Origin of the sequence: Novosphingobium barchaimii LL02 (assembly GCF_001046635.1) — a bacterium.
Classification (GTDB): domain Bacteria; phylum Pseudomonadota; class Alphaproteobacteria; order Sphingomonadales; family Sphingomonadaceae; genus Novosphingobium; species Novosphingobium barchaimii.
Window position 1 is genome coordinate 173,017 of sequence record NZ_KQ130452.1, and the last position, 114,230, is coordinate 287,246.

Sequence of the window (114,230 nt, forward strand, 5' to 3'; positions counted from 1 at the left end):
CGTTTAGGCGCGCGGCCCGTGATCGTCAGCCCGGCTTGGCCGGGTGCGGATCTCCCCCGGAGAAGGCGTCGCCGATCGAGCAGGCCGCCGGACCAAGGATGACCACGAAGAGTGTGGGCAGGATGAACAGGATCAGCGGCACGGTCATGATCGCAGGCAGGCGCGCGGCCTTTTCCTCGGCGCGCATCATGCGTTCGTTACGGAATTCCGCCGAGAGCACGCGCAGCGCCGAGGCGAGCGGGGTGCCGTAGCGTTCGGTCTGCACCATGGTGGTGACGACGCCCTTCACCGCTTCCAGATTGACGCGGTAGGCGAGGTTCTCGAACGCCTGCCTGCGTTCGTGGAGGAACGACAGTTCGATCGAGGTCATCGAGAATTCGTCACCCAGTTCCGGGTAGGCACGGCCCAGTTCGCGCGACACGCGCTCGAAGGCGGCGTCGACGGTGAGGCCGGCTTCGGCGCAGATCACCAGAAGGTCGAGCGCATCGGGCAAACCCTTGCGGATCGCATCGGTACGCTTGGTGATCAGGTTCTTGATGAAGACATCCGGGCCCTTGTAGCCTGCCAGGACCATGGCCGCGAAGGCCATGAACTTCTTGAAGGAACTCCATTCCGGGAAGTAGTCGATCGCGTAGATTACCAGTGCGGCCAGGCCGCCCAGCACGATCGGCGCGACAAGGCGCGCGAAGACGACCGCGACGGCCCACTCCTTGTTGCGGATGCCCGCCTGGGCCAGCTTCTGCTGGATCTCCTTGATCTGGCTGTCCTGGAGCATCTTGGCGCCGCCCAGAAACGCGCCCATCTTGTCGGTGGTGTCGTTGCGGCGCACCAGGCTCTGGCGCTTGCGGGCAGTCGTGGCGAGGCCCAGCTTGAGAGCTTCGCGGCGCTGGTTGAGCGCCTTGACGCGCTTTGCCATCGGATCGCGGATGGTGATCGCCGAATAGATCGCGAGGATCACCGCGGCAGCAGCAACCAGCGATAGCAGGGTGCCGACGAGGGTGACGTCGAAGCCGAGGAGGGTGGGACCAGCGGGTTGGTCGAGCATGGGTGTTGTCCTGCCTTCTCGATCAGATTTCGAAGCTGACCATCTTGGCCATGATGAAGGCGCCGATACCCATCCAGATCGCGCCGCCCATACCGGCGACCATCAGGCGTTCGTCGACCATGAATTCACCGATATACTTGGGGTTCACCCAGTAGATCATGATGGTGACGATGAAGGGCAGCGAGCCGACGATATAGGCCGAGGCCTTGGATTCCGAGCTCATCGCGCGGATCTTGAGCTTCATCTGCGCACGCTTGCGCAGCACGTCGGAAAGATTCGCCAGCGTCTCGGCGAGGTTGCCGCCGGTTTCGCGCTGGATCGCCAGGGTGATGCAGAAGAAGTTGAACTCGGAAATGCCAAGCCGGTCGGCGGTTTCCTGGAGGGCGTCCTCCATGGTCTTGCCCACTTTCATACGGTCGGTGACGAGCTTGAACTCTTCACCCACGGGGCCGGGGACTTCCTGCGAGACGATCGTGAGCGTTTCGGAGACCGGCAGGCCCGAGCGCAGGCCGCGCACGAGCAGGTCAATGGCGTCGGCGAACTTGATGGTGAAGGCGTTGGTGCGCTTCTTGACGAAAAAATTCAGCACCATGTGTGGCAGGCCGGCGCCCACGAAGGCGCCGAATGCCAGGGCGAGGAACAGTGCTCCAGTCTTCAGGAACAGCAGCAGCGCGATGGCGCCACCCAAGCCGACAGAGCCGTAAAGGTACTGTTTGATCGTCCACTTCTTGCCCGAGCGGTCCAGGCGCAGCGCCAGCGCTTCCGTTCGCGAGCCGGAGCCGGCGATGTGGTGCCCCTTGGGCTTGCGAGCGGCCACGGCCCTGCGCATCTGCGCCTCGAGCCGGTCCTTGCCGTCCGCCGAGTGCCGCAAACGCACCGATTTCAGGCGGCGCGTCGATTCCTTGTCCGGCGACGGCCCTGAAAAAGCTGCCCAGAGCAGCAGCAGCACGCCGGAAAGGCCCGCTGCGACCGTGATGAGCTGGAGAAAGTTCATAGCCTTGCCGTGCCTTTACGCCCGAGCCTGCCGGCGGTGCATCACTGCGCCGCGGCCTGCGCCTTCTTCTTCGCCTTGGGCATCATCGACTTAAAGTCGATCTTGCCCAACAGCGATGTCTTGGGAGCCGAAACGATGTGATCGTCGCCGGTATCGGCGATAGTCCGGGCCAGATCACGCATCACCGACCCGGCCTTGCTGGCGCGGTTGGCGTCGGCGAAGGTCTGGCCCAGCTTCGCGGCCATCGAGGCGGCCTTGAGATCGTAGGGGATCAGGAAGTCGATCCTGGTCTCGATCGAAGCCTCGAAATCGGCCTTGCTGATCTCGGCCAGCGCGGTCTGCACCTTGTTGGCGACGATGATGATACGGGTCTGGGGGGCATTGCCCTTGAACCACGACAGCATGCGGATCGTGTCGCGCGCCGAGGCCAGCGTCATCTCGGTCACGAGGACCACCACGTTCAGGTTCGCGACCAATTGCGGGAAGTTGATCAGCATGTTGCGCGGCATGTCGATGACGGTCATCTCGAAGGCGGAACGGAATTCCTCCTCGAGCTGTATGAAAGCCGTGCCGTCGGTCATCAGCGGGGTGTTGATCGGGGCCTCGGCGGAAAGGATCGCGAGGTTGTCGTTCGCGCGGATCATCGCGCGTTCGATGAACAGGCCGTCGATGCGGCTGGGGTTCTCGATCGCATCGGTAAGGCCGCGGCCCGGCTCCAGATCGAGGCACAGCGCGCCCGTGCCGAAGTGGATGTCGAGATCCAGCAGCGCGGTCGGCAGCTTGTGGTCGGCGCTGAACAGCCAGGCGAGCGAGGTCGCCAGGGTGGACGCGCCGACGCCGCCGCGCGTGCCGATAACGGCGGTCGAGATGTGCTGCTTGGAAGCGGCGGCATCATGAACGCGCGGCGCCGCGAATGTGGCCTGAGCATGGGCCAGCGAATCGCGCACATGCGAGGGTTGCAGCGGCTTGAGCAGATAGTCGTGGATGCCGCTGGCGATGAGATCGCGGTAAAGACGCACGTCGTTGACCTGGCCCACCGCGACGACGACCGTCCCCGGCTCGCACACTTCGGCCAAAGCGTTGATGTCGCTCAGCGGATCGCCGCTTTCCGAAAGGTCGACCAGCAGAATGTTGGGACTGGCGGTGATCGACAGCGACTGTACGGCGCTACGCAGACCGCCTTTGTTGCACTTTTCGGAATGCCAGCCGAGGTCGGTGGCAAGGGTGCGCACCACGTCGAGCGAGGCATCGTCGCACAGGAATGCCGCGAACTGATCGCGGCCGCCGGGGCCACCGGATTTCCAGGGTGCGTTCATGGCTCAGTTCCCCTTGGTGCCGGTCTGGGAGATGGCGCTGCCCTGGCCGGTCGTAGGTGCGTTGCGATAGGCGTCGATGGCCTTGTTCGAAGTCGTCACCACCGTGATGCCGGTATCCCGGCTGCCGTGGATCAGGTCCTCGGGGTTGGCGACCATCGCCGCGACGTTGGCGTTGGTCGCACAGCCAAAGTTGGTGGACAGGCCGTTGGTCGGATTGGCGTCGCTGTTCGCGGACCAGTCCGGGCAGCCGGCCACGGTCGCCTTGAAGCGGGTTATGAACACGCGGGCAGTGCCCGGCGCCACGTAGCCGGCGCTTTGCGGCGTCTGATCGCTGAGGAAGATGCCGTAGCGCGAGGCGACGGCTTCGACCGCACCGCGCGTCGCCGGGTTGGCGGCGGGATCGTCGACATAGACACGGTCGCCGTACTTGAGGCCCATGGCTTCGAACCAGCCGGAAAGGCGGCCCTGTTCGCCATAGGCTAGGCCGCTGCCATTGCCGCCGCCCGTGGTCAGGTCGAGCGTGTAGTCGGCCCTCTCGACCACCGGCTGGTGGACCGATTCCATCGAACGGTTGGACGGGATACCGCCGCAGCCTGCAAGGGCCAGAGCCAGCATGGGCGCGAGGATAAGCCCAGCGGAAGAAAATGTGCGGTGTCGCATGGAGTTCACCTTTTTCACTTCAGGCTGAAGCCGGGCTTGGCGGTATCGCCCGATGTGGTGCGTGACGGGGCCTTGCTTTCGGCCGCTCCGACGCTGGGGACGGTGGAAGAGGGGGCCTGCGTCGGGCCGGAACGCTTGGCGCCGCTGACACCGTCGCTACCCATGTTGCCCAGCAGGCGCTGGAGTTCATTGGGCGAATTGAAGCCGTCGGTCGGCAGCGCGATCTGCGAGCCGTCCACCGGGTTGACGAGGTAGGGCGTCACCACGATCACCAGTTCGGTTTCGCCGCGCCGGTAGCCGGTGGAACGGAACAGCGAGCCGAGGATCGGCAGATCGCCGGCGCCAGGCATCTTCTGGATCGAGTTGGCGGTGTTGTTGCTCAGCAGGCCGGCGATCATGAAGCTCTGGCCGGAGCCGAGTTCCACGGTCGTTTCGGTGCGGCGCACGGTCAGAGCCGGGATCGTGTAGCCTCCCAGCGAAACAGCACCTTCGGTCGACAGTTCCGACACTTCCGGGCGCACGCGCATGGAGATGCGACCATTGGCCAGCACGGTGGGGGTGTAGCTGAGGCTGACGCCGTACTTGCGGTATTCCACCGAGGTGGCGCCTAAACCCTGGCTGATGGGGATCGGATATTCGCCGCCGGCGAGGAAGTCGGCGGTTTCCCCCGAAAGCGCGGTGAGGTTGGGCTGCGCCAACGTGCTGACGAGGCCGATGGTCTCACCCGCGTCGAGCGCGCCCAGCAGGTTCAGGCCCAGCAGCTTCCCGGCAAAGCCGAGGGTCGTGCCCGTCGCCGTTGCGCTAACGTCGGAGCCGGGGAGGCTGGCGAGTTCACCGGTGAGCGGGTCGATCCCGACCTGGCTGGTAGCGCCTGTGCCCACGCCGAGGACGCGGCCCGTGTTGAACTGAGTGCCGATCGCGCCGCCCTGGCCCACACCGAACTTGAAGCCACCCGTTGAGTCCAGCGTCGCCAGCTTGACGCTCAGCGACTTCACCAGCGAGCGTCTGACTTCGGCGATGCGCACCTGCAGGTTGACCTGTAGCGGCGTTGCCATGCGCAGGCGGCTGATGACGTTCGCATCCTTGCCGGAAAAGGCTTTGACGAGGCGCTCGGCCTCGGCCGCGTCTTCCGGGTTACGCACGGTTCCGGTCAGCAGAAACGTGCTGGAACCCATTGTGGAAACCGCGATCTTCGCCTCGGGCATCGCCAGGCGCAGCATGGAATCGACGCTGTCGAGGTTGGAGCCGACGCGAACCGTACCGGACCAGACCACGGCGCCCGCAGCATTGCTGGCATAGACGGTGGTGGTGCCGCCGCCCTTCCCGAAGATGTAGAGCTGGCGGGCCGACTTCACCTGCACGTCCGCAACCGACTCGTTGGCGACGAACACGTCGGTCATGGCGCCCGCCACGGTGACGAGTTGGCCGTTGCCGATCGACAGCGTGACGTCCTGCACCGGGCGCACGACCGAAGGGCTTGCCGACTGGGCGCCCGCCGGCGCGGCGATGCCGGCGGCCAGGGGCGTGATCGCGCAGGCGGCGACCAATATGCTCTTGAGAAGAACGGGCTTCATCGTGGTGCCCCCAAAGGCGGTGAAACGGGCGGCAGAAGGCCGCTGCATGTGGCGAATGGTCATCACGGCTTGCCCACGGGCTCCTCGGTGGTTTCCTTGCCGCGCGTGACGCGTACCACCGGTCCGCTTCGCACCGGCTGGCCGCTTGCAGAGACAACCTGAGGAGCGGGGCCGGACACGGGGGCTGGCGCGGAGGCCGTCGGCATGGTCGAGCGCTGGAAGCGCGAGACGTCGCCGCCGGTGACGTAAGTGGTGTTGCCTTCGAGCGGCTTGCCCATCGCCTGCTTCATCAGCGATTCTTCCTGCTCGCGCGTGGCGCCTTCGGGAACCTTGACGTCGCCGTTGGCGAGGATGCGTTCGAATTCGCCCTGGTTGTCGGCGATGGCGCGCAGCGACAGGCTGATCTCGCCGATCTCCTGCGCGACGGCGACCTTTTCGGCGATGCGCGGAGTGACTTCGAGGGTGACGGTGCGAAAGGCGTGAACCACGGTCTTGCCGTCGACGACTTCGCTGTCGGTGGCCTGATCGGTGGCGAGCACGCGCAGGTTGCGCAGGATCGTCTCGGCGGTGCGCAGCGAATCGCCGCTGCCTTCGCCCTTCACGTCCTGGGTGAGCATGAGGTCGACGCGGTCGCCAGGGAACACGAAGCCGCCTACGCCGGTCTTGGCGGAAACGGGGATGGTGATGGCGCGCATGCCGGGGGCGAGGGCAGCGGCGAGGAAGCCGCGGTCACCGGGAGCGACGAGCGAACCTTGGGTGAGCGGCTGGCCAGCCGTGATCGGGAAGCGCACCACGGTGCCGAGCAGCTTGGACATGTCGGCCTCGCCCTCGATGTAGTAGGCGTCCTTCACCAGCTCGTCGGGCCATCCCTGGAAGGACACCGAATCGGCGGTGATGATCGTGCCGACCGGCAGCGCGCGCTGGGCGACAAGGACCTTGGGGCCCTTGGGCTGCGCGGCCACGGCTTCGGCCTGCGGCGCGGCGCCGCCTGCGAACATCGACCTTGCTGCAAATGCGGTGAATGCTGCGATGAGCAGCGCCACTGCGAGCAGCACCACCTTCTTCCTGTCCATGGCTGGATAAGCCCCTTGAAAAACCCCGAATCTCAGCAAGCCTTATCGGGTAAATTGGTTAAGAACGGGTTCACCCCGTTGAGCCGCGCGTCAGGCCGCGAAGCGGGCCGCCGCAAGCGTTTGCGCGCCCATGACCCAGAGCCCGGCGGCGGCGATGGCAATGCCGTAAGGAATTTCGAGCCGCGACTTCTGGCGGCGCATCATGTGGCGCAGGCCCGCCATGAACAGCGTCAGGGCAACGATCACGCCCAGCATCAGCGCCCAGACACCCGGCAGCCGGTCGAACAGGGCCGAGACGGTTTCGCCGCTGACGATCGGACGGCCGGTCGCCACGGCGAACACCACGGCGCAGGCGCCCCATACCCATGCCAGCGCGGCCACTACGGCAAGGGCGTCGCGCACCGATTCGCCGGGCTCGCGCTTCATGTTGAGGGCGGCCATCGCAATCGAACCGCCGCCGCCCAGAAGCGCCATCAGCACCACCAGGTCCCAGAAGCTGGACGGCGTGAACCACAGCGCCAGCGCGCCCAGCAGCTTCACGTCGCCTCCGCCCATCTGTCCGGCGATGAACAGCAGGCAGGCCACCGCGAAAGTCACGGCGGCAAGGGTAAGCTGGAGCGCGATGTCGAGCGGGCCAAGACCCATCGCCAGCCACCACAGCGGCGCGGCCAGGGCGATGGTCGTATTGAGCCAGTTGTTGATCTCGCGCCGGCGCAGGTCGGTCAGCGCTGCGGTTAGCAGCGCCGTTGCCAATGCGGCCAGCAGCAGATACGAAAAAACGGCGCCCGTCATGCGATTGTCCCTTTGGATCGGGATCTCTGTACTCCGGGCACCACTACCAAATAGTAACCAAGATCGCCCTCCGCCCGCGTGACCCCCTTTTCAGCGATATTCCCGAAGTGACATCCGCCATCGAGACCATCCTCCAGTCCGCAGCCCCTTCATCCGCAGCCCGGCGCGCGATCCCGCCCGAGGCGGTCGAATCGCGCTGGTCGCTGCCTGATGGCCACGCGCTGCGCCGGATCGACTGGCCGGTCCTCACTGAGGGACAGCGGCGCGGTTCGATCCTGTTCATGCCGGGCCGGGGCGATGCTTACGAGAAGTGGCTGGAGACGCTGGACGGCTGGCACCGCGAAGGCTGGCAGGTGACCTCGGCGGACTGGCGCGGGCAGGGCGGGTCGGGCCGGCTGGGCCGCGATGCGACGACCGGGCATGTGTCCGACTTCTCGGTCTGGGTGGATGATTATGCCGCGCTTTTCGCGGACTGGGCGGCCAGCACGCCGGGGCCTCATGTGGCCGTGGGGCATTCGATGGGCGGGCATCTCGTTCTGCGCGCGGTCGCACAAGGGGCGGTGAAGCCCGATGCAGTGGTCCTGTCCGCGCCGATGCTGGGCATTCATCCGGCCTGGATTCCCGCCAGCGTCCTGCACCCCGTCGCGCGCGGGATCGTCGCGCTGGGCGATCCGAGCCGTCCTGCATGGAAGGGCGGCGAGAAACCCGGCGCCGGCCCTCGTGCGCGCAGCCTGCTGCTGACCCATGACGACGGTCGCTACGACGACGAGGAGTGGTGGCGCCGCGCGCGACCCGCGATCGCCATGGGTCCGGCAAGCTGGGGCTGGGTGGAGCGCGGCCTTGCCTCGATGCACATGCTGGAACGCCCCGGCGTGCTGGAGGCGGTCACCGTGCCGGTGCTGCTGCTGGGCACCAGTATCGACGCGCTTGTTTCCTGGCCCGCGATTCGCCGTGCCGCCGCGCGTCTGCCGCAAGGCGAACTGGTCTCGTTCGGCAGCGAGTGCCGCCATGAGATCCTGCGCGAAGTCGACCCCGTGAGGGACCGCGCTCTGGACGCCATCAAGCACTTCCTGAACCGGCACGCCCCCGCTAGGGGCTGAGCGCAATGGATGCAGCGTTCGATATCGTCATCGTCGGTGCCGGAATGGCCGGCGCTTCGCTCGCCGCCGCGATCGGTGCGCGGGGCGATGCGCGCATCCTGCTGGTCGAGGCGGAGGAACGCCCCGGCCATCACGCCACCGGCCGCTCCGCAGCATTCTGGACCGAAAGCTACGGCGGCCCCGGCGTACAGCCGCTGACCACGGCCTCGGGGCCGGTCCTGCGGGATCTCGGCGTGCTGACACCGCGCGGGGCGCTGACCATCGGCCGCGCCGGGCAGGAGGATGACGTTGCTGCCTTCGCCGCGCGATACCGCGCCGTTGGCGTCGAAATCGAACTGCTGGACCGCGCCGGCCTTGAAGTCCGCGTGCCGAACCTGCGCGCGGACTGGACCAGCGGCGCGTTTGAGCCCAGCACCTGCGACATCGACGTCGCCGCGCTGCACCAGCACTACCTGGCGCAGGCGCACCGTCAGGGCGCGCAGCTATGGTGCCGCGCCGGGCTGCTGGGGGCCGAGCGCACCGCTTCGGGCTGGATGCTGGCTCTGGCGGACGGGCGCTGTGTTGCTGCGGGCGTGCTGGTGAATGCCGCCGGGGCCTGGGCCGATGCGGTGGCACGGCTGGCAGGGCTGGGCCCGCTGGGCATCGCGGCCTATCGCCGCACCGTGGCCCAGATCGCGGTCGACGGGCCGGTGCCAGGCGATCTGCCACTGGTGCTGGACGTGGCGGGCCGCTTCTACTTCAAGCCGGAGAGCGGCCGCCTCTGGCTCAGCCCACATGACGAGACGCCCAGCGCGCCCTGCGATGCCGCGCCCGAGGAGATCGATGTGGCACTGGCGGTCGACCGTTTCGAGCAGGTGGTCGACTGGCCGGTCCGCCGCGTGGAGCACCGCTGGGCGGGCCTGCGCTCCTTCGCGCCCGACCGGCTGCCGGTATACGGTTTCGCCCCGCAGGACGCGGCGTTCTTCTGGTTTGCGGGGCAGGGCGGCTTCGGCATCCAGACCGCGCCAGCCGCCGCCGATCTCGCCGCGCGGCTGCTGACGCGCGCGGGCCCCGGCGCGGTCGACCCAGCAGCTTATGCGCCCGCTCGGTTCACCTGAAAAACGCTTGAGGAGCCTTTAGCACACTTGCATCGCGGCGCGGTGCTTGCTCATCTCTGGGCCTGGGAACAAACCCTTGGGAGAGTCGTGATGGCCCACCGTTTCGAAATCCGCAAAAACAAGGCCGGCGAGTTCGTCGCCTACTTCTGCCACAACTCCGAAACCATGTTCTGGACCGAAGGCTATTCGAGCAAGGCGGGTGCGAAAAACGCGATCGAATCGATCAAGAAGAATGGCCCGCCCGCAGACGTGGTCGATACCACCACGGATTGACGCTCACTCTGTGTTGCCGGCATCCGGGGTCTGCGCCGGGGCTTTGCGCCCCGGAGCCAGGAAGTGCCACGTCAGCAGCACCGGTTCGAGCACGGCCATGCCCACGAACACGCTGACAAGGCGCTGTATCGCCGGGCCGATCCGCGCGTCGGCGTAGCTGTCGGGCACCAGCACGACCAGCACCGCCAGCGTGAACTGCAGGCCCAGATAGGTCACCCGGGGAAGGCCGTTCTCGATGTGGCGGCCGATGACGATGCCGATGCAGGTCCCCGCGATAAGCACCGGCGCGCTCCCCTGCGCCAGTAGCAGCACGGCAAGGGCCAGCGCGCCGCCGGCCATGCAGCCCAGCGCGCGGTGGAGCAGGCGGCGCGATACCGGAACGAAACCGCTGGCACCGATCCCGGCGACGGGCACGATCATCACCGCCATGATGGTGACCGCGGCCTGCGGCAACTCGGGCAAATCGAACAGTGCATGCAGCAGCGGCAACACGGCAATGGCCAGCCCCGCCTGCGCGGCATGGCGGGCCGCATGGGGCTGCCAGCGCATCCGGGCAGGCGCGGGCTTGCGGTCCGCCCACCAGCGCTTGCCCGCCAGCGCGCCCGCCGTCAGGCTGACGATGGTACAGGCGATGGTGCCTGCGATCACTTCCAGCAGCCGGGTCTGGGCGAAGCCGATAGTGTCGAGGTCGGGGCGGTCGATCTTGTCGAGCAGGATCATCTCGAAGGTCAGGCCGAACAGCAGCCAGGCATAAGCCCGCCGCGCGGTGAGCATGCCGTATAGCCCCACCGCACCCACCAGTGCGGCGGCGATCATCGAGAGCGGCAGCGAACGCGCCGCATATGGCACAACCGCCAGCGCAAGGCCTGAACCCAGAGCGGTGCCGGCGATGCGCATGACGCCGCGCAGCAGTGTTTCGGAAACGTCGCTCTTAAGCAGGACGAAGGCGCTGAACGCGGCCCATGATACCATGCCCGCGCCCATCGCATGGGCCAGCACGATTGCCAGCATCACCGAGGCCACGCAGGCCCATTCGTCCGCCATGCGCGGGCCGGGAGTGACCAGAGCGCTTAGTTCGGTGCGCAGGCTGTCCTTGAGGGGCGCTTGCAAATTCCCTCCACAGGGCGATTCGTCAACGAGGGTAGTCTCTATAAGCCGGTTCTACGCCGCAGCCTTCGCCGCATCGCTCGCGAGTTTGTCGACGCGCTCGTTCTCGACGTGGCCGCTATGGCCGCGTACCCATTGCCATTCGACCTTGTGGCGGCCCGATGCCTCGATCAGGTCGTGCCACAGGTCGGCATTGCGCACCGGCTGCTTGCTGGAATTGATCCAGCCCTTCTTTTTCCAGCCGTGGACCCACTTGGTGATCCCGTCGATTACGTACTTGCTGTCGGTGTGGAGGGTGACCTCGCAGGGCTCTATCAGCGCGCCCAGCGCCTTGATCGCGGCGGTCATTTCCATGCGGTTGTTGGTCGTGTCGGGCTCGCCGCCGGACATTTCCTTTTCGTGCTCACCCATGCGCAGCAATACCCCCCAGCCGCCGGGGCCGGGATTGCCCTTGCAGGCGCCGTCGGTGAAGATATCGACCTTCTTCATGAGCCGGAAATCTCCCCAAAGATGTTGGCGTTCGCCGGATCGGCATAGAATTCGAGACGCCGGGCGAAGGCCATCGGGTCCTTGGGCGTCACCAGCGCATCGGCCGGGGTGTTCAGCCAGTCGTAAGCGCGGGTGGCCAGGAAGCGCATCGCCGCGCCGCGTGCCAGCAGCGGCAGGGCGGCATGTTCGGCCGGGCTCAGCGGGCGCACGGCGCTGTAACCCGCCATCAGCGCATCGGAAAGCGCGGGCAGGAAACGAGTGCCGTCAGGGCTGAAGCACCAGGCTGCGTGAGTCACCGCAACGTCGTAGGCAAACAGATCGGTGCAGGCGAAGTAGAAATCGATGAGCCCTGTAACAGTGTCGCCCAGCATCAGGACATTGTCGGGAAACAGGTCGGCGTGGATGACGCCGCTCGGCAGATCGCGCGGCCAGCGGGCGGCGAGCAGGGCCAGTTCGCGCTCGACGATATGGCCCAGTTCCGGGTGGATCGATTCGAGCCCCTCGCGCCCGCAGTCGCGCAGCAGTTGTTGCCAGTCGGCCAGCGCCAGCGAATTGGTGCGCGAAGCCGGGAAATCGGCTGCGGCCAGATGGATCTGAGCAAGCGCCCCGCCTACCGCGCGGGCCTGCGCCGGAGTGGGTTCGGAAACCGAGACGCCCGGCAGGAACTCGATCAGCGCCAGCGCCTTGGTGCCTTCGGGCGTCTGGTGCAGGCGGTGGCTGGCGCCTTCGCTGTCATGCATGGTGCGCGGCACGGGGCAGTGCTTGGCGGCCAGATGGTCGAGCAGGTCAAGGAAGAACGGCAGTTCCGCCACTTCGGTCCGGCTCTCGTACATCGTCAGGATGAAGCGCCGCGCCGATCCGGCCGCATCCTGCGTCTCGATCAACCAGTTGCTATTGGAGACGCCCTCGGCGATGCCCTTGGCGGAAACCAGCGTGCCGACGTCGAACGCCGAGATGATGACGGCCATCTCCTCCGCGCCGAGCCGTGTGTAGACTGCCATTGTTACGCGTCCTTCAGCCAACCAGCTGGCGGGGCAGCTTGAAGGTCATGTGTTCTTTCGTGGTCACGAATTCCTCGGCCTCCACGGCGCGCAGTTCTTTGATGCGCGTAATGACTTCGTTGACCAGTTCCTCCGGAGCGGAGGCACCGGCGGTGAGGCCAATTGTATCGACCCCGTCCAGCCAGGCCGGATCGATCTCGCTCGCCCGCTGGATCAGCTGCGAGGCTGCGCCTTCGCGCTGGGCGACTTCCACGAGGCGCAGCGAGTTGGAACTGTTGGGCGCGCCGATCACCAGTACCAGCTGGCACTGCGGCGCGATCTGCTTGACGGCGGCCTGACGGTTGGACGTCGCATAGCAGATGTCCTCGGCCTTGGGCGCGATGACCTGAGGGAAGCGATCCTGGATCGCCTGGATGATCGCGGCGGTATCGTCGACCGACAGCGTGGTCTGCGATAGGTAGGAAAGCTCCGTCTCGGCATCAAATTCGAGGCGATCGACATCCTCGACCGTCTCGACGAGGGTCATGTTGCCGTCGGGGACCTGGCCGAAGGTGCCGATCACTTCCGGGTGCCCGGCGTGGCCGATGAACAGGATGTGGCGTCCAGCCTCGATCTGGCGTTCCGCCTGGCGGTGGACCTTGCTGACCAGTGGGCAGGTCGCGTCCAGCCACTCCAGACCGCGCTTGTTTGCGGCGGCGGGCACCGACTTGGGCACGCCGTGCGCGCTGAAGATCACTGGAACGCCATCAGGCACTTCGTCCAGTTCCTCGACGAAGACGGCGCCCTTGGCCTTCAGGCTGTCGACCACGAACTTGTTGTGGACGATTTCGTGGCGCACGTAGACCGGTGCCCCGTAGATCTCGATCGCGCGTTCGACGATCTCGATCGCCCGGTCGACTCCGGCACAGAAGCCGCGCGGGGCGGCAATCAGCAGGCGGATGGGCAACAGGGCCTCGGATGAGCCGATTGCGGGCGACGACGTCGTGGACGGAAAGGGCGCGTTCATAATGGGCCCTCTAGCGCTTTGCCGCTTGCATCGCTAGGGCAAGCGCACGCCATCTCAAGGAAGTGACGATGAATGCACGCCGCCTGACTGCCACTGTCCTGTGCTCCGCAGCTGCGATGTCCGCGCTGAGCGGGTGCAAGACCAAGGGGGAGATCGTGGTCGACCAGGGCGTGGGCATTACCTCGATACGCTCGAAGTGCCCGGCTGTCGGCATCCCCGAGTATACCGGCGACGTTACCCTGTTCCGCAGCGCGGGCGATCGCACCGCGCCGAACATCGACCTTGTCGCGGCGATGACCGACGTGCGCACCCAGTGCGACCAGGACGTCGGCGAAAAGGTGACCGCCAATATCGCCTTCCAGGTGCAGGCCCGCCGCAACGACACGTCCGGCGCCCGCCAGGTGACACTGCCGTACTTCGTGACCGTGCTGCAGGGCGGCAGCGCTGTCATCAGCAAGCGCGTGGGCAGCGTGACCGTGACCTTTGCCGACGGCGAACAGCGCGGACAGGTCAGCGGCAACGTCAACGCCTTCATCGACCGTGCCGCAGCCACCCTGCCGCAGGAAATCCGCGAACGGATCACCCGCAAGCGCAAGGCGGGCGACACCGATGCCGCCGTCGATCCTTTGTCGGATCCCGAAGTTAAGGCCGCCGTCGCGCGTTCCTCGTTCGAGGTGCTGGTCGGCTTCCAACTCGACGATGGCCAGCTGGCTTACAACGCCACGCGGTAAGGCCGCCGTTGCGGCCAGAGGCTATGCTTCTGGCCCGCCTTGCGTCGGTCGACGGGGGCAGGTCGCCCAGTTTTCAACCTTGATCCTCCCGCGCAGCGTCGATTGCCGCGCGGGCGGCGGCTGCCATGCGTTTGCGGTCTGCGCGGTCTTGCGGTCCCAATGGCGGCAGGAAATGCACGGTAAGTTCGACGGGGCGAAGGCGTGCAAGGATGCGAAATGCATTGTCCAGCCCCGGCTCCGAGCCGACCCATGCGATGTCCCGGCTTTCCGGGCCGTAATCCAGCCAGATCGGCTGAACCGGGATGGGAGCGGCCTCGGCATCATCCTCAAGCGCTGAAAGCAGCGAGGATTTGAATGCCAGCGTTTCATCGCCGTACGAGGTAGTGCCTTCCGGGAAGATCGTCAGGGCGCTTGCCTTGCGCAGGGCGCTGCGTACCTGATCTGCCTGGGTAGCGACGCTGCGCCGTTCGTGGCGGGCGATGAAGACGGTGTCGTTCAACCCGCACAGCCAGCGTAACGGGCCGATCTGCGCCAGCCCGTCATGCGCCACAAAAGCGCTGCCGGTAAGTCCCGCCACGGCAGGGATGTCGATCCAGCTGACGTGATTGGCAAGGAAGAAGGTGCGCCGCGCCGGATGGGTTCCGCGTACGCTCAGGCGCACACCGGCAATGGCGGCAATGCTACGCAGGAACCAGCGCGGCACAGGATTGCGCGATGCGAACGGCGCGGCGATGTAATAGAGCGCGGTGCAGGCAACCAGCATCGCGAGCATCGCCGAAAGCCGAACGGCGATCAGCGGCCAGCCCCAGGGCGCGATGCGGCCCGGAGCGGGCAGGGCCGAGGTCACCTGCGCGGCGGGGCGACGATGCTTTCCGGGCGGTCGAGCTTGACGCCGAACAGTTCCATCCGGTGATCGACAAGGCGGAAGCCCAGACGCTCGGCAATTGTGCGCTGCAGCGCTTCGAGTTCAGGGTCGACGAATTCGATCACCTGGCCGGATTCGACGTCGATCATGTGATCGTGATGGGCTTCGGGCGCGGCTTCGTAGCGGGCACGGCCATCGCCGAAATCATGACGGTCGAGAATACCGGCTTCTTCGAACAGGCGCACGGTACGGTAGACCGTGGCGATCGAAATGCCGGGGTCTATCGCGGTGGCACGTTCGTGCAGCTTCTCGACGTCTGGATGGTCGGTGCTTTCCGACAGAACCTTGGCGATCACGCGGCGTTGTTCGGTGATGCGAAGGCCGCGTTCGGCGCAGAGGGCTTCAATGTCGATGGGCTGGTGCACGATAGACCTGTAAATATGAAAGAGGCGCACCGCCGTAGATAGGGCGGTGCGCCAGCAATCACAACCGCAATGGGCGGTCTCTCAGCGAGCTGCTGCAGTGGTAGACACCTTTGTCCCCGAAAAAGCGGTTTTCGGGACGTGAATGCAGATGCCTTCTGCGCCGCGCCGGCCAATCCGCCGCCGGTCAGCGGATCAGGCTACGGCTGCCTTGGGCTTGCGGCCCCGGCGCACGTCGGGCTTGCGACCCAGGCCGATCTTCTTCGCCAGTTCGCGGCGCTTTTCGGCATAGTTGGGGGCAACCATCGGGTAGTCGGCGGGCAGATTCCAGCGCGCGCGGTAGTCATCCGGGGTCATGTTGTAGTGGGTCATGAGATGACGCTTGAGCATCTTCAGCTTCTTGCCGTCTTCGAGGCAGACGATGAAGTCGGGCTTGACCGAGGAACGGATCGAAACCGCAGGCTCGGGCTTTTCTTCGACGACCGGGGCAATGCCACCGAGGCCGGCGAGCGCGCCGTAGACGTTGGTGATCAGCGTCGGGAGATCTTCGACTGAAACGCTGTTGTTGCTTACGTGCGCGGATACGATGTCCGACGCCAGCGTGATCAACGTTTCGTTCATGTCGGGCTGGATATTATCCATTTTTATTGTCCTTTGGTGCGACCAAGTAGTTCGGGGGGTGGCAGGCCAATGAGGCCTTGCTCATCGTGCATTGGACCGTTTCGTTGTGAAGTGCAAGTTCATTTCAAATTTGCACACAATTCACGTATTCAGGCCAAAGACGCTGTCATCTATACTGGTTGTTACAACTTAACCCATGTCACAGGCGAATGTAATCGCATCAAGGCGCTGACCGCCAGGGGTGCGATAGTACTCACGTCTTTCGCCAATGGCGTGAAATCCGACATTTCTGTAAAGTGATTCCGCCGGGTTACCGCGTCTCATTTCAAGAAGCAGGCGTTTGGCTCCGCGACTGCGGGCACCGATGCGCAGCGTTTCAAGCAGGGACCGGGCCAGTCCTTTGCTGCGATAATGCGGGTCAACCGCAATCAGAAGAAGTTCTTCTTCTTCATACCCCGTGCGCGACAAGAAAAACCCGGCTGCCGATTCGCCGTCAACCGGTTCGCGGCCCTGTGCATTGACGAGGCTATAGTGGCAATTACCGAACTTGAGCGCGTCTTCGACTTGGCGTCGGTTCCACGCTTCCCCGTAAATCGGGTCGAAAGCGACCTCCATCACCGCCAGGATCTGGTCGACGTCGTCGGTCATGATGCCCCTAACGGCAGTTTCGCGTCTGGGGCACGGCCGTAGAGTGGTTGAGCGTCGACTGTCAGTACATCCTCCGCCAACAACGAAAAGGCGCGTGCATCGGGCCACAGGGGGAGGGCTCGGCCGGTTCCGCGCGCTGCGACCAGCGCTTCGGCCTGGTTCCCGGCGACGATATGCTCCACGGTTTCGATGGCGGCCGCACCGGGTGCGCGCGAGGTGAGCGGGCGGCAACTGGCGCCGTTGCTGCCGAATCCTTCGATGAACCATTCGCCGTGCCCGCCGGTCATGGCAACGCCCACCGCTTGCCCGCCTTCGGTATTGCGCGCCATTGCCGCGACGAGCGCAAGTGTCGGGTAGCCGACAAGGTCGGAGCCCCAGGCCAGCGCCAGCGCGCGTGCGGCGGCAAGGCCGACGCGCACACCCGTGAAACTACCGGGGCCGAGTGCGACGGCGATGCGGCTGGCCTGTCCGCGCTCCGGCAGTGCTGCGATCATCGGCACCAGTGCCTCGGCATGGCCGCGGCCCAACACACGGTAGTCACCTGCGATAAGGGTATCGCCAGCGAAAAGCGCGACAGAGCAGGCGTCGGTCGCACTGTCGATCACCAGTGTCGTCGCAGCCGGAGCCGGTTGCAAAGGCAGGGGTAAGTCCAGGGTGCCGGCCGTCACGCGTGGTCCTTCACGCAGCATGCCCGAAGCCCGCTCAGGCCGCGCGCACTTCACTTACTTCGGGGACGTAATGTTTGAGCAGGCTCTCGATGCCCTGCTTGAGCGTGGCGCTGGACGACGGGCAGCCCGAGCAGGCACCCTGCATCGACAAGTAAACCACGCCTTCACGGAAGCCGCGATAGACGATGTCACCGCCGTCGTTGGCAACGGCCGGGCGCACGCGGCTTTCGATCAGTTCCTTGATCTGCTCGACGATGTCGGCATCCGCCGGATCGTCGCCGAAATCGTCATCTTCGGCCGGGACGGAGAAGCCGGCCGCGCTGCCGCCCGCAAACAGCGGGGCTTCCGATACGAAATGATCCAGCAGGATCGAAACCACCTGGGGGCGCAGCGAAGGCCACTCGACGCCGGGCGCGGCAGTAACCGAGATGAACTCGGTACCGAAGAACACGCCCGTCACGTCGCCGAGGTCGAACAACGCTTCGGCCAGCGGCGATGCGGCCGCGTCCTCAGGCGATGTGAACTCGCGGGTGCCCGCCGGCATTACCTGCCGTCCGGGCAGGAATTTGAGCGTTGCGGGATTGGGCGTGGTTTCGGTTTCAATAAACATGATCCTTGCGATTTAGGTGAAGTCGCCGAAGGGTCAAGGGCAAGACTTGTCGTAACGTGTTGCATTGTGTGGGGGGCGACGATTTTGTGTAAAATAGTCGACGTTAAGTGGCGTGCGTGCGGGTTCAGGGATGCGCTATTCACTGGCCCTTAAGGAAACCGCCCCCTATACCTTTTGCGATGAAATCCTCTCCGCGCGCCGCACGCTCGCTCGCCTGCCTGCTTCTTCTCGCCCAGGCACCGATTCCGCCATTGCTTGCCAAGGAAGCCGCCGCCCGGGCCACGCCCGCGACGGGAACCATGGTGGCGCCGAGCGTTGGCCAGGCCGACCCCTGGCTCTATCGCGGCAGCGACATTCCCCGGGATCCTGAATGGCACTTCGGCGAACTGGGCAACGGCCTCAAATATGCGGTGCGCAAGAACGGCGTGCCGCCGGGCCAGGTGTCTATCCGCATCCGCGTCGATGCAGGCTCGCTTTACGAAACCGATGCAGAGCGCGGATATGCGCACTTGCTCGAACATATGCTGTTCCGTCAGTCGAAGTACTTGCCCGAGGGCACGGCGATCGCTGCCTTCCAGCGTCTGGGCGCGACATTTGGCAGCGATACCAATGCGGTGACCTCCACCACGCAGACGGTGTTCAAGCTCGACCTGCCCAACGCCACGCCGACCTCGCTCGACGATACGTTCAAGCTGATGAGCGGCATGGTCACCGCGCCCACGCTCTCGGCCTCGAACCTCAAGTCGGACCTGCCGATCGTGCTGGCCGAAATGCGCGAACGCGGCGGCGCTTCCAAGCGCGTGCAGGACGCAATGCAGAAGGTGCTCTACGCCGGGCAGCCGCTCGCCAACCGTGAGCCGATCGGCACCGTCGAATCGCTGACATCAGCCACCCCGGCCAGCGTACGCGCGTTTTATTCGCGCTGGTATCGCCCGGATAACGTGGCGGTGATCGTGGCGGGCGACGTCGATCCGGCGATGCTGGAATCCTACGTCAAGAAGTGGTTCACCGACTGGTCGGCCAAGGGCAAGCGCACGCCTGCACCCAGCTTCGGTGATCCGGCTGCGCCAAAGGGCGCCGACGCGAGCAACCCGGTGGGCGAGACCCGCGTGCTGGTCGAGCCGGACCTGCCGCCCTCGCTGATGTACGCGACCTTGCGCCCGTGGCGTCAGGTCACCGACAACATCGTCTACAACCAGGGCCTGATGACCGACGCTATTGCGCAGGCGATCATCAACCGCCGGCTCGAATCCAAGGCGCGTGCGGGCGGCAGCTTCCTGTCCGCCTCGGTCAACCAGGACGATGTCTCGCGCTCCGCCGATGCGACGTTCGTTTCCGTAACCCCGCTGGGCGACGACTGGCAGGCGGCGCTGCGCGATGTGCGTGCGGTGATCGCCGACGCGCTGACCCGCGCGCCCACCCAGGCCGAGATTGACCGCGAGGCCGCTGAACTCGACGTCGCCTTCCAGGTGCCGGTCGAGCAGCAGCGTATCCTGCCGGGATCGAAGCTGGCCGACGATCTCGTCAACGCGCTCGATATCCGCGAGACGGTGGCCGCGCCCGCCGACGTGCTGCGCATCTTCCGCGAATCGCAGGCGCTATTCACCCCGGATGCCGTGCTCAAGCACACCCGCCAACTGTTCACCGGTACGGTGACGCGCGGGCTGTTCACCGTTCAGGAAGCGGGCAAGGCGACCGACGAGCAGTTGCAGATGGCGCTTGCCGAGCCGGTCAAGGCAGACGCCAGCGTGCGCGCGGTGCTCGCCCCGGTTTCGTTCGAGAAGCTGCCCGCCATCGGCGCGCCGACCAAGGCGATTGCCGATGCGCCAACCGGGTTGCTGGAAATCGAGCAGCTTACGTTTGCCAATGGCGTCAAGGCGCTGCTGTGGCCGGTGGCGGAGGAGCCGGGCCGCGTCATGGTCAAGACCCGCTTCGGCGGCGGCTATCGCTCGGTCGATCCGAAGGATGCGGCCTACATCACTTTGGGCAATTACGCGCTCGTCGGCTCGGGCCTAGCCACGCTGGGTCAGGACGATCTCGACCGGCTCTCGACCGGGCGCAAGATGGGCTTCGACTTCGAGGTGAAGGACGCCGCTTTCGAGCTTTCCGCCGAAACGCGTCCGCAGGACCTTGCCGACCAGCTCTATCTCTTCGCGGCCAAGCTCGATCTGCCTCAGTGGGACGCGAACCCCTTCACGCGCGCCAAGGCGGCAGCGAAGATTCAGTACGCCACGTTCGCAACTTCGCCGCAAGGCGTGCTCAACCGCGACCTGCAGTTCTATCAGCGCGGGCAGGACCCCCGCTTCGCCACCCCCACGCCGGCCGAGATCGAAGCCACCACGGCCGAGGGTTTCAAGCGCGTGTGGAGCAAGCAGCTCAAGGAAGGCCCTGTCGAGGTCCAGATCTTCGGTGATTTCGACAAGACTGCCGCCATCGCCGCGCTGGAGAAGACTTTCGGCGCGCTCAAGACCCGCCAGCCTTACGCTGGCGCCGGCACCCCGGCGAAGATCGACGTGCCCAAGCCTTCCGACAAGCCTATCACTCTGGCCCACCACGGCGACCCGGACCAGGCGGCGGCAGTGATTTCGTGGCCGACCGGCGGCGGCGTCATGGGCATTCGCGAATCGCGCCAGCTTGAAATCCTCACGCAGCTGTTCACCAACCGCCTGATGGATGCCGTGCGCGAGAAGCTGGGCGTGTCCTATGCGCCTTACGTCTATTCCAGCTGGCCGGTGGACCTTGCCGCCGGTGGTTCGATCACGGCGATGGCGCAGCTCGATCCCAAGTCAGTGCCGATCTTCTTCCAGACCGCCGACGAGATCGCGCAGAACCTCATCAACAACCCGCCCACCGCCGACGAACTGGCGCTGGTGGTCGAACCGCTGCGCCAGCAGGTGACGCGCGCGGCGTCCAGCACTTCGTTCTTCATGAGCCAGCTTGAGGGCGCGACCAGCGACCCCTCGCGCATCGGCACCGTGCGGTCGGTGCTGAGCGACTATACGATCACCACCCCGCAGGCGATGCAGGCCCTGGCCGCGCGTTACCTGAGCAAGAACAACTCGTGGCGTCTCGAAGTCATGCCCGAGGGCAAGGAATCGAAGACCGTCGCAGCGAAGTAGGGTGGACGCTCGTCCCGGAGCCGATCCGGGGCGAGCGTCACCGCCAATCGAATTTCAACCCTCGCGCAACCGATCACGCTGATCGGGCAAACCATCTTTGCAAATATTGCCGCAGGGCGCTATGGGCCGCCCCTTGCTTGCGCCGCGCGAAAGACAAAAGGCGGCGTGCAAGGCGGCCCGCGCATGGTGCTGCGGGCATCGGGAGTTAAGAACGTGGCAAGCAACTGGACACCGGAGAGCTGGAAGGCGCACGAAGCGCGCCACCTCCCGGTTTATGGCGACGAGGCGAAGCTGGGCGAGGTCGAGGCCACGCTTGCGAAGTTCCCGCCGCTGGTCTTTGCCGGCGAAGCGCGTGCGCTCAAGGCTGACCTTGCCGAAGTGGCCGCGGGCCGCGGTTTCCTGCTTCAGGGCGGTGACTGCGCCGAGAGCTTCGCCGAGTTCAGCGCCGACAACATCCGCGACACGTTCCGCGTGTTGCTGCAGATGGCGGTCGTGCTGACTTTCGCCAGCAAGCAGCCGGTGGTGAAGCTGGGCCGCATGGCGGGCCAGTTCGCCAAGCCGCGCTCCGCACCGACCGAGACCATCGGCGGCGTGGAAATGCCCAGCTACTTCGGCGACATCATCAACGGCATCGAAGGCAACGCCGAGGCGCGCCGCAACGACCCTGAGCGTATGCTCAAGGCCTATGGCCAGTCGTCCGCGACGCTCAACCTGCTGCGCGCCTTCGCGCATGGCGGCTATGCGAACCTGCGCCAGGTTCACCAGTGGACGATGGAACACATCGGCCGCAGCCCATGGGGTGAGCAGTTCTCGCAGATGGCCGACCGGATCAGCGAAGCGCTCGATTTCATGGCGGCCTGCGGCGTCGATCCGATGACCGTGCCGCAGCTTCAGGGCACCGACTTCTACACCAGCCACGAAGCGCTGCTGCTCCCTTACGAGCAGGCGCTGACCCGCCGCGATTCGCTGACGGGTGACTGGTACGACTGCTCTGCCCATATGCTGTGGATCGGCGACCGTACCCGCTTCGAAGGCTCGGCCCATGTCGAGTACCTGCGCGGCGTGGGCAACCCGATCGGCATGAAGTGCGGCCCCAGCCTTGAGCCGGACGCGCTGCTGCGGATGCTGGACACGCTGAACCCCGGCCGCGAGCCGGGCCGCATGACGCTGATCAGCCGCTACGGCCACGACAAGGTCGAAGCCGGCCTGCCCAAGCTGGTGCGCGCGGTAAAGCGTGAAGGTCATCCGGTGGTGTGGTCGTGCGATCCGATGCATGGCAACGTCATCAAGGCTGACAGCGGCTACAAGACCCGTCCGTTCGAGCGGATCCTGTCCGAAGTGCGCGGCTTCTTCGCGGTTCACCGCGCCGAAGGCACCCACGCGGGCGGCATCCACATCGAGATGACCGGGCAGGACGTGACCGAATGCACCGGCGGCGCCATCGCGGTTACCGATGCCTCGCTGGCTGATCGCTACCACACCCACTGCGACCCGCGCCTCAACGGTGCGCAGTCGATCGAGCTGGCTTTCGAGATGGCGAACCTGCTCAATCTCGAAGCGACCGAACGGCAGAAGCAGGCCGCGTAACAGCGGTTTTACCGGCACGAAAAAGGGCGCGGGAGGCAATGCTTCCCGCGCCCTTTTTCATTTGTGCGTCCACCCCCACGGTGGAGGATGATCGACCTCAATCGGTCGGCGGGGTTTCCACGAATTCGGCCTTCGCCTCCTCACCCATGCCGTGTTTCAGCACCATGGGCAGCTGCGAGAAGGTGAAGAGGAACGACAGCACCGTGAAGCCCCAGAGCTTGGCCTGCATCCAGGTGTCGAAGCTGACGGTATAGACCAGCGCCGTGTTCAAGACCGCCAGCACCAGGAAGAACCACGCCCAGTTGCGCGACAGTTTCATCCAGCCTTCGTCGTTCAGCCCCTCAAAGGCGGACTGGAGGAGGTACTTCAGCATCGGCTTGCCCCTGAACAGGCCGACGAACAGCACCACCGAGAACAGCAGGTAGACCGCCGTAGGCTTGATCTGGACGTAGAACGGATTGCGGAAGATCACGGTCAGCGCGCCGAAGCCGAGGATCAGCACCGTCGTCAGCCACAGCATCGGCGAGATATGGCCAAGCCGCCATTTCGATACCGCGAGCGCCGCCACCGTGGCGACCATGAACGCCACGGTGCCCTTGATGACGGCGGTGACGGTGCCGACCATGTTGTTGTCATCGCTCGGCGCGAAGTGGCGGTAGGCGAGGAAAAAGACGAGCAGCGGCCCGAAATCGACGACGAGGTTCACCCAGCTCGATTTGGGTTTGGGCTTGCCGGGAGCTTTGGAGGTATCAGTCATCAGGCAATTCCCGCGATCACCCGCGCGAGCAGGTCCGGGTTGAAGGGGCGCAGGTCGTCGATCTTCTCGCCTACGCCGATGGCATGGATGGGCAGGCCGTACTGCTCGGCCGCCGCGACGAGGACGCCGCCGCGCGCGGTGCCGTCCAGCTTGGTCATGATCAGGCCCGAGACGCCCGCCACTTCCTTGAAGGTCTCGATCTGTGAAAGCGCGTTCTGGCCGTTGGTGGCATCCAGCACCAGCACCACGTCATGCGGAGCGGCGGGGTTCAGGCGGCCCAGGACGCGGCGGATCTTGGCCAGCTCATCCATCAGTTCGCGCTTGTTCTGGAGGCGTCCGGCAGTGTCGACGATCAGCGTGTCGATGCCCTGTTCGGTCGCCGCCTTCAGCCCGTCGAACACGATGGAGGCCGGGTCGCCGCCTTCGGGGCCGGTGATGATGGGGATGGAAAGCCGGTCCGCCCATACGCGCAGCTGGCCGATGGCGGCGGCGCGGAAGGTGTCTCCGGCGGCCAGCATCACCGAATAGTCCTGTTCCTGGAACAGGTGCGCCAGCTTGGCGATGGTGGTGGTCTTGCCCGATCCGTTGACGCCGATCACCAGGATCACCTGCGGGCGAGGGAAGGCGATGATGTCGAGCGGCTTGGCCACGGGGCGCAGGATCTCCGCGATCTCGCGGGCGACCACTTCCATGATCGCGCGTTCGTCTGCGGCGCGCTCAAAGCGTTCTTCGGCAAGCCGGGCGCGGATGCGGGCCGCCGCACGCGGGCCGAGGTCCGACATGATGAGCGCATCCTCGAGATCGTCGAGCTGCGCTTCGGTAAGCCGCCCGCCGCCGACAATGCCGGAGAGGTTGCCGGTCAGGCGCTCCGAGGTCTTGCGAAAACCTCCGAAGAGGCGCTCGGACCAGTCGCCGCCGGTTTCAGGAGTCCCCGTATCGTTCTGGGGGCCGTCGATACTCATGCTTCCAGTATTCCTTCGACTACCCTTGCGGGCACAACGCTCACCAGCGTTCCGGGCTGCGTATCTGCGGGGACGCGGACGGGGGCGAAATCCGGCGCATGGCCGGTTCCGCCCTTTTCGGCGAGCACCCTTAGCGGTTTGCCCAGATGGGCGGCAAGCCACGTCGCCCGTTCGCCCGCCAGCGCTTCGCGAAGCTGCGCGGCGCGGGCGCGGATCACGGCGTGTTCCACTTGCGGCATCCGCGCTGCAGGGGTGCCGGGACGCTGCGAGTAGGGGAAGACGTGGCCGTGGGCGATGCCAAGTTCGGCGATGATGGAAAGGTTCGCCTCGTGCGCGGCCTCGTCCTCGGTCGGGAAACCGGCGATGAGGTCGGCGCCGATCGCCACATCGGGGCGGCGCGCGCGCAGGCGTTCCACAAGGTCGACCGCATCGGCGCGGCTGTGCCGGCGCTTCATGCGCTTGAGGATGAGATCGTGGCCGTGCTGGAGCGAAAGATGGACGTGCGGCATTACCCGCGCCTCTGCGGCCAGAAGTTCGAACAGCGCCTCGTCCACTTCCGCCCCGTCGATCGAGGAGAGGCGCAGGCGCGGCAGCTGCCCGAACCGCGCGAGGATCGCCTCGCACAAAGCGCCGAGGCGCGGCTCACCGGGAAGGTCGCTGCCCCAGGAGGTGAGATCGACGCCGGTCAGCACGATCTCCTGCACCCCTGCGGCGAGGTGGACGGCGATGTCTTCCAGCACTTCGGCTATGGAGCGCGAGCGGCTGGGCCCGCGTCCCTGCGGGATGACGCAGAAGGTGCAGGCGTGGTCGCAGCCGTTCTGCACTTGCACGAAGCCGCGCGTATAGCCGCGCTTTACAGCGGGGCGGGGAGCGGGCGGCACGTTCCAGGCGCGCGGGTCGAGCTTGGCGGTATTGGCGATGAGGCCGTCGACCTCTGGCATGGCGGCCAGCATGTCGCGCTCCACCTCGGCGGCGCAGCCGGTGACCAGCAGGCGCGCGTCAGGCCGGGCGCGGCGGGCGCGGCGGATCGCCTGGCGGGTCTGGCGCACGGCCTCTGCGGTGACCGCGCAGGAATTGATGACGACGAGGTCCTCTTCGCCGTCCAGCAGCCCGCGCAGGGTTTCGCTTTCGGCGATGTTGAGCCGGCAGCCGAGCGTGTGGACCTCGACGGTCAAGCGATGATCCCGAAGTCCGCCGGATCGAAGCTGCCGCGAAACGCCTCAGTGGCGGGGCCGCTCATGACGATCTCGTCGTCTTCGCGCCATTCGATCACCAGTGGGCCGCCGGGCAGGCTGACGGTGACGCGGCGGTCGACAAGACCGCGCTTCATCGCGCCGATCGCGCTGGCGCAGGCGCCCGTGCCGCAGGCGCGGGTGAGGCCGGCACCGCGTTCCCACACCCGCAGGATCATCGCATCGCGTGCGGTGATGGCGGCGACGTTCACATTGACGCGCTCGGGGAAGATCTGGTCGGTCTCTATCATGGGGCCGATGCGGGCCATGTCGATGGCGTAAGGATCGGACACGAAGAAAATGACGTGCGGGTTACCCACGTTGACGGCGATGGGATTGACCAGTTCCTCCCACGCCACCGGCATCGCATGGGTATCCATCGCATATCCGAGGGGGATCGCGTTCCAGTCGAACCGGGGCTTGCCCATTTCCACGCTGATGCCGGTTTCGGACGGGGTGGAGGTGAGCAGGCCGCCCAGCGTCTCGATCCTGGCGGCACGGCCATGCAGCAGGCCGACCGCGCGCGTGGCGTTGCCGCAGGCTTCCACTTCGCTGCCGTCGGCATTGAAGATGCGCATGCGAAAATCGGCGGCGTCGGAAGGTTCGAGCAGGATCAGCTGGTCGCAGCCGATGCCGGTGTGTCGGTCCGCCACAGCGGCCGCGAAAGCCGCGTCCATCGCGGGCAAGGGACGAAGCCGCGCATCGAGCACGACGAAATCGTTGCCGAGTCCATGCATCTTGGTGAATTCGATCCGCATGGCGCGCGATCTAGGAGTTGCGAGGGCCAAGGTCCAGTGTTGTCGTCATTGCGGACCTGCACGTGAAACCGAATGCCGGACTGCCGGATGGGTCAGCCGAGCCCGGACTTCGGCAGCAGCGGGACCGGCGGCTCCCCGGGCGCTTTGTTTTCGCTGTGCGGCCCGGCGTCCAGCCATTCGCCCAGGTCGCGGGCCGGGCGGGGGCGGCCGTAGAGGTAGCCCTGTCCGGTGATCTCGCCGTACTGGCGCAAGTGGTCGAGAACGTCCTGTGTCTCGATGCCTTCGGCGGTGATCGGCAGGTGCAGCCCCTTGCCCAGCGTGGTGACGGCGCGCACGATGGCGGCGCTGTCCTTGTCATCGACGAGGCTGGACACGAAGCTGCGGTCGATCTTGATGCGGTCGAACGGGAGTTCGCGCAGCTGCCCGATCGAGCTGTAGCCGGTTCCGAAATCGTCGAGGCTGACGCGGATACCCTGGTTTTTCAGGCTGGTTATCAAGGAACGCACCTGGGCCAGGTTCTGGTGCAGGCAGCTTTCGGTGATCTCCACCTCGAGCCGTTGAGGCGGAAAGTTGGCTTCCACCAGCATCCGCAGCAGCTTCTGTGCGAACCACGGGTCGCGAAGCTGGATCGGCGAGATGTTTACCGCCAGTGTCAGGCGCGGGTCCCATGCCCGGGCATCTTCGAGGGCCTGCGCGATCACGCTTTGCGAAAGTTCTGCGATGACGCCGATATCCTCGGCGACGGGGATGAAGATGTCGGGCGCGACGATCCCGAATTGCGGCGAGTCCCAGCGCGCCAGCATCTCGAAACCGATCAGTTCGCCGGTCTGCAGGTCGATCTGCTGTTCGTAGAAGGGCACGAATTGGCCGCGCGGGATGCCCTGGCGGATGCCGTTCTCCAACTCGGAGCGAAAGCGCATCTCGTCGGCCATGTGCGCCTCGAACCACGAGAAGCCGTTCCGGCCCTGCCGTTTGGAGTGGTACATGGCGATATCGGCCATTTCGAACAACGAACTGACCCGCCCGGCCGGCGATTCGCCAGCGAGATCTGAACGCGACAGGCCGATCGAGGCGCTGACCGCAATATTCACGGCGTTGATCCGCGCGGATTCGCCGATCGAGGCGACCAGCACTTTGGCGATATGATCGACGAATTCGGGGCGCTGCCGATCGAAGGGCAGGGCAACGGCGAATTCGTCGCCGCCGATGCGCCCTACAAGAGCGCCGCGCGGCAGCGCCGCGCCAATGCGGCGAGCGCATTCGCACAGCAGCAGGTCGCCGACCGAATGGCCGTTGTGGTCATTGACCTGTTTGAAATTGTCGAGGTCGATCATCATCAGCGCGGTCGCCCGATGCTGATCCTCCCCATGGTTCATGCCGGGGCCGGCACTCTGGGCAATCAGCGCATCGACGCCGGCATTGAAGCTGCGGCGGTTGAGGAAGCCGGTCAGCGGATCGGTTTCAGCCAGTCGGCGCGCGGCGTTTTCGGCCGTCTTGCCGGCCGCGATTTCTTCGCAGAGTTGGCGGTAGCGGCTCCAGCCGAAGATGATGATGGCGATGTTGAGGAGGAAGGCGTCGAGCATGAAGCGGTCCGGTCCCGGACCCTCGCCCCTGAGCGAACGCACGACGGCCGGGCCGATTTCGCTGCCCGTCGCGACGAAGAGGATGATCGCCGCCGTGACGATGCCCAGCGCGACGACGTCGACCTGCCTTCCGGCGGCGGTGTCTTCGCTGTCGTTGCCGGCAATCTGGAATTTCACTGCGCGCACTGACGTGGCCCCCTAGGGTGTCGCCCCTAAGTCTCCTGCCCTAAGTAAACGCTCTGAAGTATTGGTTAAGATCAAGGCCGCCGCCTCGGATCAGGTCCGGTGCGGCGGCATTTGGGTCACATCTTCAGGCCGATCTCGCGCAGGCGCTCCTGGAGATAGTCGTCGGCGGTGATCGTCTCCGGGTAACGGTCAGGGTTCGATTCGCTGACGCATTCGGGCAGGGTGACGAAGGGGAAGTCGCTGCGCAGGTGCAGGAAGAAAGGCATCGAGTAGCGGGCGTGGCCGGCCCGCTCGCCCTCGGGATTGCGCACGCGGTGGGTGGTGGAGGGCAGGACGTGGTTGGTCAGTCGCTGCAGCATGTCGCCGATATTGACCACGATCGCGCCTTCGGGCGGGGCGATGGACAGCCAGCGCCCATCCTTGCCGAGCAGTTCGAGACCCGCTTCCTGCGCGCCGAGCAGCAGGGTGATTAGGTTGATGTCCTCATGCGCGCCGGCGCGGATGGCGCCGCCGGAACCCTCGCCCACGGGGGGATAGTGCAGCAGGCGCATGACCGAGTTGCCGTCGTCGATCGCGGGGTCGAACCAGTGCGCGTCGAGCCCCAGGTCGATGGCGATGGCCGAGAGAACCTTGGCGCCGGCCTCATCGAACTGGGCGTAGAGCTGCGTGAACGTCTCGCGGAAACCGGGGATCTCGGTGGGCCAGACATTGGGCGGCATCGAGGCGGCGAGGGGCGAGTTCGCTGGCACATCGCGGCCGACGTGCCAGAATTCCTTGAGGTCCTTCTCGCTGGCACCCTTGGCCACTTCGGTGCGGAACGGCGTGTAGCCGCGCGCGCCGCCCTGGCCTGGAATGAAGTACTTCTGCTTGGTTTCCACCGGCAGGGCGAAGAATTCCCCGGTCAGCTGCCAGGCGCGCTCGATCAGGGCAGGGTCGATGCCGTGGTCGCGGATCATCGCGAACCCGAAGGTGCGAAAGCTCTCACCGATGCGCGCGGGCAGGTCTGCCCGGTCTGCATCGAGGCTGAGGACGGGAATTTCGGCTAGGTCCATGGTAGTGCAATCCGTGATGAATCGATATGTCGCCCGCTTTAGTGGCTTGCGGGCTGGACATGAAATGGAAAGGTGAGCGATGGGCAAGAGTTACTGGCTGATGAAGTCTGAACCGGACGCATACGGCTGGGACGACCTCGTCGCCGAGGGCGAAGGCACCTGGGACGGCGTGCGCAACCATCGCGCCGCTGGCAACCTGCGCGCCATGCAGGTAGGGGACGAGGTGTTCTTCTATCACTCCAACATCGGCAAGGAAATCATCGGGATTGCCGAGGTCAGCAAGGCCGGAATCGCCGACCCGAGCGATCCGGAAGGCAAGTGGGCCGCAGTGAAGGTGAAACCGGTGCGCAAGCTGAAGCGCACGGTCACTCTCAAGCAGGCGAAGGCCGATCCGAAGCTGGCGGAGATGGAACTGGTGAAGTTCTCGCGCCTGTCGGTAATGGCGGTCACGCCCGAGGAATGGGACCACGTACTGTCGCTGGCAGGCGGCTGATTCATGCCCCGCGATCGGGCCTGATGCGGTGGACCGATGCAACCTTTGGCGATCCCGATGCGTTGATCTCACTGAAGACGGCGGATCGTTCCGCTGCCGCAAAATCAAGGACATAAGGCCATGGGTAAGCTCACGGACACCGCCAAGGGTCTCGCCAACGAAGTCGCAGGTAACGCCAAGCAGGCTCTCGGCGATGCGCGTAACGATCCGGCTCAGAAGGCCGAAGGCGTCGCCCAGGAAAAGAAGGGCGAACTGCAGCAGGCTTCCGGCAAGGTGAAGGGCGCCCTCGGCGACAGCATCTGACCGCACGCACCATCATTTAATCGGACAAGGGCTGCCTTCGGGTGGCCCTTTTTCGTTGGTGTTCCAGCGCTTGATGGAGAAGATTTAAGGGGGGCGTCCCGTTTCGGGAAGCAGCGGCCGGCGCACTTTACGGAATAGTAAACAAATCGTTAAGACGTGCATTATGCGAAGCATGACACGTCGCGCACTAGTCCTCACGCAGGAGTCGGCCGGACACTGGTTCCGTCGCTCGCTGCCGCCCCACGTCTTCAGCGATCCGCTTCCGGCGGACGTGGAGGCAGGGGAAAATCTGGAAGCCGCCCGCCGCTGGCGGCTAAGCGGCGGCGACTGGAAGGGCTTCATGGCCACTTACTGCGCCAGCTTCGTCGCCATCACCGTGTTTATCGCCTGACGCGCCGGTTCTTCCCCCGGCGGGGGGAAGCAACAATCATCAGGCGGCCAGCGCGGCCTTTTCCGCGCGGAAAAGCAGGTGGCCCAGCCAGGCCGACGCACCGCAGCCCAGCGCCACGATCAGCAGCTGCTGCGCGACGGCGACACCCATCAGCGTCATTACGCCGGTGGCCAGTGAGCCCACCACCATCGCGCCCGAGTTGACGATGTTGTTCGCCGCGATCGTCCGCGCCGTTTGCGACTTTTCGACGAAGGTGGTGAGGAAGGCGTAAAGCGGCACGACGAACATGCCGCCGCAAATCGCGATACCCAGCAGCGTCAGCATCAGCGGTGCGGCCAGCGGCTGGATCACGAAAGTCGAGACGTCCATCATCACGTCCGGCCCGGTGTGGGGCGGCCAGATGCGGCACACCTGCTGGAAGGCGATCAGGAACACACCCATGCCGATCACCGAAATCGGAGACCAGCGTGCCGAGACGGTGCCTTTGAGCAGCGCGTTGATGGCCACCGAGCCGATCGCCACGCCGACCGAGAAGATCACCAGGAACAGGCTCGCCACTTCCTTGCTGGCGCGCAGCATGTTCTTGGCGAGCGGCGGGAACTGGATGAACAGCACGGTGCCGATCGCCCAGAAGAAGCTGATCGCGCAGATCGCCAGGAACACCCGGCGGTCCTTCATCGTCGTGCGCACCAGGTTGATGGAGGCGCGCACGAAGTGATAGTCGAGCGGCTCGGGCTCGCACAGCGGCGGGGCGGGGGGAACTTGCCGGCCGGCGAAAAAGCCGATGCAGGCGACCACGATGACCCCGATCGCGGCATGTTCCACATTGATCCAGCCCGCCACGATGGTGCCGGCCAGCACGGCGATGTAGGTTCCTGCCTCTACCAGTCCGGTGCCCGAAAGGACTTCGCCGTCGCGCAGGTGCTGGGGCAGGATCGCATACTTGATCGGGCCGAAGAAGGTCGAATGCACCCCCATCGCGAACAGCGCCACCAGCATCAGCGGCATCGCCACGCTGTCCAGCGAGGCACCTTGCCACGCCAGCGCCAGCCCGGCGCCGCCGATCAGCATGATGACGATCTCGCAGCCCTTGATGATGCGGATCAGCTTCGCCTTATCGCGCATGTCGGCCAGTTGCCCGGCGAGCGCGGAGAGCAGGAAGAAGGGGAGAATGAAGATCGCCGAGGCCATCGCACTGAAGCGGGCCTCCTGCGCTTCGGAGTGATACACCTCGTATACCACGAAGAGAATCATCGCATTCTTGAACAGATTGTCGTTGAACGCGCCGAGCAGCTGGGTGACGAAAAGGGGGAGGAAACGTCGGGCCCGGATGAGTTGGGTCGTCGTGGTCATGATCGAAACGTGCCGCCGGCGTTTGAAACTCTGGAAATTCTGGTCGCCGCGACACTTAATGCGGTGGGGCGGGGGCACAACCCCCGTTGAGCACTTTATTCCCGTCGCCATTGCGGGCTATGGCGGTGTCACCATGCTGACGCTGCCGAACATCCTCACCCTTTCGCGTATCTTCGCGGTGCCGCTGCTGGCGTTCCTGCTGTGGTGGCCCAAGTGGGAGTTCGGCTACGGCCTAGCCTTCGGGCTCTACTGCCTGATGGGCATCACCGATTATTTCGACGGTTATCTTGCCCGTTCGAGCGGGACGGTCTCGAAGCTGGGCGTGTTCCTCGATCCCATTGCCGACAAGATCATGATCGCGGCGGTGATCCTTGTGCTCACCGCGCAAGGCATCCTGCGCGGCCCCTACGTGGGCGATGCGCATGTGATCGCGGGCCTGGTGATCCTGATCCGCGAGATTGCCGTCTCCGGCCTGCGCGAGTTCCTCGGGGGTCTGCAGGTGTCGGTGCCGGTCAGCCGCCTCGCCAAGTGGAAGACGACGTTCCAGTTCATCTCGCTGGGCGCGCTGATCCTGGGCGTGGCGATGCCGTGGTGGAACCTGTGGGTGGGCGGGCTGGAGATCAATGTGCCGCATACCGTCGGCCTCACCACGCTGTGGGCCGCAGCGGTGCTGACGCTGGTGACGGGCTGGGACTATATGCGCGCCGGCCTCAAGTACATGGACTGATGGTGCGCATTCGTGTTGCGCAATTGTAAACAGCCGGTGCGATCCTCGCGCTTGGCTGCTACGGCATCGCCCCTAGATCGCAGGTTCGGCAGGGTAGGGCCTGCGCCAAGGAGCCTGTCATCACCGCCACCACACCTGCCATGACCATGGCGACGCCAGCCGCGCCTGCCAGCCCGTTGGGCAAGCCGGTGATCTTTGCGCTGGCTGCCGCGGCCGGGCTGACTGTCGCCAACATCTACTACAACCAGCCGATGATCGGGCTGATGGAGCGCGAGGTTTCGGGCGCCGCGATCACGTATGTCCCGACCGCGACGCAGCTGGGCTATGCCGTGGGCCTTATCGCTCTGGTGCCGCTGGGCGACCTTGTGGAGCGCAAGCGGCTCATTGTCATGCAGTGCCTGGCGCTGACCGTCGCGCTGGCGCTGGTCGCCATCGCTCCCAGTGCAGGACTGATACTGGCGGCTTCTCTGGGTGTGGGCCTGCTCGCCTCGGTCGCGCAGCAGATCGTTCCGTTCGCCGCCAATCTCGCGCCTGACAAGCGGCGCGGTGCGGTGGTTGGCACGGTCATGGCCGGACTGCTCTGCGGTATCCTGCTGAGCCGGACCCTTGCGGGATTCGTTGCCGGGGTTTTCGGCTGGCGCGAGATGTTCTGGCTGGCGGTCCCGCTGTGCCTGCTTACGGCCGGGCTGATGGCACTGATGCTGCCGCGCAGCCGTCCGCAGGACACCGGCATGACCTATGGCGGGCTGCTGGCTTCGTTATGGGCGCTATGGCGCGAGTTTCCAGCGCTGCGACTGGCAGCGTATACCCAGTGCACGCAGTTTGGCGTGTTCAGCGTATTCTGGACGATCCTGGCGCTGCGGCTGCAGGAACCGCGCTTCGGCATGGGCCCGGAAGCGGCGGGTCTGTTCGGCGTACTGGGAGCAGCGGGCGTTCTGGCCGCGCCCATCGCTGGGCGAATCGCCGACAGGCGCGGACCTGGCCGTGTGATCGTCATGGCCAGCGCGTTGACGCTGGTATCGTGGCTGGTCTTCGGGCTGTGGCAGTCGGTCGCGGGATTGGTGGTGGGCGTGCTGCTGATGGACTTCGCGGTGCAGGCCAGCCAGGTCTCGAACCAAAGCATCATTTATGCTCTGCGCCCCGAAGCCCGATCGCGCATCAACACGGTCTACATGGCGATGATGTTCCTGGCCGGTGCCGCCAGTTCGGGGGCGGCAACGGCAGTCTGGCATGGCTGGGGCTGGAGCGGCGTATCGGTGCTGGGCACCGCCATCGCAGCGGTTGGCCTTGCGTTGCAGGGGCTGCGGCGCAAGGGTTAAAGCCCGCCGGGCGCCTGAACATTTTTCAAGGCGCGATACGTCAGCATCCGGACGCCTCGGCGTCAGTCATCCCGCGCGCAGTTCGTCCGCCAGTAGCCGGAATTCGTCGGAACGCGGCGAATTCTTGCGCCAAACCAACGCGATCTCGCGGTTGGCATTGGGCGAATTGAGCGGCCGGGCGACGACGTTGGTGCCGTTGAGAATGCCAGCATCCAGCGCCATTTCCGGCAGCATCGTCAGCCCCAGCCCATTATCGACCATCTGCACCAGCGTGTGCAGGCTGGTGCCGATCATCGTCGCGCTGGCGCGCAGTTCCGGCCGGTTGCAGGCGGCGAGCGCGTGATCCTTGAGGCAGTGCCCGTCCTCCAGCAACAGCAGGCGGTGCTCGTCGATGATGTCGGCGCTGACTTCGGCGGGGGGCATGCGCGGATCGTCGCCGGGGAAGGCGACGAAGAACGCGTCCAGCTCGATCGTTTCCTTCTCCACCTCGCCGGCGGGATAGGGCAGGGCGAGCAACACGCAGTCGGCTCGGCCGTGGTGAAGCGATTCGACCGCCGCAGCGCTGGGTTCCTCGCGCAGGAACAGCTTGAGGTTTGGGCGCTCGCGCCGCAGGCGCGGCAACATGCGCGGCAGCAGGAACGGGGCGATCGTGGGAATCACGCTCATCCGCAATTCGCCCGAGAGCGGCTTGCCGCTGGACTGGACGAGATCGGAGAGTTCTTCGGTTTCGCGCAGGATGCGATGTGCCTTGGCGACAACCGAATTGCCCAGTGGAGTAAAGCGAACTGCGCGCTTGGTGCGTTCCACCAAGGTCACGCCGAGGAGTGTTTCAAGATCACGCAGGCCAGCCGAAAGCGTCGATTGCGAGACGAAGCAGGCATCGGCGGCGCGGCCGAAATGGCCATGCTCGTGAAGGGAGACGAGGTACTGGAGCTGCTTGAGCGTGGGCTGATAGACGGTCACCCGCAGGCTATCGCATGAACCGCGCAGGGACGCCAACTGTTAGCGCGCCGACATTCCGTTACCGAACCCGAAATCCTGTAAAATCGGGGGGTGGTAGTCGCTCCGTATTGCCATCACTACCTGCGACCGCAGGGCGTGCTAACCCTCGGATATGGTAATTGTTTTTGGCATCCTGCGACGTTTGTTGCGCCCGCTTCGGCAACGGTCCTGCGCTCACGGCGAAGTGGAGTGCCTGCTCCGTTCGCCTTGCGTAAAGTGCTGGAGCGACAGTTACCCCTGAGGGAGGGGGCACCGCCATGGCGAAAGCGCTTTCACGCGGTCGCCATGGCGGGACTTAGTCTTCGCCGACCTGTTCTTCGTCGGCTTGCTCGTCACCGATCTGCTCCAGCGCGGTCTCTGCCTTTTCGGCAGCCGCCGCTTTTGCCGCGTCGTCGACGTGGGTCATCTTGAGCTTGCCGTTCTCCACCGCGAAGGCGAGCTTGCCCTCGACCAGGTCGAGCGCATCGCGGCCGAACACTTCGTAGCGCCAGCCCTCCAGCAGGCTGAGGTTCTTGCGCACGCCGGCGGCCAGCAGTTCCAGCTCATCGCTGCGGGCAAGCAGGCGCGAGGCGGCATCGATTTCCCGCGCGCGAATCTTCAGCAGCAGCTTGAGCAGGTCGGCGACCAGGGTGCCTTCCTTGCCCAGCGGCGCGCCGCGCGGGGCGCGGGCGGGCATTTCGTCGTCGGGCAGGGCTTCCGCCTTGGCGAGGACGTTCATCAGGCGGCGTCCGATATCGTTGTCCTTCCAGCCTTGCGACAGGCCGCGTACCTTGGCGAGGTCGCCCTGAGTCTTGGGCGGATGGCTGGCGATGTCGGCGATCGTTTCGTCGCGGGCGATGCGGCCGCGCGGGATGTTCTTGCCCTGGGCTTCCATCTCGCGCCACTCGGAGATGGCTTTCAGGCGGCCGAGAACCTGCGGGTTGCGGCCCGGCGCCTTGATTCGCTTCCAGGCCTGGGCCGGGTCGTTGCGGTAATGCTCGGGGTCGGCCAGCTTTTCCATTTCCTGGTCCAGCCACTCGCCCCGGCCCGTCTTGATCAGGCGCTTGAGCATCTTGGGGAAGATCTTGGAAAGGTGCGTTACGTCGCCGATGGCATATTCAATCTGGCGATCGGTCAGCGGGCGGCGCGACCAGTCGGTGAAGCGGGCGCCCTTGTCGATCGTCAGGCCCTGCCACGATTCGACGAGGTTGGAGTAGCCGATCTGCTCCGACTGGCTGATCGCCATCATCGCGATCTGGGTGTCGAAGATCGGGTGCGGCGTGCGCCCCGTGAAGTTGAACACGATCTCGACGTCCTGGCCGCCCGCGTGGAAGACCTTGAGGACGTCCTCATTGTCGGTCAGCAGGTCCCACAAGGGCTTCAGATCGAGGTCGGGAGCGAGCGGATCGACCGCCGCCGCTTCCTCGGTATTGGCGATCTGTACGAGGCACAGCTCCGGCCAATAGGTGTTTTCGCGCATAAACTCGGTGTCGACGGCCACGAAATCGGATTTCGCGAGGCGCGCGCACAAATCGGCGAGTTCTTCGGTTTTCGTTATCAGCGGGTGAATTTTCATTGAACAGGGGCGTTACGCCTAACGTGGCATGGGATCAACGCCCTGTGTTGCGGTTTTGTCGTATGTTTATTTCCGGCCCGGCAGAAGCGCGCATATACGCTGCAGCAGCGAGGGCTTTTCGTGGGCCGACAGCGCGGCGATGCTTTCGGCGGTGACGAGGCGGCGGCGCAGCTGCGATCCGGTGGTGTGGATGCCGGGCGGGGGCAGGTGCCAGGCCTCCACCTCGCCGTCGGACGGGGCTTCGGGCTCGGCAAGCCGGCGCAGTTCGAGAACCCCGGCGGAAGGCTGCTGCGGCTCGGCGGGGGCGGAGATGGGGGCATCGGCCCATTGCGGGAACGCGGGCAGCTCTAGGCTTCCGCCCTGAGAGAGGGCGGTTTGCGGGAGAACTTCGTCCAGCTTGTGTGCCAGCATGTCTTGTCCTGCTTGTCTTGTGCGACCCCTTGTCCGGTCAGTTTAGAGGCCAATGGTTTATTTCGTGTTACCGCCGCGCAGATTGCCCACCGCGCGAAAACCTAGTCTGGAAATCGCCCGCTCACTCGACTAGGGCCGCGCTGATCTGATTTCGACCATTTGAAGAGCACGAACCCGCCATGACCCATCCCTATCGCTCTCACACCTGCGGCGCCCTGGGCGCGGCCGAGGTTGGCCAGACCGTCCGCCTTTCGGGCTGGGTACACCGCAAGCGCGACCATGGCGGCGTTCTGTTCGTCGATCTGCGCGACCACTACGGCCTCACCCAGGTCGTCACCGACAGCGACAGCCCCGCGCTGGCCGTGCTCGATTCGCTGCGCGCGGAAAGCGTCGTGACCATCGAGGGTACCGTGAAGGCCCGCAGCGCCGGCACCGTGAACCCCAGCCTCGCCACGGGCGAGATCGAGGTCTATGCCCGCTCCGCCACGGTCATCAGCCGCGCCGAGGAACTGCCGATGCCGGTGGCCGGCGAGCAGGAATATCCTGAGGACATCCGCCTCAAGTACCGCTTCCTCGACCTGCGCCGCGAGACGCTGCACGCCAACATCGTCAAGCGCACCAAGGTCATTTCTGACATGCGCCGCCGTATGGAAGGCATTGGTTTCACAGAATATTCCACGCCGATCCTGACCGCGTCGAGCCCGGAAGGCGCGCGTGACTTCCTGGTTCCCAGCCGCATCCATCCGGGCAAGTTCTATGCGCTGCCGCAGGCGCCGCAGCAGTACAAGCAGCTGCTGATGGTCGCCGGTTTCGACCGCTATTTCCAGATCGCGCCGTGCTTCCGCGACGAAGATCCGCGCGCGGACCGTCTGCCGGGCGAATTCTACCAGCTCGACTTGGAGATGAGCTTCGTCACCCAGGAAGAGATCTGGGAGACCATGGAGCCGGTGCTGCAGGGCATCTTCGCCGGTTTCGCCGAGGGCAAGCCGGTCACCCCCTCGGGTGAATTCCGCCGCATTCCGCACGCGCAGTCGATGCTGGACTACGGTTCGGACAAGCCCGACCTGCGCAACCCGCTGCTGATCAAGGACGTGACCGAGCACTTCGTCGACTCGGGCTTCGGCATCTTCGCCGGCATCGTGGCGGGCGGCGGCGTTATCCGCGCAATCCCGGCTCCGGGCGCAGGCGCTGGCAGCCGCAAGTTCTTCGACGAGATGAACAACTGGGCGCGCAGCGAAGGCTTCTCGGGCCTTGGCTACATCAACATCAAGGACGGCGTCCCGGGCGGCCCGATCGCCAAGAATCACGGCGAGGAAAAGACCGCCGCGCTGATCGAAGCGCTGGGCCTTGGCCCCAACGACGGCGTGTTCTTCGCCGCCGGCAAGGAAGAGCAGGCCGCCAAGCTGGCCGGCCTTGCCCGTACCCGCACCGGCGAGCAGCTCGACCTGATCGACAAGGACCGCTTCGAGCTGTGCTGGATCGTCGATTTCCCGTTCTACGAATGGGACGAGGACAACAAGAAGGTCGATTTCGCGCACAACCCGTTCTCGATGCCGCAAGGCGGCATGGAAGCGCTGGAGAACCAGGACCCGCTCACCATCAAGGCGTTCCAGTACGATCTGGTCTGCAACGGCTTCGAGATCGCTTCGGGTTCGATTCGCAACCAGTCGCCCGAACTGATGGTCAAGGCGTTCGAGATGACCGGCCTCACCAAGGCCGACGTGGAAGAGCGCTTCGGCGGCCTCTACCGCGCGTTCCAGTACGGCGCCCCGCCTCACGGCGGCATGGCGGCGGGCGTGGACCGCATCGTGATGCTGCTGTGCGGCGCGCAGAACCTGCGCGAGATCTCGCTGTTCCCGATGAACCAGCGCGCCGAAGACCTGCTCATGGGCGCGCCGTCGCCCGCCGAGCACAAGCAGCTGCGTGACCTGCACATGCGCGTGGTGGAGCCGGTGAAGCAGGCCGCTCCAGCGGCTGGCAACGTGGTCGCCCCAAGCGCGGGCTGATCCAGCAGGGGCGGTTTCCTCTCCCGGCGGGGGAGGAACCGCGCTGCGCGCCCCGGCGTTGCTTCCCCATGCAGCACATTTCCCTCATCACCCTGGGCGTCACCGACGTGCCCCGCGCCAAGGCCTTCTATCGCGAGGGATTCGGCTGGGAGCCGGTGTTCGAGCAGGACGAGGTCGCCTTTTTCCAGATGAACGGATTCGTTTTCGGCCTGTGGGACAAGGCCCAGCTCGAAGCGGACATGGAACGCCCCTGCGCGCCGGCGGGCAGTTTCGCGCTGGCCCACAACCTTGAAAGCGCAGAAGCGGTCGACGCAAGGCTGGCACGGCTCGTCGGGGCGGGCGCCACGCTGCTGCGGGCTGCGGGTGCCCCGGCGCATGGCGGTTATCGTGGATATGTCGCCGATCCCGATGGCAATGCATGGGAAATCGCTTGGAATCCTGCATGGACCGTGGATAACGCAGGTCATGTGGCCTTCGGGGTTTAACCCAAGCCCCTTGCCAGCGCGCCGCCCAGTGATTAGGGCGGCTGTCGAATTACCAATCCTCCGAATTTTTGAAGGGGTCTATACACATGAGCGATACCGCCGATCGGGTTAAGAAGATCGTCGTCGAGCATCTGGGCGTTGAAGCCGAGAAGGTCACCGAAGACGCAAGCTTCATCGATGATCTGGGCGCAGACTCGCTCGACATCGTCGAGCTGGTCATGGCCTTCGAAGAAGAATTCGGCGTCGAAATCCCCGACGATGCAGCCGAAAAGATCAGCACCGTCTCCGATGCCATCAAGTACATCGAAGAGAACAAGGGCTGATTCAGGCTTCCGCGCTGACCCTTCGGCCGTTCTTTCGGGCGAATGGGGAAGGGCGCACACCCGGATTGAAATCGACAGGCTCGACCTCTAAGGGGGCGGGCCTGTCGCCGTTTCGGGCAACTATTCTGTTTCAGGCAGCCGCAGTCTCGGACATTCGCAAATTTTCGAATGATCGCAGATTTCGGGCAATCGCATGTCGGAGAGCATAATGCGTCGCGTCGTCGTAACCGGACTTGGTCTTGTCACCCCGTTGGGGGCTGATGTCGAAACGACCTGGGCCAACATCCTTGCCGGAAAGTCCGGCGCCGGGCCGATCACGAAGTTCGATGCCTCGGACCAGAAGTGCCGCATCGCCGCAGAGGTGAAGCCGGCCGATCACGAATATGGTTTCGATGCCAACAAGCGCGTCGACCACAAGGTTCAGCGCCAGGTTGATCCCTTCATCGTCTTCGGCATTGATGCCGCGGGCCAGGCGATCGAAGACGCCGGTCTGACCGAGATGGACGAGGAAACCCGCTACATGGCCGGTTGCTCGATCGGTTCGGGTATCGGCGGCCTGCCGGGCATCGAAAGCGAATCGCTGGTTCTCGCCGCCAAGGGCCCGAGCCGCGTTTCGCCGCACTTCGTCCATGGGCGCCTCATCAATCTGATCTCGGGTCAGGTTTCGATCAAGTACGGCCTGATGGGCCCGAACCACGCCGTCGTCACCGCCTGCTCGACCGGCGCCCACTCGATCGGCGACGCTGCGCGCATGATCAAGGACGGCGACGCCGACATCATGCTGGCCGGCGGCGCCGAAAGCACCATCTGCCCTATCGGCATCGCCGGTTTCGCACAGGCACGCGCCCTCTCGACCTCGTTCAACGACGAGCCCGAGAAGGCCAGCCGTCCCTACGACAAGGACCGCGACGGCTTCCTGATGGGCGAGGGCGCAGGCGTCGTCGTGCTTGAGGAATACGAGCACGCCAAGGCGCGCGGTGCGAAGATCTACGCCGAAGTCATCGGCTACGGTCTGTCGGGCGATGCCCACCATGTCACCGCGCCGCACCCGGAAGGTTCGGGCGCGTTCCGCTCGATGGCGATGGCACTGCGCAAGGCGGGCCTTGAGCCCAAGGACATCGACTACATCAACGCTCACGGCACCTCGACCCCGCTGGGTGACGAGCTGGAACTGGGCGCGGTGCGCCGCCTGTTCGGCGACGCCATCGACAATGTCTCGATGAGCTCGACCAAGTCCGCGATCGGCCACCTGCTGGGCGGCGCCGGCGCTGTCGAGGCGATCTTCTGCATCCTGGCGATGCGCGACCAGATCGTCCCCCCGACGCTGAACCTCGACAACCCCAGCGAAAGCTGCGTGGGCGTCGACCTGGTGCCGCATGTCGCCAAGAAGCGTGAAGTGCGCGCCGTGCTCAACAACAGCTTCGGCTTTGGCGGCACCAATGCCAGCCTCGTGCTGCGCCGGGTAGAAGACTGACACCCATGATGTCCCGGCGTGGATGCGTTCTGGCAGGCGTCCTCGCCGTGGCTGTCATCGGGGCCTTGTGGAGCTTCCTTGGCGGCTGGTACGGTTCCGGCCCGCTGGCCAAGGACCAGCACTTTATCGTCCCCAATGGCGCCAGCCTGGGGACGATCGCGGACAGGCTTCAGGAAAAGGGCGTGATCCGCTCGGCGAGCGGGTTCACCCTGCGCGCGCGCGTTTTCGGCGGCGGCGGCGGGATCAAGGCGGGTGAGTTCGCCATTCCCGCCCACGCCAGCGCATCGCGGGTGCTGGCGATCATCTCCAGCGACGATTTCGTGCGCCGCCTCGTTACCGTGCCTGAGGGGATGCCCTCGATCATGGTCTACGAACGGCTCAAAGCGCAGACCGCGCTGACGGGCGATGTCGCCTCGCCTGCCGAAGGTTCGGTCCTGCCCGACAGCTATCCGATCGAAAGTGGTGAAACGCGCGAGGCGGTGCTGCGCCGGATGCAGGCGGCGATGAGCCGCACGGTCAAGGAACTGTGGGACAAGCGCGCGCCGAACCTCGTGGTCAAGACGCCGGAACAGGCGGTGATCCTGGCCTCCATCGTCGAGAAGGAAACCGGAAAGCCCTCGGAACGCCGCATGGTGGCGGGGCTTTATTCCAATCGCCTCAGGACCGGCATGCTGCTTCAGGCGGACCCGACGATCATCTACCCGATCACCAAGGGCAAGCGTCTGGGCCGCCGCATCCTCCAGTCGGAGATTCAGGCGGTAAACGACTACAACACTTATACGATGGTCGGCCTGCCCAAGCACCCCATCACCAACCCGGGCCGCGAATCGATCGCCGCCGTGTTGAACCCGGCCAAGACCGATGCGCTCTACATGGTCGCCGACGGCACCGGCGGCCACGCCTTCGCCGGCACGTTGGCCGAGCACAACAGCAACGTCGCCAAGTGGTTCGCGATACGCCGGCAGCGCGGCGAACTGTAAGGTTTCAGCGCAGCGTCCCGTCCGCAGCCTTGCGGCGGGCGTAGAGCAGTGAGCCCAGGCCGATCGCGAAGATCACCGCCGGGAAGATCGCGGCCGACCAGCCCTTGGCCGCGACCATGCCGAAGCCCAGGAAGCTCCAGCCGAACTGGACCACCACGCCGGCCAGCGAAAGCGCGAAGAATATCCATGCCGCCTTGCGCCGCGTGAGCATCAGTACCGCGCCCAGCGTACCGACCCATACCGCGACGGCATAAGCGCTCCATGCCCATACCGGCATGGAACGGAAGGCGTCGGCAGTGACCGGGTCCGATCTGGCGAGGACATCGAGGTCGGCGCTGGCGTGCATGACATAAGCGGCATCACCAAGCAGGTTCCAGGCCAGGATGGCTAGGGCGATGATCCAGAATGCGCGCATGACGTTCTCCCCGGCCCTGCAACTTCCCGCGATGAACTTTGCGCCGCACAGCGCATTCTGGCAATCGGGATCGATGGCGGAAGCATCATGAGCAACCCTGCACCCGATTGGATCGCGACCGGCCCCCGCAAGGCAGGGGCACCGCTGATCGTCACCGCCGAACTGCCGGACGACGTACTCGCCTGGACAGACGCCCTTCGCCGCGCGCACTACCCACCAGACCGCAATCGTCTGCGCGCCCATGTCACGTTGTTCCATGCCCTGCCGCCATCGGTGGAGGAGGAACTGATCGATGTGCTGCGCGCGCTCGCCAAAGCGCCCGCCCCGCCTGCCCGAATCGCCGGACTGATGAAACTGGGCACCGGCACCGCGCTTGCGGTGGAGAGCGCGGCGATGGTCCAGCTCCACGGCGCCATCGCAGAGCGCATGCACGGTCTGCTGACCCAGCAGGACGCCCAGCCGCTGCGCCTCCACGTGACGATCCAGAACAAGGTGACCACCCAGGCCGCCCGCGCGCTTCAGGCGGAATTGAGCGGGCAATTGCAGCCCGTTTCCTTCCGCTTCCGGGGCTTTGGGCTCTATGCATGGGAGGACGGATTGTGGCGCCCGATCCGTGTTGTCACCTTTCGTGGCTAAAGGTGATTTTTCGGTGTTGACCGATGCCAGTCACTTACCTAAAGGACGCGGCCTGCACCGCAGCAATGGTGCACCAGATCGAGCCATCCTACGGGGCGGCCTTGATGTGGCGGAGTAGCTCAGCTGGTTAGAGCAGCGGAATCATAATCCGCGTGTCGGGGGTTCGAGTCCCTCCTCCGCTACCACTTTTCAAGAACTTAACAGCATCGCCGAAAAGTGGTTGCGCCGAGATCTAGGCGATAGAGGCTTCAGGCCTCATCGACCGAACCTTGGCCTTTCATTCGCCTGCTTTTCGGCTTCCTCGTCCGCGCGGCGTTCCGCTGCGGCGTCCACGAACAGCATCACCAGTTGAAAGCCGTTCGCCTTGCGAAGCGTCTGGAACGCCAGCTTGGGCTGGCGGACGTCGCGGGCGATCGACAGCCACTCGCACGCATTGGCCGGGAGCCAGACAGTTGCTTCGTTCGCACCGGCGCCGCCGACCGCCCCTGGCGCCGGGTCCCCGGAACGGACCGAAAGAGCCGGGAAGGAGCGTGACGGCCTGACAAGCCGTATCGTGCCATCCTTGATGAACAAGAACGCGCATGTCGTCTGGGTGAGGTCGGCGTAGCGGCTGACCGCCGCTTCCAGCGTGACGCCGTAAGCGGCGGCAAGCGCGGGCAAGTGGCTGACGGTCGGCTTTCCGAGATCGGTTACGAACCGGGCGAATAACGGCTTGGGCATGAGTAGTCCGGCGGCAAAGCGGTTGGCTTGCATTTCTTCCTTGCGGTGCGGAGTGTCGCGCCGGTTCTCCGCCAGATCGCGGCCGGTGCATTGCCTGTCCCCGCGCTGCGACTTGATGAGGAAATGGCCGAGTTGATGCGCGATGGCAAAGCGGCGCCGCGGTGCCGACATGCCCGCCGCCACTGAAATGATGCCCTGTGACTTGGCGATATCGGCCATCAGGGTGCTCGTGGCGCCATCGGTTTCGAGATCGCGGAATTCCGCGATGCCCGCACTGCGCGCGATGGCTTCGACGTCTATCGGTGCAGCAAGCTGAGGATAATGCCTCAGGATAGCCGCAAGCATCGTCTCCGGAGACGCGCAATCGGCGAGGTCTTTCAGCAGGGCAGCATTTTTCATTCCCCGGCTCGTACCGCAAACGCGAAGAAAGCGCGACAATCGCGGCGCGCCTGACGCGCTTAGCTGCGCCTGGAATCCTGAAACTCCGGGAAAAGGGCTTCCACCGCTGCCCGCAGGTCTTCGGGGCCGGACAACAGGCCATGGTGGTCGAGTAAACCTTTCACCATCTGCGCCCTGTGCGGGCCGATGCCCGGAAGGGCTTCCAGACCCGGGAAATCCGGGTCGGCGATGCTCTGCGCCAGATCGCCCAGCGTCCGAAAGCCGGCGGCCTTCAAGGTCTGCCGCAGGCCGGACGGCAGGACGGACTGAGCGATCAGGAGATCGCGGTCGGTGGCATCCGGGTCCTTGGCGCGCAGCCTTGTGCGCGATGCCTTGGCCCGCTTCAAAGCGCGGCGGATGCGGCCAAGCTGGTTCCCGGTAAGGGCCAGCTTGCGGGCGATCTCCCGGTATGAAAGGCCGGCGGCGCGCATCTCCCGCGCCTCGTCCAGGTGGAGATTTGCCTGCTGGGCCTGGCTCAACATTGCGGCGTCAGGCGGCGGGCGGCCGCGGGGCTGTGTCCTTGCGGTCGCCGTCATCGATCCCGGCGCGGTCGCTGGAGAGCAGTTCCAGGCGCTGGGCTACCGTGCCGATGTCGATGCCTTCATCGCCGAAACGCCGCAGCAGGACCAGGAATACGTTGCTGCGGGCGCGATAGACATCGCGCGGAGATGCGACGTGGGCGAAGCAGTTGAACAGGATGCGGCCATCCGCGATCGAATCGACGAATGCCGCCGGGCCTGGGTCCTCCAGCACCGCCGGTTCGGCTGCGAAGGTCGCCAGGACAATGCCCAGCACCTTGTCCACTTCGGTTTCGAGAGGCACCGAGAACTGGATCTGGATGCGGCCGAGCGGGCTAGACAGGGTCTTGTTGAGCACGGTCTTGGTGATGAGTTCGGAATTGGGGACGATCAGCGTCGAATGGTCGGCCAGGGTGATCTCGGTGGAGCGCACGCTGATGCGTTTTACATCGCCCTCGTCAGTGCCCACGCGCACCCAGTCGCCGATCTTGATGGGACGCTCGGCCAACAGGATCAGGCCCGACACGAAGTTCTGGGTGATCGCCTGAAGGCCGAAACCAATGCCGACCGACAGCGCCGAGAGCAGCAGCGCGATCCGCTCCACGCCGATCCCCAGCGAGGCCAGTGCCCAGATGATCGCCAGCGCAATGCCGACATAGCGGGCGACCAGCCCGGCCGAGTTGCGCGCCGAACTGTCGAGGTCGGTGGCCGGAAGGTAGCGTTTTTCCAGCCAGCTCATGAAGGCGCGCACAAGCGCGAGGCCGACCGTCAGTACTACGACCGAGCGGATGATCGCACCGGGTGAGATCGCAACACCGCCGATCTCGATCCCTTGTGCGAAAGCGCCAAGCCTTCCGAAGAAGCTGCCGATACCGCCGCCGCCCCCGAACGGTGTCATCAACATGCCCAGAGCGACCAGCACCATGAAGATGCGCAGCGCGCCCGAGATCAGGACGCCGAACTGGTCCACCAGGCTGCCGCGCAGTCCTACGCTTCGGGTGAGGGCGATGCCTAGCGGGCTATGGCGACTGAACAGCGTGGTCGCCGCGTCGTCGGCGGTGCCCAGCAGCAGGTAGAGTGCCGCAGCCAATACCGCGATCCACACGATCAGCCGGGCAATGAACAGGCTGAGGCCAACATAGCCGCCGGCCAGCGCGACCAGGGCGGTAAGCACGAGCGCCCAGGCCACAAGGGTGAGCACGGCCAGCCCCGCGCTGGTGGAGGATCGGTCTGCGGCGTCGTCCTCGGCATTTTCCTGCGCCGCCGCGTCGGCGCGCAGCCGGCCAAGCAGGAGCAGGAAGGAGCCGATCCACAACAGATGTACCAGGGCCTCGGCCATCTGCCAGCCGGCGATCGCGGTCGGGCTGGCACCCACGGCCTGGTTGAAGGCTTCGAGAACTATGCAGGCGAACGCGATGCCCACGAGGATCAGGATCAGCGGATGAACGCGGCGCGCGGTCTCGTCGGCAATCGGGGCGATGCGCCATGAGGGTTGTTTGCGCATCAACACGGCGCCGGCAAGCGATGCGGTGAAGGCAGCAAACCCGCAGGCGTCGACGAAACCGTCGAGCAGGCCGTCCCAGCGCTTCGGGAACAGGCCGCCCCAGCGCAGCCCCTGCACCAGCACGAAGGCCGCCAGCAGCGGGGCCGCCGTACCGATGAACACGCGCCATAGCGCATAAAGCGAGCGGCGGATGCGATGGCCCGGCGCAGTCCCGATCAGGTAGCGCTGGCCGAGCTGCCGTCCGGCGACCCGTACCGGGAACATCAGTGCAAAAGCCAGGGCAGCGCCCAGCAGCGCCTGCCACGGCAGCCCGCCGCGCCATTGCTGGCCGATCTGCTCGACGCCTTGCGATACGAACAGGTTCACGCGGCGCATGTCGCGGGGGGTAGATGCCAGCAGGCCGCTCCAGAAGGCGGGCGAGAGCGGCGAATTTACGCGGGTGGACAGGGTTTCGTTGAGCTGTTCGGCCTGGCCGCGGTCCAGTTCCCCGATCAGCTGCTGTGCCTCGACATCGGCCAGCTTGCCGCGTTTCGCAGCGGCGTCGATTGCCGCCCGCGTTTTGGCCAGGCGCGCACGCTGCTGTTGGATCTCGGGCGCTTCGGCAACGTCTTGCGTGACCGGGCCGAGCTCGGCGACGCGCGCATCGAGGAGCGCGATCTGTTCCTCCAACTGGTCCGCGGCGGTGCGGGCGGCGGCTTGGGCGGCAAGGGATTTGGCGCGCAGGGCCGCCCGTTCATCGGTATCGACGCGGGCGTCGAGGGCGTGGTCTACATCGCGCAGGTCAACTTCCGCCTGCCTGATCTGGCTGGATTGTTCCGCCGTTGGCCCGACCTGAGCATGAGCGGCGGGGCCTCCTGCGAGCAGGAGAATGGCAAGGATGAGGCGGTTCAGGGCGCGCATTCGTGAAATCTCGAACTGGGGGAGTCGGTCCGCAGCGTGAGCCGCTCCGAGCGATTTGTGCAAGTGCGAAACGGCAGGGGTGCCGTGCCTTGCGGTAAATCCGCCGCGCGGCGGCTCATCCTTGCAGGCGGACCCCGTCGGCCAGTGGCTTGCCATCCAGGAAATCGCCGATGCTGCGCAGGGTCGTCGCAGCGATCGCGGTGAGGGCTTCCTCGGTCAGAAAGGCCTGATGCCCGGTCATCAACACGTTGGGAAAAGTGAGGAGGCGTTGCAGGACGTCGTCGTCGATAATCTCGCTCGACAGGTCGTCGAAGAAGATGCCGGCTTCCTGCTCGTATACATCCAGGGCGACGCCGCCGACCCGCTTGCGCTTGAGCGCCTCGATCAGGGCTACCGCATCGATCAGGGCGCCTCGGCTGGTGTTGACGATCACCACGCCGGAACGCGCGGCCGCCAATGCTGCGGCGTCGATAAGGTGGCGGGTGTCGGGGGTGAGCGGGCAGTGCAGCGTGATGATGTCGGCATCGCGCAGGAGCACCTCGCGCGGGACATAGCGTACGCCGATGTCGACCAGCGCCGGATTGATGACGGGATCGCTCGCCAGCACCTCGCAGCCGAAGCCCGCACGCAGCGCGCGGGCGACGAGCGCGCCGATCTGGCCGGTGCCGACGACGCCCACGGTCCGCCCGTGCAGGTTGCGTCCTACCAGTCCATCGAGCGCGAAGTTGTTGTCGCGCACACGCGACCAGGCGCGGTGGATCTTGCGGTCGAGCGAGAGCAGCAGGCCGATGGTGAACTCGGAGACGGCATGGGGTGAATAGGCAGGGACACGCACCACGGTGATGCCTTGTTCGCTCGCCGCCGCCAGGTCGACGTTGTTGTACCCGGCGCAGCGCAGCGCCACGATCCTGATGCCCAGCGCGGCGAGCTGTTCGATGACCGGCCGGTCGACCACATCGTTCACGAAGACACAGACCGCCTCGCAGCCCGCCGCCAGCTGCGCGGTGTCCCGGCCCAGCGGCACTTCGAGAAAGCGCATGTCGAAGCGGTCCTGCCCGGCGGCTGCCAGGAAGTGCCGGTCATAGGTCTTGGTGCCGTAGATCGCGATGTTCATGGGTCGCAGAGTAGATGCGGCCGGGTGCGAAGTCGATCAGGGATGCATCGTGGTTCGGGCCCCGGCAACATCTGCTCTAGCAGTCGGTCGATACCCACAGCGTCGTGCGATAGTGCAGCGCGCTGGACAGCCATTGCCGTTTTTCCGGCATGCTGCCGACGCAGCGCAGCCAGCCTGCGTCTGCGATCACGTCGTCGCATACCGGGTTCACATAGGCGATGCGCAAGGGGCGGGCGGCATTGACCGTGCGGCGATCGTGCCTTGCCTTGTCCAGCACTTCGGCGACGATCTGGTGGCCGAAGCTGTGGAACATGTAGATCAGGGTCGTGCCGCTCAGGTCGTGGTCGAGGACATTGCGCTGGAAGAAGGCGATGTCCTTGTCCTTGAGGCGGCTGGTCGTCCGGTTGGTCTGCGCCTGGCTGGCCAGCGCCGGGATCAGTTCCACCCCCTCTGCCCGCCGTGCGCCGCGATGGCTGGCGGCGAAGACCACGCGGCCCAAGCCGCAGCCGAGGTCGGTGACGATATCGTCCTCCTTCAGGGACGCCAGATCGAGAACGTCGAAAATGTCGCGGTAAGGGGAGGGGATATAGTGCATATACCATTCGCGCTCGCCCGGCCCGCCGGAACCGGGGTGGTGCCCGAATGTGCTGACGCCAAGGCGCCGGTCCCATAATTCGTCAGCGGGCTGGAGCAGCCTTGCGCTGAAGTTGCGGTTACGAAGGCCAGCCAGCATGAAACGCCCTTCCTGCTTTGCGGGAGCCCGAGGCAGCGATCACGCGCGCCCGGCCAGATGCGCCAGGGTTTCGGTCATCCGGCGCGAAATGGTCGCCAGCATGTCGTACCGGCGCCGGTAGAGGCCGCGCTTGCGGGGCGGGATCTGGTCCGGTGCGCGCAAGTTGGGATATAGCGGCAGTTCGAACATCGTCTCGTCGATGCGCACGGCGCCTCGCTCCAGCCAGACGTTGTCGTAGCAGGCCCGCACATCGTCCCGGCTCCGGCCGAAGTAGGGATCGCGGTGCTGCTGATACGCGTCCGATACGAGGAGGATGCGCGATACCGCAAGGCTGGCGCACAAGGCGCGGAACAGTTCGATGAGCAGATCGCGCGGGCGCATCCCGTGGGCTGTCCGGGTCAGTTCACGGTAGCGTTCGAGGATGTCCGGGATGTCTCGGGGGCTGCGCCCCTGTACCGCGCCGACATGGGCCACAAGGCCGCCATCCTCCTCGCGAAGGGCGAAGGCGATCGAGAAGATGCGGTCGGCATCGAGGAACAGACTGATGACCATCGGTCCCTCATCCTTGAACCAGATGGCCTCATCCAGCACCAGCCGAAGTCCGGGATGGACGTCGGCCAGCAGGCACAAGGTGACTTCGCGGTCTTCATGGGGATCGAAAAGCCATCGCAGCTTCACCATGGCTTCGTAGTGGGCAAGCAGCTTGGTCAGCCGGGTGCGCGTGTTCCAGTTGGTGGACTGATAGGGCCGGATGACGGCGTCCAGCATACTGGGCCGGGCCTTCATGCGCCGATGGAAGGGGGCGGCTTTGCGTGCGCCGGCACGGGGGTCGAGCAGGTCCTGATGGCGCCATCCGGCGTAGATGAACTGGATCCGCTGCAGGGTGGTACTGACCAGCCCACCTTTGGCCACGATATTGGATGAACGAAACAGCCACCCGATATAGAGAAGTACCGCCGAAATACTCGACATTGCCGCCAAGGGATAGAGGATGAGATACTGCGTGATCTTGAGAATCCACATGAGAGGGTTCTTGCTTCCCCTGTCAAAGGCCTTGCGGTCCTGATCGTTCCTGACGATCAGAATGTTGAAATTTCCAGACTCCTCCGCTGGAAATGGCGGGCTGACGGGTGCTGTTTGTTCATGCCATTACGGTCGCACATCGACCCCAAGGTCGATATACGGCTAATATACTAGGCAGATTAAACCATCGGTTCGTCGCACTTTTATCGTGGGATGGTTGCTGGCGCGGGAAGCGCTCAGTCGTCGGCTTGCGCCGCGCGGGCATTTAGCTGCGCCCACAGCTTCTCGGTCCCGGCCTCCTGCGCCTTGTTGACGTATTGGGAGGCGACCAGCCACCCCTTGATGTATTGCAGCGGCAGCACGCACCCGATCCCCAGCAGCGGGAACGAAGTCAGCAGGTGGACCCAGAACGGCGGCTCGAATTTCACTTGTAGCCAGACCGCGAAAAACGTCAGCGGAAACGCGACGATGCACAGCGAGAAGAACGCCGGGCCGTCATCCGGCGCAGCGAAACCGTAATCCAGGTCGCAGGCAGGGCACTTTTCGTTCAGCTTCAGCCATTTGCGAAACATGCGTCCCTTGCCGCAGCGCGGGCACAGGCCCTTGAGACCGCAGTGGAATATCCAGCGGCCCTTGCCGGGCGCGGCATCAGCCTCGGCGGGGGCGGTGGGAGCGAGGTGTTCGTCTGTCATGGCGTCAGTCCGTTTGCGGGTAATGCCGGGAATCGACTGTTGCCTCATATGGGTTTTGTATGCATACAAAGTCAATGCAAACATCAACGCAAAAGTGGCTGCCGGATATCGTGGAGGCCGATGGGCCGGTCTATCTTGCGATCTGCGCCGCGATCGGGCGGGATCTGGATAGCGGGCGTCTGAATGCAGGTGACCGATTGCCCCCGCAGCGCGACCTGGCCGAAGCGCTCGGAGTCGATGCGGGCACTGTCTCGCGCGCTTATGCGCAGGCGCGGCGACTGGGCCTGATCGACGCCGAGGGGCGGCGCGGCAGCTTCGTGCGGGCGCGTACCGGGATTGGGGACACAGCCGAAGTCGCACCGTTCGACACCGGCATGAACCTGCCGCCGATCCCGGCAGACAGCACGTTCGCCAGCCTCTTCACGGTAACCCTGCAGGATGTGTTGCAGGGACCGGGGGCAGCGAACCGGATGCAGTATCAGCCGGCTGGCGGCGCGCCGGAAGACAGGCGCGCAGGCGCGGCGTGGCTTGCCGCAGCGGGCGTCGCGGCGGACGAGGACAACGTGCTAGTCACCAGCGGCGCGCAGACGGCGCTTCATGCGGTAGCCAGTGCCGTGCTGGAGCCGGGCGATGCGGTCTGCACCGGGCCGTTCGTCTATCCGGGCTGGACGGCGATCTGCCGTCGGCGCGGCATCGCCATCGTTCCATTGGCCAGCGACGAAGAAGGGATCGACCCCGACGCTTTCGCCCGCGCCTGTGCCGGCTCGCCCATCCGCGCGATCTACCTCGTGCCTTGCAACGACAACCCGACGACGGCGACACTGGGGCCTGAGCGCCGCCGGCGTATCGTCGAGATCGCGCGGCGGCATGACGTGCTGATCATCGAGGACGATCCCTATTCGCGGCTCGGTGGCGGCGAGGTCCTTCCGCTCGCCGCGCTGGCGCCCGAACGGACTTGGCACGTCTCAAGCCTTTCCAAGCTGATCTCGCCGGCGCTGCGCATCGCCTACGTGCGCGCGCCGTTGCTGCGCGATGCGCTGCGGATGGCTACGGACACGCACGAGACCACGGTCATGCCGCCGCCGCTTAACATGGCGGTGTGCACGCAGTGGCTGCGCAGCGGGGCATGGGCGCGACTGGTGGACGAGGTGCGGCTGGAGTGCGAGGCACGTCAGGCCATCGTCGCGGCCAGTCTGCCCGCCGGGTCCTATCGCGCAGGCGCTGCGGGGTACCACTTGTGGGTGCCGCTTGGCGCGGAAACGTCTGCGTTCGAATTGGTGGGCGCTCTAAGCTCGCTGGGCGTTTCGGTCGTATCCGGCGAGCAGTTCCGTGTCGATCCGGCCTGCAGCGAGCGGGCGGTGCGGGTGTCGATCGGGGGCAGTCTCGATCGGCAGCGGCTGGCGCGTGCGCTGGGCGTGCTGGACGCGATGCTGCACCACCGCGCCGGCCGGTCCAGCCCGCTGGTTTGAGCGGCGCAGGAGGGTTCAGTGGGCCGCTGCGGCGCGGCTCTGCTGATCGCGCGAGACGGCAACGGCGATGGCCAGGTCGCCGACCACGTTGACCATGGTGCGGAACATATCGAGCAGCCGGTCTACTCCTACGACCAGGCCGATCCCTTCGGCGGGAAGCCCGTTCAGCGCCAGCACCGCCGCCACGGTCGGCAGCGATCCCGCGGGGACGCCGATGGTTCCCATGCCCGCCAGCGCTGCCACGCCAAGGACGATGCCCTGCCGGTCCAGCGAGAGGTCCATGCCGAAGAACTGGGCGATGAACAGTACGGTTACAGCGGTGTAGATCGCGGTGCCGCCCTGGTTGGCGACCGTGCCGATCCCCAACACCAGCCGCGCGGCGCGGGGCGGCAGGTGAAGGTCGGTCTCGGCGGCTTTCAGCGCAGAGGGCAGGGTGGCATTGGACGAGGATGTACAGAAGGCGATCAGCGCCGGTTCCTGCACTCCGCGCAGGAAGGCCAGTGGCGAAAGACCCCCGCGCATCCAGACGACCGCGAAGAAGGTCAGCACCACTTGCAGCAGCAGCGCGGCGATCACCACGCCCACGTAGGCGCTGAGGTACACCAGCAGGTGCCAGCCGAACACCAGCGTCATGTCGAACATGAAACAGGCCACGGCTACCGGGGCAAAGCGCGTCACCAGGGCCAGCACGCGCATCCCGGCGTCGTAGACCCGCTCGCTGGTTGCCAGCACCCAGCCGGCGCGGCGCGTGCGCAGCAGGGTCAGGGCGATCCCGGCAAGGAATGAGGTGACGATCACCGCCACGATCGGCCGTTCGATCGCGGAATAGGACAACGCCATGTTCAGCCACCCGCGCGGGGGGATCGGGCCGTGCGCGCTCAGCAGTTGCTGGCCGATCTCTGCCGGCACCACGTCTCCGGGGCGGAACAGGTTCGCCATGGCCAGTCCGATCACTGCCGCCGAAGTCGATACCGCGACCATGTAAGCAAGAGTGGAAAGCAGAACCCGGCGCATCCCGGCGGTGTCGCGGATGCGGGCCAGGGCGCTGACGATGGCCGAAACCAGCAGCGGTACGATGAGCACGAACAGGACCAGAAGGAAGGCCTGCTCCACCGGGCGCACCACCCAGCGCATCAGCAGCTCGGTTGCGGTCAGGTCACGGGCGAACAGCCCCGCCAGGGTGCCGCCGCCCATGCCAACGGCAAAGCCGATCAGCAGGCGCACCTGCAGCAGCGGGCGAAGGCGGCGCTGCGCTTGCGGCACGGCCGGCCGCACGGACGAGGGGGGAGATGTCTGGATCATGGAATGGATCGCGAGGGCGGAACTGAAAGCATCGGGTATCCTGTCGGCACACGGCGCGCGGCGCGTGGCCCATGACCCTGTTCCTGCGGCAGAAACCCTGTCAGCAAGCTGTCATGACCGGCAGGTCTTCGACCTCTGTTTCGATTGCGACGAAATCGATGCTGGCAAGCACGCCGCGCCCGCCCGCGCCTTCGGCAAGGCGCACTTGCGCGCCCATGCGCTGTGCCAGCGCGCGCACGATCGAAAGGCCCAGTCCACTGCCGGACGGCGTGTTTTCGCCGCGCGCGCGGTAGAAGCGTTCGAACACCCGCTCGCGGTCTTCGGGGGCGATGCCGGGGCCGTCGTCCTCGATCTCGACGCGCGCCAGCCCCGCGCGGCGCAGCACGCGAACGGTGACGGTGCCGTCCGGGCGGCCGTAGCGCACGGCGTTGTCGAACAGGTTGCCGATCATCTCGCCCGCCAGCATGGCGTGGCCGCGCGCCAGGATGGGCGCGCCGTCCTCGTCCTCGAAACCGATGTCCATGGCGCCAAGGCCCACCACGCGGCTTGCGACCAGCTCCGTCGCCACCGCCGCAAGGTCGAACCCGGCGTCGACGCCGATGCCCTGTTCCTCGGTCCGGGCCAGAGCGATCAGCTGGAGCAGCAGGCGTTCCAGCGAGATCACCGCATTGCCGATGTCCTCCAGCGCTGCCGCACCGCGCCGGGACGATGCGCCGTAACGCTCCAGCACGTCGAGATGGACGCGCACGATCGCCAGAGGCGTGCGCATCTGGTGCGATGCGTTGGCGGTGAACTGGCTCAATGTGTCCACCGCGCGCTCGGTACGGGCCAGAAGGGCGTTGAAGGAGCCTGCCAGCAGCCGGGCCTCACGCGGGGCGCGGTCCTCCAGCGACAGGCGAAAATGCGGCGGCGGTTCGCGCCGCGCGCTCTCGATCTGGCCCGTCAGCGCGGCGAAGGGGCGCAGGCCCCAGGTGATCGCCCAGTAGAACAGCAGTACCGCGATCATCGCGATCAGCACGGCCCCACCCGCCACGCGCAGGAAATAGGCTTGTTGATAGGCATCGCGGTCGTCGATGTAGTCGGCAACCTGGATGACCACGGGATGGCCACTGCGGTGCAGTTTGCGGATTTCCGTCGCCACCCGCACCGGTTTACCGCCCAATACGGCGTCGCGCAGGTAGGCGGGCTGGATGACCCCTTCGGCATCGCGGCGGTCGACATAGCCATCCACCAGCGGAGTATTGCGATACGTTCGCGGAAAACTGGCGGCGGGCACACGGCGCACGGGGGCGCCGGGGCGCGGGTCGAACTGCGGCGGCGGGACAAGTCCCGGCTCTCCGGCCAGCAAATGCGAACCGTCCCAGATGCTGTAATGGGTGACGGGCGCCGAACGCCGCTGCAGGAGGTGGACGGCCAGCGGCAGCAGTTCGGCGCGCACCGTGTCGTTAGCGTCGATCGCGCGGCTCAGCACCCGCACCGAGCCGACCAGAATGCGGTCCGAGGTCAGCACGCTGGAGCGATAGATCATCCAGCAGGTAATGCCCCCGAAGATCACCGCCAGCCCCAGCAGGGGAACCATCACGGCTGCCGTCAGCCGCGAGCGTAGCGATGTCATCCGGCCTCTAGCATGTAGCCCAGCCCGCGAATGGTGCGAATGGTCGGCCCGCCCGGCATCAGCTTGCGGCGCAGGCGGCCGACGTAGACCTCAAGCGCATTGGGGGCGACCGCATCGGCGAAGTTGAAGACCTCCGAATTCAGGCATTGCTTGGTCACGACTTTGCCGGGGCGCCCCATCAGCGTTTCCAGCACCGCCATTTCGCGCCGCCGCAGGTCCAGCGTGCAGCGACCAAGTTCGACCACGCGGGTCGAACGGTCCAGGCTGAGTTCGCCGACCCTCAGCACCGGGTCCGCCGTTCCCTGGCTGCGCCGGATCAGTGCCCGCACACGCGATTCCAGTTCGCGGGGGTGGAAGGGCTTCGAAAGGTAATCGTCCGCGCCCCGGTCCAGCCCGGCGATCCGGTCGCTCACGCCGTCGCGCGCGGTGAGGATCAGGACCGGTGTGGCATTGCCTCCGGCACGCAGCGACTGCAGCACCTCCAGCCCGTCGATATCCGGCAATCCCAAGTCGAGGATCACGGCGTTGTAGATTTCGCTGGCCAGCACATCGAGAGCGTCTTCGCCCGTGGCGACCACGTCCACGGCAAAACCGCTCGCGCTCATCGAGGCGTCCATTCCGCGCGCCAGGCGTTCGTCGTCTTCCACGATCAATATGCGCAACAACCCACTCCCCTAAGCACGAGTTGCAGCCATCCCCATCTTCCCGTCCCGCGCTACCGGGCGCGGCTTTTGTCGTTCGGCAATATCCTGAAATGATTCGGCAGTGTCGTGTGTGAACCTGTCACCGACCTGTCATGCGGGGCAAGATTCTTTTTGCAGCGCAGCAAATCAATGACAGCTTGGTGACAGGTGGGGGCCCTTACCCCTTGTGGTGTCGGGAGAGGGAAACTCGACAATTTCAGCAGATCCAATCCCTTGCGGCGTACGAGATCGCAGGAAACCCGGCGGCATCGCTGCGGGGATCGGATCGGCTTGCAAACAGGGGGCAAGCATGGCCACTCACTTCGGTCGCGTAGCATTCTACCTTTCCGTGTCCGCTTCCGCGCTTGTGCCGGGCCTGGCGCAGGCCCAGGATATGGCGGCGCCGCAGGAATCCGCATCCGAGGGCGTGGGCGATATCGTCGTCACCGCACTGCGGCGCTCCACCCGCGTGCAGGATACGCCGGTCGCCATCACCGCGCTTTCGGAAAAGTCGCTGCAGAACCTGGGCGCGACGGGCATCGCCGACATTGCGCGGCAGGTGCCGGGCCTCAACCTGATCTCGGGCGAATCCGGGCGCACCCGCATCTCCATCCGCGGCATCCAGACCGCCGGTGAAAGCACCGTGGGCCTCTATTACGGCGAAACCCCGCTGACCGGGCCTGCGGGCACCACTTCCGATCCATCGGGCGTGACCCCCAACCTCAACCTCTTCGATGTCGAGCGCGTCGAGGTGCTGCGCGGGCCGCAGGGCACGCTCTACGGTTCGGGGTCGATGGGCGGCACCTTGCGCGTGATCTTCAAGAAGCCCAACCTCACCGAATATGAAGGCGCCACCGAACTGGGCGCCGAGACGGTGAAGCATGGCGGCTTCGGCTATTCGCTCAAGGGCGCGGTCAACGTGCCGCTTATCAGCGACATGCTGGGCGTGCGCGCGGTTCTCTATCGCCAGCAGAACCCCGGCTATGTCGACGATCCGACGATCGGCCGCAAGGATCTCAACCGCTCGGTCCTCGAAGGTGCTCGCGTGCAGGTGGGCTTCCATCCCACCGATACCCTCCAGTTCAACCTGATGGGGATCGTGCAGACGCAGAAGTTCGGAGGTACGTCGCAGTGGGCGCCGTCGGTGGGCGAATTCATCTCGCAGCAGAAGATCGCCTCGCCGGCTTACGACAAGCTGCAGGTCTATGCGCTGGACACCAAGTGGGAGACCGGGATCGGTACCCTGACACTGGCGAATTCGTTCTACCGCTGGGATGTGCGCCAGACCAACGACAACTCGGACAATTACGCCAGCATCGCCGCGTCGAACCGCTATTGCGGCCTGTTCCAGAATACCTTCGCCGGATCGGCGCTACAGCAGGGCAGCGCGGGATCGACGACCAGTTCCAGCACCTGCGCAACAGGTGCGGGCGGCCTGACTTCGGCGCAGCTGCGTGCCGACTACCAGAGCTGGGCGGCCTCGCAGCAGCCCATCGGCAATTACCAGCCGCGCTTCGTGCGCAACTTCGTCAACGAACTGCGCCTCAGCTCCAGCGGCAGCGGGCCTTTGGGTTATACCCTGGGCGTGTTCCGCGAGGATCGTAACGACCGCGTGGATACGGCGGTGTTCGCTGGCGTTCCCGCGACCGGCGAAATGCAGCAGCCTTTCGTCGACCTGGGTTCACGTTACGTCACCGACGAAGTGAAGCAGATGGCCGCTTATGGCGAGTTGAGCTACCGTTTCTTCGAGCCGCTGACGGTCACCGTGGGCCTGCGCTACTACGATTACAAGAAGACCGTGGGCGGCATGAACCTGGGCTATAACTACTTCAACGGCCAGGTGCCTACCGCCTATTCGGAAATCACCGCCAATGCCAACGGGCTCATCAAGAAGTTCAACGCCGAGCTGAAGATCACGCCCGACATCATGGCCTATGCTACCGCATCGCAGGGCTTTCGTCCGGGCGGCGCGAACCTGACGCCGGGCATTCCGGCATCGGCGCAGACTTATGCGGCGGACTCGCTGTGGAACTACGAGATCGGCCTGAAGACCCAGTGGTTCGACCGCAAGCTGACCTTCAACGTGGACGGTTACCGGATCGACTGGAACAACCTGCAAACCTCGGTTCAGGCGACTTACGGCAACTTCTCGTACATCGGTAACGTGGGTTCGGCGCGGATCGAGGGCGTTGAGGCAGAGGCAAGCGCGATCCCCTTGCCTGGCCTGTTCCTGAACGCCAGCTTCCACTACCTCAAGCCTCGCCTGACCGAGGACCAGATCAGCGCCGAGGTGACCGCATCGGGCCGCAAGGGCGATATCCTTCCGCTGATCCCGCGCACCACCGCCAGCGCCGGCGTGGAATACAACTTCCCCGCCTTCGCGGACTTCTCCGGCATGGTGCGCGCAGACTGGACCTACACCGGCAAGATGACCTCGCAGTTGCGCACGACCAACATCAACTATCGCGAATTCGGGAAGTACAGCAGCGTCAACTTGCGTGCCGGCTTCCAGAAGGACAACCTGGGTGTGTTCCTCTACGTGCGCAACGTCTTCGACAAGATCGGCGTGAATACGATCACCAGCGCCACGGGTGTACCCGACTATTACGCCACGACTGCTCCGCGCACCGTGGGCGCCACGATCACATCCAAGTTCTGATGAGGACTCGAAAAAATGCATAGCAAGATCATGCCCGCCCTGCTTGGCGCCGCAGCCCTGACCTCCGCCGCTGCTCATGCCGCGCCCACGCCTGAGGACAAGGCCGCCGCCAGCCTCATTGCCAGCGCCAAGTTCGCCAAGGCCCAGGCCTCGCTCAAGAGCGATTACGACACGATCATCCAGGACATCATCACCCTGACCGAGATCGAGGCTCCGCCGTTCAAGGAAACCGCGCGCGGCAATGCCTATATGGCGATGCTCAAGGCCGAGGGCCTGACCGATGTGGAGATGGACGAAGTCGGCAATGTCATGGGCATGCGCAAGGGAACGGGAGGCGGTCCGCTGATCGTCGTCACCGCGCACCTCGATACGGTGTTTCCCGCCGGAACCAATGTGAAGGTGCGCCGCGAAGGCAATGGCCTTTACGCCCCCGGCATCGGCGACGATACCAGCAGCCTGCCGGTGCAGCTGGCCTTCATTCGCGCCATGAACCGCGCCGGTTTCACCACCAAGGCGGACATCCTGTTCATGGGCAATGTCGGCGAGGAAGGCCCGGGCGACCTGCGCGGCACCCGCCATCTGTTCTCGAAGGGCAAGTACAAGGACAAGATCAAGTACTTCATCTCGTTCGAGCCGGGCCAGCCGGGACGGATCACCAATGCCGGCACCGGATCGCGCCGCTACAAGGTGACCTTCAATGGACCCGGCGGCCATTCGATGGGCGATTTCGGCATAGTCAGCCCGGCCTTCGCGATGGGTAACGCCATGGTCGCCTTCGGCAAGCTCAAGGCCCCGGCGGAACCCAAGACGGTCTACAACATCGGCATCCTCGAAGGCGGCACGTCGGTGAACTCGATCCCGTTCTCCACCGCGATGACGATCGACATGCGTTCCAACGGCAAGCCCGAACTCGACGCCGAGGAGAAGGCCTTTCTTGGCCTGCTGCCCGGCGCCGTTGCGCAGGAGAACGCCGCGCGTTCCACCGCCAAGGGCAAGATCACCTATGACGCCAAGCTGATCGGTGACCGCCCGGTTGGCAGCACGCCGGAAACCGCGCGGATCATCAAGGTGGCGGGCGCCGCCGCCAGGGCCTCGGGCGTGGAGCCCAAATACGGCGCCGGTTCGACCGACAGCAACATCCCGATGAGCCTGGGGGTCGAGGCGGTGACGCTAGGCTCCGGCTTCGAGACCTTCCGCGCCCATTCGCTGGAGGAAGGGATGAAGATGAACCCGCCTGAAGACCTCAAGAACATGGGCGTCGGCCTCGCCACCGTGCTGACCCTCGCACAGGCGCGCTGATGTCCTCGGGGGCGGGCCTTGCATGGCTCGCCCCCGCACTATGCCTGCCCCCCCGGATGAACAGCGCCGGCCGGCCATGAGCCAGGCTGCCGCGTGCCAAGGAGTGATGCCATGTCCTGCCGTTCACCTCGCCGCAGCCTTCTGCTTGCCGCCACGTGTCTTGCGGTCCCGCTGGGGGGAGGGGCGGCCGCCGCGCAGGACGCCCCGCCGACCAGCGCCAGCATAACCGCGCCCGAAACCGTCGTGGGCGGCAAGGTCGGCGCCGACTACTTCCTTGCCAACTACACCAAGATTTCAAGCTGGCTGACGAAAGTCGCCGCTGAAAGCGACCGCATCAAGGTGGTCAGCATCGGCAAGACCGAGGAGGGCCGCGAACAGTACATGGCCATCGTCTCCTCGCCGGATAACATCCGCAATCTGGAAACGTACCGCCGGATCGCGCAGCAACTGGCGCTTGCCAGGGGGCTGGACGACGCCGCCGCGCACAAGCTGGCGGCCCAGGGCAAGGCGATGATCTGGATGGACGCCGGCCTGCACGCCAGCGAGATCGTCAACGCGCAGAGCCATGTGCAGATCATCCACGAGATGCTCACCCGCAACGATCCCGAGACGCTGCGCCTGCTGGGCGACGATATCATGCTGTTCGTCTTCGCCAACCCGGACGGCCTGGAACTGGTCGCCGACTGGTACATGAGCAATCCGCGCAAGCTGAGCACGGATTCGATCCCCGTCCTCTACCAGAAGTACATCGGCCACGATAACAACCGCGACAGCTTCGCCTCCACCCAGGCCGAGACGACCAACATGAACCGGGCGGGTTACCGCGAGTGGTTCCCGCAGATCCTCTACAACCAGCACCAGACCGGGCCGCTGGGGGCGGTGGTGTTCATTCCGCCGTTCCGCGATCCCTATAACTTCAACAACGAACCGCTGGTCATCAACCAGACCGACGTGGTGGGCGAAATGATGCACGCGCGCCTTGTGGCGCAGGGCAAGGGCGGTTCGGTGATGCGGTCCGGCGCGCCCTATTCGACATGGTTCAACGGCGGCATCCGCACCATCGGCTACTTCCACAACCAGATCGGCATTCTGACCGAGATCATCGGCAATCCCACGCCGATGAAGATTCCGCTGGTGCCTGACAACCAGCTGCCCCGTCAGGACGAAGTGCTGCCGATCGCCCCGCAGGACTGGCACTTCCAGCAGTCGCTGGACTACGTGAAGGAGATGGACCGGGCGATCCTCGACTATGCCTCGCGCTATCGCGAGACGATCCAGTACAACCGCTACATCATGGGCCGCAACCAGATCGCCAAGGGCAGCCAGGACAGCTGGATCGTCACCCCCAAGCGGATCGAGGCGGTGAAGGACGAGGCAAGGAAGCTGCCGCCGCCGGGCAAGGATGAACTGGCGGGTGGCTGGGGCAACGAGAAGGTCGTGCCTGCCGCGCTTTACAAGACCGTCCTCAATGCGCCCGAGAAACGCGCGCCGCGCGCCTATATCATCCCGGCCGATACCCAGGCGGACCTGCCCACCACGGTGCGTTTTCTCAATGCCCTCATCAAGACCGGCATCGAAGTGCAGCAGGCCCCGGCCGCCTTCAGCTTCGCGGGAAAGACTTATCCGGCCGGGAGCTATGTGGTGCGCAGCGATCAGGCGTTCCGCCCGCACGTCCTCGACATGTTCGAGCCGCAGGACCACCCGCAGGACTTCGCCTATGAAGGCGGCCCGCCGATCAAGCCCTACGACGTCACCGGCTATACCCTGGCGCTGCAGATGAACGTCGCCTTCGACCGCGTGCTGGATGCGCCGCCGCCGGCATTTCCGCTGATCCCCGACGTGATCGCCGCGCCGCCCGCCGGCAGGATCGTTGGCTCGGGCAAGGCCGGCTATGTCGTCGATCACGCGGTCAATAACAGCTACACGCTTTCCAACCGCCTGCTGAAGGCCGGGCTGCCGGTGTTCTGGCTGAAGGCGGCAACCCCGGTCGATGGCAGGACGCTGGCGCCCGGCGCGCTGTGGGTGCCCGCGTCAGCCAGGGCGGATGCGATCGTCGCGGCGGCGGTTGGCCCGCTGGGCTTCGATGCCCATGCCCTTGCCGCGCGTCCGGTGGGCGAGGCAGTGGCGCTGAAACCGGTGAAGATCGGCCTTGTCGATGTCTACGGCGGGTCGATGGCCTCGGGCTGGACGCGCTGGATCTTCGAGCAGTACGAATTCCCCTACGAACTGGTCTACCCGCAGGCGCTGGACAAGGGCGCCTTGCGTTCCAAGTACGATGTGCTGATATTCCAGAGCGACGTGCTTGGCCGCGAGGATGGCTTCTCCCGCGATCAGCCCGCCGCCGCCGATATACCCGCAGCTTATAGCAAGATGCTGGGCAGGATCACCGAAGCGAAAACGCTGCCGCAGGTCGCCGCGTTCGCCAAGGATGGCGGCACGGTGATCGCGGTGGGCAATGCCAGCCGCATGGGCGAGGCGCTGGGCCTGCCGGTCAGCAATCTGCTGGCGCCCGATGGCCCGGACGGCAAGCCGGTGCGGGTGCCTTCCACCAAATATTACGTCCCCGGATCGGTGCTGAGCGCGAAAGTCGACAGCAGCGATCCCCTGGCCTTCGGCGTCGCACCCACGGTCAACCTGTTCTACAACAACAACCCGGTGTTCAGACTGGACGGGCCGTCCGTCCGCAAGGTCAGCTGGTTCGACAAGGACGATGCGCTCGTGTCCGGCTGGGCCTGGGGGCAGAAGATGCTCAACGGCGGCGCGGGCATCGTCGAGGGCAGCCTGGGCAAGGGCCGCGTATTCCTGATGGGCCCGGAAGTGACCCAGCGCGGCCAGCCTTTCGCCACCTTCAAGTTCCTGTTCAACGGCGTGCTGCTTTCCGGCAGCGACGCCGCGCCGGCCGCTCCGGCGGACTGATAGCTGCGGCATGGTCTTGACCAGCCACCCTCCTGCGGCCCGTCAGGCTCCCGGTAACGGGACACCCGGCGGGCCGCCGTTTTTGCCAGCTCACCGTCGCATCAATGTAAGAATACCGCACTAGGAGCCTCAAAGCGTGGCGGCTGCCCGCCCATGCTGGCTGGTATTACACATGCGGTTCCTGACTTCGAAATCCGAACGGCGCGGACCTGCGCTTGCGGTGCTGGCGCGCGAGGGTCGGCTGTTCGCCTACTCCTCGGGCAACTTCGGCAAGGGCCTGGTCTTTGCCGGGGCCGACCTGACCATCCTGTTCCTGCTGACCGACCTACTGGGCCTGTCCGCCACGGCAGCGGGCACGCTGATGCTGGTGGCGGTGGCGGGAGACCTTGCGTTCGATCTGCTGGCGGCGAGGCTGGTGATCCGCCAACGGCAGGCAGGGAGGGGGTATCGCTGGCTGGTGGTGGCCGGCGCGCTGCCCTGCGCGGCGGCCTTCGCGGTGCTTTATGCCATGCCCGCCGCCGGTGCGCGCGAGGGCTGGATGCTTGCCGCCGCGCTGCTGGTTTTTCGCGGGGCCTATGCGGTGATCGACGTGCCGCACAACGCGCTGATGGCCCAGATCACCACCGACAGCCGCGCGCGGGGCCGCGTCTCGGGCTACCGTTTGCTGTTCAGCACGGCGAGTTCGCTGGCGGTCGCCATGGTCCTTGCTCCGCTGGTGCAAGGGGCGGGGCGGGAAGGCGCTTTTGACCGGTTGGCCAGCGTGGGCATCGTCGCGGGCACGCTGTTCGCGCTGACCATGGTGGTCTGCGTGGTGACATCCGGCCCCGTTGCCGATCGGCCGGAGGCGGCCGCGCAGGATGCGATCTCGGTGCCGCTGCGCAACCGGCTGGTTCTGGGCATGGGGCTGCTGGCGCTGATAACCGGCTTTGCCGTGCCGACTTTCGGACGGATGATCCTTTACATCGCCACCTACGTGGTGGACCGGCCCGACCTTGTCTCCACGCTGCTGCTGGCGTTGACCGCCGGGCAGTTCGCGGGGGTGCTGGCGTGGACATCGCTGACCAGCCGGTTCGACAAGAGCGGGCTGCTGGCGATGGGCCACGGCGTCAGTGCGGTGGGCATGGCGGCGTTCGCGCTGTGCCTGCGATGGCCCGGCGCCCTGCCGGTCTGCGCGGGGCTGATCGGCTTCGGTTTCGCCAGCGTCTACATGCTGCCCTGGGGCCTGCTGGCGGATACCGTGGATTTCGTGACGCTGCGCCACGGGCGGCGGCTGGAGACGGGGCTTTTCGCGTTCTACCTCGTCGCCGTGAAGGCAAGCGGCGCGGCGGCGACCGCGCTGATCGGCTGGTCGCTGGGCTGGCTTGGCTATGTGCCGGGCACGGACCAGACGGCGCTGGTCGACACGGGAATGGTGGCGCTGGGCCTCGGCCTGCCGATTGCCGGGTGCGTGGGCGCTGTATTCCTGCTGCGCCGCTTCGACATCGGCCATGCGCGCCATGCCCGCGTGCTCGCCGCGCTTTCGCGCAGGAGCACGCGAAAGGCGGTTCAGTCCGGCGCGGAACCGGTTTCCGGGTTGAACTTCGGATTGGCGAAATCGATCGGCGAGGGCACGACCTTGGCCGGCGGCGATGCGCTTTCGGCCCAGGCGCGGCAGAGCATGTCGCGCAGCATCGCCGCGCCCGCGCTGGTGCGTTCATAGACCATCTCGCGCACGTCCTTGTCGGTGAACTTCGCGAAACCGTCGCGCTTTTCCAGCTTGTAGACGCTTTCCATCTTGTCGCCCGACCGGTCGAGATAGGCCAGCACGGCGTCGAACATGTCGCCCTCGACATGGCCGGGCGCGGGGATGCGCGGGGCGATGTCCGCCACGGTGAGGCCGATGCCGTCGACGAACTTGCTTTCGAAGCGGCCGTGGACGGTGCGGTCGGTGGTGTAGCCGTGCGGATTGGCGCCGCGCCAGCCGTCGCTGTTGACCGAATCGTGCATCGGATTGGCGCCGTCGCCGATGTAGTGGCCCATGCGGAACACATCGAAGGCGCAGTTCTGCTCGGCCACGGTAGCGTCCGTGCCGGCTGTTTGCGCCGCGCGGACCTGGCGCATGCACACCACGATGCGGTCATAGGCCTCGATCGCGGCATAGGGCAGGGTGCCGGTCCAGCGCACATTAGTGCGCGCGGCGGCGCTTGGGTCGCTGTCCTTGATCTTCTCGTACTGCTTGTAGAGCGCGATCACGAATTCGTAGCGCGAGCGCGGGATCGGCTTCACGAAGGTGAACTGCTCGCGGAACCAGCCGTGGTTGGGGTCTTCCTCGATCTTGGAGAAGTTTTCGGAATCGCCGCGCCATGCGTCGGGCTGGGTGGCCGAGGCGGCGATATAGTCCTCGTACTTGCGCAGGAACACCGGGCCATCGGCGGGGATCGCCTCGATCGCGGCGCGGTCGATCACCGCATGGGCGGTCTGGCCCCAGGCGAACGCGGCGGTGGGGGCAAGCGCGATGGCGCTGACGGCGGCGAGGGCGGTGAGGCGCATGAGAGGCTCCGTTGTGATGGCAGGTCGATCGCGAGGGCCATTTCCCTGCCGCCTGACACGGCGTCACCCTGAACTTGTTTCAGGGTCGATTTCGCGGTTCACACGGCGGGCTGTTCGGCACGATGGACCCTGAAACAAGTTCAGGGTGACGGGTTGAGGGGGGTAAGGGTCAGCGGGATCAGGGGTCCAGCGGGTCGCGCGGGTCGACGCGGGCCGATAGGGGGGAGGGGCTGAATTCCAGCTCCGTGGGGGAAAGGCGCTGGCCGACCTTGCCCGGCTCGTAGCCCAGTTCGGTCAGGTTGCGCTGGACGAACTGGGGGCTTGAGATGGCCGCGCTCTGGCCCGGATTGCACACGATCAGCGTGTTCTTCTCCAGCGGCGCGCCCATCGTCATCAGCAGGCGCGTGGCATTGCGCAGGTTGGTGGTGGTGTGGCGGGCGTAAGGCTCGATCAGGATGGCATCGGCGGGCACGCCGTAGCGTGTCATCAGGGCCTTGCGCATCTCCACCGCCTCGGTGAAGGGCGTGGCGCGCGGGTGGGCGCGGCCGCCGGTGACGATGATGAAGGGCGCGTCCCCGCTTGCGAAACGGTTCGCGGCAAGGCGCAGGTGGTACTTGCCGAAGGGGCTGAGCGCCATGCCCTCCACTTCGGGACCGACCCCGGTGACGATCATCGCGCTGTAGCGCCAGCGCTTCCAGTCGAGCGATTTCGCGCGCTTCATGGCTGGGGCGTTGAGGCCCCCGGTCAGCGGTTCGAAGCCGATCGCGTCAGTGCGGTCGCTGCCGTCGAGCAGGGCGAGGGCGAAGTCCGCGCTGGGGTCGAGGCCTTGCGCGGAATTGCCGCGCGGGGTCTGGGCCAGCCAAACGGCCGCCTGCAGGCGCGACTGGATTTCCTGCGGATCGACCATGCCGGCGCCGTCGATCTGGGCGTAACCGGCAGGCTGGCCAAGACCATACGTACGCACGACCGTGTTGATGCCCTCGATCTCGCGGCGGGCCTGCGCGGCGGCGCCGTCATCCGCCGTCGATGCGGATGCCTGCGCCGCGTCAGCCAAAGTCCTGGCCAGCGCTTCGGTTTCTTGCGCCGTCCAGACCATGGCCTGCGCGGTGCAGACGAGGTTCTGCGCGCAGGCCTCGCGCCGCGCGGCGCGGGCTTGCAGCATCGTCGCCACTTCCGGGCGCGCCTTGAGCGCGTCCAGAGCGGCAGGATCGCGGCCCAGCGTGTCGAGCAGCGGGAACAGTCGCCCTGACAGGCTTTCCGTCACGGTGTCCCTTTCAGCCCCGGCACAAGCCGGGACCGACGTAAGGGAAAGCGCAGCCATAGCGATGATCGACGCCGCGGCGCGCGCTGGGCCGCGTCCCATCACCAGGACTTGCCGATGACGAGGCGGAAGTTGCGGCCGAAGATCGGACGGCCGTAGATCGCCTCGGCGCTGCCCTGGCCGCTCAGCGAGTCGGTGCGGGTATTGCCTTCGGTCAGGCCGTGGGCGTTGAACAGGTTGTCGCCCACCACCTGAAGCTGCCAGGTGCCGCGGCGCAGCGTCAGGCCCGCGCCGACGGTGCCGTAGGAAGGCAGCGCGGTGTTGTTGTAGAGGTCGACGAAGCGCTTGCCCATGTAGGTGTAGCGGCCATAGATCGACACGTCGGTGCCGTTCGTGGTGAAGTCGAAGCTGGGGCGGATGTTGCCGTATACCTTGGGCTGGCGCACGATCTGGTTGCCTTCCACCTGCTCAGGGTCGGCGCCGGTGGAGCTGGCGAAGCTCTTGTACTTGGGATCGCTGACGGTGAGTGCGCCGTTCAGGGTGAACCACGGCGTCACCGACCATGCACCGTCGAATTCCACGCCCTTGACCTTGGCTTCGCCGATGAAGGGGATGTTCACGTCGTTACGGCCTGTGGTGGGGTCGAACGCCAGGAACGAGGCGTTGAGCGGGTCGAAGTTGGTGTAGAAGCCCGTCACGTAAAGGTACGAGCGGCCCGAGGCCAGCTTGAGGCCCACTTCGAACTGGTCGGCCTTGGTGGTGATGATGGTCGGGTTGATGCTCATCACCGTCTGCACGCTGGGCGGCGTTTCAAGGTGCGAGGCGCGGCCGTAGACGCCGATGTGATTGTTGAAATCGTAGTTGGCGCCGACCGTCCAGTTGGTGGCGTGGGTCTTGAGCTTCTGGTTCAGGATCACGCCGGTGAAGGCCCGCGTGCTGTCGTCGGCCAGAGTGGTGGTGTCACCTAGGTTGGCGGCCTCGGTCAGCGCGGCCCAGCCCTTGTAGTTGTAGCGTTCGTGGCGGATGCCGGCATCGATGCGCAGGCCCGGGACGATCTCCCAGGTGTCGTTCGCGTAGACGGCGTACATCTTCGCATCCGAATCGCCCTGGTTGAGCGTCGCGGCATAGTTGAGCACGCCGTTGTCGGTGACGGTGCCGATCGCGGTGCCGGCGGCGTTGTAGGCCACCAGGTCCAGCGTGCGCGGCTGGCCGGCAACCTCGATCAGGTAGTTCTGGTAAAGCGTCTTGCTGTCTTCGCCGTAGAGGCTGCCGTAAAGGCCCAGCTTGATGTCGTGGCTGCCGAAGCCGGTCTCGAACTTCTTCGCGACCGAGAGGTTGGTCTGGGCCGAATAGAACTTCGAGTGGATGTCGCGGTACTGGCCCTGCATGACAAGGCCCGAAGCGGCATAGGGATCATAGACCGTGTTGGTGCCGGCCAGCACGTAGCCGAAGTGATCGACGGCGCCGAAAGCAGTGGTGGCGCGGGCCTGATAGCCGCTGGCGAAGGCTGCGGGATCGGCCGGGTTGGTGGTCGAATAGAACGCGGTGAAGTCCAGCTTGCCCTGCGTGTAGCCGGCTTTGGCGGAGACCAGCCACCCGTCGAAGTCGCCCTCGTACTGCGCGCCGACGTTGATCATCTGCATGTGGCGGCCGTCGGAGAGGTCGCTGTTACGGCTCTGGATCACGCCGTTGCCGTCGCGGTACTTCAGATTGACGTTGCGGAAGGCGGGCGAGTTCATCGTGCCTTCGAAATAGTCGATGTACTTGTCCAGCGATTCGCCGGTCAGCGGGTTTTTGGTCGGGATCGGCAGGTAGAAGGCGTTGTGATCGTTGACGTAGTTGACGTTCAGCTTGATGAAGCCGTTGTCCGTTTCGTGCTTGATGTTGGCGCGGATCTGCCCACCCTTGTCGTTGGCAAAGCCGTTGTCGCGGTAACCGTCGTGATAGCGCATGAAGCCGCCCACGGCGTAATAGGTCTTTTCGCCCAGCGCGCCGGCCTGGTAGGCGTCAAGCCGGTAAAGGCCGGTGTCGCCCAGCGTCACCTGCGCCTTGCCGCGCGCCACGTCGCTGCCGGTGACGGTGATGGCGTTGATGATCGCGCCCGAGTAGCTGGCATAGACCGGGGCCGGACCGCCGCGCACCACTTCGACGTGGTCGGTCATCAGATCCTGCTTGAGGATCGCGTCGCCGCGGAAGAACACGCCGTCGTTCTCGTGGAACAGCGGCAGGCCGTCCTGCTGGAAGCTGACGAAGCCGCCGTCGTTGGGCAGGCCGCGAATGCGGTAGATGTTCTGCACTTCGCCGCCGGTGATCTCGGTCTGGAAGCCGGGGAGCTGGCCGATCAGGTCCGCGAAGTTGACCGGGGCGATCTTCTCGAAATCTTCCTGCGACACGGTGTTGATCGCGTAGCTGGCCTCGAAGCGGCGCTGGGCGCGGGTCGAGCCGGTGACGATGATGTCGTCGCCCTGGGGCGCGCTTTCCGCTTCGGCGGCGGGAGCGGCGGCGCTCTGCGCATAGGCGGGCGCGATGGAAACGGTGCAGATCGCGGCAAGCGCGGTTCCGGTGGCGAGAACGGTTTTGAGCATGGGGCCCCTCATGAATATCGGTGCCGCCTGATCGGCGACGGGCCGCCAATGGTCGCTCAATGTGACGTTTTTAATTATTGTTGTGAAAATAAATAATAGGTTCTAGCGATGCGAAGGAGATTTGATTTTGCCATTTTCGTTTCGTCATACTGAACTTGGTTTAGGGTCCATCTCCCCGATCAGGCTGCCGTGCCCATCGCGAGATGGACCCTGAAACAAGTTCAGGGTGACGGAGTGGAGTACGGGAAAGCCGGATTGATCAACAAAGTTGAATCTCGATTGGCCTAACCGCGCCGCCCGCCGTCCAACCTCTCCGCCCACTCGCACCGTCACCCGCACCGTCACCCGCACCGTTACCCTGAACTTGTTTAGCTGCGCTGGCCTTTGGCTCAGGGTCCATTTCGCCGCTATCGCCGCCGCTCGATCGGATAGATGGATCCTGAGACAAGTTCAGGATGAGGATATCTGAGGGGCAAACCTTGTGAATGTCGATTGGCCTTAACCGCGCCGCTCAGGAGACAACGCCATGCAGATACCCGCATTCGACAAGGACCAGCGGCGCATCATCCATGAACTGCGCAAGGCGGGGCCATTGTCGCGTTCGGCGCTGGCGGCGCGGCTGGAGATCAGCGGCACGGCGCTGACCCGCATCTCGCGCGATATGCTCAACCTGGGCGTGGTCGAGGAAGTGCACGACATCGAAGCGCAGGGGCGAGGGCGCCCGGCGGTTCCGCTGCGGCTGGCCTCGAAGGGCGGCTATGCGGTCGGCGCCACGGCCCACAAGGGCGTGCTCGACATCGCGCTGGTGGACTTCGCCGGAGACACCATCGCCGCCCACCGCGAGGATATCGCGCCGATCGACCCGGTCGAGTTCGCGCGGCGGGTGCGCATGGTCACGCATGATCTGGTGGACCGGCACCACTTGCTCGGGCGGCGGATGCTGGGGCTGGGCGTGGCGGTGCCGGGGCCTTCGCTTTCCCCCGATAACGACCGCTGGAGCGTGGTGGACGACATGCCCGGCTGGCGCGCGGCGCCCTTGCGCGAAATCCTCAGCGCCGAACTGGGCTGGCCGCTGTGGATCGAAAACGACGCCAACGTCGCCGCGATCGCCGAGTTCTACCTTGGCGGGTTGATGCGCGATTTCTCGACCGTGGTGGTGCTGCTGCTGGGCTACGGTATCGGCGCGGGGGTGATCGTCGACGGGCGGTTGGTGCGGGGGCAGTTCGGCGTGGCGGGAGAGGTTGGCTGCCTGTTCCCCGGCGACCGGCCCAGACCCAGCCCGCTGGACCTGCTCTCCACCTTGCGGGCGAGCGGGTGCGACGTATCCTCGGTGGCCGATATCGACCCGGCCGCCGCCAGCCAGCGCCCGGTTATCGAGGCCTGGATGGACCGCGCGGCGCGCCAGCTCGAAGTGGTTAGCAACACCGCCTTCGCATGGCTGGACCCCGGTGCGATCGTGCTGGCAGGGGCCTTGCCGGGCGAAATCCTGCAAGGCCTTGCCGACCGACTGCACCGCGCGGACCTGGTCACCACCGTCAACGACCGGCGCCCTCCGGTGCAGGTGTCGAACGTGCGCGGCTCGCCGATCACGCTGGGCGCGGCGCTTTTGCCGATCCATGCACTGTCGGCCGCTTAGGTCATTTCGCCCCAAACCGGGGAGGGGAGGAAGGCCTCCCCTTTGCCTCGCAATCGCGCTATGGGCGCGCCATGCATGACCAAGTCCGCGTGGCCGCCCTGTATCGCTTCACCCGCTTCGAGGACTGCGCCGCCCTGCGCGCGCCCCTGGAAAGCCTGTGCCGCGACCATGGCATCCGCGGCACGCTGCTGCTTGCCCACGAAGGCATCAACGGCACCATCGCGGGCACCCCTGCGGGCATCGACGCGGTGCTGGCCCATATCCGCACCCTGCCGGACTGCGCGGACCTCGACGTCAAGCTTTCGGGCGCGGAGACGATGCCGTTCCACCGCATGAAAGTGCGCCTCAAGCGCGAGATCGTGACGATGGGCGAGCCGGACATCGACCCGCTGGCGGTCGTTGGCACCTATGTCGAGCCGCAGGACTGGAACGCCCTGATCGCGGACCCGGACACCATCGTGATCGATACCCGCAACGATTACGAAGTGGCGGTCGGCACCTTCGAAGGCGCGATCGACCCGAAGACCGCCACCTTCCGCGACTTCCCCGAATGGTTCCGCTCCGAACGCGAGCGGCTGCTGGGGGAGGGGAAACCGCCCAAGGTGGCGATGTTCTGCACCGGCGGCATCCGCTGCGAGAAATCGACCGCCTTCCTCAAGCAGGAGGGCGTGGACGACGTCTATCACCTCAAGGGCGGCATCCTGAAGTATCTGGAAACGGTGCCGGAGGAAGACAGCCTGTGGCGCGGCGAATGTTTCGTGTTCGACCAGCGGGTGACCATCGGCCACGGGCTGACGCCGGGTAGCCATGCCCTGTGCCACGCCTGCCGCCGCCCGGTGAACGCGGAAGATCAAGCCTCGCCGCTGTTCGAGGAAGGGGTGAGCTGCCCCGCCTGCCACGCCGAGCGCAGCGACGAACAGCGCGCCTCCTACCGCGAACGCCACCGCCAGGAAGCCCTCGCCGCGATGCGCGGGGTTGCCCATGTGGGCGCGGTGCGCGGCGTTGATTGAGCCGATCCTCTACAGCTTTCGCCGCTGCCCTTATGCGATGCGGGCGCGGCTGGCGGTGATGGTCAGCGGATCGCGGTGCGAACTGCGCGAGATCAAGCTATCTGCCAAGCCCGCCGCGATGCTGGAGGCCTCGCCCAAGGGGACGGTGCCGGTGCTGGTGCTGCCCGGCGGCGCGGTGATCGAGCAGAGCATCGACATCATGCGCTGGGCACTGGGCCGCAGCGATCCCGAAGGCTGGCTGGCGCGTGATGACGAGGCGCTGATCGCCGCCAATGACGGCCCGTTCAAGCACGACCTCGACCGCTACAAATACCCCGAGCGTCATGAGGGCGATCCTGCCATGCACCGGGAAAGCGGCGCGGCGTTTCTGCGCGAACTCGATACGCGGCTGGCCGCGTCGCCCCAGCTTTGCGGCGATGCGCGCGGCATCACCGATGCGGCGATCATGCCTTTCGTGCGCCAGTTCGCCGCCGTCGACCGGGGCTGGTTCGACGCCCAGCCGCTGACCCATCTTCAGGCATGGCTGGCGGGGCATCTTGCATCGGACCTGTTCGCCGCGATCATGGTACGCCCCGCGCCCTGGTCGCCGGGAGATGCGCCGCTGGCGTTCGCTGGCTGAGTAGCCCACCGCGCGGCGCTGGACTGGCGAGCGCTGCGCGATATGGATAGCGCCATGACGACCCCCAACGATCGCAGCAGCGCCCGGCCGGCGCAGGACAATTCCTCCATCGTCGATGCCGCGCGCAAGGTCGTGGCGACAAAGGGCCTGTCTGGGATGAGCCTGCGCACCGTGGCCGAAGAGGCGGGGACTTCGGTGGGTTCGATCAGCTACCGCATCGGCGACCGCGCCGCGCTGATCGCCGCGATCGCCGAGCGCGAGATCGAGCTTATGGCCGCCACCAGCGCGCAGTGGCGCGAACGGCTGGGCGGACTTGATCCGGTGGCGACCGGCATTCTGGCCGATCTCATCTGCGAATGGCTGGACGAGGGCGCGGGGGCGCGGCGCGTCTCGGCCATCGTTACCTGTGAACTGGCCCTGCTCGCCAGCCGCGATCCGGCGGCATTGCCAGGGATGGCAGCCTTGCTGGACCATGGCGAAGCGCTGTGGCGGGACCTGCTTCGCGCCTCGCCCAAAGCAGGGCCCTTAGCGCTTTTCATCGCCAGCTATTGCCTCGACGAACAGCCGTTCTCGATCCTGCTTGCGGGTGAGACCGACTACCGGCTGCTGCGCCATTCGACCGTGCGGGGGATGCTGCGCGAATTGGGGCAGGGTCAGGCGTGCCCGGGCGATGCCAGCGCCTGGCACATGGCGCTGGTAGACCGGCTGGCGGTGCCCGCCGGTCCCGCGCACGATGCGACGGCGAAAGTGCCTGAGGGAAACAAGGCGGTGCTGGCGGATCATATCGCCGACCTCATTTCCAGCCAGGGTGTCGGCGGCCTGTCGCACCGCGCCGTCGCGCAAGTATCGGGCACGGCGACCTCCAGCGTCGCGCACCATTTTCCCGCGCACCGCGACATTCTCTTTGCCGGTGTCGAGACGCTCTATCGCCGGATGCGCAGCGAAATCCGGTCGACCAGAGCGGCGACGCCCGCCCATGCGGAAATCGTGCGGCTGACTCACGAGTGCGCGCTGACGGCGTTGGCAGACCCGGCTTTCCGGCCCTTCGCGATCGATATGCGCCGCCGCCGGGCGGAAAACGTCCACGTCCAGTTTGCAGAGTGGCTGGGCATTCCGGCCGGTTCCGACCGGGCGCGGGTGCAGGCAGCGGTCATGGCATCGATCGGTGCGCGGCTGCGGGCCATGGCGACACCAAGCACGCCGCAGACCGGGCCGGACCTGGTTCGCTCTTTTCAGGTATGACGGTACGGTTGTTTTGAAGTGACATAAATATCGGATCTTAATAACAGCACGACTGTCCTGAAAGAGTCATGAATCGCCTCTAGAGGCGCGCCCTGAAGACCCACGGTCAACAGGACGGAACCGACATGTCTGCTTTGAAGCGAAAGCGCTCTCTCCACCTTCTCTCAACCATTCTGGCGGGCGCGCTGGCGCCGTGCTGGGCGATGGCCGCCCATGCCGAAAGCGCCGCCGCCGCCGCCGCCGATGATGCGGGCGCCGATGCGCTGCCCGAAATCACCGTCACGGCAGAACGCCGCGCGGAGAGCAGCCAGAAGGTGCCGCTGGCGATCCAGTCGCTGACCGGCGAGGAACTGGCGCGCACCGGCTACACGTCGGTCACCGACCTTCAGTACACGATGCCGGGCGTGCAGTACGACCCGACGCAGGGCGCCGCGTTCCAGATCCGCGGCGTGGGCAGCACCTCGTTCGACTTTTCCAATGCCAAGTCGGTCAGCGTCGTCGTCGACGATGTGGTGATGGACGGGCAGCGCGCCAACGGCCTCACCGGCCTGGTCGATATCGAGCGCGTCGACGTGCTGATGGGTCCGCAGGGCACGCTGTTCGGCAAGAACGCCACCTCGGGCGTGATCGCGGTGACCACCACCAAGCCGAAGATCGGCGAATGGTCGGGCCGCGCCAGCGCCAGCTTCGGCGAGCATGACGAGCGTATCCTCAACGCCACCGTGAACGTGCCGCTGGGCCCCATCGCGGCGCTGCGCGTCTCGGGCTTCGACCAGGCGTTCGACGGTTTCGGCCGCAATGTGACGCTGAACCGCAAGGTCGGCTCGCAGCATGAATACGGCGGCCGCGCGCGGCTTTATCTGGAGCCGTCGGACAATTTCAACCTGATCCTTTCGGGCGACTACGCCTATCACTGGGACAGCAGCGTGCGCACGCCGGTTTCGGGGCAGAGTGCCGCCCTGACCGCGATCCTCAACGAACTGGGCGTCTATCCCGGCCCGAAAAGCGCCGACACCGCCGACAGCTCGTTCGGCCAGATCAAGACCGAGGAGTGGGGCACCTCGCTGCGCGTCAACGCGAAGATTGGCGATCATGAACTGACTTCGGTCACCGCCTACCGCGTCACCGGATACGATAACTCGACCCCGGCCAGCCTCACGCCTTACGATCGCTATGCCTATATCCCGTTCAACCTGGGTCAGCTGGATACCGACAAGTTCAGCCAGGAAGTGCACATCGCATCGCCCACGGGCGGCTTCGTGGAATATGTCGCCGGCGCGTTTTATAACCGCCTTCATGCGCGCCAGACGCAGCTGCAGTGGTCGACCGGCGGGCAGCCGCTTTACGATGCAGCCGGAACCCCGCTGCCGACACTGATCGCGCTCACCGGCGCCATCGGCGAGGCCGGCAACACCTCGCTTTTCGATTCCGTCAACGAGACGATGGCGGCGTTCGGGCAGCTGAAGTTCAACTTCTCGCCGCGCCTCAGCCTGTCGCTGGGCGGGCGCTACACCCACGACAACAATTCGCAGAGCATCGATTACGTCACGATCAACCCGGTGACGATCGCCGGATACACCCCGAATTTCGTGGCATCGAGCGCGGCCCCGGCCTTCAACAATGGCCGCGTGAAGGGGAACAACTTCTCGTTCCGCATCGCCCCGCAGTTCCAGATGACCGACAACGTCATGCTCTACGCGACGTATTCCACCGGGTACAAGCCGGCCGGCATCGCCTTCGTCGGCAACAAGTACGCGCCTTATGAGGACGAGACGGTCAAGGCCTGGGAAGCGGGCATCAAGTCCGAGTGGTTCGGCCGCCGCCTGCGCCTGAACGTCGATGTGTTCCGGTCCGACTTCAAGGACTTCCAGGCCACCATCCTGACCCAGATCCCCGACGGTTCGGGCGGTATGATCAATGCCACCGTCATCGGCAATGCCGGCGGCCTGCGCACGCAGGGCGTGGAGGGCAGCCTGACGGTGCAGCCGATGCGCGGGCTCCAGCTCTCGGGCGCGGTGACCTATACCGACGCCAAGTTCACCGACTATGTCTATAACGCCACCACCAACTACACCGGCAGCCGCCTGACCAATTCACCGGAGTGGTCGGGCACCGCATCGGTCGATTACGATCATGAATTCGCCTCGGGCATGGGCTTCAAGGCCCACGCCGACTACGCCTATCGCAGCGAATACTGGACGGTGGTCGGCCAGCCCGCCTACTCGAACGTGGCGGGCTACGGCCTTGTCAACGGGCGGCTTAGCGTGACCTTGCCCAACCGCAATGTCGAAGTCGGCGTCTATGCCCGCAACCTGTTCGACAAGTACTTTTCGACCGGCTGGCAGCAGTACGGCGTGCTGGGCCTGCTGCACTACACCTCGCCCAATGCGCGGCGCACGGTTGGCGGTTTCGTCAACGTGAACTTCTGATCGCCCGGGCCGGACCGGATGACCGGTTCGGCCCATCATCCCTTCTACGTATTATTTTACCGGAGACGTTCATGACCACGCGCCGCGCGCTTCTTGCAGGTGCTCCGACGGCCATTCTGGCGACCCAGTCGGTATTCGCCCCCTCGGCACTGGCTGCGGCGCTGGGGGATGCAGGGGGCGCGGGCGCAGATACCCATGCCCTTGAACAGCTGATGGCCAGGACCTTGGCCGGTGAACTGGGCGACGGCGGCGTTGCCCGCCAATTGGCCTCGCACATCACCGAAGCGGGTTTTCGCTGGGAATATCCCACGTTCCCCGTGCGCGAGGCGGACAGCGTGGTCGCCTATGCATTCGGCTATCGTTCGGCCACCGGCAAGGTGGACCCGAATACCGGCCTTTCGGACGGGGCGGAAAAGCCGGAGCCGGGTCCGATCAACGCAATGTTGGCCGATGCCGTCCATGCGATTGCCAAAGTGCGGCCCGTGCGCGTCTATGCGCAGTGGGAAATCGCGCAGGTGCTGACCGGGAAGTACGGCATGAAGGATATCGTGCCGATCCATCCCGCCAAGGGGCCGGACGGCAAGACGATCTATCTGAGCACGGACGGCGTTGCCAAGGCCGCGATCGCCCATGCCGGATCGGCGCAGGCGCTGGGCAAGGTCGCCGTCGTCGGCCACCGCGATCATGTGAAGCGCTGCGTGCTGGTTTCCCGCGAAAACGGCATGGCCGCCGCAGTGGCGCGAGAAGTGCCGCTGCCCGTGCAATACGATCCGCAGTCCGCCCAGCCCTGGACCCGGCGCCGCGACGCCTACCTGCTGACCGACCTGATCGCGCAGCTTTCCATGACGCGCGGCCGGATACTGTCCGAACTGGCGGGCTAAGCCAACATCGGACTATCCACCCCGCTCAGCCTGAGCTTGTCGAAGGCCCCGAGGCATGGCGCGAGGTTCCGGTGCTTCGACAAGCTCAGCATGAGCGGAGTGGGTGGACCGTAAGGCAGCTTCCCACCAGAGTATGCCGGCGGCGGTGCAAGAACACCGCCGCCGCTTCAACTGCGGGTCAGAAGTCTGCCGTTGCCGAAATCCAGAGGCGGCGGCCTTCCTGGTTGATCGAATAGGCGGGCGTGAACACCGTTGCCGTGCCGCTGGCATAGGGCACATAGACCGCATAATCGGTGTCGAGCACGTTGTAGACCGTCGCGGCAAGGCGGAACGCCGGGGTGATCTGGTACGATCCGCCAAGGTGGAACACCTCATAGCTGCGAAAATCGCCCAGCGCGGTCTGCTGCGCGTTGCTGCCACGGTAGCGGCTTGAGCGGATTTCGGCGCGGGTCCATACGCTGGCCTTCTCGCCCAGTTTCCAGCGCAGGTTGCCGTTCACCATGTGCTTGGGAATACCCACCAGCGGCAGGCCCTTTTCAGCGCCGCTGAGCTGCTCGGTCTCGGTATAAGTGTAGTTCACGGAGAGCGAGAGGGCGGGCGTGAAGGCGAAGCGGCCCGCTGCTTCGACGCCGCGCGTGCGCGCCTTGTCGATGTTGACCGACTGGCCGAACAGTTCGACCGCAGGGAAATTGCCGACATCGAGGCAGCCTGCCGGCGGGTTGCCCGCATAGCCCCTGAACGTGCAGTTCGGAATGCCGGGGCCGCTGGCGATCTTGTCGTCGAAGTCGTTGTTGAACAAGGTCACGTTGCCGCTGAAGAAGCCGTGGCTGTCGTAATAGATGCCTGCCTCGTAGCTGGTGCTGGTTTCCGGGGTCAGGTTCGGAGTGCCGATCAGCGGTGTGCGCCCCTGATTGCCGAAACCGATGATGCCGCTGGCGATCTGTTCGACGCGCGGTGTCTTGAAGCCCCGGCTGACGCCGCCCTTCACGGTGAAGTCGTCATTGACGTTCCACACCGCGTAAGCGCGCGGCGACCATTTGGAACCGAAGGTGGAGTGATCGTCGTACCGCGCGCCGCCGGTCAGGTTGAAGCCGTCGATCACGGTGAGGGTGGCTTCGGCGAAGCCGGCCCACTGGGTGAACTCGAAGGGCGCCGGGGCCACGCCGTCGATCATGCGGGCCTTCCAGTACTGGCCGCCCACGGTGAAGGCGACGGGGCCTGCGCGGCCCGCAAAGCGCGAATCGACGATGTCGTTGCGCGCCTCCAGGTTGCGGGCGCTGCCGGGCACGGCGCCGGGGGTGCCGTTGGGGATCAGGCGCCCGATCGTCTCGGTGTCGTTGCGGGTCAGGGTGGTGTCCAGCTGGCCGAAGTCGCCCATGCGCCAGGTATGGGCCGCGACATAGTTGGTGCGGTTGAATTTCTGGCGCGGCGCATAGCCGCCCGAACCCAGCGTACCGAGCTGCCCGCCGGAGTTGTCGTAGGACTGCTCGTTGCGGTCGAACTCGATCCACAGGTCATGGTCGACGTGAGGGGTGATGCTCAGACGGCCGCCATAGGTATAGACGTCGGACTGGACCGGGTTGCGGCCCAGCGTCAGCGCAGGATCGCCGGGAATCTCGATGCTGGAGCCTTCGCGGTGGAACACGCTGCCGCGCAAGGTCAGGCCTACCAGGTCCTTCACCAGCGGGCCCTGCGCAAAGCCGTTGATCGACTGGATATTGCCGAAACGGTCATCGCCCTGGATCGTGCTTTCGGCAGAGGCGGTGCCGACCCAGCGGCTGCCGACCTTGCGGGTGATGATGTTGACGACGCCGCCCATCGCATCCGAACCATACAGCGTGGACATCGGGCCGCGCACCACTTCGATCTGCTCGATGGCGGAGAAGGGCGGCAGGAAGCTGGTCGATGTTTCGCCGAAGCCGTTGGGCGTAACGCCGCCGGGCGCATTCTGGCGGCGGCCGTCGATCAGCACCAGCGTGTAGTCGCTGGGCATGCCGCGGATCGAGATGTTGAGGCCGCCGGTCTTGCCCGCTTCGCCGCCGACATCGATGCCCTGAACGTCGCCCAGTGCCTCCGCCAGGCTGCCGAAGCGCTTGTCCTGCAGTTCGGCGCGGTCGATCACGGTGATGCTGGCAGGGGCCTCGACGATGTCCTGCTTGTAGCCGGCGGCGGTGACGACGATGGCGGAGCCGCCTTCGCCGTCAGCCGCGTCATCTGCCAGAGCGGGCAGGGCAAGGAGCGACACTGCGACGGCGCTGGCTGCGGCCCCGAACCGGGCCCCGGACCGAACAGGGCGGCGGGCATGGCGATTGGTTGAGCTGGACACGTGTGAATTCCCCCGAACAGACAAAGCATTGCGAGTGACTCGCATTTGCATGGAGGCCAGTGAGTACCCGGTGCGGGGGTGTCAATTGGACGACGTCTGTAAATCCGCCTCGGAAATGCAATATAACGGGTGGCAATATTTGGTGCGGCCGAGCGCAATATTGATGCAACAAAGCATTGCCGCGATGTGCCTGCACGCGAAAAAATCGGCCTTCGCAGTCGGGCTCGCGCCTCAGCCTCGGCGCGAACAACATATTTCAGCGAACCGCATTGCAACGCGTTCGCAATAGCAATATGTGCAGCGCACACAGGACGGTTCTGCAAAGGCCGAGCGCCTTTCGGCCATTTTCGCTTCGCACGATATTGCAGCAGAGACTTGATGACACGGCAGATACTCTTCCAGGTTCACTGGTTCCTCGGGATCACCGCGGGGCTCGTGCTGGCGCTGATGGGCGTCACCGGCGCGATGATGAGCTTCGAGCATGAGATCATGGCCGCGATCAGTCCGGGCGTGGTCACGGTCGCCCCGTCCGCTGCGCCGCGCCTGTCGCCCGATGAACTGATCGCCCGCGCCTCTGCCCAGCGGGGCGGCCTCAAGGTGAGCAGCCTGCTGATGGAGGGCGAGCCCGGCTATGCACCCAGCCTCTCGTTCGAACCCGAACCCGGCAAGAAGGGCAGGGGGAAGAGCAGCTACGTCGATCCCTATACCGGCAAGCTGCTGGGCGAGGCGCGCGGGCAGGCGGTCTTCCGCTTCGTGAGGACGCTGCACCGCTGGCTGGCACTGCCGGGCGGCGGCAATGGCATCGGCCGCCAGATCACCGGTTTTTCCGCGATCGCGCTGATCTACTTCGCGCTTTCGGGGCTGTACCTGCGCTGGCCGCGCAAGCCGCTGGACTGGCGCGCGTGGCTGGTGCTGGATTTTCGGATGTCGGGCCGCAACTTCTACCGCGCGCTTCATGCGGTGATCGGCGGCTGGGTACTGATCGTCTACCTGCTCAGCGCGCTGACGGGTCTATGGTGGTCCTACGACTGGTATCGGCAGGGCGTCCTCTACGCGCTGACCGGCGAAGGCGCGCGCGAGGAAAAGCACGACGACGACAAGCCGGCCGAGGGCGGGCAGCCCGCGCTGGCTCCGGCGTGGCGCAGTTTCCTGAAGGTGAGCGAGGGGCGTTTCGAGAACGTGCGCATCACCGTCCCGCAAGGCGACCAGCCGGTGAAGTTGCGCGCCCTGCAACCCGGTGCCCGGCATGAGCGGATGACCGACGAATACAGCATCGACAGCGCGACGGGCGAAGTGGTGAAGACGGACCTCTATGCGCAGCGCTCGCTGGGCAAGACGATCACCACCAGCATGTACGAAATCCACCGGGGCGCCTTCTTCGGCATGGCCGGGCGGATCGTGCTGCTGGTTACCAGCCTGACGATGCCGCTGTTCACGATCACCGGGTTCCTGCTTTACTTCGCCCGGCGCCGCAAGAAGAAGGCCCTGCGCGAACTGGATGCGGGATTGCCGGTTCAGCAGGGCGGCTCGTCCGACACGATCATCGTCCACGCCAGCCAAACCGGCGGGGCGATCCGCATGGCGCGCCTCACCGCTGCCGCGTTCGGCAACGCGCCCGTGGTGGCGCTCTCCCAACTGGACCCGGCGCAGTTGACCGGGACCAGGCGCGCGCTCTTCGTCATCAGCACATATGGCGAAGGCGAACCGCCAGACACCGCGCGCGGCTTTGCGCAGCGGACGATGACGGCGCCCGCCCCGCTCGCGCATCTGGACTATGCCGTGCTGGCGCTGGGTGACCGCGAATATCCCGATTTCTGCGCTTTCGGTCATGCCGTCGACCACTGGCTCCATGCCGGCGGCGGCCAGCGCATGTTCGACATGGTCGAGATGGACGGCGATGACGGCGATGCCCAGCGCCAGTGGCAGCAGCAGATCGTCGCCATCGGCGCGCGCGGCGACCTGCCTGACTGGGAGCCGCCCGCCTATGGCCGCTGGCGCCTGGCGGAGCGGCGCCATCTCAACCCCGGCAGCCAGGGCGGCGCGGCCTTCCACATCGCCCTGGAGCCGCTGGACGAAGACGCCGAGCATGACTGGCAGGCGGGTGACATCGCCGAAGTCGCGCCGCGTCATGACCCGGCGCGCGTCACTGCATGGCTGGCGGCAGCGGGCCTTGCCGGCGGCACCGAGGTTGACGGCATGACGCTGGCCGAGCACTTGTCGAATGCGATCCTGCCCGAACCGGGCGCGAGGTTTCCCGCCGATCCCGAAACCCTCGTCCGCGCGCTGCGACCCTTGCCGCACCGCGAATATTCGATCGCCTCGATCCCGGCGAACGGGCGGGTGCACCTGCTGGTGCGGCAGGTTCCTGGTGAGAATGGCGGCCTTGGCCTCGGCTCGGGCTGGCTCACCAGCCTTGCCCCCATCGGCAGCGAGATCGCGATGCGCCTTCGTGCCAATGCCAATTTCCGCCCGCCCGAAACGCCCGGTCCGATGATCCTGATCGGCAACGGCACCGGTCTTGCCGGACTGCTCGCCCATTTGCGCCAGCGTGCGATTACGGAGGAAGGCCCCAACTGGCTGCTGTTCGGCGAGCGCAGCGAAGCGCTCGACGCGTTCCACGACGAGGAATTGCAAACCCTGCGCGCGGCGGGCGTCCTGAACCGGCTCGACCGCACCTGGTCGCGTGACGGCGACGAGCGCCGCTATGTGCAGGCCGCCGTCGCGGAAGCGGGCGCGGATATCGAACGCTGGGTGGACGACGGCGCCGCGATCTTCGTGTGCGGCAGCATCGAGGGCATGGCCCCCGCCGTCGATGCCGCCTTGCGCAGCGCACTGGGCGACGACCGGGTGGAAGCCATGGTCGAGGAAGGCCGCTACCGCCGCGATATCTACTAAGGACAGGAAGCGATCAGTCGCATTTGCGCTGGGAGAGCAGCTATCGCAATACGGGCATGGCCGCTTTCAGGTGCAGTAGTGCTGCTTCGGAACGGCTGGACTTGGTGGTGAGCGGACATTTCGCAGAGCCGACGCTTCGGCATTGATCTTCGGATTCGATGGTTCTCAATGATGGAGCGAAGCCGTCCGGCGCTTGACCAACAGTACGACCAGTCCTGAAAGGACAACAGTTGCAATCCAAACGCTTGAGGTAATGAGAAGAGCCAGCGCCCCCATTCCTTCCCAATCATTGTCCCGTCCAACAGCCAGGTACCTTGCAAGCAAAGCGACGACGGGGATGAAAGCTGTCGCAAGCAGTGAAAAGGTGGGGCGTGATCTCGATAGGAGAGCAGCTATTCCCCCAGCGATTGCCGCTGTGACGCATATCGTGATGATGACACCCATTGCGCCTTCTCCGTCCTGCGAAGCGTGTAGACTGCCGCTAACTCGCATCGACCGCAAGGGGGCGTAACCGGAAGGTCTGTTCTAGCGGCGGCTTCAACGGGTAACGGCGTTCGCGGTCACTATTCGATCGCGACGGAAGTTTCCGTTTTCACCCGGTCCAGCGCGACGAGGGTGCGGAAGCGTTCGGCGAGGTCGCTGTCGGAGAACAGGCGGCGCGTCAGGGCTTCGTAGGCGCGCATGTCGCGCGTGACGATGACCAGTACCATGCTCACCCCGCCGGTGACGTAGTAGCACTGCTGCACCTCGGGCGTTGCGCCGAACAGGCGCTTGGCCGCGTCCACCGTCGCGGTGCGTTCGTCCCGCAGGTGAACTTCGACCACGGCGGTGATCGTCAGCCCCAGTGCATCGGGGTTCACCACGGCGACATTGCGGGCGATGATCCCGGCTTCCTCCATGGCCGCGATCCGGCGCTGCACGGCGGCGGCGGACAGGTTCACCTCCTGCCCGATCGTGCGCTGCGGTGTCTTGTTGTCGCGCTGGAGCACGCGCAGGATCGCCTTGTCGAAGGCATCGGGAACGCGGGCGGGGGAGGCAGGCGATTTAGGCATAGCCGGGTTTTTGTTGCACCGGGAAGGCAAATCAAGAGCACATTGCTTGCGCGGGTGATGATAAAACCCGCAGCGAACCTGATAATGAGCATGAAACCGATGATGTCCGCCTCGAACAGTTCCGCCTCGAATACCGCGACCGGGCGTGACGGCACCTCGCTTGGCGTCGCCTGCGGGGTGGGGGCGGGGGCGCTGTGGGGGCTGGTTTTCCTGGCGCCGGAACTGGCGCATACCTTCAGTCCGCTGCAACTGACGGTGGGGCGCTATCTGTCCTATGGCTTGATCGCCGCAGTGCTGCTGGCGCCGCGCTGGCGGCGGTTGCTGCCCCGGATCGGGCGGCGCGAATGGCTGTCGTTGATGTGGCTCTCGCTGGCCGGCAACACGGTCTATTACATCCTGCTGGCGAGCGCGGTGCAGATCGGCGGTATCGCCATGACCTCGCTGGTGATCGGTTTCCTGCCCGTGGCGGTGACGATCATCGGCAGCCGGGATCATGGCGCGGTGCCGTTGGGGCGGCTCGCACCGTCGCTGGCGCTATGCATTGCCGGCGCGGTGTGCATCGGCTGGCAGGCGATCGCGGCGCCGGCCTCGGGGTCGGTGACGGCGCAGCTTGCCGGCCTTGCCTGCGCCATCGGTGCGCTGGTCTCCTGGACCGGCTATGCGGTGGGCAACAGCCGCTGCCTGGGCCGTCTGGGCGAAGTGTCGGTCCACGACTGGAACCTGCTGACCGGGGTGGTCACCGGGGCGCAGAACCTGCTGTTGCTGCCGGTCCTGCTTCTGGTGCCGACGGCGGCGAACGGGGCGCGCGAATGGGCGACGTTCGCGGGGGTCTCGCTCGGCTCGGCGGTCCTGGCCTCGATGGGCGGCAACGCGCTGTGGAACCGGATGAGCCGGCTGCTGCCGCTGACCATGGTGGGGCAGATGATCCTGTTCGAGACCCTGTTCGCGCTGGTCTATGGCTTTGCGTGGGAGCAGCGGCTGCCGACCGTGCTGGAAGCGGGCGCATTCGTGCTGCTGGCGCTGAGCGTGATGTCGTGCATCGCCGGGCACCGGAAGCCGGCGGTCGGGGCGGCTGCGGGGTAGTCCTGAAGGCAATCCGCCTGCGGTCATTTTCCTACCCGCCCGCGCGCTGCTACATTCGCGCAGGTTCTTTCACATCGTCGAAAACACGCCCGTCCAATCGCTTAATGAACGTGTCCACGCGCATGACTTTCATCAACTAAACCTCTTTTCGCCAACCCGCCGCCCAGCGTGGTCCGTCAGCCGTCAAATAATCTTTGCCTCCCGCAGCGCGTTGATCCGCGCTTTGTCGTAGCCCAGTTCGCCAAGGATCTCGGCGGTATGTTCGCCCAGCATCGGCGGGGCCATGCGGATCGTGGCAGGGCTTTGCGACATCTGCGCGAGCGGGCTGGCGATGAGGTCCACCGTGCCGCTTTCGGCATAGGCATGGGGGGTGGCGGCCCGAAGGCCCCGGTGCCGGACCTGCGGATCTTCCCAGACGTCCGCCAGTTCGTTGTAGCGCGCCGCCGGGATGCCCGCCCCGTCCAGCATCGCCTGCACTTCCAGGGTGGGGAAGCGGCGGCTCCAGGAATTGATGATCTCCATCAGTTCGGCGCGGTTGGTCTTGCCGCGTTTCAGGTTGCTGTCGAAGCGCGGGTCTTCGTTCAGCTCGGGCTGCTCCATCAGCACGGTCAGGCGGCGCCAGTGTTCGTCGGTTCCGGCGGTGAGGTAGATGATGCCGTCGGCGCAGTATATCAGATCGGCCGGGCCGCCGCCGTTGCCGCCATTGCCCAGGCGCGGCGGAGCGCTGCCGCTGATGAGATAGTCCTGCATGATGTGGCTGACCATCGCCACGGAACTGTCGAGGAGCGCGATGTCGATGTACTGCCCCTCTCCGGTGCGGTTCCGGTACATCAGGGCGCCCATGATCGCGAGCGCGGTGTTGTGGCCGGTCACGAAGTCGACAAGGCTGGGCCCGGTCTTGAGCGGGCCGCCGCCGGGCTGGCCTTCGGGTACGCCGGTGACGGCCATCATGCCCCCGGTCGCCTGGAACAGCCCGTCGTAGCCGGGCAGCGCCGCCATCGGCCCGGTCTGCCCGAACCCGGTGACCGAGCAGTAGATAAGGCCGGGGTTGATCTCTCGCAGGCTTTCATAATCAAGGCCGAAGCGCTTGAGATCGCCCACTTTGTAGTTCTCGATCAGGACGTCTGCGGTCCTGACCAGTTCTCGCAGGATCGCCTGCCCCTCGGGCTTGGAATGGTTGAGCGTGACCGAGCGTTTGTTGCGGTTGGATACGGTGAAGAAGCTGGAATGGCGCGTCTCGATCCCGTCCTTGCCGGGCACCCATGAGAAGCCATAGCCGCGCCCGTCGTCACCCACGCCGGGGCGCTCGATCTTGATGACGTCGGCGCCCAGGTCGCCAAGGATCTGGGCGCCCACGGGAGCCGCGAAAACGCGGCTCATGTCGATGACGCGGATGCCTGAAAGGGCTGCTTTGCTGGTGGCCATGATGTCTGTCGCTGTTCCGGTGAAGCCCTTGCCTAACCAGCGCGGCGGCGGCGGCAAAGGCGGGGCGGGGCAATACCGCCGGGGCGGTTCGACGATGGGGAACACGGCGGCTAACACGGAGAAGCAGACGGTAATTTTCCGGCGGAGGACAGGCAGAGTGAAGGTAGCGATCATCACGGGCGCAGGCAGCGGCATTGGCCTCGAAACCGCGAAGATCCTGCACGGGCAAGGCTTCGCCGTGGTTGGCGTGGGCCGTTCGAAGGACAAGCTGGCGGCGCTGGAAGCCGCGATCGGCAACCCCGATCACGTTCTGGCGATCAGTGCCGACCTGACCGACCCGGCGGCTCCCAGGTCTATCGTGGAGCAGGCGCTGGCGCGCTTCGGGCGGATCGATGCCCTGGTCAACAACGCCGGCGTGGGCAGCCCCAGGCCGCTCGACGAAACCGACGACGAGACGCTGGACGATTTTCTCGACATCATGCTGGTCGCCCCGTTTCGCCTCTGCCGCGACGTGATCCCCCACCTTGGCGAGGGCGCCAGTGTGGTCAATGTGACAAGCACTTTCGCCCATATCGGCGGGCGGCGCGGCGGCGCCTATTCAGCGGCGAAGGGCGGGCTCAAATCGATGACCGAGCATATGGCCTGCGAATATGGCCCGCGCGGCATCCGCTCCAACTGCGTGGCGCCGGGCGTGACGATGACCGACATGGTGCGCCACCGCTTCGAGGACGAAGGCTTCAAGCGCGCCAACGTCGAGACGACGCCTTACCCGCGCCTCGCCCAGCCGGAGGACGTGGCATCGGTCATCGCTTTCCTGTGCCTGCCGGGAAGCGAGATGATCAACGGCCAGTCGATCGTGGTGGACGGCGGCTGGTCGGCGACGAAGTACCTCAGCCCGCGCGTTACCCGCACGACTTGGGTGGAGCCGGAACAGGTCTGAAGGTTACGCCGCGACGCGCAGGATGCTGGTGCCGCTTTTCTTTGCAGAGTAAAGCGCAAGGTCTGCGGCTGCGAAGATTTCCTCAGGCGTGCGCCGCCCCTCGCCGCCGGTAAAGGCAAGGCCAACGCTGACGCCGACGGGGATCGACGTGCCGTGCCAATCGACGCTGCGGATCAGGGTGGTCATCCGGCGGCGCAGAGCGCTCTCGACGGAGAAGGCGGGCAGAGTCTCAGGCAGGAGCATCGCGAATTCGTCACCGCCGATACGGGCGATCAGGCGGGCCTGCGGGAAGGCAGAGGCAAGGCGCTGGCCGAAGCGCGCGATGCAGGCATCGCCGGCAGCATGGCCCCAGCGATCGTTGATTTCCTTGAAATTGTTGAGGTCGAAGATTGCGAGGGCACCGATCCGTGCCAGTGCCTCGGACCCGGCCGGCAGGTCCAGGAATTCGGCGTGGAAACGGGCGCGGTTGCCAAGGCCGGTCAGGGCGTCGTTCTCGGCCATCCGGCGTAGTTGCTGCCATTGCTGGCGCTCCTGGGTGATGTCCTGCTTCATGCCGTAAAGCATCACTGCACGGCCGTTCTCGACGTGCGTGGCGGCGGTCAGTCGAATCCAGCGCAGATCGCCGCCCGGCTGGCGGATTTCGGCTTCCATCGAAAAGCTCGAACGGTCCCGGATGGCCTGTGCGCGCAGCCGTTCCATCGTTTCGCGTGATTCCTCGCAGTAGAGCGAGACGCTATCGCCCCGTTCGACATAGACATCGCGTGGGATACCAAAGATGTCGAAGACACCATCGGTCCATTCCAGACCTTGTTTGTCCAGATCGAAGCACCAGGCGCTCATCCCGACAAGCGCTGCCGCCTGCGCGACAAGGCGGCCGTCGGTGAGCGGCTGAATGCCCCTTCGATGCCGGTCGGCCTGCAGGTACACGATTGCCCCTTCGTTGGCTCATCGCCAATCCGATGAATTCACAGTCACTTACGAGATTAAGGTAAATGGTTTGCTAACGGCATGGAACCGTTTGTTGCCAGCGGATGATGCTTTGCGGCCAAGGATCGGCGGTCACCAAGGCCTGCGCGCCTTACGATGACTCCTGAAACGGAAAAATATGGCAGCGACGATGATCCAGCGTATCCACCATATCGGTATGATTTCTGCGATTCCGGGTGGATGAAGCGGTCCCGCTGCGAAGCGCCGCCCTCCGATCTTGACCGGCCGCTTCGGGCCACCGACCGCGGTCTTTTCGACGCCGGCTTCGGGCATTGACGGACGCTCCAAGGCTACTGACGCTGTTGAGCGTCTAGCTCCTTGCCTGCGTGCCCTATCCGACTGAACCGATGGGTGGGAGGCCGCGTTCAGGTGAGCGGGGCGACGCTGCTGCGTACCACTAATTCTGTTTTGAACAGCACATCGGGCCCCGAATGTCCGCCCTGTCTGATGGTCTGCGCGGCTTCTCGTCCCATGGTGCTCCAGGGGATGCGCATCGTTGTCAGCGGCGGGACGGCGCGCCTTGCCGGCGCGGTGTCGTTGAAGCCGGCAACCGAGAGGTCTGCGGGGACTGTTACCCCCATCTGCGCCGCAGCGTGGAGGACGCCCAGGGCCATCTCGTCGTTCGATGCGAGAATGGCACTGGGGCGAGGGCTTATTTCGAGCAGGAGCCGCCCGGCTTCGATCCCCGATGCGAAGGAGTTGTCACCTGCCACGATCAGCGCCGGCCCACGGTCGAGCCCGTTGTCAGCCATGGCGTCGAGATAGCCCAGTTCGCGCTGCCGGGCGCTGAGCAGGTCTTCTGGTCCGGCTACGAAGCCGATCCGGCGGTGCCCGTGCCCTATCAACCAGGCTGTCAGCTGGACCGCAGCACCGCGCTCGTCGCAGAGGAGGCCGTGCTGGGCCGCCGCAAGATAGCCTCTGCGGGGGCCGATGCGGACGCAGGCCACTTTTCCCGCGCTGCACAAGCCCGCCAGATCCTCGCGTTCGGCAAGTGAGGGCAGCAGTACGATCCCTGCTGGACGATAGCGTTTGAGAAAGGCGCTCAGGCGCGCCGCTGCCACATCCGCAGTTATGGGTTGCAGGACCAGAGCCAATTCGCTGTCCGCCAGCGCGTCGCTCATCCCGGTTTGAACTTCGGCGAGAATGTCGCGGTCGAGGCCATCGTGGATCAGCGCAAGGAGAGGGTTTCGTCGCAGCGCCGGGGCAGGTGGTCCCGCGCGCAGCTGGGTTTCGGGAGCGATGGCTGCTCGTTCGATTGCCGAGGTTGACCTGGCGCGCGGCGGTTCACGCGCCGGGGCGGCATCTTGCGCCGTTGGCGCTACGTGCTTGGTATGGAGGCCCGAAACGCTGGCGATGTCGTCGGTCTCGTCTCGCGCGTTGGTGATGGTCATCCGCCGATCTTCGGCGGCGCCGGCCGCATCACCAACCCCAGTCTGCTCCGAAATGGGGGGCAAGCGCGTTACCCTCTGTTACAACCGCGTGATTGCAGAGCAGTGACAAGCCGCCTATTGAGCCGGCGAAAGAACCCTCGGCCATCCTGCCGTGCGGTCCATCGTCACGGAAAGAGATGCAACCCGCGCCAACCCAACGCCACTATGGAATGGACTGGCTTCGTGTCGGCGCTTTCGTGATGCTGATCTTCTACCATGTCGGTTTCTCGTTTACGCCCTGGGGCTACCAGACGCCGACGCGCGGGGTCGTCCAGTGGGCGGAAATTCCCTTGTTGGCGCTCAGTGCATGGCGCCTTGCGCTGCTGTTCGCGATCTCCGGCTATGCCAGCGCGGCACTGCTTTCGCGGGACAGGGACACCCGATCGTTCCTGAAAAGCCGCCTGTTACGACTGGGCCTACCGCTTCTTTTCGGCCTGACCGTGATCGTGCCGCCGCAGCCTTACATGGGGCTGCTGAACACTGGCTATACTCACGGTTACGGCTACTTCCTGTTCCATGACGCGTTCAGCTTCCGCAAGGTGATCTACGAGAACCTGCCGGCGATCATGCACTTGTGGTTCGTGATCTACCTGCTGGCCTATACTGCGGTGCTGTGCTTTGCGATGATGCTGTTGCCGGATCGTTGGCTCGCGGGTCTTCGGCGCGGCACCCTGACGGTGCTGGCGGGACCTTGGCTGCTGCCGGCCGGATGTCTGGCGATTTATGCGGTGCGCTCTGTCGGGGCGGAATGGACCGATACGCACGATGTCCTCAACGATGTGGTCGCGCATCTCCACTATGGCGGCATGTTTCTGTTCGGCTTCCTGCTGCGTGGCTCGGAAAGCCTGCGACAGGCGATTGCGCGGCAATGGAAGCCTGCTCTGCTTGTCGGCGTGGCGGGTTATGCCTTCGTGGTGGTGGAGGCCTGGTACTTCCCTGGCAATGTTCGCACCCCGCGCGCCTGGATGGAGCCGTTGGACTTTGCGAAGGCGGTGCAGTGCTGGGGCACGGTGATCGCGCTCTTCGGGATAGCCGACCGCTTCTGGAACCACGACGCGCGCTGGCGCGGTACGCTGGCCGAAGCGGTATTTCCGGTCTTCATCGCCCACCAGACGGTCATGGTGCTGGCCGGCTACTGGCTGCGCGACAAGGGACTGACGGCGCTGCCGGAGTTTCTGACACTGTGCGTTTCGGTCGCCGGAGGATCGTGGCTGTTCTACCTTCTCGGCCGCGAAATCGGGCCGCTTCGCCCGCTCATCGGGCTCAAGCGCGCCAAGCCGCCGCGCAAGCGAAAGGCGGCGGCGCTGCCGTCCACGGCGGCCTGAACTAACATCCCCGGCCCCGCGGGAGGAGAGCCCGCGAGGCCGGAGCCGGCCGAACCTCAGTCCTTCGTAAGTAGCAGCGCGGCTGCCAGCGGACCGCCGCCCGACGTCGCCACCGCAACGCGGGGATCGCCCGGAATCTGCCGCTCGCCGGCCCGTCCGCGAAGCTGCGTCACTGCCTCGTGCGCAAAGCCGAAGCCGTGGAGGCGCCCTGCGCCGAGCTGGCCGCCCGCCGTATTGAGCGGAAGCTGCCCGTCACGCGCGATCCGGGTGCCGCCCTCGATAAACCGGCCGCCTTCGCCTTTCTCGCAGAAGCCAAGGCCTTCCAGCCAGGTGATCGGTAGGAACGCGAAACCGTCGTAGAACTGCACGGTGTCGACATCGGCGGGGGTATAGTCGGTGCGCGTCCAAAGGTCGCGGCCTGCATCGTAGGCGGCGGGCCATTCGACCTGGTCCCACGAATAGCGATCGACCGAGCCGGACATTGCGGCGATGCGGATCGGCTCGCACCTGATCTCGTCCAGCGCGTCGCCTGCCGAGACGATGACAACGGTGGAGGCATCGGAAAAACGGTCGCAGTCGTAGAGGCACAGGGGCGTGGAAATCATCCGCGCGTCCAAGTACTTGTCGAGCGTCAGCTCCTCCCTGGTGATCGCCCGGGCGCGCGGGTTGAGCATCGCGTTTTTCGAACCGTTGATGGCGATCTGCCCCAGCTGCTCGCGGGTCAGCCCGTACTGGTGGACGTGGCGCGCGGCGTACTGTGCCGTCCAGCAGGCCGCCGAAGTCGCCCAGAACGGGCTGGTCCACTGCGACGCGCCCGAGACAGTCTCCGAACGGGCGGGCATGTATTGCGCCGGATCGGCTATGCCGCCAGCCTCGTAAACGGTGCGGAAGCACAGGACATGGCGGCAGATGCCTTGCTTCACCGCCCATGAGGCCATCCCGATGGCGGAAAGCTGTGCGGGTTGCTCCATGCCGCCCATATGCCACTTGGACTTTATACCCAGAGCCTCGATGATCTCGTCCGTGCCCACCGGCGAGAAGGCGAGGTAGCCGTGGCTCTTGCCGGGGAATGAGAACACGCCGTCGATCTGGTCGAAGGTGAGGCCGGCCTCGGCGATGGCCTCCTTCGCGGCGTCCAGCGTCAACAGCAGCGGATGGCGCGGCAGGCGTACGCCGACTTCGGACTGGCCGATGCCGGTGATGTAGGCTTCCTTGCTGGCCATCAGGCGACCTTCTCGAAAAGTGGGTAGAACACGCCGTCCTGTTCTTCGAACACGACTTTCACCGCGTCGCCGAACGCCACGGCATCGACCGGGCAGTTGACGATGTTGGTGGTGAGATAGACCCCCGGCACGCCGTCGAGCGCCACGCGCGCGATGACGAAGGGCACTTCCAGCCCCTTGGCCCAAGGCTGATGGTTGATCGTGAACGTGTCTATCACGCCGGTGCCAGCGACTGAATCGGAGGCAATGTTCTCCGATTGGCAGTGTCGGCAGATGATGCGCGGCGGGTGGGTATATTGGCCGCAGTCGCCGCACTTCGCGATGTTGAGGTGCCCTTGCGCGCCGCCGGTCCAGAAGGCGGAATTTTCCTGGTCCAGTCTGGGCCTCGGCCGCGGTGGGTTCATGTGTCGCTCTCCCGGTTCTCAGGGAGATCAGTCCGGTGCTGCGCGGCCTGCGTCAATATCGCCCACGGACTCATCGCAGCGACGTTCGGGTATTACCTTGTCGTCTGCCTGGCGACACGGGCCATTTTGGCGTCCCCAAGCCGGCTTCTAGGCTGAAAGGAAGCTCTCGATTTCCCCCGCGATCACTTCCGGGATTTCGAGGTTGAGCATATGGCCTACGCCCGCGTGGTCGATGCAGGTAACCTGCTGGCCCATGGCCGCGATCACTTTTGCAATGAGGCGGAAATCCTCGGTGTCGCGCTCTCCGGCGAGGAGCAGCGCAGGCATCGACAGGTTTGCCAGCCGGTCGATGTCGGGGAGGGCGGGGCGCTGGTCGTCCTGCACCCACTGGCGGCCGTGATAGGCTTCGATCGAAGTTTGCATGGCGCCGCCTGCCGGGGCTTCGCGCAAGGTATCGAACAGCGGATGGCACCACCACAAGTCGCGGGCCAGCGCGATGTCACCGGAGCGGGCGGCGCGGCCGATCGTCTTCCAGCGCTCGATCCACTCGCTCGTCCACGACCAGCCCACCATCAGCGGACTGATGAGCACCAGTCGGCGCACCCGCTCGGGGCGGTTGAGCGCGAAGTTGAGGGCAGTGGCACCGCCCAGCGACATACCGCACAAGTCCGCCTGCGCGATTTCCAGCGCGCCGAGCAGGGCGAGCAGGTCATCGGCGTGGGAGAAGGGCGTCCCGGCGTCTGCCTGCGATTCCCCGAATCCGCGCTGGTCGTAGGCGATCAGAGGGCGGTTAGCGGGAAGGGCGGCGATCAGCGGCTGCCAGTCCTGCCGGGAGCCGCCGAAGCCGTGGACGAGAACCAGCGGCGTGCCCGCTCCCTTTCGCGCGGTGCCAGAAAGTGCGGCGCTGCCAAGTTCAAGAGTGAAGGGTTCGAAATCCATCCGCGCAGGCTAGCGCCGGTTCGGGGAGAGTGGAAGCGCCGTCCCGGATCGGGTCCGTGACGGCGCAATGCTCAGGCAGAGCCCATGTAGCGCCCGCCGTTGGTGCTGATCGTCTGCCCGGTCATATAGCTGGCTTCCTCGGAGGCGAGGAAGGCGGCTGCTGCCGCGATATCGGCGACTTGACCCAGACGGCCCACCGGGAGCGAGGCACCGTAAGCCTCCGCGTCGATGGGGGCGCTGCGAAGCATCGGGGTGTCGATCGAGCCGGGTGGGATCATGTTGGCGGTGATGCCGGTCTTGCCCAGTTCCAATGCGAGCGCCTTGGTCAGGCCCAGCAGTCCGCCCTTGGAGGCGACATAGTGGCTCTGCGCGAAGGAGCCTGATTGGGTCGAGGACGAGGTGATATTGATGATGCGGCCCCACTGCGCGGCAAGCATGTCGGGCACGATCTCGCGGGTGACCAGCCACGGCCCCTTGAGGTTTATGCGGATGACCTTGTCGAATTCGTCTTCCGGGATATCCATGAACGGCGTGAACGGGGCGATACCGGCATTGTTCACGAGGATCGTGATGGGGCCGAATTTTGCGCGGGTCTCGTCCGCTGCGGCCCTAATCGCGGCCTTGTCGGAGCAATCCGCGACAATGGCCAGCGCCTTGCCGCCGGCCGCCTCGATCAGTTTCACGGTTTCGGCGGCGCCTTCGGGGTTCAGGTCCCAGACAGCGATGGCGGCCTTGTCCTCGGCCAGCCGTAGGGCGATGCCGCGGCCAATGCCGGAACCCGCGCCGGTGATCACGGCAACCTTGCCGTCAAGCGAACGTGTCATGCGATTGTCTCTCCCGGATCGAAAATGCTGAACATCTGAACAGTATCCGGGCCGGGAGAGTCAAACCGCCTTGGCGATGAACGCTTACATCTGCTCCGCGAAGCTGCCGTAGCGGCCGCGGTGGAACAGCATCGGGTCGTCTTCGCGCACGGTTTCCATGCGCAGCACCTCGCCTAGTACGAACCAGTGGTCGCCCGCCTCGGTGACCGAGTACATCTTGCACTCGATCGCCGCGATGGAATCCTTGATGACCGGCAGGTCGTGGTCCGAGATCACGTATTCCACGCCGACGAATTTCGCGTCGCCCTTGGCGGCGACGGAGCGGCAGACGTGCTGCTGGTCGCTGCCCATGACGTTGACGCAGAAACGCCCCGCCTTCTCGATCAGCGGCCATGAGGTGGACGACTTGTCGGGGAAGAAGCCGACCAGCGGCGGGTCGAGCGAGACAGAGGTGAAGCTGCCCACCACCATGCCGGCGGGCTTGCCTTCGTCCATTGCGGTGATCACGCAGACGCCGGTGGGATAGCTGCCCAGGACCTTGCGGAATTCTGCCGGATCGATCGTCGTCACACTCACGCGCTTACACCTTTTCCTGTTTCACGGCGGCGAGATCTGGTTGGCCTGCCGCAGCGGGTACGCCATCTCGATATCGCCAGTACCAGTGCCCGTTAGCCTTGTGGCGGGCAAGAGGGTAGCGGCATTCATGGCAGAATGTCCGGGACGCGATCATTGCAGCAATCCGGGCGTCAACCGGGCCGCGACCGAGCGCGACGAAAGTTGCATCGGAAGGGGTGTTGGTTGATGTTTTTGCACCTTTCAAGGTTTAACCGCGCGCTTAAAAAACTTGCCTCCGCCTGCCCAAAGGTGCAGGGGACGAAGCTGTGGCGGATGGCCTAACGCGATACGCGAGCGGCGATCCGGATGCCTGCTTACAGCGGGGCCGGCCGGGCCGGACACCTGCACGCAATTAAGGGAAGATGCACTATGGCTACTGCTGAACTCATCGCCGAAACTCCCGTCGCTGCCGAAGTCGCCGCGATCGTCGCGCGCTCGCGCGCGGCGCAGGCGCAGATCGAAAATGCCACGCAGGAACAGGTCGATACCTGGATCCGCGGCATGGTCTACGCCGTCTGCAAGCCCGGCATGGACGAGGAAATCGCCCGCGAAACCGTCGAGGAAACCCAGCTCGGCAATTACGAGGGCAAGTTCAAGAAAATCTCGGTGAAGACCCGCGCCACCTTGTACGACATCATCGACGACAAGTCGGTGGGCATCATTGAAGAAGACGCGGCTCGCAACATCGTCAAGCTGGCCAAGCCGGTCGGCGTGATCGGTGCGCTTTCGCCCTCGACCAATCCCGAAGCGACCCCCGTCATCAAGGCGATCAGCGCGGTCAAGGGCCGCAACTCGATCATCGTCTGCCCGCACCCGCGCGCCAAGCTGATCAACGCCAAGATCTGCAATCTGATGCGCGACGCGCTGGTCAAGATGGGCGCGCCTGCCGACCTCGTGATCCCGATCGAGGTTCCCTCGGTCGAGAAGACCAACGAAGTCATGAAGCAGTGCGACCGCATCCTCGCCACCGGCGGCACGCCGATGGTGAAGGCGGCCTATTCGTCGGGTACCCCGGCGCTGGGCGTGGGCGTGGGCAACGCGGTCATCACCGTCGACGATACCGCCGACCTTGACGATGCCGCTACCAAGATCCTGCTTTCCAAGACGCTCGACTACGCAGCTTCTTGCTCTTCGGACAACTCGGTGGTCCTGCTGGACGCGATTTACGACGCTATGCTCGAAAAGCTCAAGGGCAAGGGCGGCTTCGTGATCGAGGGTGAGAACAAGACCAAGCTGCAGAACGCGATCTGGGAAGACGGCGAGCATATCAACGCCAAGGTCGTCGCTCAGTCGGCGCAGTTCATCGCCGACTATGCCGGGTTTGAAATCCCCGAGAACACCGCGTTCTTCATCGTGCCGGAAACCGGCTACGGCCCGGACTACAAGTTTTCGGGCGAGAAGATGACCGTCACCATGGCGCTCTACCGTGCCAAGGACATCGAAGACGCGATCCGTCTCACCAACGCGATCCAGGGCTATCAGGGCCAGGGCCACTCCTGCGGCATCTATTCGACCAGCGACGAGAACATCATGAAGCTGGCCGCAGGCACCAAGACCAGCCGCGTGATGGTGAACCAGCCGCAGTCCGCCTCGAATTCGGGCAACTTGTGGAATGGCATGCGCCAGACCTTTTCGCTGGGCTGCGGTTCGTGGGGCGGCAACGGCACCAACAACAACGTCACCTGGCGCGATCTCATCAACGAGACCTGGGTGTCCAAGCCGCTGGCGCAGAACAAGGTGATCCCGTCGGACGCCGAACTGTTCGGCAAGGACATCATCGAGCTGGTCGGCTGATCTTTTCACGGCAACCGGATAGGGGGGCGGAGCGTTTCTTCGGCCTTTATCCGGCTACCGTGAAATGGAGACGACCGATGAACCGCACCCTTCCTCTTGTCGCTGTAACCGCTGCGCTGGCCTTGGCTGCCTGTTCGAAGGAGCCGGCGGCGCCTGCCTCGCAGCCCGCCGCGGCGCAGACGGAGGAAGTGTTCCAGGAAGAGCCGGTCTCGCCCAGCGAAGCCGTCGAACCTGCAGCCAGCACCCCTTCAGTGGACGAAATTCCGCAAGCCGCGCGTGGCCGCTGGGGTCTCGTCCCAGCGGACTGCACGAGCACGAAGGGCGATGCCAAGGGGCTGCTGGAAGTGTCGGCGGACCAGCTCAAGTTCTACGAATCAGTGGCGAAGCTGGGCACCATCAAGGAAGCGGGCGAAAGCCGCATCCGCGCCACATTCGCCTACACGGGCGAAGGGCAGAGCTGGAACCAGGACGTGGTCCTCGATGCGCAGGACGATGGCAAGACGCTGATCCGCCGCGACTACGGCAAGGACGCCATGCCCGGGCCGCTGAAATACACCCGCTGTACGTGACGAGGTCACGGCAGGTACACACACAGGGGCAGAGATGACCGAACAATTTGGGCTGACCGAGGACCAGATCGCGATCCAGAAGACCGCGCAAAAGTTCACCGCCGACCGCATCACCCCCTTCGCGGCCGAGTGGGACGAGAAGCACCACTATCCGGTCGACGTGTGGAAGGCTGCCGGCGAACTGGGCTTCGGCGGCATCTACGTGTCGGAGGAAGGCGGCGGCATCGGTCTGGGCCGCCTCGACGCGGCGCTCATCATGGAAGCGATGGCCTACGGCTGCCCGTCCACCAGCGCCTATATCTCGATCCACAACATGGGCGCCTGGATGATCGACACGTTCGGCGACCAGCAGCTCAAGGACCGCTATCTCCCCGAACTGGTGACGATGGAGAAGATCGCCTCCTACGCCCTCACCGAACCGGGTTCGGGATCGGACGCGGCTGCGCTGAAAACCTCGGCGCGGCTGGACGGCGACCACTACGTCCTCAACGGTACCAAGCAGTTCATCTCGGGCGGCGGCGTCAACGATGTCTACGTGGTGATGGCCCGTACCGGCGATCATAAGTCGCGCGGCATTTCCTGCTTCGTGGTCGACAAGGGCACGCCGGGCATGAGCTTCGGCGCGCCCGAGAAGAAGCTGGGCTGGAACAGCTCGCCCACCGCGCAGGTCGTGTTCGAGGACTGCCGGGTGCCGGCAGAGAACCGCGTCGGCGCCGAGGGTGACGGCTTCAAGTTCGCGATGGCCGGCCTGGACGGCGGACGCATCAACATAGGTGCCTGCTCATTGGGCGGCGCGCAGCGCTGCCTCGACGAGGCGATCCAGTATTCCAAGGATCGCAAGCAGTTCGATCAGCCTATTGCGGACTTTCAGAACACCCAGTTCCGCCTCGCCGAAATGGCGACCGAACTGGAGGCTGCCCGCGCGCTGCTCTATATGGCTGCCGCAAAGGTCACTGCCGGATCGCCGGACAAGACGCGCTTCGCCGCCATGGCAAAGCTGCTCGCCAGCGACACCGGCTCCTCGGTGGTGGACCGCGCGCTGCAGATCTTCGGCGGTTATGGCTACCTCAAGGACTATCCGATCGAGCGCTTCTGGCGCGACCTGCGCGTCCATCGCATCCTCGAAGGCACCAACGAGGTCATGCGCATGATTATCGGCCGCGATCTGCTCAAGTAAATCAGGGGGCTTCATGACCGACGAATTGCTGACCCGGCGCGAGGGCGTCCTCGGCGTGATCGCGCTGAACCGGCCCAAGGCCATCCATGCCCTTACGCAAGGGATGTGCACCGCGATGAGCGCGGCGCTGACCGAGTGGGCGAACGATCCCGCCGTCAAGGCGGTGACAATCGAACACGCCGAAGGGCGCGGCTTCTGCTCTGGCGGCGACATCAACCTGCTACGCCAGTCGGCGCTCACCGATGGGGGAGAGGCGGGCCGCCGCTTCTTCTTCGACGAGTATCAGCTCAACCATCAGCTTTTTACCTACGCCAAGCCGGTGGTCGCGTTCATGGACGGCCTCACGATGGGCGGCGGCGTCGGCATCTCGCAGCCCGCGCAGTTCCGCGTTGCGACCGAGAACACCCGCTTCGCCATGCCCGAAACCGGCATTGGCCTGTTCCCGGACGTAGGCGGCGGCTGGTATCTCTCGCGCCTCGAAGGGCGGGTTGGTCAGTTCATGGCGCTGACCGGTGCCCGGCTGGACGGAGCTGAATGCCTCTGGGCCGGGCTGGCCACCCATTACCTGCCTGCCGAGGCACTGCCCGAAGCCAAGGCGCGCATTGCCGCCGGTGAAGACATCGCCGCCGTCCTCGCGTCGCTGGCGGTCACCCCACCCGAACCGAGGATCGCCGCCCATGCCGGCGCGATCCGCAAGCATTTCGCCTTCGATACGCTGGAGCAGGTCCTGGCCTCGCTGGAAAGTGATGACAGCGAATGGGCGGCCAAGGAGCTCACCACCCTGCGCAGCAAGAGCCCGCAGGCCTGCAAGGTTTCGCTGCGCCAGCTCGAAACGTCGCTAGGGCTTGAGACCTTCGCGCAGAACATGACGATGGAATACCGCCTGGGCGGCCGCGTCCTCGTGTTGCCTGACTTTGCCGAAGGCGTGCGAGCGGTGATCGTCGACAAGGACCAGAACCCCCAATGGAACCCGGCCACCCCTGAGGGCGTGACCGAAGAGATGCTGGACGCGATCTTCGCGCCCCTTGCCCCTGAAGAGGAATGGAAGCCGCTATGAGCACTTACGAAACGATCCTCGTCGAGCAGCAGGGCGGTGTCACCGTCATCACCCTCAACCGTCCGCAGGCGCTCAATGCGCTGAACTCGCAGGTTCTGACTGACCTGATCGCAGCCTTCGCCGCCTTCGAGGCCGACAAGTCCCAGGGCTGCGCGGTCCTCACCGGATCGGGAGAGAAGGCCTTTGCAGCCGGCGCCGACATCAAGGAAATGGCCGACAAGCCGAGCGCACAGTTCTATTCGGAGGACTTCTTCGCCGGATGGACCAGCCAGATCGTCAAGACCACTCGCAAGCCTTGGATCGCTGCCGTCAACGGTTTCGCACTGGGCGGCGGCTGCGAACTGGCGATGATGGCGGACTTCATCATCGCGTCGGATAACGCCAAGTTCGGCCAGCCCGAAATCAAGTTGGGGGTCGCTCCCGGCATGGGCGGTTCGCAGCGCCTGACCCGCGCCGTGGGCAAGTCCAAGGCGATGGACATGTGTCTTACCGGGCGCATGATGGACGCCGCCGAAGCAGAGCGTTCCGGCCTCGTCAGCCAGGTCGTGCCGCTTGCATCGCTGCTGGAAACCGCGCTGAAGTCTGCCGCTGCCATCGCCGCGATGCCGCCGCTGGCAGCGACGATGAACAAGGAAATGGTCAACCTCGCGTTCGAGACCACGCTGGACACCGGGCTCGTGCTGGAGCGCCGCATGTTCCAGGTGCTGACATCCACCGAAGACAAGGTCGAAGGCATGACCGCCTTTGTTGAAAAGCGCCCCGGCGTCTGGAAGGGAAAGTAATCTCATGAAGATCGCATTCATCGGCCTTGGCAACATGGGCGGCGGCATGGCCGCGAACCTCGTCAAGGCGGGCCATGAGGTTCAGGCCTTCGACCTTTCGCCTGACGCGCTGGCCAAGGCTGCGGAGAACGGCTGCACCACCTTCACCGCCGTTCCCGACGCCGTCGCGGGCGTGGACGCGGTTGTCACCATGCTGCCCAACGGCGGCATCGTGAAAGCGGTCTACACTGCGGACGTGATCGGCAAGGCTCCGGCCGGCGCGCTGTTCCTCGATTGCTCGACGATCGACCTCGCGACCGCGCGCGAAGTTGCCGAACTTGCCGTCGCAGCGGGCTACGAGATGGTCGACGCGCCGGTTTCTGGCGGCATCGCGGCGGCCAATGGCGGCACGCTCACTTTCATGGTCGGCGGCGACGATGCCGCGTTCGAGAAGGCCAAAGCCGTGCTCGATCCGATGGCCAAGGCGGTCATCCACGCCGGTGAGATCGGTGCGGGTCAGGTCGCCAAGATGTGCAACAACATGCTGCTGGCGGTGCATATGATCGGTACCTGCGAGGCCTTGGCCCTGGCCGAGAAGGCGGGCCTCGATCCGCAGAAGTTCTATGAGATCAGCTCGAAGTCGACCGGCTACTGCTGGTCTCTGAACGATTACACCCCGGCTCCGGGCGTGGGTGCGGCCAGCCCGGCTGACAACGACTATGCGGGCGGTTTCGCTTCGGCGCTGATGCTTAAGGATCTGCGTTTGGCGATGGCGGGTGCAGGCACGGCCGGCGCTGCTGTGCCACTGGGCGAGCATGCGACGAAGATTTACGAACAGTTCGTGGAAGCTGGCAACGGCGGCAAGGACTTCGGCGCGATCTTCACGACCCTGTAAGGTTAAATTCCTCCTCGTCGCGCGGCGATGGGGAGGAACTTTCGGCTTCGCGTCGTTCCCGCTCGAATGCGGGTAGTTTCATGCCCTTGGTGCGGCTGGTCAGGTGATATTGCCGGCACAGCCCGCAGCGATAGGGGCGCAGCGGGAAGGGCGCCTTTGCCGCAATTTCCAGCGCGGCGTCCTCACTCGGGTAACGCGCCTTGCGCTGGCAGATGCCGGGGCGGGTGCGCATTTCAGCCGAGCAGCTTCGGTCCCAGCAGCGTCAGGATCTTCACGTCGACGGCATAACCCTCGGCGCGCCAGTCCTTCAACGCCTGCTCGATTCCGGCGAGCGGGACGCGGTGGACGATGATGTCTTCGCCCTCCACGCCGCCGCCTTCAGCCACTTTCGTCAGTCCCTGCGCGCGGAACAGGGTGAAGCTTTCGCTGACCATGCCGGGGGAGGAAAAGAACTCGCCCACCTTTTCCATTGTCCCGGCGTGGTAGCCGGTTTCCTCCTCCAGTTCGCGGGCGGCGGCGATGGCAGCGTCTTCGTTGGCGTTGTTATCGTCATCGCCAACGAGACCGGCGGGCAGTTCGATGCAGCGCTTGCCCAGCGGCACGCGAAACTGGTCGACAAGGATGACGTGGTCTTCCGCGTCGACGGCCAGGATCACCGCGGCGCGGATGCCGCGTGCGCGGCTCACGTATTCCCAGCGGCCTTGGCGCCGGGCGGTGATGAAGCGGCCTTCCCACATCGTTTCGACGGGGAGGTCCGCGTCGTGGTGACTGGAAGGTGCGTGGGTTTGCGAGGTCATACTTCGATCAGCCTGTCGGGAAGTTCGTTGACGTCGCCCGGCAGGCGGGGGACGTGAGCGGCAAGCACGGGGGCGACCTTGCCAATGGCCGCGATCATCGCATCGGCGGTCCGGCCCTCACGCAGTTCTGCGAGAAGGGCGTGCATCGCCTCGGCCCAGACGCCCGGTTCGACCTTGCCGGCGATTGCCTCGTCGGCGACGATCTCGGCGCGGTGTTCGCGCATCGAGATGTAGATGAGGATGCCGGTGCGCCCGGTGGTGCGCTTTTCGGTACCGATGCGGAAAGCGCGCAGGGCGCGGCCATGGACGCGCATGGTGCGGATCGGCGCAGGGATCATCCAGAACTTGAGCGGCTGCCACAGCTGGAGCAGCAACATGCCTGCGAACTTGAGGCTGGCCACGCCCAGCGCCAGCGAGAGGATCATGCGCGGGGTCCATTCGTGCCCCCAGTCGGCGATGAGCCGGTCGTAGAGGCCCATGTAGAATTCAGGCGCGATGGCGAGTATGCCGAGCGCCAGGAACGCCACCAGCGCCGACCACGCAAGCGCTACGTCTGTATAGCCGTCCGAACGATCGGCGAGGATCGTCACGATCTCACCGGAACTGAGCAGTTCGGCTTCGGCCACGGCGGCACGGATGCGTTCGTGGTCCTCGTCGGACAGGTAACGGGGACGTGCCATGTTCTACCAGCTCCCGCTCGAACCGCCGCCGCCGAAACTGCCGCCGCCGCCGCCAAATCCACCGCCGCCCCAGTCGCCGCCGCCACCGCCTCCCCAGCCGCTGCCGGAACCGCCGCCGAGGCCGCCGGGGAGCCAGACGATCGGGCCGCCGAACCCGCCGCGCCGGCGCCCACCGCCGCTGGCTGCGCGCATGATCGGCAGGACGAAGAAAAAGATCACGACGAGAATGAAGATCACCGTGCCAATCGACAGATCATCGCCACCTTCTGCGCGCTGTTTGTCAGCCTGCGCGGCGATTTTCTGCGCTTCTTCCGGGGGCAGGGTGAGCTGCTTGATGATCGCGTCGGTGCCCGCCGCGATGCCGCCGGGCATGTCGCCCGCCTTGAAGCGAGGCAGGATCTGGTTGTTGATGATCAAGAAGCTCATACCGTCGGTCAACACCGGCTCAAGGCCGTAACCGACTTCGATGCGCACTTTGCGCTCATTGGGAGCGACGATCAGGATCGTGCCGTTGTTGTCGCCCTTCTGGCCGATTTTCCAGTATCGGCCGAGCTGGTAGCCGTAGTCGGAAATCTCGTAGCCGCCCAGGCTGGGCAGCGTCACCACCACCAACTGGCGGCGGGATTGTGTTTCCAGGGCCGCCAGCTTTTGCGTCAGCTGCGCTTCCTCGGTCGCAGGGATCACGTTGGCCGCATCGACGACGCGCCCGGTCAGTTTGGGAAACTGGGGGCCGGCAGCCTGCGCAAACGCCTGCGGCCCTGCAAGCAGGGCACACAGGGACAGCAATGCGGCCGTCAGGACGGCCCGGAAGCGGGTCACCGGATCAGAGCTTGCCCTGGAGGTCCGGGGCCTTTTCGGCGCCGGGCGTGACGGATTTGTACGGCACCAGCGGGTCCGCACCGCGCAGGCGGGCGCCGATCATCGAGGGGAATGTGCGCACTTCGGTGTTATAATCCTGCACCGCCGCGTTGTAGTCGCGGATAGTGATGCGGATGCGGTTTTCCTGGCCCTCAAGCTGGCTCTGGAGCATCTGGTAGTTGGCGTTGGACTTCACCTCGGGGTACGCTTCCACGCTGGCGAGAAGGCGGCCGATGCCGGCACCCAGCTGGGCCTGAGCCTGCTGGAATTGCTCCATCTTTGCGGGGTCGCCCAGATCGTCGCCGCTTACCTGGATCGACGTGGCCTTGGCGCGCGCTTCGGTGACGCCTACGAGGATGCCCTTCTCCTGCTCAGCGGCGCCCTTGGCTACGGCGGCGAGGTTAGGGACCAGGTTGGCGCGTTCCTGGAAGGCGGCTTCGACGTCGGCCCACTTGGCCTTGGCGGCTTCCTGCTTGGTCGGAACCGAGTTGAAACCGCAGGCGGCGAGCGAGAGGGCCGCCGCTAGTGCCAGTACGGTGCGTCCACGGCGGGCTGCGTTGGAAAGCGACATCGGGGTGATTCCTCCACTGGGCCGTCGGCGCTGCAAACGGCTTCCACAAGCGATAGATAGCGATACGCCATGACGGATCAAGCGCAGCATGGTGCCGTGGTGAAAACCGACAGGGTTAACAAACGTTTGAGGCACGGCAAGGAGTGTGTCAAAATGAGCATCCCCCCTCCCAATCGCCGAAACAGGGACTCAAGCGAATGGCAATATTCGACGAATTCAAGAAGTTCATCTCACGCGGCAGCGTGCTTGACCTCGCGGTCGGTGTGATGATCGGTGCGGCTTTCGGCAAGATCGTCAGCTCTCTCACCGAAAACGTCATCATGCCGGTGATCGGCTGGGCGTTCGGTGACATCGACTTCTCGAACTATTTCGTCCAGCTGGGCGAAGTGCCGGCCGGATACACCGGCAACCCGGGCGACTATGCCGCGCTCAAGGCCGCCGGCGTGGCTATGATCGGCTACGGCGAGTTCGTTACCCAGATCGTGAACTTCCTCATCATCGCCGCCGTGTTGTTCATGCTGGTGCGCTCGATCAACAAGATGGTAGAATCGATGAAGAAAGAACAGGCCGAGGCGGATGCCACGGCAGCAGCCGAAACGCCGACCGATCCGCAGCTCGATGCGCTGAAGGAAATCCTCGCGGAACTGCGCAAGGACAAGGTGTAAGCGCAAGCGGAGCGCGGCGCTGACCAAGTTGGCGCTGCGCTCTTTCACGCGGTCACTTCACATTCAGGATCAAGGCCCTATATGGGCAGTTGCCGGCTTAGGCCGGATATGATGATAAATTGTTACGTACAATAGATGCAGCGGACCCGGGGGCGGTACCCGGCGGCTCCACCATCACCCGTTCCTTTCAGGAACACCCCGTTGTCGCGGGGGTGATGACGGGGCCGAACTAGGATCGACGTGTGTTGAAAAGCGTAGTTTTCATCCGGGCTGAGTAACCCGTTCAAGGCTCAAAACTCATAAGTGCCAACGACAACGACGCACTTGCTCTCGCAGCGTAATTCTAGGGGCTAACGCCCTGAAGTTACAAAGTTAGAACACGGCTGGGCCCGCCGGGTAACAGAAGGGATTCCAGGGGCCCGGGGTGAGCCTGTCAACAGAATCACCCCACCTTCCATCATCGACGTGCGCTATGTAGCTGGCTGGTTGGCGCCCGGCGGCTTCTGAGCAGCGCGAGCTGCCGGGAGTTCAGGCGGCCTCGCGCTCCATTATGGGCGAGGCGGAGGCTGAGGAGGCCTGCCGCTCCAGCAAGGCGGCCTTTTCGAACTTGATGCAGTCGAGAATCTTGGCGCCCGCCATGAACACCGCGCCGGTGCAGGCCAGGAACAGCAGCTTGCCGCCAAATCCCGGGAACCGCGTAAGATACACGCTACCGCGCTCGACCGCGCCCAAGGCCAGGGCGTAGATTATCATGTACGCTTCCCAGTTGGTCTTGATGATAAACAGGCGACCGATCTTTCGGAGCATTTCCATCCCTTTGTTCTGGCCACTGCTCAGCAACGTTCGTGCCAACCCTGCGTTCCCGCCGGATACGATGCTTAACGAATGCTGGAATGTAAGGGTTACCGACGGCTGTTGTAAATCCGGTGAAATCCCGGTGTCCCGGCACATGACACCATTATAACCAATGGAACCGGGACTTTGGGCGCTGTTGCGAATCGCGCGAGGTTGGGCCATAGCCGTTTCCGATCCTTCCCCAGGGCAATTTGGTAATTAGCTTGACCGCCGCAGGCCGTATCCACGGCCGTGCGCGTTCGCAAACCAGTGCGAGGAAGTATGACTGACAGGGTTGATCGTTCCGGGCTTCAGGTCGACGCGAAGCTGGCCAGGTTTGTCGAAGAGCAGGTATTGCCCTCGATCGGACAACAAGCCGCCGCCTTCTGGCAGGGCTTCGCGCAGCTTCTGAGCGTCTATGCGCCGCGTAATAGTACGCTGCTGGATACCCGAGATTCGCTGCAGGCACAGATCGATGCATGGCACGGCGCCCGTGCCGGCAGGCCGATCGACCAGGCCGAATACCAGGCGTTCCTGCGCGAGATCGGCTATCTGGTGCCGGAACCGGGCGTTTTCACTGTCACCACTACCGGCGTCGATCCCGAGATCGCGACGATGGCCGGGCCGCAGCTGGTCGTCCCGGTACTCAACGCGCGCTTCCTGCTCAATGCCGCGAACGCGCGCTGGGGCAGCCTTTACGATGCATGGTACGGTACCGACGCGCTCGATGCCGCGCCGGCGCAAGGGACAGGTTACGATGAGGCTCGCGGCGCGGCAGTGATCGCTGCGGGCCGTGCGTTTCTTGATCAGGCAGTGCCGCTCAAGTCGGGTTCCTGGGCCGATCTTGCGGATGTTACCGCCCTTGAACTCGCTGACGAAGCGCAGCTCGTCGGCAAGACGGCGGCAGGGCTGCTGTTAATCAACAACGGCCTCGGCGTCGAGGTTGTCGTGGACCCGGCAGCCCAGGTCGGCAGCACCGACAAGGCCGGCATTTCCGATATCGTGCTGGAAGCGGCGCTTACCGCGATCGTCGACCTTGAAGATTCGATCGCGGCGGTGGATGCGGCGGACAAGGTGCTGGCCTATGCCAACTGGCTGGGCGTGATCCAAGGCGACCTGACCGACACCTTCCAGAAGGGCGGCAAGTCGCAGACCCGCGCGCTGGCCCCCGACAAGGAAGTGACCCTGCCGAGCGGCGAAGCGGCGCTGATGCCGGGGCGTTCGCTGCTGTTCGTGCGCAATGTCGGTCACCTGATGACAAATCCGGCGATCCTGCTGCCTGGCGGTGGCGAGATTCCCGAAGGCATTTTGGACGCGGTCATCACCAGCGCCATTTCTGCGCAGGACGTGCGCGGGCTGACGAAGTACGGCAACAGTCGCGAGGGCAGCATCTACATCGTCAAGCCCAAGATGCACGGGCCGGAGGAATGCGCCTTCACCAACGACCTGTTCGACGCGGTCGAGGATCTTCTGGGCCTTGCCCGGCACACCATCAAGGTCGGCGTGATGGACGAGGAGCGCCGCACTTCGGCCAACCTCGCTGCCTGCATCCACGCCGTGCGCGAACGCATCGTCTTCATCAACACTGGCTTCCTGGATCGCACCGGCGACGAGATCCACACCTCGATGCAGGCAGGTCCGATGATCCGCAAGGCTGCCATCAAGGCGTCCGCATGGATCGCCGCCTACGAGAAGCGCAACGTCGCCATCGGGCTGGCCCACGGCCTTTCGGGGGTGGCGCAGATCGGCAAGGGAATGTGGGCCGCGCCCGACATGATGCGCGACATGATGACGCAGAAGATCGGCCACCCGAAGACAGGCGCCAACACCGCCTGGGTGCCGTCGCCCACTGCCGCCACGCTCCATGCGATGCACTACCATCAGGTCAACGTATTCGGTCTGCGCGAGGATATCGCCGCGCAGGAAGTGCCCGGGCTCGACCTGCTGCTGCAGGTGCCGCTGGCGCACGGGGCGAACTGGTCGGAGGACGAGGTCCGCGAGGAACTCGACAACAATGCGCAAGGTCTGCTCGGTTACGTCGTGCGATGGATCGACCAGGGCGTCGGCTGCTCCAAGGTGCCCGACATCAACGACGTCGGCCTGATGGAGGACCGCGCGACGCTGCGCATTTCCAGCCAGCACATGGCGAACTGGCTGCTTCACGGCGTCTGCTCGCCCGAGCAGGTGATGGATTCGCTGAAGCGCATGGCCGCCAAGGTCGATGCCCAGAACGCTGGCGATCCGCTCTATCAGCCGATGGCGGGCAATTGGGATACCAGCATGGCTTTCCAGGCGGGCTGCGACCTTGTGTTCAAGGGCGTGGATCAGCCCAATGGCTACACCGAGCCACTGCTCCATGCCTGGCGCCTGAAGAAGAAGATGGCTGCCTGAGGCTCTTCGGCGCGGCGTTCTTGCCCTTGTCGTATCGCCGCCGCCGTGTGGGGCGGCGACCGACCGGCAAGTGCTCTGAAGCGTAAAATCAGCGCAGCCGGCCCTTTAGAAGGCAAGCTTGTCTCTGTGGCCGTGCGTCTTTCCCGCCAAAGCCCGCTCGCAATTTCGTGCGATGCTGGGGTAACCCCTCAGCGCGCGTCGAAGTCTTCGCGCGCGCGTTCGACGCGGTCGAGGTTGGCCGCAGCCCATACCCACACCCCGCAGAATGCTTCGCTCAGGCTCGATCCCAGCGGGGTGAGGGCGTAGTCGACGCGCGGCGGTACCACAGCGTGAACGTGCCGGGTAATCATGCCGTCGCGTTCCATGCGGCGCAGGGTTTGCGTGAGCATCTTCTGACTGATGTCGGGCACAAGCCGCGCGATCTGGGTGAAGCGTTGCTCTCCGTGTTCCTCGAAAACCTCGAGCAGGATCATCGTCCACTTGTCGGCGACGCGGCCGATCAGTTCGGTCACAAGGGCCTCGATGCGTGGATCGATGACCTCGGATTCACGCGCCTTGGTCGAGGGTTCGATCCCGTCGGACATGCTTGTCACCATCGGATAGTCGCTCTCTTTTGGGTAAGTATAAATCTTTGGGGTGCCTTCTTACCATTCGTGTGTGGGGCGCTACATCGATCACGTCAACCAAGGAGGTTCCTATGAAAATGACTGGCAACACCATCCTGATGACCGGTGGCGGTTCGGGCATCGGCGAGGCGCTGGCGCAGCGTTTTCACGATCAGGGCAACGTCGTGATCGTCGCCGGGCGCCGGCTGGAAACGCTGGAGGCGGCATGCAAAGGCCGCGAGAACATGCATGCGTTGATGCTGGATGTGGAAAGCGCAGAGGGCATTACGGCCTTCGCCGCTCAGGTTCTGGAGCACTTCCCGGCGCTCAACGTGCTCGTCAATAATGCCGGGATCATGCGCTACGAACGGGTTGATACCGCGCGCGACCTTGGCGATGCGGAAGCGACGCTGGTGACCAACGTGCTGGGTCCGATCCGTCTGATCGATGCTCTGGTGGATCACCTTGCCGCGCAGGAGGGCAGCGCGATCGTCAATGTCACGTCGGGGCTGGCTTTCGTACCGCTCTCAGGCACGCCGACCTACAGCGCGTCGAAGGCGGCGATGCATAGCTACACCCAGTCTCTGCGCGAGATGCTGCGCGGGCGAGTGGAAGTGATCGAGCTGGCGCCGCCTGCGGTGCAGACCGACCTCACCCCGGGCCAGAGCACCCGCGAAGGCTATCAACCGCTGGGCGAATTCAGCGATGAGGTGATGGGCCTGTTCGCGCAGGATCCCACGCCCGAGGAAATTCTCGTTGAGCGCGTCAAGCCGCTGCGCTTCAGCGAAGTGGAAGGCAAGCAGGGCGCGATCATGGCGAACCTCACGGCCGCTTCACGTAGGATGTTCGAGCAACTCGGAACCTGAGAAGCACGGCGCGCACCTTGGTCGGTGCGCGCCCTGTTTTGCGCGGATCGTTAGTCCTCGCGCGCGTCGAAGGTGGTATATTCGCGTCGGGTGAACAGCCACTGGCCGTCCACTTTCGCCAGTTCATCGACGTAGCGGCCGCGCAGGCGCATGGTTTTGGATGTGGCCGGGTCCTCGAAGATTTCCGAGGTGTAGGAGATCGCCGTGGCCCGGTCGCCGTCCACCAGGATTTCACCGGGGTGGGCGACATAAACCATCGGCCGCGCGGCGCCGCCGCCAAGGCCGTAGTGCTTCATCGATTCGCTCCAGCCGGCGACGATCGCCGCCTTGCCGGTGAACCCGCCTAGATCGGGAAATTCGGGCAGGGCCCAGAAGGCGTCCTCGGCCCAGGTGGCGGCCCAGATTTCGACGTCGCGGGTCATCACGCCGTGGGCATATGTATCGAGAAGTTCGCGAATGAGGACGCGATCCTCCAGCGGTCCGGTGAATGCCATCGCTGCGTTCCTTACCAGTCGTGCTTTTCGCCGTTCCACTTGTAGAACTCGCCGGTGTCCTCGATGCCCCAGCCATCGGTGAGGGCGATGATCGAGGAGGCGCTGTCCTGCGGGGTGATGTCGGCGCCGGGGCCGCTCATGTCGGTCGAGACGTAGCCGGGATGGATCACGCCAACCACGATGCCGCGATCCTTCAGGTCGATCGCGATAGAGCGCATCATGCGGTTCAGTCCTGCCTTGGCCGCCGCATACCCCCAATAGCCGCCGTAGGGCCAGGTCGAGGCGCCTAGCTGGCTGGAGAAGTTGATGACTTTCGAACCCTCGCCAAGGCGGGGCAGGAACGCGCTGAGAACGCGCAAGGGGCCTTTCAGCATGATCTCGATCGACTGGTCGAAGTCATCCCAGTCGATGTTCTCGAAATCGGCTTCGGCCTTACCGACCACGCCGGCGACGTTGTAGAGGATGTCGATGGGGTCATCGCCGGTGGATGCAGCGCCGGACTTTACCGAAGCGCTGTCGCCCACATCCATCGTATGGACGGTCACCTTGCCGCCGGACGAAGCGGCGAGGTCGTTGAGGGCATCGGCGCCGCCGGCACTGCGCACGAGGGCGAATACTCGGTCGCCGCGTTCGAGGTGCTGCTTGGCCAGTTCAAACGCGATTCCGCGTGCTGCTCCGGTGATTGCCACGTTCGCCATCAGGTTTCCTTCCTTCGATTCAGTTCTCTGGGGCCTCGGGCAAAGCACGGGGCCGGTTCGAATCGTTATCCCGGCCAAGTCTGGAAGAGTAGGCGCCGTAGGGACACCTGTGACTTTGGAGAGAACGGGGAGGATGAGAACGGGACGGGCAGGTCTACCGCCTTCAGCGTTCCTCGCTGAGCCGCTGCATGGTGCGCGCGGCGAAATGGCGCAGGCGTTCAAGCCGCTCCCCGGTGCCGAAGACCGGCGCGTGGAGCAGCATGCCCATGTGGATGGCGCTGGTGAAGTCGTGCGCCAGCTTGAGGTTGTCCCAGTCTTCGCGCCACTGCGGGAAGGCCTCGATCATCTCGCTGGTCCAGACCGCGTCGTAGCGGCGCGCGGCAGGCTCGAAGATCGCGGCCAGCTCGCCGTCGGTGCGTGCCGCGACGGCCAGCTCGACCCAAGCGGCATAATCGCGCGTCTGGACCGAGCGCCAGTGCGCCTCGACCGCCATCTCAATCATCGGCTCCTCCACCCGGCGCGAAACGGCCTCGAAGTAGTCGGCCAGGAACGTGCGCATCCGGTGGTAGACGGCATGTTCGACCACGGCGGAGACCAGTTCCATGCGAGTCTGGAAGTGATGGTGCATAGCCCCGCGCGACACTTCGCAGGCAGTGGCCACGGCGGCGGTGGTCAGGCCGGGGTAGCCGCCTTCGACAAGGCAATCGATCGCTGCCGACACCAGCCGTTCGCGCATGAGCGCGCTTTTGCGCTGCTGCCATTTTTCGGGTGGCTGCGCGTGCATCTCGGGCGAGAGTGCGCTTAGCATCCGGTCCTGCAGAGACTGTGCCTTCAAGTATCTCTCCCCCTTCCGGCGTCAGCGCTGCGCTTCTCGCCGCTCGCCCGAACCTAGCCAAAGTCGCAGGTGAGCAAGTGGTCCATAAGGTAGCATAAAAAACCGGCAGTTGAGTCGGTTTATTTCAAAACAACTGCGGATGGGCAGAGGCGCGCGAAAATGCAGACGCGCCCTGGCCGGGAACGGGAGAGTTGAAAAGGCATGTTCCATTCACGCGCGAATTCCATCCCGAGGCTCGCCCCGTGGACGCAGTGACGACGAAAGCCCGCTTCGACCTTGAGGCCGAGGTCCGCGATCTGGCCGCCCGGCGCGACATCGCCGACGCGGCGGCGCGCTACATGCGCGGGCTGGACCGGCTCGACCCTGTTCTCCAGCGCACCGCCTTCCACGATGACGCCGTTGTCGACTGCGGGCTGATGAAGGGCTCGGCCGACGATTTCGTCGATTTCGCGCAAGGCTTCCTTGCCGACATGGGCGCAACGCATCACCTGCTCGGCCAGTCGCGCATCGCGATCACCGGCGAGACGGCCAGCGGCGAATGGTATTTCCAGGCCTGGCATTCCCTGCCCACACCCGAAGGCGGTGTGCGAGACCTGTTCATTTCCGGCCGTTACCTCGACGAATATGCCTGCCGCGATGGCGACTGGCGCATCGTCAACCGCGTCCTCGTCACCGACTGGGTGAAGGACGATCCCGGCACACTCGATTTCTTCGCGGCCAACCCCGTAGCGCCAAGAGGCGGCCGGCGCGGCGCCGATCCCAGCCAGTAACGATCACAAAAAAACGCGAAACCACAGGATACCCAGCCCATGAACATCCAGACCCAGGCATCGCGCTACTCAGCCGATTTCGACATGCCCGTGCGCGGCGATCCCATCACCGCCGACCGTTACATCTCCAAGGAGTGGATGGACGGCGAGATGAAGAATCTGTGGCCCAAGGTATGGCACCTTGGCGGCCTGCTTGCCGAACTGGAGGAGCCGGGCGACATCATCCGCCACAACTTCGCCAAGGAATCGGTCATCATGGTTCGCCAGGAAGACGATTCGATCAAGGCGTTCTACAATTCCTGCCCGCACCGGGGTAACCGCCTGATCGTGGGCGAACAGGCCAGCGTCATGCGCATCACCTGCGCCTATCACAGCTGGACTTTCGACCTCGACGGTACGCTCGCCAAGGTCCAGGACCCGGACGATTTCGAGGGCGGGACGCCTTGCGGACGCCTGCATCTTTCAGAACTGCGCTGCGAGACCTGGGGCCCCTTCGTGTTCTGGTGCATGGACGATGACGTCGCCCCGCTGCACGAATGGATGGCGCCGCTGCCCGAGCGCCTGAAGGGCTACGGCGTCGACAACTGGGTGCGCGTGCTCAAGGTGTCGGCGGATGCGGATTTCAACTGGAAGATCATTCGCGACAATTTCAACGAAAGCTACCACCTCCCCACCATCCACCCGGAACTGGCGACCTTCATCAACGACGGCCTGCCCGATACCCTGTTCGAGATGTACCCCTCGGGTCACAACTCGATGTGGATGAAGGGCCATCAGGCGACCACCCGCGTCGACTATCACACCAGCGAAGTTCCCGCCCCCCTCGGCGAGGCGGCGCGCGCATGGGGCATCGATCCTGAACCGTACAACGGCCGGACCGGCGACCTGCGCGAAGCCATCATCGAGGCCAAGCGCCGGCTGGGTCCGGGGCGCGGCTACACCAATTACGACAACATGAGTGATCAGCAGCTGGTGGACTATTTCCACTGCACCCTGTTCCCCAACCTCACCCTGACCATGAGCCCCGAGCAGCTTCAGGTCCTGCGCACCGAACCGCACCCCACCGACCCGGAAAAGTGCGTGTTCCAGCATTGGTGCCTCTACCCGCCGGTGGAGGGCATGAAGGAGGTGTTCACGCCGCTGGGCATGTTGCCGCTGGAACATGACGCGGTGTCGCGGCACTCGGTCTACGGCGACGGTGTCTCGGTGGGCTACGTGGCCGATCAGGACCTGTCGATCGGCACCACTCAGCAGCAGGGCCTCAACTCTCGCGGGTTCAAGGGCTGCAATCTACCCGGCCAGGAAAAGCGCATTCAGCGCTTCCACGAACTGCTCGACGACTACGTGAAGGGCGAAATGCCAGCCTGACCATGCTCTTCGTTCCCGGCCGGCCCGGACCCCACGTCATGCAGGTTGCATTGATGGTCGACGACATCGAGAGCGCCTGCATGAACTGGACGCGGACCGCCGGGATCGGGCCGTTCTTCCACGTCCCGCGCATCGTGCTGGAAGAGTACGATTACCGGGGGCGGGCGGCTTGCGGCCTCGATTTCTCGGTCGCCATCGCCCAGTCGGGCGGGGTGCAGATCGAGCTTGTGCAGCAACACTGCGACAATCCTTCGGCCTACCGCGATACCATCGCCAAGGGGCAGGGCGGCTTCCACCACCTTGCCATCTACACCGGCGATTATGACGCGGCCTATGCCGGCTACGTCGAACAGGGCTTTACCGCAGCGGTCGATGGCAGCTTCGGCGGTTTCCGCTTCAGCTACATCGACACCAGCGCCGCGATCGGCTGCATGATCGAACTGATCGAGGAAAACCCGCTGCAAGGCGATTTCTTCGCGCGCATAGCCGATGCGGCGCGCGAATGGGACGGGGTGACCGACCCCATCCGGCCCGGCTTCCCCGCCGAGGCGCAATAAACGATGGCCCGAGAGGAGTTGCCGACATGACTGCCTGCCCCGTTGAAGATCGCCTGGCGATCCATGACCTGCTCGTCTCCTACGCCCACGCGGTAGACAGCCTGCACGACCTCGACGGCATCTGCGCCGTGTTCGAGGAGGACGCGGTGTTCGACCTGTCGGGCATCGGCTTCCCCAGCCTCAATGGCCACGGCGAGATCCGCAAGTTCTTCGAGGACACTTTCGAGGCGATGGCGGCGCACGCGCACTACCTCACCAACTTCGCGATCACCGCCTATGACGGTGATACGGCGTCGATCCGCGCCTATGTGATCGGCATGGGCAAGTACAAGGCGGGCGGCGGTATCACTGTCAACGGCCGGTATTACTTCGACGTCGTGCGCACGGCTGCTGGCTGGAAGGCCAAGCGCTACACGATGGATTTTCTGATCCCGATCGAGGGATAATACGCAGCTTCACCGCTTTACCCGCCGTCCCCCTGAAACACGTTAAGGGAGACGGCGGTGGTGAGACACAAACCCAGTCAGGCTCCGGCCAGCGTA

General features: G+C 65.2%; 107 protein-coding genes, 1 tRNA gene, 1 other RNA gene and 1 pseudogene (2 of these 110 only partly in view). 48 read left to right on the forward strand and 62 right to left on the reverse strand.

All coding sequences use genetic code 11. The features are described 5' to 3' along the window. A protein-coding gene (locus tag V474_RS00860; RefSeq protein WP_059149696.1) for a hypothetical protein crosses the window boundary here: on the forward strand, nt 1-7 show its 3' end. 254 nt of this gene lie to the left of the window's left edge; 7 of the gene's 261 nt are visible here — the last part of the coding sequence; the start codon falls outside the window, past its left edge; its stop codon occupies nt 5-7. 18 nt (nt 8-25) lie between these two features. Here V474_RS00860 and V474_RS00865 read toward each other — a convergent pair whose 3' ends face one another. The 7 genes from V474_RS00865 to V474_RS00895 form a co-directional block, all read right to left on the reverse strand. Further along, entirely contained in the window at nt 26-1,045 is a 1,020-nt protein-coding gene (locus V474_RS00865; protein WP_059149697.1) for a type II secretion system F family protein, read from the reverse strand. A 22-nt stretch (nt 1,046-1,067) separates the two neighbouring features. Continuing rightward, complete coding sequence (locus V474_RS00870; protein WP_059149698.1) at nt 1,068-2,039, reverse strand: type II secretion system F family protein; 972 nt, start codon at nt 2,037-2,039, stop codon at nt 1,068-1,070. 41 nt (nt 2,040-2,080) lie between these two features. Further along, nucleotides 2,081-3,355, reverse strand: a complete 1,275-nt coding sequence (locus V474_RS00875; protein WP_059149699.1) for a P-loop NTPase family protein — start codon at nt 3,353-3,355, stop codon at nt 2,081-2,083. A 3-nt stretch (nt 3,356-3,358) separates the two neighbouring features. After that, entirely contained in the window at nt 3,359-4,015 is a 657-nt protein-coding gene (locus tag V474_RS00880; RefSeq protein WP_059149700.1) for a CpaD family pilus assembly protein, read from the reverse strand. Nucleotides 4,016-4,029: 14 nt separating this feature from the next. Then, nucleotides 4,030-5,637, reverse strand: a complete 1,608-nt coding sequence (locus V474_RS00885) for a type II and III secretion system protein family protein (RefSeq protein WP_059150704.1) — start codon at nt 5,635-5,637, stop codon at nt 4,030-4,032. Between the two features lie 14 nt (nt 5,638-5,651). After that, nucleotides 5,652-6,662, reverse strand: a complete 1,011-nt coding sequence (gene cpaB, locus V474_RS00890; RefSeq protein ID WP_059149701.1) for a Flp pilus assembly protein CpaB — start codon at nt 6,660-6,662, stop codon at nt 5,652-5,654. A 90-nt stretch (nt 6,663-6,752) separates the two neighbouring features. Next, nucleotides 6,753-7,454, reverse strand: a complete 702-nt coding sequence (locus V474_RS00895; protein WP_059149702.1) for an A24 family peptidase — start codon at nt 7,452-7,454, stop codon at nt 6,753-6,755. Nucleotides 7,455-7,561: 107 nt separating this feature from the next. Here V474_RS00895 and V474_RS00900 point away from each other — a divergent pair, with 107 nt between their 5' ends. The 3 genes from V474_RS00900 (at nt 7,562) to V474_RS00910 (ending at nt 9,924) form a co-directional block, all read left to right on the forward strand. After that, nucleotides 7,562-8,554: an alpha/beta hydrolase gene (locus V474_RS00900; protein WP_059149703.1), complete on the forward strand. Its 993-nt coding sequence runs from the start codon at nt 7,562-7,564 to the stop codon at nt 8,552-8,554. A gap of 5 nt (nt 8,555-8,559) precedes the next feature. After that, nucleotides 8,560-9,651, forward strand: a complete 1,092-nt coding sequence (locus V474_RS00905) for an NAD(P)/FAD-dependent oxidoreductase (protein WP_059149704.1) — start codon at nt 8,560-8,562, stop codon at nt 9,649-9,651. Between the two features lie 90 nt (nt 9,652-9,741). Then, complete coding sequence (locus V474_RS00910; protein ID WP_059149705.1) at nt 9,742-9,924, forward strand: YegP family protein; 183 nt, start codon at nt 9,742-9,744, stop codon at nt 9,922-9,924. Nucleotides 9,925-9,927: 3 nt separating this feature from the next. Here the strand turns inward: V474_RS00910 and V474_RS00915 are convergent, their stop codons facing one another. From V474_RS00915 to ispH, 4 genes are read right to left on the reverse strand one after another with little or no spacing between them, the layout of a single operon-like run. Then, entirely contained in the window at nt 9,928-11,034 is a 1,107-nt protein-coding gene (locus tag V474_RS00915; protein WP_236710472.1) for an FUSC family protein, read from the reverse strand. A gap of 51 nt (nt 11,035-11,085) precedes the next feature. Further along, entirely contained in the window at nt 11,086-11,520 is a 435-nt protein-coding gene (gene rnhA / locus V474_RS00920) for a ribonuclease HI (protein WP_059149706.1), read from the reverse strand. Beyond that, entirely contained in the window at nt 11,517-12,521 is a 1,005-nt protein-coding gene (gene thrB, locus V474_RS00925) for a homoserine kinase (RefSeq protein ID WP_059149707.1), read from the reverse strand. Before thrB ends, rnhA begins: the two co-directional genes overlap by 4 nt. 13 nt (nt 12,522-12,534) lie before the next feature. Then, nucleotides 12,535-13,527 (reverse strand): 4-hydroxy-3-methylbut-2-enyl diphosphate reductase, encoded by a 993-nt coding sequence (gene ispH, locus V474_RS00930; RefSeq protein WP_059149708.1) that lies wholly within the window; start codon nt 13,525-13,527, stop codon nt 12,535-12,537. Nucleotides 13,528-13,595: 68 nt separating this feature from the next. Between ispH and V474_RS00935 the strand changes: the two genes are divergently transcribed. Beyond that, nucleotides 13,596-14,258 (forward strand): hypothetical protein, encoded by a 663-nt coding sequence (locus tag V474_RS00935; RefSeq protein ID WP_059149709.1) that lies wholly within the window; start codon nt 13,596-13,598, stop codon nt 14,256-14,258. Nucleotides 14,259-14,331: 73 nt separating this feature from the next. On the opposite strand, the gene V474_RS00940 is transcribed toward V474_RS00935, so the two are convergent. From V474_RS00940 to V474_RS00965, 6 genes are all read right to left on the reverse strand, one after another. Further along, a complete protein-coding gene (locus V474_RS00940; protein ID WP_059149710.1) occupies nt 14,332-15,105 on the reverse strand; it encodes a lysophospholipid acyltransferase family protein in 774 nt (257 codons plus the stop codon). Beyond that, nucleotides 15,102-15,548, reverse strand: a complete 447-nt coding sequence (locus V474_RS00945) for a Fur family transcriptional regulator (RefSeq protein WP_043976224.1) — start codon at nt 15,546-15,548, stop codon at nt 15,102-15,104. The genes V474_RS00940 and V474_RS00945 overlap by 4 nt, the downstream gene beginning before the upstream one ends. 192 nt (nt 15,549-15,740) lie before the next feature. Next, on the reverse strand, nt 15,741-16,187 hold the full coding sequence (locus V474_RS00950) for a MucR family transcriptional regulator (RefSeq protein ID WP_043976223.1): 447 nt from the start codon (nt 16,185-16,187) through the stop codon (nt 15,741-15,743). Between the two features lie 168 nt (nt 16,188-16,355). Continuing rightward, the gene (locus V474_RS00955; protein WP_059149711.1) at nt 16,356-16,814 is read right to left on the reverse strand and encodes a GNAT family N-acetyltransferase; all 459 of its coding nucleotides are present in this window, start codon (nt 16,812-16,814) and stop codon (nt 16,356-16,358) included. Continuing rightward, complete coding sequence (gene tsaB / locus V474_RS00960) at nt 16,811-17,482, reverse strand: tRNA (adenosine(37)-N6)-threonylcarbamoyltransferase complex dimerization subunit type 1 TsaB (RefSeq protein WP_236710473.1); 672 nt, start codon at nt 17,480-17,482, stop codon at nt 16,811-16,813. The genes V474_RS00955 and tsaB overlap by 4 nt, the downstream gene beginning before the upstream one ends. Before the next feature lie 34 nt (nt 17,483-17,516). Continuing rightward, nucleotides 17,517-18,092, reverse strand: a complete 576-nt coding sequence (locus tag V474_RS00965; protein WP_059149712.1) for a NifU family protein — start codon at nt 18,090-18,092, stop codon at nt 17,517-17,519. A gap of 179 nt (nt 18,093-18,271) precedes the next feature. Here V474_RS00965 and V474_RS00970 point away from each other — a divergent pair, with 179 nt between their 5' ends. Both V474_RS00970 and V474_RS00975 read left to right on the forward strand, forming a co-directional pair. Further along, entirely contained in the window at nt 18,272-21,211 is a 2,940-nt protein-coding gene (locus V474_RS00970; RefSeq protein WP_059149713.1) for a M16 family metallopeptidase, read from the forward strand. A gap of 213 nt (nt 21,212-21,424) precedes the next feature. Then, nucleotides 21,425-22,798: a class II 3-deoxy-7-phosphoheptulonate synthase gene (locus V474_RS00975; protein WP_059150707.1), complete on the forward strand. Its 1,374-nt coding sequence runs from the start codon at nt 21,425-21,427 to the stop codon at nt 22,796-22,798. Between the two features lie 97 nt (nt 22,799-22,895). On the opposite strand, the gene V474_RS00980 is transcribed toward V474_RS00975, so the two are convergent. The 6 genes from V474_RS00980 to V474_RS01005 form a co-directional block, all read right to left on the reverse strand. After that, entirely contained in the window at nt 22,896-23,555 is a 660-nt protein-coding gene (locus V474_RS00980; RefSeq protein WP_059149714.1) for an inner membrane-spanning protein YciB, read from the reverse strand. After that, nucleotides 23,555-24,517, reverse strand: a complete 963-nt coding sequence (gene ftsY, locus V474_RS00985) for a signal recognition particle-docking protein FtsY (RefSeq protein WP_059149715.1) — start codon at nt 24,515-24,517, stop codon at nt 23,555-23,557. The genes V474_RS00980 and ftsY overlap by 1 nt, the downstream gene beginning before the upstream one ends. Further along, entirely contained in the window at nt 24,514-25,692 is a 1,179-nt protein-coding gene (locus V474_RS00990; RefSeq protein ID WP_059149716.1) for a MiaB/RimO family radical SAM methylthiotransferase, read from the reverse strand. The genes ftsY and V474_RS00990 overlap by 4 nt, the downstream gene beginning before the upstream one ends. Further along, complete coding sequence (gene dapF, locus V474_RS00995; RefSeq protein ID WP_059149717.1) at nt 25,689-26,507, reverse strand: diaminopimelate epimerase; 819 nt, start codon at nt 26,505-26,507, stop codon at nt 25,689-25,691. The genes V474_RS00990 and dapF overlap by 4 nt, the downstream gene beginning before the upstream one ends. Before the next feature lie 92 nt (nt 26,508-26,599). Further along, nucleotides 26,600-28,276, reverse strand: coding sequence for a putative bifunctional diguanylate cyclase/phosphodiesterase (locus V474_RS01000; RefSeq protein ID WP_236710482.1), 1,677 nt, complete (start codon nt 28,274-28,276; stop codon nt 26,600-26,602). A 116-nt stretch (nt 28,277-28,392) separates the two neighbouring features. Further along, nucleotides 28,393-29,328, reverse strand: a complete 936-nt coding sequence (locus V474_RS01005) for an isopenicillin N synthase family dioxygenase (protein WP_059149718.1) — start codon at nt 29,326-29,328, stop codon at nt 28,393-28,395. A 79-nt stretch (nt 29,329-29,407) separates the two neighbouring features. Here V474_RS01005 and V474_RS01010 point away from each other — a divergent pair, with 79 nt between their 5' ends. From V474_RS01010 to V474_RS01020, 3 genes are all read left to right on the forward strand, one after another. Then, entirely contained in the window at nt 29,408-29,821 is a 414-nt protein-coding gene (locus V474_RS01010) for an EVE domain-containing protein (protein WP_059149719.1), read from the forward strand. A 120-nt stretch (nt 29,822-29,941) separates the two neighbouring features. Further along, nucleotides 29,942-30,124: a CsbD family protein gene (locus V474_RS01015; RefSeq protein ID WP_059149720.1), complete on the forward strand. Its 183-nt coding sequence runs from the start codon at nt 29,942-29,944 to the stop codon at nt 30,122-30,124. A 172-nt stretch (nt 30,125-30,296) separates the two neighbouring features. Next, complete coding sequence (locus V474_RS01020) at nt 30,297-30,515, forward strand: hypothetical protein (protein WP_236710485.1); 219 nt, start codon at nt 30,297-30,299, stop codon at nt 30,513-30,515. A 39-nt stretch (nt 30,516-30,554) separates the two neighbouring features. Here V474_RS01020 and V474_RS01025 read toward each other — a convergent pair whose 3' ends face one another. Then, nucleotides 30,555-31,868 carry an MFS transporter gene (locus V474_RS01025; RefSeq protein WP_059149722.1) on the reverse strand — a complete coding sequence of 438 codons (1,314 nt, stop codon included), beginning with the start codon at nt 31,866-31,868 and terminating at the stop codon, nt 30,555-30,557. Nucleotides 31,869-32,001: 133 nt separating this feature from the next. Between V474_RS01025 and pgsA the strand changes: the two genes are divergently transcribed. Together pgsA and V474_RS01035 are read left to right on the forward strand one after the other, a co-directional pair. Then, complete coding sequence (gene pgsA, locus V474_RS01030; RefSeq protein WP_059150709.1) at nt 32,002-32,595, forward strand: CDP-diacylglycerol--glycerol-3-phosphate 3-phosphatidyltransferase; 594 nt, start codon at nt 32,002-32,004, stop codon at nt 32,593-32,595. Between the two features lie 146 nt (nt 32,596-32,741). Further along, entirely contained in the window at nt 32,742-33,914 is a 1,173-nt protein-coding gene (locus V474_RS01035; RefSeq protein ID WP_407938307.1) for an MFS transporter, read from the forward strand. Nucleotides 33,915-33,980: 66 nt separating this feature from the next. Here the strand turns inward: V474_RS01035 and V474_RS01040 are convergent, their stop codons facing one another. The 3 genes from V474_RS01040 to V474_RS01050 all read right to left on the reverse strand — a co-directional run bounded on the left by V474_RS01040 (nt 33,981) and on the right by V474_RS01050 (nt 36,882). Next, on the reverse strand, nt 33,981-34,877 hold the full coding sequence (locus V474_RS01040) for a hydrogen peroxide-inducible genes activator (RefSeq protein WP_059149724.1): 897 nt from the start codon (nt 34,875-34,877) through the stop codon (nt 33,981-33,983). 334 nt (nt 34,878-35,211) lie between these two features. Beyond that, the gene (gene rnd, locus V474_RS01045) at nt 35,212-36,471 is read right to left on the reverse strand and encodes a ribonuclease D (RefSeq protein WP_059149725.1); all 1,260 of its coding nucleotides are present in this window, start codon (nt 36,469-36,471) and stop codon (nt 35,212-35,214) included. 66 nt (nt 36,472-36,537) lie between these two features. After that, the gene (locus tag V474_RS01050; protein ID WP_059149726.1) at nt 36,538-36,882 is read right to left on the reverse strand and encodes a hypothetical protein; all 345 of its coding nucleotides are present in this window, start codon (nt 36,880-36,882) and stop codon (nt 36,538-36,540) included. A 179-nt stretch (nt 36,883-37,061) separates the two neighbouring features. On the opposite strand from V474_RS01050, the gene aspS reads away from it, so the two are divergent. The 5 genes from aspS (at nt 37,062) to mltG (ending at nt 42,150) form a co-directional block, all read left to right on the forward strand. Beyond that, nucleotides 37,062-38,888: an aspartate--tRNA ligase gene (gene aspS, locus V474_RS01055; protein ID WP_059149727.1), complete on the forward strand. Its 1,827-nt coding sequence runs from the start codon at nt 37,062-37,064 to the stop codon at nt 38,886-38,888. A 68-nt stretch (nt 38,889-38,956) separates the two neighbouring features. After that, complete coding sequence (locus V474_RS01060; RefSeq protein ID WP_059149728.1) at nt 38,957-39,373, forward strand: VOC family protein; 417 nt, start codon at nt 38,957-38,959, stop codon at nt 39,371-39,373. Between the two features lie 86 nt (nt 39,374-39,459). Beyond that, nucleotides 39,460-39,696, forward strand: coding sequence for an acyl carrier protein (locus tag V474_RS01065; protein ID WP_007679564.1), 237 nt, complete (start codon nt 39,460-39,462; stop codon nt 39,694-39,696). 208 nt (nt 39,697-39,904) lie between these two features. Beyond that, nucleotides 39,905-41,170, forward strand: a complete 1,266-nt coding sequence (gene fabF / locus V474_RS01070) for a beta-ketoacyl-ACP synthase II (protein ID WP_043976187.1) — start codon at nt 39,905-39,907, stop codon at nt 41,168-41,170. Nucleotides 41,171-41,175: 5 nt separating this feature from the next. Further along, nucleotides 41,176-42,150: an endolytic transglycosylase MltG gene (mltG, locus tag V474_RS01075; RefSeq protein WP_059149729.1), complete on the forward strand. Its 975-nt coding sequence runs from the start codon at nt 41,176-41,178 to the stop codon at nt 42,148-42,150. Nucleotides 42,151-42,154: 4 nt separating this feature from the next. On the opposite strand, the gene V474_RS01080 is transcribed toward mltG, so the two are convergent. After that, entirely contained in the window at nt 42,155-42,565 is a 411-nt protein-coding gene (locus V474_RS01080) for a hypothetical protein (protein WP_059149730.1), read from the reverse strand. Between the two features lie 87 nt (nt 42,566-42,652). Here V474_RS01080 and V474_RS01085 point away from each other — a divergent pair, with 87 nt between their 5' ends. Together V474_RS01085 and V474_RS01090 are read left to right on the forward strand one after the other, a co-directional pair. Then, complete coding sequence (locus V474_RS01085; RefSeq protein WP_059149731.1) at nt 42,653-43,201, forward strand: 2'-5' RNA ligase family protein; 549 nt, start codon at nt 42,653-42,655, stop codon at nt 43,199-43,201. Between the two features lie 108 nt (nt 43,202-43,309). Then, nucleotides 43,310-43,386 (forward strand) — tRNA-Met (locus tag V474_RS01090). A gap of 70 nt (nt 43,387-43,456) precedes the next feature. Here V474_RS01090 and V474_RS01095 read toward each other — a convergent pair. From V474_RS01095 to V474_RS01125, 7 genes are all read right to left on the reverse strand, one after another. Beyond that, a complete protein-coding gene (locus V474_RS01095; protein WP_059149732.1) occupies nt 43,457-44,320 on the reverse strand; it encodes an ImmA/IrrE family metallo-endopeptidase in 864 nt (287 codons plus the stop codon). Nucleotides 44,321-44,379: 59 nt separating this feature from the next. Continuing rightward, nucleotides 44,380-44,841 carry a hypothetical protein gene (locus V474_RS01100; RefSeq protein ID WP_148649247.1) on the reverse strand — a complete coding sequence of 154 codons (462 nt, stop codon included), beginning with the start codon at nt 44,839-44,841 and terminating at the stop codon, nt 44,380-44,382. Between the two features lie 7 nt (nt 44,842-44,848). Continuing rightward, nucleotides 44,849-47,281 (reverse strand): DUF3772 domain-containing protein, encoded by a 2,433-nt coding sequence (locus V474_RS01105; RefSeq protein ID WP_059149734.1) that lies wholly within the window; start codon nt 47,279-47,281, stop codon nt 44,849-44,851. 115 nt (nt 47,282-47,396) lie between these two features. After that, nucleotides 47,397-48,395, reverse strand: coding sequence for a 2-hydroxyacid dehydrogenase (locus V474_RS01110; RefSeq protein ID WP_059149735.1), 999 nt, complete (start codon nt 48,393-48,395; stop codon nt 47,397-47,399). 76 nt (nt 48,396-48,471) lie between these two features. Beyond that, entirely contained in the window at nt 48,472-49,128 is a 657-nt protein-coding gene (locus V474_RS01115; protein ID WP_059149736.1) for a hypothetical protein, read from the reverse strand. A 39-nt stretch (nt 49,129-49,167) separates the two neighbouring features. Continuing rightward, the gene (locus V474_RS01120; RefSeq protein WP_059149737.1) at nt 49,168-50,151 is read right to left on the reverse strand and encodes a DUF535 family protein; all 984 of its coding nucleotides are present in this window, start codon (nt 50,149-50,151) and stop codon (nt 49,168-49,170) included. Nucleotides 50,152-50,387: 236 nt separating this feature from the next. Then, a complete protein-coding gene (locus V474_RS01125) occupies nt 50,388-50,843 on the reverse strand; it encodes a DUF983 domain-containing protein (protein WP_082699550.1) in 456 nt (151 codons plus the stop codon). A gap of 74 nt (nt 50,844-50,917) precedes the next feature. On the opposite strand from V474_RS01125, the gene V474_RS01130 reads away from it, so the two are divergent. After that, nucleotides 50,918-52,312 carry an aminotransferase-like domain-containing protein gene (locus V474_RS01130; protein ID WP_236710492.1) on the forward strand — a complete coding sequence of 465 codons (1,395 nt, stop codon included), beginning with the start codon at nt 50,918-50,920 and terminating at the stop codon, nt 52,310-52,312. Nucleotides 52,313-52,327: 15 nt separating this feature from the next. Here the strand turns inward: V474_RS01130 and V474_RS01135 are convergent, their stop codons facing one another. The 3 genes from V474_RS01135 to V474_RS01145 form a co-directional block, all read right to left on the reverse strand. Further along, on the reverse strand, nt 52,328-53,614 hold the full coding sequence (locus V474_RS01135; protein ID WP_059149739.1) for a dicarboxylate/amino acid:cation symporter: 1,287 nt from the start codon (nt 53,612-53,614) through the stop codon (nt 52,328-52,330). A 100-nt stretch (nt 53,615-53,714) separates the two neighbouring features. After that, nucleotides 53,715-55,229: a sensor histidine kinase gene (locus V474_RS01140; protein ID WP_059149740.1), complete on the reverse strand. Its 1,515-nt coding sequence runs from the start codon at nt 55,227-55,229 to the stop codon at nt 53,715-53,717. Further along, nucleotides 55,226-55,891: a response regulator gene (locus V474_RS01145; RefSeq protein ID WP_059149741.1), complete on the reverse strand. Its 666-nt coding sequence runs from the start codon at nt 55,889-55,891 to the stop codon at nt 55,226-55,228. The genes V474_RS01140 and V474_RS01145 overlap by 4 nt, the downstream gene beginning before the upstream one ends. Nucleotides 55,892-56,222: 331 nt before the next feature. Here V474_RS01145 and V474_RS01150 point away from each other — a divergent pair, with 331 nt between their 5' ends. The 4 genes and pseudogenes from V474_RS01150 to V474_RS01165 form a co-directional block, all read left to right on the forward strand. Then, on the forward strand, nt 56,223-58,571 hold the full coding sequence (locus tag V474_RS01150) for a TonB-dependent receptor (protein ID WP_059149742.1): 2,349 nt from the start codon (nt 56,223-56,225) through the stop codon (nt 58,569-58,571). A gap of 15 nt (nt 58,572-58,586) precedes the next feature. Next, nucleotides 58,587-59,870, forward strand: coding sequence for a M20/M25/M40 family metallo-hydrolase (locus V474_RS01155; protein WP_148649248.1), 1,284 nt, complete (start codon nt 58,587-58,589; stop codon nt 59,868-59,870). Between the two features lie 111 nt (nt 59,871-59,981). Further along, nucleotides 59,982-62,786 carry a M14 metallopeptidase family protein gene (locus V474_RS01160; RefSeq protein ID WP_059149743.1) on the forward strand — a complete coding sequence of 935 codons (2,805 nt, stop codon included), beginning with the start codon at nt 59,982-59,984 and terminating at the stop codon, nt 62,784-62,786. A 172-nt stretch (nt 62,787-62,958) separates the two neighbouring features. After that, nucleotides 62,959-64,260: pseudogene (locus V474_RS01165) on the forward strand (MFS transporter); the annotation flags it as partial. A gap of 71 nt (nt 64,261-64,331) precedes the next feature. Here the strand turns inward: V474_RS01165 and V474_RS26455 are convergent. From V474_RS26455 to V474_RS01180, 3 genes are all read right to left on the reverse strand, one after another. Further along, a complete protein-coding gene (locus V474_RS26455) occupies nt 64,332-65,315 on the reverse strand; it encodes a phospholipase C/P1 nuclease family protein (protein WP_236710495.1) in 984 nt (327 codons plus the stop codon). 178 nt (nt 65,316-65,493) lie between these two features. Further along, on the reverse strand, nt 65,494-66,579 hold the full coding sequence (locus V474_RS01175; RefSeq protein ID WP_236710497.1) for a YdcF family protein: 1,086 nt from the start codon (nt 66,577-66,579) through the stop codon (nt 65,494-65,496). 98 nt (nt 66,580-66,677) lie between these two features. After that, nucleotides 66,678-69,161 (reverse strand): TonB-dependent receptor, encoded by a 2,484-nt coding sequence (locus V474_RS01180; protein WP_059149746.1) that lies wholly within the window; start codon nt 69,159-69,161, stop codon nt 66,678-66,680. Between the two features lie 526 nt (nt 69,162-69,687). Here V474_RS01180 and V474_RS01185 point away from each other — a divergent pair. The 6 genes from V474_RS01185 to V474_RS01210 all read left to right on the forward strand — a co-directional run bounded on the left by V474_RS01185 (nt 69,688) and on the right by V474_RS01210 (nt 76,978). Continuing rightward, nucleotides 69,688-70,797: an ROK family transcriptional regulator gene (locus V474_RS01185; RefSeq protein ID WP_059149747.1), complete on the forward strand. Its 1,110-nt coding sequence runs from the start codon at nt 69,688-69,690 to the stop codon at nt 70,795-70,797. A gap of 71 nt (nt 70,798-70,868) precedes the next feature. Next, nucleotides 70,869-71,807: an oxygen-dependent tRNA uridine(34) hydroxylase TrhO gene (gene trhO, locus V474_RS01190; RefSeq protein ID WP_059149748.1), complete on the forward strand. Its 939-nt coding sequence runs from the start codon at nt 70,869-70,871 to the stop codon at nt 71,805-71,807. Further along, nucleotides 71,800-72,426, forward strand: coding sequence for a glutathione S-transferase (locus V474_RS01195; protein WP_236710499.1), 627 nt, complete (start codon nt 71,800-71,802; stop codon nt 72,424-72,426). The genes trhO and V474_RS01195 overlap by 8 nt, the downstream gene beginning before the upstream one ends. 54 nt (nt 72,427-72,480) lie before the next feature. Next, entirely contained in the window at nt 72,481-73,668 is a 1,188-nt protein-coding gene (locus V474_RS01200) for a TetR/AcrR family transcriptional regulator (RefSeq protein WP_059149749.1), read from the forward strand. Nucleotides 73,669-73,793: 125 nt separating this feature from the next. Continuing rightward, nucleotides 73,794-76,097 (forward strand): TonB-dependent receptor, encoded by a 2,304-nt coding sequence (locus V474_RS01205; RefSeq protein WP_059149750.1) that lies wholly within the window; start codon nt 73,794-73,796, stop codon nt 76,095-76,097. A 71-nt stretch (nt 76,098-76,168) separates the two neighbouring features. Then, nucleotides 76,169-76,978, forward strand: coding sequence for a hypothetical protein (locus V474_RS01210; RefSeq protein ID WP_059149751.1), 810 nt, complete (start codon nt 76,169-76,171; stop codon nt 76,976-76,978). 178 nt (nt 76,979-77,156) lie between these two features. Here the strand turns inward: V474_RS01210 and V474_RS01215 are convergent, their stop codons facing one another. Continuing rightward, nucleotides 77,157-79,223: a TonB-dependent receptor domain-containing protein gene (locus tag V474_RS01215; RefSeq protein ID WP_059150714.1), complete on the reverse strand. Its 2,067-nt coding sequence runs from the start codon at nt 79,221-79,223 to the stop codon at nt 77,157-77,159. A 459-nt stretch (nt 79,224-79,682) separates the two neighbouring features. On the opposite strand from V474_RS01215, the gene V474_RS01220 reads away from it, so the two are divergent. Continuing rightward, on the forward strand, nt 79,683-82,199 hold the full coding sequence (locus V474_RS01220; protein WP_059149752.1) for a PepSY domain-containing protein: 2,517 nt from the start codon (nt 79,683-79,685) through the stop codon (nt 82,197-82,199). 563 nt (nt 82,200-82,762) lie between these two features. Here the strand turns inward: V474_RS01220 and V474_RS01225 are convergent. Continuing rightward, entirely contained in the window at nt 82,763-83,251 is a 489-nt protein-coding gene (locus V474_RS01225) for an Lrp/AsnC family transcriptional regulator (protein ID WP_059149753.1), read from the reverse strand. Nucleotides 83,252-83,353: 102 nt separating this feature from the next. On the opposite strand from V474_RS01225, the gene V474_RS01230 reads away from it, so the two are divergent. After that, nucleotides 83,354-84,334: a DMT family transporter gene (locus tag V474_RS01230; protein WP_059150715.1), complete on the forward strand. Its 981-nt coding sequence runs from the start codon at nt 83,354-83,356 to the stop codon at nt 84,332-84,334. A 183-nt stretch (nt 84,335-84,517) separates the two neighbouring features. Here V474_RS01230 and V474_RS01235 read toward each other — a convergent pair whose 3' ends face one another. Further along, nucleotides 84,518-85,759, reverse strand: coding sequence for a CaiB/BaiF CoA transferase family protein (locus tag V474_RS01235; protein WP_059149754.1), 1,242 nt, complete (start codon nt 85,757-85,759; stop codon nt 84,518-84,520). A gap of 157 nt (nt 85,760-85,916) precedes the next feature. On the opposite strand from V474_RS01235, the gene V474_RS01240 reads away from it, so the two are divergent. Further along, entirely contained in the window at nt 85,917-86,699 is a 783-nt protein-coding gene (locus tag V474_RS01240; protein ID WP_059149755.1) for an SDR family NAD(P)-dependent oxidoreductase, read from the forward strand. A 3-nt stretch (nt 86,700-86,702) separates the two neighbouring features. Here V474_RS01240 and V474_RS01245 read toward each other — a convergent pair whose 3' ends face one another. Next, nucleotides 86,703-87,626 (reverse strand): GGDEF domain-containing protein, encoded by a 924-nt coding sequence (locus V474_RS01245; RefSeq protein WP_059149756.1) that lies wholly within the window; start codon nt 87,624-87,626, stop codon nt 86,703-86,705. Between the two features lie 425 nt (nt 87,627-88,051). Beyond that, nucleotides 88,052-89,077: a substrate-binding domain-containing protein gene (locus V474_RS01255; protein ID WP_059149758.1), complete on the reverse strand. Its 1,026-nt coding sequence runs from the start codon at nt 89,075-89,077 to the stop codon at nt 88,052-88,054. Between the two features lie 209 nt (nt 89,078-89,286). Here V474_RS01255 and V474_RS01260 point away from each other — a divergent pair, with 209 nt between their 5' ends. Further along, nucleotides 89,287-90,441, forward strand: coding sequence for an acyltransferase family protein (locus tag V474_RS01260; protein ID WP_236710501.1), 1,155 nt, complete (start codon nt 89,287-89,289; stop codon nt 90,439-90,441). Between the two features lie 56 nt (nt 90,442-90,497). Here the strand turns inward: V474_RS01260 and V474_RS01265 are convergent, their stop codons facing one another. From V474_RS01265 to V474_RS01285, 5 genes are all read right to left on the reverse strand, one after another. Beyond that, entirely contained in the window at nt 90,498-91,664 is a 1,167-nt protein-coding gene (locus V474_RS01265; protein WP_059149760.1) for a thiolase family protein, read from the reverse strand. Further along, a complete protein-coding gene (locus V474_RS01270; protein WP_059149761.1) occupies nt 91,664-92,068 on the reverse strand; it encodes a Zn-ribbon domain-containing OB-fold protein in 405 nt (134 codons plus the stop codon). Before V474_RS01270 ends, V474_RS01265 begins: the two co-directional genes overlap by 1 nt. A gap of 147 nt (nt 92,069-92,215) precedes the next feature. Further along, nucleotides 92,216-93,007: an alpha/beta fold hydrolase gene (locus tag V474_RS01275; protein WP_059149762.1), complete on the reverse strand. Its 792-nt coding sequence runs from the start codon at nt 93,005-93,007 to the stop codon at nt 92,216-92,218. Between the two features lie 71 nt (nt 93,008-93,078). Then, nucleotides 93,079-93,831: an SDR family NAD(P)-dependent oxidoreductase gene (locus V474_RS01280; RefSeq protein WP_059149763.1), complete on the reverse strand. Its 753-nt coding sequence runs from the start codon at nt 93,829-93,831 to the stop codon at nt 93,079-93,081. 84 nt (nt 93,832-93,915) lie between these two features. Then, nucleotides 93,916-94,407, reverse strand: coding sequence for a flavin reductase family protein (locus V474_RS01285; RefSeq protein ID WP_059149764.1), 492 nt, complete (start codon nt 94,405-94,407; stop codon nt 93,916-93,918). A gap of 408 nt (nt 94,408-94,815) precedes the next feature. On the opposite strand from V474_RS01285, the gene V474_RS01290 reads away from it, so the two are divergent. The 6 genes from V474_RS01290 to mmsB all read left to right on the forward strand — a co-directional run bounded on the left by V474_RS01290 (nt 94,816) and on the right by mmsB (nt 100,699). After that, complete coding sequence (locus tag V474_RS01290; RefSeq protein WP_059149765.1) at nt 94,816-96,240, forward strand: aldehyde dehydrogenase family protein; 1,425 nt, start codon at nt 94,816-94,818, stop codon at nt 96,238-96,240. Between the two features lie 77 nt (nt 96,241-96,317). After that, on the forward strand, nt 96,318-96,809 hold the full coding sequence (locus V474_RS01295; protein ID WP_059149766.1) for a hypothetical protein: 492 nt from the start codon (nt 96,318-96,320) through the stop codon (nt 96,807-96,809). Between the two features lie 34 nt (nt 96,810-96,843). After that, entirely contained in the window at nt 96,844-97,986 is a 1,143-nt protein-coding gene (locus V474_RS01300; protein ID WP_059149767.1) for an acyl-CoA dehydrogenase family protein, read from the forward strand. A 13-nt stretch (nt 97,987-97,999) separates the two neighbouring features. Next, complete coding sequence (locus tag V474_RS01305) at nt 98,000-99,043, forward strand: enoyl-CoA hydratase/isomerase family protein (RefSeq protein WP_059149768.1); 1,044 nt, start codon at nt 98,000-98,002, stop codon at nt 99,041-99,043. After that, the gene (locus tag V474_RS01310; RefSeq protein WP_059149769.1) at nt 99,040-99,825 is read left to right on the forward strand and encodes an enoyl-CoA hydratase-related protein; all 786 of its coding nucleotides are present in this window, start codon (nt 99,040-99,042) and stop codon (nt 99,823-99,825) included. Before V474_RS01305 ends, V474_RS01310 begins: the two co-directional genes overlap by 4 nt. Before the next feature lie 4 nt (nt 99,826-99,829). Then, nucleotides 99,830-100,699, forward strand: a complete 870-nt coding sequence (gene mmsB / locus V474_RS01315) for a 3-hydroxyisobutyrate dehydrogenase (RefSeq protein WP_059149770.1) — start codon at nt 99,830-99,832, stop codon at nt 100,697-100,699. On the opposite strand, the gene V474_RS01320 is transcribed toward mmsB, so the two are convergent. The 5 genes from V474_RS01320 to V474_RS01340 are packed head-to-tail and all read right to left on the reverse strand — an operon-like array spanning nt 100,686 to nt 103,605. Further along, nucleotides 100,686-100,931 carry a hypothetical protein gene (locus V474_RS01320; protein WP_059149771.1) on the reverse strand — a complete coding sequence of 82 codons (246 nt, stop codon included), beginning with the start codon at nt 100,929-100,931 and terminating at the stop codon, nt 100,686-100,688. The genes mmsB and V474_RS01320 overlap by 14 nt on opposite strands. A gap of 1 nt (nt 100,932) precedes the next feature. Continuing rightward, the gene (locus tag V474_RS01325; RefSeq protein WP_059149772.1) at nt 100,933-101,496 is read right to left on the reverse strand and encodes an NUDIX hydrolase; all 564 of its coding nucleotides are present in this window, start codon (nt 101,494-101,496) and stop codon (nt 100,933-100,935) included. Beyond that, the gene (locus V474_RS01330) at nt 101,493-102,176 is read right to left on the reverse strand and encodes a TPM domain-containing protein (protein ID WP_059149773.1); all 684 of its coding nucleotides are present in this window, start codon (nt 102,174-102,176) and stop codon (nt 101,493-101,495) included. Before V474_RS01330 ends, V474_RS01325 begins: the two co-directional genes overlap by 4 nt. A 3-nt stretch (nt 102,177-102,179) precedes the next feature. After that, the gene (locus V474_RS01335; protein ID WP_059149774.1) at nt 102,180-102,995 is read right to left on the reverse strand and encodes a TPM domain-containing protein; all 816 of its coding nucleotides are present in this window, start codon (nt 102,993-102,995) and stop codon (nt 102,180-102,182) included. 4 nt (nt 102,996-102,999) lie between these two features. After that, nucleotides 103,000-103,605 (reverse strand): LemA family protein, encoded by a 606-nt coding sequence (locus V474_RS01340; RefSeq protein WP_059149775.1) that lies wholly within the window; start codon nt 103,603-103,605, stop codon nt 103,000-103,002. 197 nt (nt 103,606-103,802) lie between these two features. On the opposite strand from V474_RS01340, the gene mscL reads away from it, so the two are divergent. Together mscL and ssrA are read left to right on the forward strand one after the other, a co-directional pair. Continuing rightward, a complete protein-coding gene (mscL, locus tag V474_RS01345) occupies nt 103,803-104,270 on the forward strand; it encodes a large conductance mechanosensitive channel protein MscL (protein ID WP_059149776.1) in 468 nt (155 codons plus the stop codon). Between the two features lie 52 nt (nt 104,271-104,322). Further along, nucleotides 104,323-104,684, forward strand: a transfer-messenger RNA (tmRNA) gene (gene ssrA / locus V474_RS01350). Nucleotides 104,685-104,798: 114 nt separating this feature from the next. Here the strand turns inward: ssrA and V474_RS01355 are convergent. Beyond that, nucleotides 104,799-105,077: a hypothetical protein gene (locus V474_RS01355; protein WP_059150716.1), complete on the reverse strand. Its 279-nt coding sequence runs from the start codon at nt 105,075-105,077 to the stop codon at nt 104,799-104,801. A gap of 309 nt (nt 105,078-105,386) precedes the next feature. On the opposite strand from V474_RS01355, the gene V474_RS01360 reads away from it, so the two are divergent. Beyond that, nucleotides 105,387-107,495, forward strand: coding sequence for a malate synthase G (locus tag V474_RS01360; RefSeq protein WP_059149777.1), 2,109 nt, complete (start codon nt 105,387-105,389; stop codon nt 107,493-107,495). 188 nt (nt 107,496-107,683) lie between these two features. Here the strand turns inward: V474_RS01360 and V474_RS01365 are convergent, their stop codons facing one another. After that, nucleotides 107,684-108,079 carry a winged helix-turn-helix transcriptional regulator gene (locus V474_RS01365; protein WP_236710503.1) on the reverse strand — a complete coding sequence of 132 codons (396 nt, stop codon included), beginning with the start codon at nt 108,077-108,079 and terminating at the stop codon, nt 107,684-107,686. Nucleotides 108,080-108,192: 113 nt separating this feature from the next. Between V474_RS01365 and V474_RS01370 the strand changes: the two genes are divergently transcribed. Further along, nucleotides 108,193-108,966, forward strand: coding sequence for an SDR family oxidoreductase (locus V474_RS01370; RefSeq protein ID WP_059149779.1), 774 nt, complete (start codon nt 108,193-108,195; stop codon nt 108,964-108,966). A 50-nt stretch (nt 108,967-109,016) separates the two neighbouring features. Here V474_RS01370 and V474_RS01375 read toward each other — a convergent pair whose 3' ends face one another. The 3 genes from V474_RS01375 to V474_RS01385 all read right to left on the reverse strand — a co-directional run bounded on the left by V474_RS01375 (nt 109,017) and on the right by V474_RS01385 (nt 110,993). Further along, nucleotides 109,017-109,460 (reverse strand): nuclear transport factor 2 family protein, encoded by a 444-nt coding sequence (locus V474_RS01375; protein WP_059149780.1) that lies wholly within the window; start codon nt 109,458-109,460, stop codon nt 109,017-109,019. An 11-nt stretch (nt 109,461-109,471) separates the two neighbouring features. After that, entirely contained in the window at nt 109,472-110,158 is a 687-nt protein-coding gene (locus V474_RS01380; protein ID WP_059149781.1) for an SDR family oxidoreductase, read from the reverse strand. Nucleotides 110,159-110,321: 163 nt separating this feature from the next. Beyond that, nucleotides 110,322-110,993 carry a TetR/AcrR family transcriptional regulator gene (locus V474_RS01385; RefSeq protein WP_059149782.1) on the reverse strand — a complete coding sequence of 224 codons (672 nt, stop codon included), beginning with the start codon at nt 110,991-110,993 and terminating at the stop codon, nt 110,322-110,324. Nucleotides 110,994-111,184: 191 nt separating this feature from the next. On the opposite strand from V474_RS01385, the gene V474_RS01390 reads away from it, so the two are divergent. The 4 genes from V474_RS01390 to V474_RS01405 are packed head-to-tail and all read left to right on the forward strand — an operon-like array spanning nt 111,185 to nt 114,134. Then, entirely contained in the window at nt 111,185-111,763 is a 579-nt protein-coding gene (locus V474_RS01390) for a nuclear transport factor 2 family protein (RefSeq protein WP_236710505.1), read from the forward strand. Nucleotides 111,764-111,802: 39 nt separating this feature from the next. Beyond that, nucleotides 111,803-113,131 carry an aromatic ring-hydroxylating oxygenase subunit alpha gene (locus V474_RS01395; protein ID WP_059149783.1) on the forward strand — a complete coding sequence of 443 codons (1,329 nt, stop codon included), beginning with the start codon at nt 111,803-111,805 and terminating at the stop codon, nt 113,129-113,131. 38 nt (nt 113,132-113,169) lie between these two features. Further along, nucleotides 113,170-113,688: a VOC family protein gene (locus tag V474_RS01400; RefSeq protein WP_059150718.1), complete on the forward strand. Its 519-nt coding sequence runs from the start codon at nt 113,170-113,172 to the stop codon at nt 113,686-113,688. A 26-nt stretch (nt 113,689-113,714) separates the two neighbouring features. Then, the gene (locus V474_RS01405; protein WP_059149784.1) at nt 113,715-114,134 is read left to right on the forward strand and encodes a nuclear transport factor 2 family protein; all 420 of its coding nucleotides are present in this window, start codon (nt 113,715-113,717) and stop codon (nt 114,132-114,134) included. Nucleotides 114,135-114,211: 77 nt separating this feature from the next. Here the strand turns inward: V474_RS01405 and V474_RS01410 are convergent, their stop codons facing one another. Next, nucleotides 114,212-114,230, reverse strand: partial view of a putative quinol monooxygenase gene (locus tag V474_RS01410; protein WP_059149785.1) — the 3' end only. It continues 347 nt past the right edge of the window; only the last 19 of its 366 coding nucleotides appear in the window; its start codon lies beyond the right edge, outside the window — the gene reads right to left on this strand; its stop codon occupies nt 114,212-114,214.

Coding starts and splice junctions, on each gene's coding strand:
- V474_RS01085 (WP_059149731.1), top strand. CDS start 42,653: ATGAGCAACCCTGCACCCGATTGGATCGCGACCGGCCCCCGCAAGGCA.
- ispH (WP_059149708.1), bottom strand. CDS start 13,527: ATGAACGCGCCCTTTCCGTCCACGACGTCGTCGCCCGCAATCGGCTCA.
- cpaB (WP_059149701.1), bottom strand. CDS start 6,662: ATGGACAGGAAGAAGGTGGTGCTGCTCGCAGTGGCGCTGCTCATCGCA.
- V474_RS01020 (WP_236710485.1), top strand. CDS start 30,297: ATGACACGTCGCGCACTAGTCCTCACGCAGGAGTCGGCCGGACACTGG.
- V474_RS01340 (WP_059149775.1), bottom strand. CDS start 103,605: ATGTCGCTTTCCAACGCAGCCCGCCGTGGACGCACCGTACTGGCACTA.
- V474_RS01155 (WP_148649248.1), top strand. CDS start 58,587: ATGCATAGCAAGATCATGCCCGCCCTGCTTGGCGCCGCAGCCCTGACC.
- V474_RS01365 (WP_236710503.1), bottom strand. CDS start 108,079: ATGTCCGACGGGATCGAACCCTCGACCAAGGCGCGTGAATCCGAGGTC.
- V474_RS01125 (WP_082699550.1), bottom strand. CDS start 50,843: ATGACAGACGAACACCTCGCTCCCACCGCCCCCGCCGAGGCTGATGCC.
- V474_RS01360 (WP_059149777.1), top strand. CDS start 105,387: ATGACTGACAGGGTTGATCGTTCCGGGCTTCAGGTCGACGCGAAGCTG.
- thrB (WP_059149707.1), bottom strand. CDS start 12,521: ATGGCAGTCTACACACGGCTCGGCGCGGAGGAGATGGCCGTCATCATC.
- V474_RS01400 (WP_059150718.1), top strand. CDS start 113,170: ATGCAGGTTGCATTGATGGTCGACGACATCGAGAGCGCCTGCATGAAC.
- V474_RS01060 (WP_059149728.1), top strand. CDS start 38,957: ATGCAGCACATTTCCCTCATCACCCTGGGCGTCACCGACGTGCCCCGC.
- V474_RS01265 (WP_059149760.1), bottom strand. CDS start 91,664: ATGGCCAGCAAGGAAGCCTACATCACCGGCATCGGCCAGTCCGAAGTC.
- mscL (WP_059149776.1), top strand. CDS start 103,803: ATGGCAATATTCGACGAATTCAAGAAGTTCATCTCACGCGGCAGCGTG.
- dapF (WP_059149717.1), bottom strand. CDS start 26,507: ATGCGGATCGAATTCACCAAGATGCATGGACTCGGCAACGATTTCGTC.
- V474_RS01035 (WP_407938307.1), top strand. CDS start 32,742: ATGGCGACGCCAGCCGCGCCTGCCAGCCCGTTGGGCAAGCCGGTGATC.
- V474_RS01320 (WP_059149771.1), bottom strand. CDS start 100,931: ATGCGCACCCGCCCCGGCATCTGCCAGCGCAAGGCGCGTTACCCGAGT.
- V474_RS01180 (WP_059149746.1), bottom strand. CDS start 69,161: ATGCTCAAAACCGTTCTCGCCACCGGAACCGCGCTTGCCGCGATCTGC.
- V474_RS01010 (WP_059149719.1), top strand. CDS start 29,408: ATGGGCAAGAGTTACTGGCTGATGAAGTCTGAACCGGACGCATACGGC.
- V474_RS00895 (WP_059149702.1), bottom strand. CDS start 7,454: ATGACGGGCGCCGTTTTTTCGTATCTGCTGCTGGCCGCATTGGCAACG.
- V474_RS01095 (WP_059149732.1), bottom strand. CDS start 44,320: ATGAAAAATGCTGCCCTGCTGAAAGACCTCGCCGATTGCGCGTCTCCG.
- fabF (WP_043976187.1), top strand. CDS start 39,905: ATGCGTCGCGTCGTCGTAACCGGACTTGGTCTTGTCACCCCGTTGGGG.
- V474_RS01120 (WP_059149737.1), bottom strand. CDS start 50,151: ATGTGGATTCTCAAGATCACGCAGTATCTCATCCTCTATCCCTTGGCG.
- V474_RS01235 (WP_059149754.1), bottom strand. CDS start 85,759: ATGGCCACCAGCAAAGCAGCCCTTTCAGGCATCCGCGTCATCGACATG.
- V474_RS00870 (WP_059149698.1), bottom strand. CDS start 2,039: ATGAACTTTCTCCAGCTCATCACGGTCGCAGCGGGCCTTTCCGGCGTG.
- V474_RS00965 (WP_059149712.1), bottom strand. CDS start 18,092: ATGTTTATTGAAACCGAAACCACGCCCAATCCCGCAACGCTCAAATTC.
- V474_RS01270 (WP_059149761.1), bottom strand. CDS start 92,068: ATGAACCCACCGCGGCCGAGGCCCAGACTGGACCAGGAAAATTCCGCC.
- trhO (WP_059149748.1), top strand. CDS start 70,869: ATGCATGACCAAGTCCGCGTGGCCGCCCTGTATCGCTTCACCCGCTTC.
- rnhA (WP_059149706.1), bottom strand. CDS start 11,520: ATGAAGAAGGTCGATATCTTCACCGACGGCGCCTGCAAGGGCAATCCC.
- V474_RS01210 (WP_059149751.1), top strand. CDS start 76,169: ATGACCACGCGCCGCGCGCTTCTTGCAGGTGCTCCGACGGCCATTCTG.
- V474_RS01260 (WP_236710501.1), top strand. CDS start 89,287: ATGGACTGGCTTCGTGTCGGCGCTTTCGTGATGCTGATCTTCTACCAT.
- V474_RS01110 (WP_059149735.1), bottom strand. CDS start 48,395: ATGAACATCGCGATCTACGGCACCAAGACCTATGACCGGCACTTCCTG.
- V474_RS01025 (WP_059149722.1), bottom strand. CDS start 31,868: ATGACCACGACGACCCAACTCATCCGGGCCCGACGTTTCCTCCCCCTT.
- V474_RS00980 (WP_059149714.1), bottom strand. CDS start 23,555: ATGACTGATACCTCCAAAGCTCCCGGCAAGCCCAAACCCAAATCGAGC.
- V474_RS01230 (WP_059150715.1), top strand. CDS start 83,354: ATGTCCGCCTCGAACAGTTCCGCCTCGAATACCGCGACCGGGCGTGAC.
- V474_RS01135 (WP_059149739.1), bottom strand. CDS start 53,614: ATGATCCAGACATCTCCCCCCTCGTCCGTGCGGCCGGCCGTGCCGCAA.
- V474_RS01300 (WP_059149767.1), top strand. CDS start 96,844: ATGACCGAACAATTTGGGCTGACCGAGGACCAGATCGCGATCCAGAAG.
- V474_RS01115 (WP_059149736.1), bottom strand. CDS start 49,128: ATGCTGGCTGGCCTTCGTAACCGCAACTTCAGCGCAAGGCTGCTCCAG.
- mltG (WP_059149729.1), top strand. CDS start 41,176: ATGATGTCCCGGCGTGGATGCGTTCTGGCAGGCGTCCTCGCCGTGGCT.
- V474_RS01255 (WP_059149758.1), bottom strand. CDS start 89,077: ATGACCATCACCAACGCGCGAGACGAGACCGACGACATCGCCAGCGTT.
- V474_RS01275 (WP_059149762.1), bottom strand. CDS start 93,007: ATGGATTTCGAACCCTTCACTCTTGAACTTGGCAGCGCCGCACTTTCT.
- V474_RS01295 (WP_059149766.1), top strand. CDS start 96,318: ATGAACCGCACCCTTCCTCTTGTCGCTGTAACCGCTGCGCTGGCCTTG.
- V474_RS01105 (WP_059149734.1), bottom strand. CDS start 47,281: ATGCGCGCCCTGAACCGCCTCATCCTTGCCATTCTCCTGCTCGCAGGA.
- V474_RS01200 (WP_059149749.1), top strand. CDS start 72,481: ATGACGACCCCCAACGATCGCAGCAGCGCCCGGCCGGCGCAGGACAAT.
- V474_RS01205 (WP_059149750.1), top strand. CDS start 73,794: ATGTCTGCTTTGAAGCGAAAGCGCTCTCTCCACCTTCTCTCAACCATT.
- rnd (WP_059149725.1), bottom strand. CDS start 36,471: ATGAAAATTCACCCGCTGATAACGAAAACCGAAGAACTCGCCGATTTG.
- V474_RS01330 (WP_059149773.1), bottom strand. CDS start 102,176: ATGGCACGTCCCCGTTACCTGTCCGACGAGGACCACGAACGCATCCGT.
- V474_RS01280 (WP_059149763.1), bottom strand. CDS start 93,831: ATGACACGTTCGCTTGACGGCAAGGTTGCCGTGATCACCGGCGCGGGT.
- V474_RS01405 (WP_059149784.1), top strand. CDS start 113,715: ATGACTGCCTGCCCCGTTGAAGATCGCCTGGCGATCCATGACCTGCTC.
- V474_RS01375 (WP_059149780.1), bottom strand. CDS start 109,460: ATGGCATTCACCGGACCGCTGGAGGATCGCGTCCTCATTCGCGAACTT.
- V474_RS00935 (WP_059149709.1), top strand. CDS start 13,596: ATGAATGCACGCCGCCTGACTGCCACTGTCCTGTGCTCCGCAGCTGCG.
- pgsA (WP_059150709.1), top strand. CDS start 32,002: ATGCTGACGCTGCCGAACATCCTCACCCTTTCGCGTATCTTCGCGGTG.
- V474_RS01380 (WP_059149781.1), bottom strand. CDS start 110,158: ATGGCGAACGTGGCAATCACCGGAGCAGCACGCGGAATCGCGTTTGAA.
- V474_RS01290 (WP_059149765.1), top strand. CDS start 94,816: ATGGCTACTGCTGAACTCATCGCCGAAACTCCCGTCGCTGCCGAAGTC.
- mmsB (WP_059149770.1), top strand. CDS start 99,830: ATGAAGATCGCATTCATCGGCCTTGGCAACATGGGCGGCGGCATGGCC.
- V474_RS00970 (WP_059149713.1), top strand. CDS start 18,272: ATGAAATCCTCTCCGCGCGCCGCACGCTCGCTCGCCTGCCTGCTTCTT.
- V474_RS01050 (WP_059149726.1), bottom strand. CDS start 36,882: ATGCTGGCACACAAGCTGGACGAAGTTCTCCCGCAAACCGCCCTCTCT.
- V474_RS01325 (WP_059149772.1), bottom strand. CDS start 101,496: ATGACCTCGCAAACCCACGCACCTTCCAGTCACCACGACGCGGACCTC.
- V474_RS01370 (WP_059149779.1), top strand. CDS start 108,193: ATGAAAATGACTGGCAACACCATCCTGATGACCGGTGGCGGTTCGGGC.
- V474_RS00885 (WP_059150704.1), bottom strand. CDS start 5,637: ATGCAGCGGCCTTCTGCCGCCCGTTTCACCGCCTTTGGGGGCACCACG.
- V474_RS01005 (WP_059149718.1), bottom strand. CDS start 29,328: ATGGACCTAGCCGAAATTCCCGTCCTCAGCCTCGATGCAGACCGGGCA.
- V474_RS01140 (WP_059149740.1), bottom strand. CDS start 55,229: ATGACATCGCTACGCTCGCGGCTGACGGCAGCCGTGATGGTTCCCCTG.
- V474_RS01160 (WP_059149743.1), top strand. CDS start 59,982: ATGTCCTGCCGTTCACCTCGCCGCAGCCTTCTGCTTGCCGCCACGTGT.
- V474_RS01080 (WP_059149730.1), bottom strand. CDS start 42,565: ATGCGCGCATTCTGGATCATCGCCCTAGCCATCCTGGCCTGGAACCTG.
- V474_RS01395 (WP_059149783.1), top strand. CDS start 111,803: ATGAACATCCAGACCCAGGCATCGCGCTACTCAGCCGATTTCGACATG.
- V474_RS01310 (WP_059149769.1), top strand. CDS start 99,040: ATGAGCACTTACGAAACGATCCTCGTCGAGCAGCAGGGCGGTGTCACC.
- V474_RS26455 (WP_236710495.1), bottom strand. CDS start 65,315: ATGCGCCTCACCGCCCTCGCCGCCGTCAGCGCCATCGCGCTTGCCCCC.
- V474_RS01355 (WP_059150716.1), bottom strand. CDS start 105,077: ATGCTCCGAAAGATCGGTCGCCTGTTTATCATCAAGACCAACTGGGAA.
- aspS (WP_059149727.1), top strand. CDS start 37,062: ATGACCCATCCCTATCGCTCTCACACCTGCGGCGCCCTGGGCGCGGCC.
- V474_RS00875 (WP_059149699.1), bottom strand. CDS start 3,355: ATGAACGCACCCTGGAAATCCGGTGGCCCCGGCGGCCGCGATCAGTTC.
- V474_RS00880 (WP_059149700.1), bottom strand. CDS start 4,015: ATGCGACACCGCACATTTTCTTCCGCTGGGCTTATCCTCGCGCCCATG.
- V474_RS01225 (WP_059149753.1), bottom strand. CDS start 83,251: ATGCCTAAATCGCCTGCCTCCCCCGCCCGCGTTCCCGATGCCTTCGAC.
- V474_RS01015 (WP_059149720.1), top strand. CDS start 29,942: ATGGGTAAGCTCACGGACACCGCCAAGGGTCTCGCCAACGAAGTCGCA.
- V474_RS01150 (WP_059149742.1), top strand. CDS start 56,223: ATGGCCACTCACTTCGGTCGCGTAGCATTCTACCTTTCCGTGTCCGCT.
- V474_RS00950 (WP_043976223.1), bottom strand. CDS start 16,187: ATGGATAATATCCAGCCCGACATGAACGAAACGTTGATCACGCTGGCG.
- V474_RS01220 (WP_059149752.1), top strand. CDS start 79,683: ATGACACGGCAGATACTCTTCCAGGTTCACTGGTTCCTCGGGATCACC.
- V474_RS01305 (WP_059149768.1), top strand. CDS start 98,000: ATGACCGACGAATTGCTGACCCGGCGCGAGGGCGTCCTCGGCGTGATC.
- V474_RS00955 (WP_059149711.1), bottom strand. CDS start 16,814: ATGACCGACGACGTCGACCAGATCCTGGCGGTGATGGAGGTCGCTTTC.
- V474_RS00910 (WP_059149705.1), top strand. CDS start 9,742: ATGGCCCACCGTTTCGAAATCCGCAAAAACAAGGCCGGCGAGTTCGTC.
- V474_RS01185 (WP_059149747.1), top strand. CDS start 69,688: ATGCAGATACCCGCATTCGACAAGGACCAGCGGCGCATCATCCATGAA.
- ftsY (WP_059149715.1), bottom strand. CDS start 24,517: ATGAGTATCGACGGCCCCCAGAACGATACGGGGACTCCTGAAACCGGC.
- V474_RS01130 (WP_236710492.1), top strand. CDS start 50,918: ATGCAAACATCAACGCAAAAGTGGCTGCCGGATATCGTGGAGGCCGAT.
- V474_RS01065 (WP_007679564.1), top strand. CDS start 39,460: ATGAGCGATACCGCCGATCGGGTTAAGAAGATCGTCGTCGAGCATCTG.
- V474_RS01100 (WP_148649247.1), bottom strand. CDS start 44,841: ATGTTGAGCCAGGCCCAGCAGGCAAATCTCCACCTGGACGAGGCGCGG.
- V474_RS00905 (WP_059149704.1), top strand. CDS start 8,560: ATGGATGCAGCGTTCGATATCGTCATCGTCGGTGCCGGAATGGCCGGC.
- V474_RS00865 (WP_059149697.1), bottom strand. CDS start 1,045: ATGCTCGACCAACCCGCTGGTCCCACCCTCCTCGGCTTCGACGTCACC.